The organism is Glutamicibacter sp. 363, from assembly GCF_052379505.1.
Taxonomy (GTDB): domain Bacteria; phylum Actinomycetota; class Actinomycetes; order Actinomycetales; family Micrococcaceae; genus Glutamicibacter.
Window position 1 is genome coordinate 1 of record NZ_JBQSYR010000015.1, and the last position, 115343, is coordinate 115343.

113 protein-coding genes, 4 tRNA genes and 3 pseudogenes (1 of these 120 running past the window's edge) are annotated in these 115343 nt (G+C 58.7%); 89 read left to right on the forward strand and 31 right to left on the reverse strand.

Translation table 11 applies throughout. The features are described from left to right. Both ACT3UA_RS10455 and ACT3UA_RS10460 read right to left on the reverse strand, forming a co-directional pair. The coding region (locus ACT3UA_RS10455) for a hypothetical protein (RefSeq protein WP_444616353.1) at nt 1-204 on the reverse strand (204 nt) is incomplete at its 3' end. Between the two features lie 283 nt (nt 205-487). After that, a tRNA-Thr gene (locus ACT3UA_RS10460) sits at nt 488-559 on the reverse strand. A 415-nt stretch (nt 560-974) separates the two neighbouring features. Here ACT3UA_RS10460 and ACT3UA_RS10465 point away from each other — a divergent pair. Both ACT3UA_RS10465 and ACT3UA_RS10470 read left to right on the forward strand, forming a co-directional pair. After that, a tRNA-Thr gene (locus ACT3UA_RS10465) sits at nt 975-1046 on the forward strand. Nucleotides 1047-1093: 47 nt separating this feature from the next. Continuing rightward, nucleotides 1094-1167 (forward strand) — tRNA-Met (locus tag ACT3UA_RS10470). 49 nt (nt 1168-1216) lie between these two features. On the opposite strand, the gene ACT3UA_RS10475 is transcribed toward ACT3UA_RS10470, so the two are convergent. Next, nucleotides 1217-1912, reverse strand: a complete 696-nt coding sequence (locus tag ACT3UA_RS10475) for a GTP pyrophosphokinase (protein WP_096283790.1) — start codon at nt 1910-1912, stop codon at nt 1217-1219. Between the two features lie 365 nt (nt 1913-2277). Here ACT3UA_RS10475 and ACT3UA_RS10480 point away from each other — a divergent pair, with 365 nt between their 5' ends. The 6 genes from ACT3UA_RS10480 to ACT3UA_RS10505 all read left to right on the forward strand — a co-directional run bounded on the left by ACT3UA_RS10480 (nt 2278) and on the right by ACT3UA_RS10505 (nt 6700). Next, on the forward strand, nt 2278-3150 hold the full coding sequence (locus tag ACT3UA_RS10480) for a DUF2797 domain-containing protein (protein ID WP_096283788.1): 873 nt from the start codon (nt 2278-2280) through the stop codon (nt 3148-3150). A 65-nt stretch (nt 3151-3215) separates the two neighbouring features. Next, entirely contained in the window at nt 3216-3476 is a 261-nt protein-coding gene (locus ACT3UA_RS10485) for a hypothetical protein (RefSeq protein ID WP_096283766.1), read from the forward strand. A 48-nt stretch (nt 3477-3524) separates the two neighbouring features. Continuing rightward, nucleotides 3525-3971, forward strand: a complete 447-nt coding sequence (locus ACT3UA_RS10490) for a MaoC family dehydratase N-terminal domain-containing protein (protein ID WP_096283764.1) — start codon at nt 3525-3527, stop codon at nt 3969-3971. Nucleotides 3972-3974: 3 nt separating this feature from the next. Continuing rightward, nucleotides 3975-4415 carry a MaoC family dehydratase gene (locus ACT3UA_RS10495; RefSeq protein ID WP_096283762.1) on the forward strand — a complete coding sequence of 147 codons (441 nt, stop codon included), beginning with the start codon at nt 3975-3977 and terminating at the stop codon, nt 4413-4415. Further along, complete coding sequence (locus tag ACT3UA_RS10500; RefSeq protein ID WP_255248338.1) at nt 4391-5611, forward strand: MFS transporter; 1221 nt, start codon at nt 4391-4393, stop codon at nt 5609-5611. Before ACT3UA_RS10495 ends, ACT3UA_RS10500 begins: the two co-directional genes overlap by 25 nt. 27 nt (nt 5612-5638) lie before the next feature. Beyond that, nucleotides 5639-6700 carry a UDP-N-acetylmuramate dehydrogenase gene (locus ACT3UA_RS10505; protein ID WP_096283760.1) on the forward strand — a complete coding sequence of 354 codons (1062 nt, stop codon included), beginning with the start codon at nt 5639-5641 and terminating at the stop codon, nt 6698-6700. 54 nt (nt 6701-6754) lie between these two features. Here ACT3UA_RS10505 and asd read toward each other — a convergent pair whose 3' ends face one another. From asd to ACT3UA_RS10550, 9 genes are all read right to left on the reverse strand, one after another. Continuing rightward, a complete protein-coding gene (asd, locus tag ACT3UA_RS10510) occupies nt 6755-7873 on the reverse strand; it encodes an aspartate-semialdehyde dehydrogenase (RefSeq protein WP_096283758.1) in 1119 nt (372 codons plus the stop codon). Nucleotides 7874-7985: 112 nt separating this feature from the next. After that, complete coding sequence (locus tag ACT3UA_RS10515; RefSeq protein WP_096283756.1) at nt 7986-8213, reverse strand: NF038396 family protein; 228 nt, start codon at nt 8211-8213, stop codon at nt 7986-7988. Between the two features lie 5 nt (nt 8214-8218). Continuing rightward, nucleotides 8219-8767, reverse strand: a complete 549-nt coding sequence (locus tag ACT3UA_RS10520) for a dihydrofolate reductase (RefSeq protein WP_096283754.1) — start codon at nt 8765-8767, stop codon at nt 8219-8221. Then, complete coding sequence (locus ACT3UA_RS10525; protein WP_096283752.1) at nt 8764-9576, reverse strand: thymidylate synthase; 813 nt, start codon at nt 9574-9576, stop codon at nt 8764-8766. The genes ACT3UA_RS10520 and ACT3UA_RS10525 overlap by 4 nt, the downstream gene beginning before the upstream one ends. A gap of 50 nt (nt 9577-9626) precedes the next feature. Continuing rightward, nucleotides 9627-9950 carry a GNAT family N-acetyltransferase gene (locus ACT3UA_RS10530; protein WP_096283750.1) on the reverse strand — a complete coding sequence of 108 codons (324 nt, stop codon included), beginning with the start codon at nt 9948-9950 and terminating at the stop codon, nt 9627-9629. An 81-nt stretch (nt 9951-10031) separates the two neighbouring features. Continuing rightward, nucleotides 10032-11039, reverse strand: a complete 1008-nt coding sequence (locus ACT3UA_RS10535; protein ID WP_096283747.1) for an NUDIX hydrolase — start codon at nt 11037-11039, stop codon at nt 10032-10034. Continuing rightward, complete coding sequence (locus ACT3UA_RS10540; RefSeq protein WP_096283745.1) at nt 11039-13255, reverse strand: RNA degradosome polyphosphate kinase; 2217 nt, start codon at nt 13253-13255, stop codon at nt 11039-11041. Before ACT3UA_RS10540 ends, ACT3UA_RS10535 begins: the two co-directional genes overlap by 1 nt. A gap of 82 nt (nt 13256-13337) precedes the next feature. Beyond that, a complete protein-coding gene (gene mshD, locus ACT3UA_RS10545; RefSeq protein WP_096283743.1) occupies nt 13338-14300 on the reverse strand; it encodes a mycothiol synthase in 963 nt (320 codons plus the stop codon). 50 nt (nt 14301-14350) lie between these two features. Further along, nucleotides 14351-15007 (reverse strand): winged helix-turn-helix domain-containing protein, encoded by a 657-nt coding sequence (locus tag ACT3UA_RS10550; protein ID WP_096283741.1) that lies wholly within the window; start codon nt 15005-15007, stop codon nt 14351-14353. Nucleotides 15008-15135: 128 nt separating this feature from the next. Here ACT3UA_RS10550 and ACT3UA_RS10555 point away from each other — a divergent pair, with 128 nt between their 5' ends. From ACT3UA_RS10555 to ygfZ, 3 genes are all read left to right on the forward strand, one after another. Further along, a complete protein-coding gene (locus tag ACT3UA_RS10555) occupies nt 15136-15870 on the forward strand; it encodes a hypothetical protein (RefSeq protein ID WP_096283739.1) in 735 nt (244 codons plus the stop codon). Between the two features lie 255 nt (nt 15871-16125). Beyond that, the gene (locus ACT3UA_RS10560) at nt 16126-16740 is read left to right on the forward strand and encodes an FABP family protein (RefSeq protein WP_096283736.1); all 615 of its coding nucleotides are present in this window, start codon (nt 16126-16128) and stop codon (nt 16738-16740) included. 1 nt (nt 16741) lies between these two features. After that, a complete protein-coding gene (ygfZ, locus tag ACT3UA_RS10565; protein WP_176484080.1) occupies nt 16742-17827 on the forward strand; it encodes a CAF17-like 4Fe-4S cluster assembly/insertion protein YgfZ in 1086 nt (361 codons plus the stop codon). A gap of 74 nt (nt 17828-17901) precedes the next feature. Here ygfZ and ACT3UA_RS10570 read toward each other — a convergent pair whose 3' ends face one another. From ACT3UA_RS10570 to ACT3UA_RS10585, 4 genes are all read right to left on the reverse strand, one after another. Next, on the reverse strand, nt 17902-18930 hold the full coding sequence (locus ACT3UA_RS10570) for a 6-phosphofructokinase (protein ID WP_096283734.1): 1029 nt from the start codon (nt 18928-18930) through the stop codon (nt 17902-17904). Nucleotides 18931-19161: 231 nt separating this feature from the next. Then, nucleotides 19162-19404, reverse strand: a complete 243-nt coding sequence (locus ACT3UA_RS10575; RefSeq protein WP_096283732.1) for a PspC domain-containing protein — start codon at nt 19402-19404, stop codon at nt 19162-19164. 24 nt (nt 19405-19428) lie between these two features. After that, the gene (locus tag ACT3UA_RS10580; protein ID WP_096283730.1) at nt 19429-19668 is read right to left on the reverse strand and encodes a hypothetical protein; all 240 of its coding nucleotides are present in this window, start codon (nt 19666-19668) and stop codon (nt 19429-19431) included. Nucleotides 19669-19680: 12 nt separating this feature from the next. Next, on the reverse strand, nt 19681-21012 hold the full coding sequence (locus ACT3UA_RS10585) for a PspC domain-containing protein (RefSeq protein ID WP_096283728.1): 1332 nt from the start codon (nt 21010-21012) through the stop codon (nt 19681-19683). A gap of 125 nt (nt 21013-21137) precedes the next feature. Here ACT3UA_RS10585 and ACT3UA_RS10590 point away from each other — a divergent pair, with 125 nt between their 5' ends. Together ACT3UA_RS10590 and ACT3UA_RS10595 are read left to right on the forward strand one after the other, a co-directional pair. Next, nucleotides 21138-22406, forward strand: a complete 1269-nt coding sequence (locus ACT3UA_RS10590) for an ATP-binding protein (RefSeq protein ID WP_444616362.1) — start codon at nt 21138-21140, stop codon at nt 22404-22406. After that, a complete protein-coding gene (locus ACT3UA_RS10595) occupies nt 22403-23071 on the forward strand; it encodes a LuxR C-terminal-related transcriptional regulator (RefSeq protein ID WP_096283724.1) in 669 nt (222 codons plus the stop codon). The genes ACT3UA_RS10590 and ACT3UA_RS10595 overlap by 4 nt, the downstream gene beginning before the upstream one ends. A gap of 58 nt (nt 23072-23129) precedes the next feature. Here the strand turns inward: ACT3UA_RS10595 and ACT3UA_RS10600 are convergent, their stop codons facing one another. Then, entirely contained in the window at nt 23130-24329 is a 1200-nt protein-coding gene (locus ACT3UA_RS10600) for a pyridoxal phosphate-dependent aminotransferase (protein ID WP_444616365.1), read from the reverse strand. A gap of 262 nt (nt 24330-24591) precedes the next feature. On the opposite strand from ACT3UA_RS10600, the gene ACT3UA_RS10605 reads away from it, so the two are divergent. From ACT3UA_RS10605 to ACT3UA_RS10640, 8 genes are all read left to right on the forward strand, one after another. Further along, nucleotides 24592-24664 (forward strand) — tRNA-Trp (locus ACT3UA_RS10605). A gap of 119 nt (nt 24665-24783) precedes the next feature. Further along, entirely contained in the window at nt 24784-25038 is a 255-nt protein-coding gene (gene secE / locus ACT3UA_RS10610; protein WP_096283720.1) for a preprotein translocase subunit SecE, read from the forward strand. Nucleotides 25039-25109: 71 nt separating this feature from the next. Further along, nucleotides 25110-25997 (forward strand): transcription termination/antitermination protein NusG, encoded by an 888-nt coding sequence (gene nusG, locus ACT3UA_RS10615; RefSeq protein ID WP_096283718.1) that lies wholly within the window; start codon nt 25110-25112, stop codon nt 25995-25997. A gap of 128 nt (nt 25998-26125) precedes the next feature. Then, a complete protein-coding gene (gene rplK, locus ACT3UA_RS10620; protein WP_096283716.1) occupies nt 26126-26557 on the forward strand; it encodes a 50S ribosomal protein L11 in 432 nt (143 codons plus the stop codon). Between the two features lie 135 nt (nt 26558-26692). Beyond that, nucleotides 26693-27394 (forward strand): 50S ribosomal protein L1, encoded by a 702-nt coding sequence (rplA, locus tag ACT3UA_RS10625; RefSeq protein ID WP_096283714.1) that lies wholly within the window; start codon nt 26693-26695, stop codon nt 27392-27394. A gap of 765 nt (nt 27395-28159) precedes the next feature. Further along, nucleotides 28160-28681: a 50S ribosomal protein L10 gene (gene rplJ / locus ACT3UA_RS10630; protein WP_096283712.1), complete on the forward strand. Its 522-nt coding sequence runs from the start codon at nt 28160-28162 to the stop codon at nt 28679-28681. A 71-nt stretch (nt 28682-28752) separates the two neighbouring features. Next, the gene (gene rplL / locus ACT3UA_RS10635) at nt 28753-29127 is read left to right on the forward strand and encodes a 50S ribosomal protein L7/L12 (protein ID WP_096283710.1); all 375 of its coding nucleotides are present in this window, start codon (nt 28753-28755) and stop codon (nt 29125-29127) included. 162 nt (nt 29128-29289) lie between these two features. Beyond that, the gene (locus ACT3UA_RS10640; RefSeq protein WP_444616369.1) at nt 29290-30462 is read left to right on the forward strand and encodes an acyltransferase family protein; all 1173 of its coding nucleotides are present in this window, start codon (nt 29290-29292) and stop codon (nt 30460-30462) included. On the opposite strand, the gene ACT3UA_RS10645 is transcribed toward ACT3UA_RS10640, so the two are convergent. Both ACT3UA_RS10645 and ACT3UA_RS10650 read right to left on the reverse strand, forming a co-directional pair. Beyond that, nucleotides 30416-30913 carry an aminoacyl-tRNA deacylase gene (locus ACT3UA_RS10645; RefSeq protein ID WP_096283706.1) on the reverse strand — a complete coding sequence of 166 codons (498 nt, stop codon included), beginning with the start codon at nt 30911-30913 and terminating at the stop codon, nt 30416-30418. The genes ACT3UA_RS10640 and ACT3UA_RS10645 overlap by 47 nt on opposite strands. A gap of 251 nt (nt 30914-31164) precedes the next feature. Further along, the gene (locus tag ACT3UA_RS10650) at nt 31165-32610 is read right to left on the reverse strand and encodes an amino acid permease (RefSeq protein ID WP_444616371.1); all 1446 of its coding nucleotides are present in this window, start codon (nt 32608-32610) and stop codon (nt 31165-31167) included. Nucleotides 32611-33358: 748 nt separating this feature from the next. Here ACT3UA_RS10650 and rpoB point away from each other — a divergent pair. The 21 genes from rpoB (at nt 33359) to ACT3UA_RS10755 (ending at nt 57783) form a co-directional block, all read left to right on the forward strand. Next, entirely contained in the window at nt 33359-36865 is a 3507-nt protein-coding gene (gene rpoB / locus ACT3UA_RS10655) for a DNA-directed RNA polymerase subunit beta (RefSeq protein WP_096283782.1), read from the forward strand. Between the two features lie 108 nt (nt 36866-36973). Further along, a complete protein-coding gene (locus ACT3UA_RS10660; protein ID WP_444616373.1) occupies nt 36974-40864 on the forward strand; it encodes a DNA-directed RNA polymerase subunit beta' in 3891 nt (1296 codons plus the stop codon). A 450-nt stretch (nt 40865-41314) separates the two neighbouring features. Continuing rightward, nucleotides 41315-41689: a 30S ribosomal protein S12 gene (gene rpsL, locus ACT3UA_RS10665; protein WP_096283780.1), complete on the forward strand. Its 375-nt coding sequence runs from the start codon at nt 41315-41317 to the stop codon at nt 41687-41689. Beyond that, nucleotides 41689-42159, forward strand: coding sequence for a 30S ribosomal protein S7 (gene rpsG, locus ACT3UA_RS10670; protein WP_096283700.1), 471 nt, complete (start codon nt 41689-41691; stop codon nt 42157-42159). The genes rpsL and rpsG overlap by 1 nt, the downstream gene beginning before the upstream one ends. Nucleotides 42160-42229: 70 nt before the next feature. Next, nucleotides 42230-44344 carry an elongation factor G gene (gene fusA, locus ACT3UA_RS10675; protein WP_096283698.1) on the forward strand — a complete coding sequence of 705 codons (2115 nt, stop codon included), beginning with the start codon at nt 42230-42232 and terminating at the stop codon, nt 44342-44344. Between the two features lie 244 nt (nt 44345-44588). Continuing rightward, nucleotides 44589-45779: an elongation factor Tu gene (tuf, locus tag ACT3UA_RS10680; protein ID WP_096283696.1), complete on the forward strand. Its 1191-nt coding sequence runs from the start codon at nt 44589-44591 to the stop codon at nt 45777-45779. A gap of 180 nt (nt 45780-45959) precedes the next feature. Next, complete coding sequence (locus ACT3UA_RS10685) at nt 45960-49643, forward strand: hypothetical protein (protein WP_096283694.1); 3684 nt, start codon at nt 45960-45962, stop codon at nt 49641-49643. Between the two features lie 398 nt (nt 49644-50041). After that, nucleotides 50042-50350, forward strand: a complete 309-nt coding sequence (gene rpsJ / locus ACT3UA_RS10690) for a 30S ribosomal protein S10 (protein WP_013349689.1) — start codon at nt 50042-50044, stop codon at nt 50348-50350. Nucleotides 50351-50370: 20 nt separating this feature from the next. Further along, entirely contained in the window at nt 50371-51021 is a 651-nt protein-coding gene (gene rplC / locus ACT3UA_RS10695) for a 50S ribosomal protein L3 (RefSeq protein ID WP_096283691.1), read from the forward strand. 4 nt (nt 51022-51025) lie between these two features. Beyond that, nucleotides 51026-51628 carry a 50S ribosomal protein L4 gene (gene rplD, locus ACT3UA_RS10700; protein ID WP_096283689.1) on the forward strand — a complete coding sequence of 201 codons (603 nt, stop codon included), beginning with the start codon at nt 51026-51028 and terminating at the stop codon, nt 51626-51628. Continuing rightward, nucleotides 51625-51927, forward strand: coding sequence for a 50S ribosomal protein L23 (gene rplW, locus ACT3UA_RS10705; RefSeq protein WP_096283687.1), 303 nt, complete (start codon nt 51625-51627; stop codon nt 51925-51927). The genes rplD and rplW overlap by 4 nt, the downstream gene beginning before the upstream one ends. A 31-nt stretch (nt 51928-51958) precedes the next feature. Beyond that, the gene (rplB, locus tag ACT3UA_RS10710; protein WP_096283685.1) at nt 51959-52798 is read left to right on the forward strand and encodes a 50S ribosomal protein L2; all 840 of its coding nucleotides are present in this window, start codon (nt 51959-51961) and stop codon (nt 52796-52798) included. A 12-nt stretch (nt 52799-52810) separates the two neighbouring features. Beyond that, nucleotides 52811-53092: a 30S ribosomal protein S19 gene (gene rpsS / locus ACT3UA_RS10715; protein WP_096283683.1), complete on the forward strand. Its 282-nt coding sequence runs from the start codon at nt 52811-52813 to the stop codon at nt 53090-53092. A gap of 58 nt (nt 53093-53150) precedes the next feature. Then, a complete protein-coding gene (rplV, locus tag ACT3UA_RS10720) occupies nt 53151-53516 on the forward strand; it encodes a 50S ribosomal protein L22 (RefSeq protein WP_096256898.1) in 366 nt (121 codons plus the stop codon). After that, nucleotides 53517-54302 (forward strand): 30S ribosomal protein S3, encoded by a 786-nt coding sequence (rpsC, locus tag ACT3UA_RS10725; protein WP_096283680.1) that lies wholly within the window; start codon nt 53517-53519, stop codon nt 54300-54302. Beyond that, nucleotides 54303-54719, forward strand: a complete 417-nt coding sequence (gene rplP, locus ACT3UA_RS10730) for a 50S ribosomal protein L16 (RefSeq protein WP_096283678.1) — start codon at nt 54303-54305, stop codon at nt 54717-54719. 2 nt (nt 54720-54721) lie between these two features. Then, on the forward strand, nt 54722-54991 hold the full coding sequence (gene rpmC / locus ACT3UA_RS10735; protein ID WP_096283676.1) for a 50S ribosomal protein L29: 270 nt from the start codon (nt 54722-54724) through the stop codon (nt 54989-54991). Continuing rightward, nucleotides 54991-55278: a 30S ribosomal protein S17 gene (rpsQ, locus tag ACT3UA_RS10740; RefSeq protein WP_096256894.1), complete on the forward strand. Its 288-nt coding sequence runs from the start codon at nt 54991-54993 to the stop codon at nt 55276-55278. Before rpmC ends, rpsQ begins: the two co-directional genes overlap by 1 nt. 274 nt (nt 55279-55552) lie before the next feature. Beyond that, nucleotides 55553-56626 carry a sialidase family protein gene (locus ACT3UA_RS10745; RefSeq protein ID WP_096283674.1) on the forward strand — a complete coding sequence of 358 codons (1074 nt, stop codon included), beginning with the start codon at nt 55553-55555 and terminating at the stop codon, nt 56624-56626. A gap of 27 nt (nt 56627-56653) precedes the next feature. Further along, complete coding sequence (locus tag ACT3UA_RS10750) at nt 56654-57145, forward strand: hypothetical protein (RefSeq protein WP_096283672.1); 492 nt, start codon at nt 56654-56656, stop codon at nt 57143-57145. Between the two features lie 236 nt (nt 57146-57381). Continuing rightward, complete coding sequence (locus tag ACT3UA_RS10755) at nt 57382-57783, forward strand: RidA family protein (protein WP_096283670.1); 402 nt, start codon at nt 57382-57384, stop codon at nt 57781-57783. On the opposite strand, the gene ACT3UA_RS10760 is transcribed toward ACT3UA_RS10755, so the two are convergent. Further along, the gene (locus ACT3UA_RS10760; RefSeq protein WP_096283668.1) at nt 57755-58594 is read right to left on the reverse strand and encodes a helix-turn-helix transcriptional regulator; all 840 of its coding nucleotides are present in this window, start codon (nt 58592-58594) and stop codon (nt 57755-57757) included. The genes ACT3UA_RS10755 and ACT3UA_RS10760 overlap by 29 nt on opposite strands. A 69-nt stretch (nt 58595-58663) precedes the next feature. Between ACT3UA_RS10760 and ACT3UA_RS10765 the strand changes: the two genes are divergently transcribed. Then, nucleotides 58664-59173, forward strand: coding sequence for a VOC family protein (locus ACT3UA_RS10765; RefSeq protein WP_096283666.1), 510 nt, complete (start codon nt 58664-58666; stop codon nt 59171-59173). 33 nt (nt 59174-59206) lie between these two features. Here the strand turns inward: ACT3UA_RS10765 and ACT3UA_RS10770 are convergent, their stop codons facing one another. Then, nucleotides 59207-60031, reverse strand: coding sequence for an MBL fold metallo-hydrolase (locus ACT3UA_RS10770; protein WP_096283664.1), 825 nt, complete (start codon nt 60029-60031; stop codon nt 59207-59209). A gap of 382 nt (nt 60032-60413) precedes the next feature. Here ACT3UA_RS10770 and ACT3UA_RS10775 point away from each other — a divergent pair, with 382 nt between their 5' ends. The 19 genes and pseudogenes from ACT3UA_RS10775 to rplQ all read left to right on the forward strand — a co-directional run. Beyond that, nucleotides 60414-61376, forward strand: a complete 963-nt coding sequence (locus tag ACT3UA_RS10775) for an endonuclease/exonuclease/phosphatase family protein (protein WP_096283662.1) — start codon at nt 60414-60416, stop codon at nt 61374-61376. 325 nt (nt 61377-61701) lie between these two features. Continuing rightward, the gene (gene rplN, locus ACT3UA_RS10780) at nt 61702-62070 is read left to right on the forward strand and encodes a 50S ribosomal protein L14 (protein WP_096283660.1); all 369 of its coding nucleotides are present in this window, start codon (nt 61702-61704) and stop codon (nt 62068-62070) included. Nucleotides 62071-62072: 2 nt separating this feature from the next. Next, nucleotides 62073-62417 carry a 50S ribosomal protein L24 gene (rplX, locus tag ACT3UA_RS10785; protein WP_096256888.1) on the forward strand — a complete coding sequence of 115 codons (345 nt, stop codon included), beginning with the start codon at nt 62073-62075 and terminating at the stop codon, nt 62415-62417. Continuing rightward, a complete protein-coding gene (gene rplE, locus ACT3UA_RS10790) occupies nt 62417-62986 on the forward strand; it encodes a 50S ribosomal protein L5 (RefSeq protein WP_096283658.1) in 570 nt (189 codons plus the stop codon). The genes rplX and rplE overlap by 1 nt, the downstream gene beginning before the upstream one ends. 57 nt (nt 62987-63043) lie before the next feature. Continuing rightward, complete coding sequence (rpsH, locus tag ACT3UA_RS10795; protein ID WP_096283656.1) at nt 63044-63442, forward strand: 30S ribosomal protein S8; 399 nt, start codon at nt 63044-63046, stop codon at nt 63440-63442. Nucleotides 63443-63462: 20 nt separating this feature from the next. Continuing rightward, a complete protein-coding gene (gene rplF, locus ACT3UA_RS10800) occupies nt 63463-63999 on the forward strand; it encodes a 50S ribosomal protein L6 (RefSeq protein WP_096283654.1) in 537 nt (178 codons plus the stop codon). Nucleotides 64000-64001: 2 nt separating this feature from the next. Further along, on the forward strand, nt 64002-64373 hold the full coding sequence (rplR, locus tag ACT3UA_RS10805; RefSeq protein ID WP_096283652.1) for a 50S ribosomal protein L18: 372 nt from the start codon (nt 64002-64004) through the stop codon (nt 64371-64373). A 29-nt stretch (nt 64374-64402) separates the two neighbouring features. Continuing rightward, the gene (gene rpsE, locus ACT3UA_RS10810; RefSeq protein ID WP_176484079.1) at nt 64403-65083 is read left to right on the forward strand and encodes a 30S ribosomal protein S5; all 681 of its coding nucleotides are present in this window, start codon (nt 64403-64405) and stop codon (nt 65081-65083) included. Between the two features lie 3 nt (nt 65084-65086). Beyond that, nucleotides 65087-65293, forward strand: coding sequence for a 50S ribosomal protein L30 (rpmD, locus tag ACT3UA_RS10815; RefSeq protein ID WP_096283647.1), 207 nt, complete (start codon nt 65087-65089; stop codon nt 65291-65293). Between the two features lie 2 nt (nt 65294-65295). Next, a complete protein-coding gene (rplO, locus tag ACT3UA_RS10820) occupies nt 65296-65748 on the forward strand; it encodes a 50S ribosomal protein L15 (protein ID WP_096283645.1) in 453 nt (150 codons plus the stop codon). Between the two features lie 254 nt (nt 65749-66002). Further along, nucleotides 66003-67307, forward strand: a complete 1305-nt coding sequence (gene secY, locus ACT3UA_RS10825; protein WP_096283643.1) for a preprotein translocase subunit SecY — start codon at nt 66003-66005, stop codon at nt 67305-67307. Further along, nucleotides 67304-67876 carry an adenylate kinase gene (locus ACT3UA_RS10830; protein WP_096283641.1) on the forward strand — a complete coding sequence of 191 codons (573 nt, stop codon included), beginning with the start codon at nt 67304-67306 and terminating at the stop codon, nt 67874-67876. Before secY ends, ACT3UA_RS10830 begins: the two co-directional genes overlap by 4 nt. Nucleotides 67877-68011: 135 nt before the next feature. Continuing rightward, entirely contained in the window at nt 68012-68842 is an 831-nt protein-coding gene (map, locus tag ACT3UA_RS10835) for a type I methionyl aminopeptidase (RefSeq protein ID WP_096283778.1), read from the forward strand. A gap of 207 nt (nt 68843-69049) precedes the next feature. Then, a complete protein-coding gene (infA, locus tag ACT3UA_RS10840) occupies nt 69050-69271 on the forward strand; it encodes a translation initiation factor IF-1 (RefSeq protein WP_096256877.1) in 222 nt (73 codons plus the stop codon). 135 nt (nt 69272-69406) lie between these two features. Then, a complete protein-coding gene (rpmJ, locus tag ACT3UA_RS10845; RefSeq protein WP_013349661.1) occupies nt 69407-69520 on the forward strand; it encodes a 50S ribosomal protein L36 in 114 nt (37 codons plus the stop codon). Nucleotides 69521-69665: 145 nt separating this feature from the next. Beyond that, complete coding sequence (gene rpsM / locus ACT3UA_RS10850) at nt 69666-70040, forward strand: 30S ribosomal protein S13 (protein ID WP_096283639.1); 375 nt, start codon at nt 69666-69668, stop codon at nt 70038-70040. 43 nt (nt 70041-70083) lie between these two features. Further along, nucleotides 70084-70485 carry a 30S ribosomal protein S11 gene (rpsK, locus tag ACT3UA_RS10855; RefSeq protein WP_096283637.1) on the forward strand — a complete coding sequence of 134 codons (402 nt, stop codon included), beginning with the start codon at nt 70084-70086 and terminating at the stop codon, nt 70483-70485. A gap of 167 nt (nt 70486-70652) precedes the next feature. Continuing rightward, nucleotides 70653-71657 (forward strand): DNA-directed RNA polymerase subunit alpha, encoded by a 1005-nt coding sequence (locus ACT3UA_RS10860; protein ID WP_096283635.1) that lies wholly within the window; start codon nt 70653-70655, stop codon nt 71655-71657. Between the two features lie 84 nt (nt 71658-71741). Beyond that, nucleotides 71742-72188: pseudogene (rplQ, locus tag ACT3UA_RS10865) on the forward strand (50S ribosomal protein L17); the annotation flags it as partial. Nucleotides 72189-72336: 148 nt separating this feature from the next. Here rplQ and ACT3UA_RS10870 read toward each other — a convergent pair. Together ACT3UA_RS10870 and ACT3UA_RS10875 are read right to left on the reverse strand one after the other, a co-directional pair. Continuing rightward, entirely contained in the window at nt 72337-72969 is a 633-nt protein-coding gene (locus ACT3UA_RS10870) for an RES family NAD+ phosphorylase (protein WP_176484078.1), read from the reverse strand. After that, on the reverse strand, nt 72966-73847 hold the full coding sequence (locus ACT3UA_RS10875) for a hypothetical protein (protein WP_141393451.1): 882 nt from the start codon (nt 73845-73847) through the stop codon (nt 72966-72968). Before ACT3UA_RS10875 ends, ACT3UA_RS10870 begins: the two co-directional genes overlap by 4 nt. Before the next feature lie 159 nt (nt 73848-74006). Between ACT3UA_RS10875 and truA the strand changes: the two genes are divergently transcribed. The 5 genes from truA (at nt 74007) to ACT3UA_RS10900 (ending at nt 79123) form a co-directional block, all read left to right on the forward strand. Continuing rightward, the gene (truA, locus tag ACT3UA_RS10880; protein ID WP_444616407.1) at nt 74007-74864 is read left to right on the forward strand and encodes a tRNA pseudouridine(38-40) synthase TruA; all 858 of its coding nucleotides are present in this window, start codon (nt 74007-74009) and stop codon (nt 74862-74864) included. Nucleotides 74865-75173: 309 nt separating this feature from the next. Further along, complete coding sequence (gene rplM, locus ACT3UA_RS10885; protein ID WP_096283625.1) at nt 75174-75617, forward strand: 50S ribosomal protein L13; 444 nt, start codon at nt 75174-75176, stop codon at nt 75615-75617. A gap of 38 nt (nt 75618-75655) precedes the next feature. Beyond that, the gene (gene rpsI / locus ACT3UA_RS10890) at nt 75656-76156 is read left to right on the forward strand and encodes a 30S ribosomal protein S9 (RefSeq protein WP_096283623.1); all 501 of its coding nucleotides are present in this window, start codon (nt 75656-75658) and stop codon (nt 76154-76156) included. Nucleotides 76157-76318: 162 nt separating this feature from the next. Beyond that, complete coding sequence (gene glmM / locus ACT3UA_RS10895; protein WP_096283776.1) at nt 76319-77665, forward strand: phosphoglucosamine mutase; 1347 nt, start codon at nt 76319-76321, stop codon at nt 77663-77665. A gap of 126 nt (nt 77666-77791) precedes the next feature. Further along, nucleotides 77792-79123, forward strand: coding sequence for a UDP-glucose dehydrogenase family protein (locus ACT3UA_RS10900; RefSeq protein WP_096283621.1), 1332 nt, complete (start codon nt 77792-77794; stop codon nt 79121-79123). 76 nt (nt 79124-79199) lie between these two features. On the opposite strand, the gene ACT3UA_RS10905 is transcribed toward ACT3UA_RS10900, so the two are convergent. From ACT3UA_RS10905 to glmS, 3 genes are all read right to left on the reverse strand, one after another. Then, complete coding sequence (locus ACT3UA_RS10905; protein ID WP_096283619.1) at nt 79200-80726, reverse strand: NAD(P)H-hydrate dehydratase; 1527 nt, start codon at nt 80724-80726, stop codon at nt 79200-79202. Nucleotides 80727-80785: 59 nt separating this feature from the next. Next, nucleotides 80786-81136, reverse strand: a complete 351-nt coding sequence (locus tag ACT3UA_RS10910; protein ID WP_096283617.1) for a holo-ACP synthase — start codon at nt 81134-81136, stop codon at nt 80786-80788. 88 nt (nt 81137-81224) lie between these two features. Next, a complete protein-coding gene (glmS, locus tag ACT3UA_RS10915) occupies nt 81225-83096 on the reverse strand; it encodes a glutamine--fructose-6-phosphate transaminase (isomerizing) (RefSeq protein WP_096283615.1) in 1872 nt (623 codons plus the stop codon). 167 nt (nt 83097-83263) lie between these two features. Between glmS and coaA the strand changes: the two genes are divergently transcribed. The 13 genes from coaA (at nt 83264) to ACT3UA_RS10980 (ending at nt 100860) form a co-directional block, all read left to right on the forward strand. Continuing rightward, nucleotides 83264-84223 (forward strand): type I pantothenate kinase, encoded by a 960-nt coding sequence (coaA, locus tag ACT3UA_RS10920; RefSeq protein ID WP_096283774.1) that lies wholly within the window; start codon nt 83264-83266, stop codon nt 84221-84223. Between the two features lie 95 nt (nt 84224-84318). Beyond that, on the forward strand, nt 84319-84711 hold the full coding sequence (gene mscL, locus ACT3UA_RS10925; protein WP_096283772.1) for a large conductance mechanosensitive channel protein MscL: 393 nt from the start codon (nt 84319-84321) through the stop codon (nt 84709-84711). Nucleotides 84712-84855: 144 nt separating this feature from the next. Beyond that, nucleotides 84856-86055, forward strand: coding sequence for an alanine racemase (gene alr, locus ACT3UA_RS10930; protein ID WP_096283613.1), 1200 nt, complete (start codon nt 84856-84858; stop codon nt 86053-86055). Then, a complete protein-coding gene (gene tsaE / locus ACT3UA_RS10935) occupies nt 86048-86626 on the forward strand; it encodes a tRNA (adenosine(37)-N6)-threonylcarbamoyltransferase complex ATPase subunit type 1 TsaE (protein WP_096283611.1) in 579 nt (192 codons plus the stop codon). Before alr ends, tsaE begins: the two co-directional genes overlap by 8 nt. After that, nucleotides 86619-87296: a tRNA (adenosine(37)-N6)-threonylcarbamoyltransferase complex dimerization subunit type 1 TsaB gene (gene tsaB / locus ACT3UA_RS10940; RefSeq protein WP_096283609.1), complete on the forward strand. Its 678-nt coding sequence runs from the start codon at nt 86619-86621 to the stop codon at nt 87294-87296. Before tsaE ends, tsaB begins: the two co-directional genes overlap by 8 nt. Next, entirely contained in the window at nt 87293-87766 is a 474-nt protein-coding gene (gene rimI / locus ACT3UA_RS10945; RefSeq protein ID WP_096283607.1) for a ribosomal protein S18-alanine N-acetyltransferase, read from the forward strand. Before tsaB ends, rimI begins: the two co-directional genes overlap by 4 nt. Next, nucleotides 87763-88839 carry a tRNA (adenosine(37)-N6)-threonylcarbamoyltransferase complex transferase subunit TsaD gene (gene tsaD / locus ACT3UA_RS10950; RefSeq protein WP_096283605.1) on the forward strand — a complete coding sequence of 359 codons (1077 nt, stop codon included), beginning with the start codon at nt 87763-87765 and terminating at the stop codon, nt 88837-88839. Before rimI ends, tsaD begins: the two co-directional genes overlap by 4 nt. Before the next feature lie 220 nt (nt 88840-89059). Next, entirely contained in the window at nt 89060-92353 is a 3294-nt protein-coding gene (locus ACT3UA_RS10955; protein WP_096283603.1) for a helicase-related protein, read from the forward strand. After that, the gene (locus ACT3UA_RS10960) at nt 92346-93023 is read left to right on the forward strand and encodes a DUF4391 domain-containing protein (protein ID WP_096283601.1); all 678 of its coding nucleotides are present in this window, start codon (nt 92346-92348) and stop codon (nt 93021-93023) included. The genes ACT3UA_RS10955 and ACT3UA_RS10960 overlap by 8 nt, the downstream gene beginning before the upstream one ends. 18 nt (nt 93024-93041) lie before the next feature. Further along, entirely contained in the window at nt 93042-94955 is a 1914-nt protein-coding gene (locus ACT3UA_RS10965; RefSeq protein WP_444616394.1) for a site-specific DNA-methyltransferase, read from the forward strand. Nucleotides 94956-95115: 160 nt separating this feature from the next. After that, nucleotides 95116-96999: a site-specific DNA-methyltransferase gene (locus ACT3UA_RS10970; RefSeq protein WP_096283770.1), complete on the forward strand. Its 1884-nt coding sequence runs from the start codon at nt 95116-95118 to the stop codon at nt 96997-96999. 1 nt (nt 97000) lies between these two features. Beyond that, on the forward strand, nt 97001-100102 hold the full coding sequence (locus ACT3UA_RS10975; RefSeq protein WP_096283597.1) for a type III restriction-modification system endonuclease: 3102 nt from the start codon (nt 97001-97003) through the stop codon (nt 100100-100102). After that, nucleotides 100099-100860 (forward strand): hypothetical protein, encoded by a 762-nt coding sequence (locus ACT3UA_RS10980; RefSeq protein WP_096283595.1) that lies wholly within the window; start codon nt 100099-100101, stop codon nt 100858-100860. The genes ACT3UA_RS10975 and ACT3UA_RS10980 overlap by 4 nt, the downstream gene beginning before the upstream one ends. Before the next feature lie 98 nt (nt 100861-100958). Here the strand turns inward: ACT3UA_RS10980 and ACT3UA_RS10985 are convergent, their stop codons facing one another. Beyond that, the gene (locus ACT3UA_RS10985) at nt 100959-102164 is read right to left on the reverse strand and encodes a hypothetical protein (RefSeq protein ID WP_096283593.1); all 1206 of its coding nucleotides are present in this window, start codon (nt 102162-102164) and stop codon (nt 100959-100961) included. Then, on the reverse strand, nt 102161-102694 hold the full coding sequence (locus ACT3UA_RS10990; protein ID WP_176484076.1) for a DUF4365 domain-containing protein: 534 nt from the start codon (nt 102692-102694) through the stop codon (nt 102161-102163). The genes ACT3UA_RS10985 and ACT3UA_RS10990 overlap by 4 nt, the downstream gene beginning before the upstream one ends. Nucleotides 102695-102940: 246 nt before the next feature. On the opposite strand from ACT3UA_RS10990, the gene ACT3UA_RS10995 reads away from it, so the two are divergent. From ACT3UA_RS10995 to ACT3UA_RS11005, 3 genes are read left to right on the forward strand one after another with little or no spacing between them, the layout of a single operon-like run. Then, the gene (locus tag ACT3UA_RS10995) at nt 102941-103450 is read left to right on the forward strand and encodes a TIR domain-containing protein (RefSeq protein WP_096283589.1); all 510 of its coding nucleotides are present in this window, start codon (nt 102941-102943) and stop codon (nt 103448-103450) included. 10 nt (nt 103451-103460) lie between these two features. Beyond that, nucleotides 103461-104294: a macro domain-containing protein gene (locus ACT3UA_RS11000; RefSeq protein WP_255248337.1), complete on the forward strand. Its 834-nt coding sequence runs from the start codon at nt 103461-103463 to the stop codon at nt 104292-104294. After that, the gene (locus tag ACT3UA_RS11005) at nt 104291-104749 is read left to right on the forward strand and encodes an HIT family protein (protein ID WP_096283587.1); all 459 of its coding nucleotides are present in this window, start codon (nt 104291-104293) and stop codon (nt 104747-104749) included. Before ACT3UA_RS11000 ends, ACT3UA_RS11005 begins: the two co-directional genes overlap by 4 nt. Nucleotides 104750-105048: 299 nt before the next feature. Here ACT3UA_RS11005 and ACT3UA_RS11010 read toward each other — a convergent pair whose 3' ends face one another. Continuing rightward, nucleotides 105049-106218 carry a metallophosphoesterase family protein gene (locus ACT3UA_RS11010; protein ID WP_255248336.1) on the reverse strand — a complete coding sequence of 390 codons (1170 nt, stop codon included), beginning with the start codon at nt 106216-106218 and terminating at the stop codon, nt 105049-105051. 225 nt (nt 106219-106443) lie between these two features. Between ACT3UA_RS11010 and ACT3UA_RS11015 the strand changes: the two genes are divergently transcribed. Then, a complete protein-coding gene (locus ACT3UA_RS11015) occupies nt 106444-107715 on the forward strand; it encodes an MFS transporter (RefSeq protein ID WP_096283583.1) in 1272 nt (423 codons plus the stop codon). After that, the gene (locus ACT3UA_RS11020; protein ID WP_096283581.1) at nt 107712-108386 is read left to right on the forward strand and encodes a FadR/GntR family transcriptional regulator; all 675 of its coding nucleotides are present in this window, start codon (nt 107712-107714) and stop codon (nt 108384-108386) included. Before ACT3UA_RS11015 ends, ACT3UA_RS11020 begins: the two co-directional genes overlap by 4 nt. 233 nt (nt 108387-108619) lie before the next feature. Here the strand turns inward: ACT3UA_RS11020 and ACT3UA_RS11025 are convergent, their stop codons facing one another. Then, a complete protein-coding gene (locus tag ACT3UA_RS11025) occupies nt 108620-109321 on the reverse strand; it encodes a hypothetical protein (RefSeq protein ID WP_141393450.1) in 702 nt (233 codons plus the stop codon). Between the two features lie 68 nt (nt 109322-109389). Then, a pseudogene (locus tag ACT3UA_RS11030) lies at nt 109390-109702 on the reverse strand (recombinase family protein); the annotation flags it as partial. A gap of 244 nt (nt 109703-109946) precedes the next feature. Here ACT3UA_RS11030 and ACT3UA_RS11035 point away from each other — a divergent pair. From ACT3UA_RS11035 to ACT3UA_RS11050, 4 genes and pseudogenes are all read left to right on the forward strand, one after another. Further along, nucleotides 109947-111665: an ATP-dependent nuclease gene (locus ACT3UA_RS11035; RefSeq protein WP_444616401.1), complete on the forward strand. Its 1719-nt coding sequence runs from the start codon at nt 109947-109949 to the stop codon at nt 111663-111665. Then, complete coding sequence (locus ACT3UA_RS11040) at nt 111662-113329, forward strand: UvrD-helicase domain-containing protein (protein ID WP_096283577.1); 1668 nt, start codon at nt 111662-111664, stop codon at nt 113327-113329. Before ACT3UA_RS11035 ends, ACT3UA_RS11040 begins: the two co-directional genes overlap by 4 nt. Before the next feature lie 343 nt (nt 113330-113672). Continuing rightward, nucleotides 113673-114080 (forward strand): annotated as a pseudogene (locus ACT3UA_RS11045) (helix-turn-helix domain-containing protein); the annotation flags it as partial. Nucleotides 114081-114825: 745 nt separating this feature from the next. Beyond that, on the forward strand, nt 114826-115343 hold the 5' end (the start) of the coding sequence (locus ACT3UA_RS11050; protein ID WP_141393449.1) for a hypothetical protein. The gene runs 1246 nt beyond the window's last position; only the first 518 of its 1764 coding nucleotides appear in the window; it begins with the start codon at nt 114826-114828; its stop codon lies off the right edge, out of view.

Sequence of the window (115343 nt, forward strand, 5' to 3'; positions counted from 1 at the left end):
GGCGCTGCAGCTGGCTTTGAGCCGTTCGAGGTCGTCGATGGTTTGGGTGAGGGTGGCTTGGTTGCCGTGTTCCAGGATGGTGGCTAGGCGGGTGTTGAGGTCCTCGATGAAGGGCATGGGTTGGTCCAGGACGCCTGGGGTGGGTGGCCTGGGTGGGGGCTGGGTTTCGAAGTTTTTGTTGGCTTCGGTGTGTTCTTCGAACATATTTCCACTGTATAGGGGTGGTGTGGAGGGTTTGGGGCGGTGTTCACCAACTGTGGATTAGTGGAGCCCTGCATGGTTAAGTTCCTGTGGATAACGTCAATAAATCTCTGTGACCTGTAGCGATAGAAGGTTGACCGGCGCGGCAAGGCGAGTGCTATCCATGCGCAAACTGCTGGCCCGTGGGCTTGATATTCAGGGGACCGTGAATCGTGCGCTGAATTCAAAAGAGTTTTTGGCAAGCAAAAAGGGAGAAAATCTGCGAAAGATTTTCTCCCTTTATCCGAGCCCCCTGCCGGAATCGATCCGGCGACCTCGTTCTTACCAAGAACGCGCTCTACCACTGAGCTAAGGGGGCAACAGGTAAATACTTTACACACAAATTTTGAGTTTTCAAAATCAGGCGCTGCTTAGTGCTTGACCTCACAAAATCCGTGCTCAGTAGGGGGTTCTGCGTAATCGCGGGAGGTTGATGCGATGTCGAGCGGAAGTGGGGTGCCTGGCGAGCGAGGTCGCTTGGCGCCTTGGGCAAGTGAGTGGAATTGACCGCAAGTGGCTCGGTGCGGAAAGGTGCGGGCGGGCCGTTGGGAAGGCCAGTCCTGAGTGAGTAGCGTCACGGGCGGGGTTTTTCTTCAGGGGGGGCTCAAGGTGCGCGTTCTAGGAATGCGAATAACGTATTTCACTTGGGAATTTAGGGAAATTTAGGGCTGGGTTCAGATGGGGTTTGTCCGATTTTTCTTTGCTGGGAAATCCGTGTAGAGTATTTACTCGTTGCCCCCTTAGCTCAGTGGTAGAGCGCGTTCTTGGTAAGAACGAGGTCGCCGGATCGATTCCGGCAGGGGGCTCTGAGTGGGAAGTCGTCTTGGCTTCTACAGGATGATTTCCCACTTGTGGCGGCGTAGCTCAGCTGGTTAGAGCGCACGACTCATAATCGTGAGGTCCCGGGATCGAGTCCCGGCGCCGCTACCGACAAAAGCCTCGAAAACTCACTGAGTTTTCGAGGCTTTCTTCGTTTCTAAGGCTTGTCGATATTGCCAGTCGAGTTCTTCTTCGAGGATTTCAGAGCTAACTTGCGGACCTGCTCGAGCAAATCTTCATCAAATGGTTCACCGGTTTCCGGGTCACCGGCATTCGCATCGTGGCCATGCACCGCGGTGTGGAGCCGTTGCATCTGGAAGTCAAGTTTTTCGGCGGCGTTGGCCGCGTCCGTAAGCTCTTCGACCAGATGGCTCGGCACGGAGCCTTCGTATTTGTAGAAAATCTTGTGTTCTAAACTGGCCCAGAAATCTTGGGCGATGGTGCGAATCTGCACCTCGACGATCACCGGAACTGGCCCCTCCGACAGGAACACCGGAATCTCCAGGATTAAGTGCAGGCTTTTATAGCCGTTTGCTTTCGGGTTTTTGATGTAATCCTTGACCTGAAGCACCTTCAGATCGTTTTGCGAAGTGAGCGTATTGAGGATCTTGTAGGTGTCCTTGATGAAACTGCAGGTGATCCGAATTCCGGCGATATCGGTAATGTTTGCGCGAATCGAGGGGAGGGCAGGATCGATGCCGCGCTTGACTACTTTTCGAAGAATGCTCTCCGGTGATTTCACGCGTGAAGTGACATGCTCGATCGGGTTGTACTTGTGCAAATACAAGAATTCCTCGCGCAGGATCGAAACCTTGGTCAGTACTTCGTCCGCCGCGAAGCGGTATTCCATCATGAACTTCGGAAGCGACTGCCGCAGGGAAAGCGCGAAGTCATAGGCAAGCGGCCCGTCACCGCCAGCGGAATTGCTGATCGGAGTAGGTAGGACTGCGTGGTGATCATCTGAATGGGGAGAAATTTCGGCCACCTCTGGATAAAGTAGTAGGCCCGAGGGCCTACCAATATTTCGTCAACTTCTTCCACACTAATCCTGTCCACTAAGAATTAGGCATGAACAAGATACATGTTGTTAGTGCATTGTCGCGGTGTTTAACGCTCTAACGTTGAGTGCAGGACTTTTGAAAGGGTCGGATGATTCTCGAACGTGAAAACCGGCAGCTCTGCCACGGAATTAGTTTTTCGCAAAATGAGCCAGATCCAATGTTGCGCCTGCGCCGTGGCGATGACTGGATCAATGAACCGCTTCGTGAGAACCGATCGATCACGCTGAGCGTGGGGGAGACGAAGTTCTGTCTGGGATATGTGAGCATGCGTGCCGATGGTTCACGCAGCCTGCATCCCTGCCCGAAGCTCAAGGGACTGAACACCGGCACGCAATGCGATGGCTGCCGTCGTTTGGACCAAAGCAAATTTATGCACCAATTCCACAAGACCGGCGAAGCGCCCGAGGGGCTGCGCAAATACCTGGAGCAACCGCATTTCCTGTACGTCGCAAGCTTCGCTCAAGGTGCTACCAAGGTCGGAACCACCTCGGTGCAGAGCAAATGGACGCGACTGGCGCAGCAGGGGGCGGTAGCCGCACGCTACGTCGCACGGGCGGCAGACGGTGCAGCGATCCGCGTATTGGAGGACCTTGTCACCGAGCATGTGGGTCTGAAGCAGCAGATTCGGCAAAAATCCAAGGTTAAAGGGCTGACCTCGTGGGAAATGGATGCCGCGAGTTTGGACGCTGCCAATGCATCGGCCGCGCGGCGCACGCAGTCCTTCCTCGAATCGCAGGGGGAGCTGTCGACCTATGGCGTGGAATTGTTGGATCAGCGTTGGGAGCAGCCCGCATTTGCGCGTGAGGTAATCCGCGCATGGGATGCCAAGTCCCTCCATCCATGGGCGGGAGCAGTTCCGGGAAGCGAACTGAATCTGCGCATTCGCGGGGTGCTTGGCCAGACGATTCTCGTGGACAGCGGCGCGGAGACGACTTTAAGATTGCTCGATGCCGCGGAACTGAAGACCCGAGTGGTGAGCGTGAAAGAGCAGCGCGGTGAGTTCTTCGAGGAACAATCTCCATTGTTCTGAGTTTCACGCGCAATTTCGTTTCGCGCTGGGCACCGTGGCGCGCACTGTCAACTAAACTGGATGCCATGACCAACACTCCATGGGAAGCGGCCTCTCCGCGTTACAAGAAGCTTGTGTTCACCGCCATGGGTGTAATGGGCTTTGGGATTATCTTGGCGATCATCGGTGCGAACATTCCTTCGCTGCCGCTGGTCTACACCGCGATCTGCATTATGGTCGTTGGCATGCTGTGCCATATTGTGGCGCTGGCCGTCCGTGCCCGGGATACCCGCAACTGGCGCATCGCCAATGGACTGGCGACCCCGCGCGCCAAGAAGCAGAAGTAACAGAGCCACCAAAGGCTACTTAGCAACTCACAACGTGCAGGAGAACTAATGGGTATCAACCCTGACCTCGTGGGGCGAATTTACCCCGCCGGTGCGTCCTACCAGGTAGGACGCGAAAAGATTCGTGAATTCGCCACCGCGACCAAGGCAAGCTCGCCGGCGCATTTCCAGGTGAGCGCGGCCCGCGATCTGGGGTACGCGGATCTGGTTGCCCCGCCAACCTTCGCCATCATCATCGCCCAGCGTGCCGATGCCCAGCTCATCGCCGATCCGGCCTCGGGGATCGATTTCTCCCGCGTGGTGCATGCCGACCAGCGGTTCACCCACCACCGCCCGATCGTCGCCGGCGATGAATTGCTCGCCGAACTCTACGTGGACCAGGTGCGCGAAATGGGTGCCGGAGCGATGATCACCACCCGATCGGAAATCACCACCGTGGACGGCGAGAAGGTCGCCACCACCACTTCATCGCTACTGGTACGAGCAGAGGACTAGGCCATGATCGAATTCTCCACCCTGGAAAAGGGCCAAGTCATCGGCTCGAAGACGGTGAGCGTGAACCGCGGGGATCTGGTGCGCTATGCCGGCGCCTCGGGGGACTTCAACCCGATCCACTACAACGAGCGCTTCGCCAAGGAAGTAGGTCTCGACTCGGTGATCGCCCACGGCATGTTCACCATGGGCTCGGTCATCGAGCTGGTCAGCGCATGGGTGGGTAACCCCGGAGCGATCCTGGACTACCAGACCCGCTTCACCAAGCCGGTCATCGTCGATGACCCGGCCGGGAGCAACCCGGGCGACGCGGCGGGCACCGCCATCGACATCGAAGGCAAGATCGGCGCGCTGGATGCCGAAGCCCGCACCGCGCGCGTGGACTTGACCGTATCGGCCAACGGAACCAAGGTGCTGATGAAGTGCCAGGCCGTGGTGCAGCTCTGAACAAGCACCCGGTAGGCGAAGTGCCCGGAGCGGTCATCGCCTGGCGCAATTCGCTGATGGCGGCCTACCTGGCCAGCGGCCTGCTGATCTCGGCCTTGGTTTCCCGGCTGCCGGCGGTGCGCGACGCGCTGGCGCTGGATCACGCGAACGTCGGCTTGCTGCTGCTCTGCCTCAGCGCCGGCTCCTTCCTGTCGGTAGCCCTCTCGGGGCAAGCCGTCCTGCGCGCCGGTGCCACCAACGTCATGCGCGTCGCGGCGAGCGTGGCAGGCAGCTCGCTGCTGCTGGTCGGGGTCAGCTCCGGGGCGCTGGGCTCTACCTGGCTGACCGGCGTATTTCTCTTCACCCAGGGGCTGGGGACCGCCGCGTGGAATGTGGCCTCCAATGTGCAGGGCGCGGCCATGGAGCGGGCCCTGGGCAAAAGCATCATGCCCGCGCTGCACGGATTCTTCTCCATCGGCACCGTGCTCGGGGCCGGTGTCGGTGCCGCCTCGGCCGCGCTGGCACTGCCGGTGCAATACCACTACGGCGCGATGGGCCTGCTCATCGTGGGCATGGTGCTCTACAGCGCACGGTTCTTCGGCGAGGACTTCGCCAGGACCCCGCGCACGCACTCCGGGTCTTCGCTGAAGGCGGCCTGGCGGGAACCGCGCACGGTGCTGCTCGGCGTGCTGGTGCTGGGCATGGCCCTGGCCGAAGGAGCCGCCGGCGACTGGGTGGCCCTCGCCCTGGCCGACGGCTACCAGAGCAGCGCGGCGGTGGGCGCCATCGGCTACGGGGTGTTCGTGAGCACGATGACCTTGACCCGGCTGCTCTCCGGGGATTTGATCCTCCGGCTGGGCCGGGTGCGCATGATCCAGGCCAGCGCGATCGCCGCCCTGGCCGGGGTGCTGCTCTTCGCCTTCGGCGGCAGCCTGCCGCTGGCCTTTATCGGCTTGGCCGTGTGGGGGATGGGCGTCGCGCTGACCTTCCCGCTGGCGATGAGCGCCGCCTCCGCGGATCCGCTGCATGCGGCTACCCGCGTCTCGGTGGTCTCCACCATCGGCTACGGCGCCTTTCTGGGCGGCCCGCCGCTGCTGGGGCTGCTGGCCGGGGCGATCGGGCTGCTGCCGGCGCTGGGCAGCATCTCGATTCTGGTGGTGCTGGCCTTCTGCCTTTCGGCCAATATGGCGGGGTACCGCCAGGCCGAAGACCACTAGCACACGTAATTATCCGAAAGTAGGAGCATGCTGAAGAATTTGACGACATCGCAGGTCGGCGGCCCGGCCCAGTCGCTGGTGGTCGCCACCACCGAGGACGAGCTTGTCGCGGCCCTCGCGGCGGCCGACGCCGCCGGGGAACGCGTGCTGCTCGTCGGCGGCGGCTCGAACCTGGTCATTTCCGATGCGGGATTCCCCGGGACCGTCATCCAGATCGCCACCCGCGGGGTGCGCGTGGAAGAGCAGAGTTCGCACACCGCGCTGCTGCGCGTGGCCGCCGGGGAGAACTGGGACGCCGTGGTCGAATTCAGCCTCGCCCAGGAACTGAGCGGGCTGGAGGCGCTTTCGGGCATCCCGGGCTGCGCCGGGGCCACCCCGGTGCAAAATGTGGGGGCCTATGGTGCCGACGTTTCGCAGACCCTTCAATGGGCGCGGGTCTACGACCGGGAAACCGGCGAGCGGCTCACCCTGGACAAGGCGCAGCTGGCCTTCGGCTATCGCGATTCGCTGATCAAGCGCAGCTCGGAGAACGGTTCGCCGCGCTACGTGGTGCTGGCGGTAGGCTTCGCGCTGCGCCGCACGGAGGCCTCTGCGCCGATCCGCTATGCGGAATTGGCACGGCGGCTCGGCGTGGAAGCCGGACAGAGCGCGCCGGCCGCACAGGTGCGCCAGAGTGTGCTGGAGCTGCGGCGTTCCAAGGGCATGGTGTATGACCCGAACGATCCGGACTCGCACTCCACCGGCTCCTTCTTCACCAACCCGATTCTGCCCGCCGAGGTGCTGAAGCGGCTGCCGGAGGACGCACCGCACTACCCGGTGCCCGAGGCGGGCCTGGTGAAGCTCTCGGCGGCCTGGCTGATCGACCGGGCCGGCTTCGCCAAGGGTTTCGGGCTTCAAGGCACCGCAGGCTACGAGCTGGCCGGCGGGCGCGCGGCCCTGTCCGCCAAGCACACCCTGGCGATCACGAACCAGGGCGGGGCCAGCGCCGCGGATCTGCTGGCCATCGCCCGGGCGGTGCGCGCCGGGGTCCACGAGCGTTTTGGGATCATGCTGGTCAACGAACCGCTGCTGATCGGCCTGGCCCTCTAGCGAGCGCAAAAAAGCCCCTTCGAACCGATGGTTCGAAGGGGCTTTGCCTTGTGCCTAGAGGCGGCCCTGGGCGATGGCCAGCATGCGGCGCAGCGGCTCCGCGGCGCCCCAGAGCAGCTGGTCGCCGACGGTGAAGGCGGAGATGTACTGCGGGCCCATTTCCAGCTTGCGGATGCGGCCCACCGGAATGTCCAGGGTGCCCGAGGCGGCGACCGGGGTCAGCGCGTCGACGGTGGCTTCCTTGGTGTTGGGCACGACCTTGGCCCACTCGTTGTCGGAGTCCAGCAGCGATTCGATCTCGGAGACCGAAAGATCTTCCTTCAGCTTCAGGGTCAGCGCCTGCGAGTGCGAGCGCATCGCGCCGATGCGCACGCACAGCCCGTCCACCGCCACATGCCGTTCGCCGCTGGTCTGCAGGATCTTATTGGTCTCGACCCCGGCCTTCCACTCTTCCTTGGACTGCCCGTTGCCCAGGTCCGCGTCGATCCACGGGATCAGCGAGCCGGCCAGCGGCACGCCGAACTGGGTGGCGTCCAGCCCACCGCGCTGCGCGGCCAGCACCTTGCGGTCGATCTCCAGGATCGCGGAGGCCGGGTCGTCCAGTTCGGAGGCGACGTGGGAGTTGATGTCGCCGAACTGGGTGAGCAGTTCGCGCATATGGCGGGCGCCGCCGCCGGAGGCGGCCTGGTAGGTCATCGAGGTGCCCCATTCGACCAGGTTGTTCTTGAACAGCCCGCCCAGGCCCATGAGCATGCACGAGACGGTGCAGTTGCCGCCGACGAAGTCCTTGACCCCGGCGACCAGGGAATGGTCGATCACGCTGCGGTTGACCGGGTCGAGCACGATCACCGAGTCCTCGTTCATGCGCAGCGTGGAAGCCGCGTCGATCCAGAGCCCGTCCCAGCCGGACCTGCGCAATTCGCTGTGGACCTTCGAGGTGTAGTCCCCGCCCTGCGCGGTGACGATAATGGGCAGCTTGGCCAGGGTTTCAAGATCGTAGGCGTCCTGCAGCGCCCCGGCTCCTGCGGCGAAGGCCGGGGCGGCGCCGCCGGCGTTCGAGGTTGAGAAAAAGACCGGGTCGAGGTGCGCAAAATCGCCTTCGTCGAGCATGCGCTGCATCAGCACGGAGCCAACCATGCCGCGGTAACCAACAAATCCAACAGATGAAGTCATATCTCCATGGTAGGGGGAGTGGTCAATCTGCACCGGGTTCGTTACAGCAGTTAAAGCAGAATCACACCCGAGGCCCAGCAGGGCTCGAGTGTGATTCGTGGAAGCCGAAGAGTTACTTTTCCTCCAGCAGCTTCTTGCGATTGTTGATCGCCCACATCGCGCCGAAGATGAACAGCTGGGTGGGGACCAGCAGCATGATCAGCCCGAAGACCTTATTTCCGCTGAGCACCATGAAGAAGCCCAGGGCCGCCACCACCAGGGCCAGCAGGGGGAAGAGCATGTAGCCGAGGATGAACAGCGCCTCGGGGTGGGCCTTGAGCTCGCCAAGATATTTTTTCACGTCGGTCAGTCCTTTTCGCGGATCCAGGATTCGAAGCGGTAGCCGATACCGCTCTTTGAGCTATGCCATGCCTCGGCCGGGTCGGCCGCGGAGAGCTTAAAATCTTCCGGGAGCGCTGGGGCCGTGGTATCCCCGGCCGGGCTCAAATCAAGCCGGGTGATCACCGCAACATCGAGCAGCTCAAGGGCCGCGGCGTAGAGCTGTCCGCCGCCGATGATCCAGATCTCTTCGCCGCCCGGGCTCTGCCGGGCCAGCTCCAGCGCCTCGCGCAGGCCGCCGGCCGGGATGCCGCCGTCGGCGCGGAGCTGATCCTGATTGCGGGAGGTCAGCACGATATTGCTGCGCCCGGGCAGGGGGCGGAACTTGGCCGGGAAGGATTCCCAGGTGTTGCGCCCCATGATCACCGGGTGCCCGGCAGTGACGGCCTTGAAATGGGCCAGATCCTCGGGTACATGCCAGGGCATGGAACCGGCGGCGCCGATGATCGAGTTGGCGCCCTGCGCCCAGATTGCGCCGATCAGCGGTTGCTGGCCGGTGGCGTGGCGTGGACTCATACGGCCACGGCCCCCTTGATGGTCGGGTGGTGCTGGTAGTCCTTGAGCACAAAATCTTCCAGCGTGTAGTCGAAGAGCGAGGCCGGCTTGGAAGCGAATTCGAGCTTCGGGTAGGGGTAGGGCTCGCGGCGCAGCTGCTCGCGGACCTGTTCCAGATGGTTGGTGTAGATGTGGGTGTCGCCGCCGGTCCAGATGAATTCGCCCGGCTGAAGATCAAGCTGCTGGGCGACCATCAGGGTCAGCAGCGCGTAGGAAGCGATGTTGAAGGGAACGCCGAGGAACATGTCGGCGCTGCGCTGGTAGAGCTGGCAGGAGAGCTTGCCCTCGGCGACGTAGAACTGGAAGAACACGTGGCAGGGCGGCAAGGCCATCTGCTGGATTTCGGCCACATTCCAGGCCGAGACGAGGTGCCGGCGCGAATCGGGGTTACTGCGCAGGGAATCCATGACCTGGGAGATCTGGTCGATATGCGCACCGTCCGGGGTCGGCCAGCTGCGCCACTGCACCCCGTAGACCGGGCCGAGCTCGCCGTCTTCATCGGCCCATTCGTTCCAGATGCGCACGCCCTGATCCTGCAGCCACTTCACATTGGATTCGCCGCGCAAAAACCAGAGCAGTTCCGCGGCAACCGACTTAAAATGCACCCGTTTGGTGGTGATCAGCGGGAAGGATTCGCTCAGGTCGAAGCGCAGCTGGCGGCCGAAAACGGAGCGCGTGCCGGTGCCGGTGCGGTCCTCTTTCGCGGCGCCATTGGCGAGCACGTCGGCCAGCAGGTCTTCATATGGTGTGGCGATAGTCTGTGGAGTCACCGTTCCATCCTAGCTTTCCATGGCCGGATCGCGCTAAAAGCGGTGCCGGCTCAGGCGAGCATATCGTGGTACTCCGGGTAGCGGGAGAGATAATCCTGCACATAGCTGCATTCGGGGACGATTTTTGCTCCCTCGGCGCGCAGCTCATCGAGCACCATGGTCACCAGCGCGCGGGCGTAGCCGCGGCGGCCGAACTCCTCGTTCACGATCGTATGCTGCAAGGTCACCAGCTGCTCCTCGCGGTGGTAGCCGATGAAGCCGATGAAGGTGGAACCGTGCCATAGCGAGTAGCGCCCGCGCCCCGTGTCGTGATCCATGCGCAAGCCCTGATGCACAATTTTCTGCACCGGGTGTTCTGGCTGTTGGGCAGTCATGGCGGTTGCCTCCTCGATGGTGACTTCTCTCACCTCTAGTCATAGTCGCATTTGGGGATAGATGCAACGACCGTGCACGAGTTAGTCGTGATAGGGCGCGTGGATCTCCACGGACACGAACTGATGCTTCGCACCGATGGCCTGCTGGGCCACGATCACCCCGCCCGGATCCAGGAAGGGATCCTGGGCCGGCAGCACCGCGGCGACCTTCGCCGAAACCCGGGAGCGCAAGACCTCGATGATCAGCGGGAGCACCGGGCGGTGGGTGCAGATCACCTGCGAACGCGACTTGGCCACGAGCTTCTCGATGGCGCGTTGGGCCTTGTGCGGCTTGCGCTTGGCCTCATGCTCGGTGATGGAGCGGATGGTTTTCAGCTTCAGCGAATGCTGGACCAGGTACGGGGTCACCGTTTGCACGCAGCGCGTCCACGGCGAGGACGCCACATTTCCCGGTTGCCAGGCGTCGAGCATGCGCGCCACCGCTTGGGCCTGCCGGCGGCCGGTGGCCGCCAGCGGGCGTTCGCCCTCGGCGCGTGTCCACTTGCCGCGCGGCTTGGCCTTGGCGTGGCGCAGGATGATGAAGGCCAGGCTCTCCAGACGCTGCTTCTGGTGGGCCTTGCGCAGATCCTCGAGCGGGGCCAGATCCGAGGGGTTGGTCAGCAGGGCCGCGGCCTCGGCCGCCGTCACCCAGCGCAGCTCATCGCATTCGACGCCGTCGGGCACCGCTTGCAGCGCGGGGTCCACCTTGGCCGCCCAGTAGTAGACGACCTTGGTTTTGCCCTTGACCGAATAGGCGGTGGCCGCCAGCGGGATGCCGAGGCTCAGGCGCAGGCCGACCTCTTCGCGCAGCTCGCGGATGGCGCATTCGGGGATCGATTCGCCGGAGTCGAGCTTGCCCTTGGGCCAGGACCAATCGTCATAGCGCGGACGGTGGATCAGCAGCACGTGCAGCTCGCCGCCGCGCAGCTGCCAGGGGATCGCCCCGGCGGCGACCACGTCGAATTCGCCCAGGCGGATCTCTTCGGCATCGCTGGAGCGCTGCAGTTCGCACAGCTGCAGGCGTGAATGCTGGGACTGGGTGGCGGTCACTAGCTGTGCAATCCGCTCTGCCGGCGCCGGGTGTGCTCTTCGGTGAGCCAGAACTGGATATCGGTGAGCGCCTTGCCCTCGGCATCCTGGTGGTGGCGGGTCCACGCGCCATCGGAGCCCAGATGCCAGCCCATGGTCGAATCGTCCATATAGCGCCCCAGCAGGTCGGTCATGGAGTCGATGTCCTCCTGATTGCGCAGCGAAACCAGGGCTTCCACGCGGCGGTCCAGGTTCCGGTGCATCATATCGGCGCTGCCGATGTAGACCAGCGGGTCCCCGGCATTGCCGAAGAGGAACACGCGGCTGTGCTCCAGGAAGCGGCCGAGGATGGAGCGGACGCGGATGTTCTCGCTCAGGCCCGGCAGCTGCGGGCGCAGCGCGCAAATGCCGCGCACGATCACATCCACCTTCACTCCGGCCTGGCTGGCCCGGTACAGGGCATCGATAATGGCCTCGTCGACCATCGAGTTCACCTTGATGCACACGTAGGCCGCGACCCCGTTTTGCGCGTTGGCGATTTCCTTCTCGATCAGCTCCAGCAGCCCGGTGCGCACCGTGCGCGGGGCCACCAGCAGCCGGTGGTAGGTGGAGCGCGGCGCGTAGCCCGAGAGCTGGTTGAACAGCCGGGAAACATCTTCACCAACGGCTTCGTCGCAGGTCAGCAGCCCGAAGTCTTCATAGTAACGGGCGGTGCGCGGGTGGTAGTTGCCGGTGCCGATATGGCAGTAGCGGCGCAGCTTGTCCCCTTCCTTGCGCACCACCAGGGAGAGCTTCGAATGGGTTTTCAGGCCCACGATGCCGTAGACCACGTGCACCCCGGCCTGCTCCAGCTTGCGCGCCCAGGTGATATTCGCCTGCTCGTCGAAGCGCGCCTTGATCTCCACCAGCGCGAGGACCTGCTTGCCGGCCTCGGCCGCGTCGATCAGCGCGTCGACGATCGGGGAGTCGCCACTGGTGCGGTACAGGGTCTGCTTGATGGCCATGACCTTCGGGTCCGCGGCCGCCTGCTCCAGGAACGCCTGCACGGAGGTGGAGAAGGAATCGTAGGGGTGATGCAGCAGGATGTCGCGCCGGCGCACCGCGCCGAAGACATTCGCGGCCTTCGCGGTCTCCGATTCATTCAGGAACCGGGAGGTGTGGCCCACATGCTTGGTGTAGTGCAGTTCGGCGCGGTCCAGCGCGGCGATCACGCCCAGCCCGCGCAGATCCAGCGGGGCGGGCAGCCGGAAGACCTCGTCTTCCTCGATATTCAGCTCGCGCACCAGCAGCTCGAGCACCTGCGGGTCAATATCGTCGGCGACCTCCAGGCGCACCGGCGGGCCGAAGCGGCGGCGCAGCAATTCCTTCTCCAGGGCCTGGAGCAGGTTCTCCGCGTCGTCCTCCTCGACCTCGAGATCCTCATTGCGGGTGACGCGGAAGAAGTGGTGCTCGACGATTTCCATGCCCGGGAACAACAGGTCCAGGTGCACGGCGATCAGCGCCTCGAGCGGGATGAACCGGGCGGTGCGCTGCGAGGAGTGCGCCGCCTTGGCGCCGTCGATGCCGACCAGCCGGGCGATGGTATCGGGCACCTTGAGCCGGGCGAAGAGCTCCTTGCCGGTCAGCGGGTTGCGGACCACCACCGCGAGGTTCAGGGACAGCCCGGAGATGTAGGGGAAGGGATGCGCCGGGTCGACCGCCAGCGGGGTGAGCACCGGGAACACTTGGGAAACGAACCAGGCGGAGAGGTGCTGGCGCTCGGCGTCGCCGAGCTCATCCCAGCGGGTGATCCGGATGCCTTCCTCCGCGAGGGCCGGACGGACCTGCTCGGAGAAGACCAGGGCATGCCGGGTCTGCAGTTCGTGGGCGGAATTGAGCAGCAGTTCGAGCTGATCGACCGGGTTCATCCCGTTGGCTGCGGGCACGGCCAGGCCGGTGGCGATGCGGCGCTTGAGTCCGGCCACGCGCACCATGAAGAACTCGTCGAGGTTCGAACCGAAAATTGAGAGGAAGTTCACCCGCTCCAGCAGCGGGAGCTCCTTGTCCTCGGCGAGTTCCAGCACGCGAGCGTTGAAGTGCAGCCAGGACAACTCCCGATCCAGGAATCGTTCGTTGTTGAATCCACCCTCGGGATGCCGGGCCGGCGATTTGATGGCCGGCTCGATGCGGTCTTCGTTCATCTTCGACGCCGGCACATCACGTAACTGTGAGGCCGGCTGCTTCGGGGTGGTAGTCATCTACTGAACTCGCTTCTTTCTGCAAGTGGAAACCTAGTTGCACCTCATTGCGCTGGCCAGAGGCTCTGCTCTGCCCGGTACCCTACGATTCTATCGGCTGCGGGCCGTACATGATGTCGGTGTCCCAGAGTGTGAAGCCCAGCGAACGGTAGAGGCTGACCGCCGCTTGGTTCTCGGCGTCAACGTAAAGCAGGACGGCGCCCACTCCCATCTCCAGCAGGTAGTTCACCCCGAGGGCGGTGAGCACTCGGCCCAAGCCCAGGCCCTGGGCTTCGGGGACCACGCCGACCACATAGACCTCGCCCAGCGGGCGGACCGAATCCCCGGTGGCCGGGTGGATCTTGGTCCAGTGGAAGGCGATGACCTGCTCCGCGGCGTCGAAAGCCAAGAAGAAGCCCGCAGGATCAAACCAGGATTCGGCCATGCGCGAGTCCAAATCCGCCAGCGTGAGCGAACCCTGTTCCGGATGGTCCGCGAATGCCGCCGCGTTGGCGGCCAACCAGGCCGGCTCGTCCTCGCCCACCCGGAAGGTGCGCACGTTGCTGCCGCGGTCCAGCTGCGGAATCTCCAAGGACTCGGGGCTTTCGCGGCGCAGCTTATGCAGCTCGCGCACGGTGGCCAGGCCGATGACCTCGGCCAGCTTCTTCGCCGCGGGATGCCCGCCGTGCGCCCAGGCCTGAATGCGGCTCAGCTCCAGCTCTTCGCCAAGGCGCTGCACGAGGGCCGAGGCGATGCCTTGCTGGCGATGCTGCGGGTGCACCACGAGTTCGACCACCCAGGAATCGGCCTGCGGATCGCGCACCGCGGCCACCACGCCGACCAGCGTGGACTCTCTTGGGTCCGCCTGCTGCTCGGCGCGCAGCGAGAAGACCTTCTCCGAGAATTCCTCGGAGCCAAGGGCGACCAGGGTCTGGTCGCTCAGCGGCGGGTTGCCGTCGTGCTCCTGAGCTGCGGCGGCGAGCTCGCGTACCTCAGCAAGTTCGCGTTCTTCCAGCTCACCTTGTGTTTTCTCGATGGACAAAGTAGTTTGTGGCAGTTCGCTCATACCTTCACCTTAGCCGGTGATTCCGTGCAGCTACCAGTGGCGGAAGAAACTTAAACTTCGGTGTAGAAACGGTAGCCGACATTTCGCACGGTGCCGATCAGCTGTTCATGGTCGGTGCCGAGTTTGGCGCGCAAGCGACGCACGTGAACGTCGACGGTGCGCGTACCGCCGTAGTAGTCGTAGCCCCAGACTTCGTGGAGCAGCTGCTCACGGGTGAAGACGCGTCCGGGGAACTGCGAGAGGTACTTGAGCAGCTCGAATTCCTTGTAGGTCAGATCCAGCATGCGGCGATCGATCCGCGCGGTGTAGCTCAGCTCATCGATGGTCAGCCCGGAGGTGTTCTCCTGGACCACCACCTCCGGTGCGGCCGAAAGGATCAGCCGGATCCGGGCCTCGAGTTCACCCGGGACCGCGGTGGGCAAAATGAAGTCGGAGGCATGCCAAGCGGAATTCAAAACGCCCAGGCCGCCCTCGCCAATGACCAGCAGCAACGGTAAATTGACGGTAGAGTGGATGGTTTGCGCTAGGGCTCGCGCGGCAATCAGCTCGGTGCGCGCGTCGAGAATGACCGCTTCGGCCTCGCCGATTTGGCTCAGCGCCTCGGTGTTGGCCGGCAAGCAGCGGTTCTCGTGGAGCAGCAGTTCCAGTGCCGGAAGCACCTCGGCACCGGTGCTTGCATTATTACTCAGGAGCAGTAGGTGCGCCATGATGGAGTTCCTCCTGCCAGTGGTGTGCGAAAAAATCGTTTTTACGTGTCACAGTATAGAGAAAGAATCACTCAAAGTGCGCATGTGAACGAGCAAGTGCCCGGACTATTACCGATGGGAAATTTAGTTTGCGAATCAAGGTATTGATTAGTGGGCTGCTCGCCGCGGTCCTGTTGGCTGGCGCCGCCAGCCTCAGTTCGCTGAACTTTGCGATGGCGGCGGTCGCCGTGGTGCTGCAGCTAGTTTTTGCCTATACCTGGCCGCGGATGACGCGTTCGGAGACTCCCTGGACGATCAGCATCATCCTCGCGATTGCCGCCCTGGCCTCCACCGCGGCGACGCTCTTCATGCCAGGGGCCACGCAGACCTCGCATAGCGTTGAGGTCATTGCCGCCGGGGTGCTGATGATTTTCATTACGCAGGTCATGCGCGGTTCCACCGCCGATGGGCGGCTGGCCGGGGTGGTTTCGGGGATCACCGGTTTGGCCATCGTGGCGCAAGGCTCGGGATGGGCCGCCATGGGCCTTGGCGAGGGCGCACTGGGGATCACCGCATTCACCCTCATCGCGCTCGTTGGCGCCGGGGCGATCGCCATTACCCGGTTGCCGGACCGGATTACCTTCGTGCTTGCCCCCTTGATCGGCGGGGCGCTCGGGGCGGCGGCCAGCGCGTTGACCTTCGGCCCCACCTGGTACCAGGCGCTGGCCATTGGGGTGCTGGCGGGACTGCTGGTGGGCAGCCTGCGGGCGTTGGCGTTGTCCACCCGCAGCATCCGCACGCTATCCGGTGTGCTCGCCCTGGCTAGCGGGATCCTGATCCTGGCCGGAGCGATGAGCTGGTACGTGATGGCCCTGCTGAGCTAATCACGAAATGTGATGCCTGCTTCGTCACGAGTGTCGGAAATACCGAAGTGCTCGGGCTAAGATGTAGGCATGAATGAAAATTACCTTGCACTCGAAATTTTCTTCCTCGCCTTGCTGACCATTGCAGGTCTGGGCATGGCCGGATTCGCCGGACTTGTAGTAAAGCGTCTCTTCAAGGGGCAGAAGTAGAAGCAGCGCACACAAAAACGTGTGCGCTGTTTCCATTTAACCGGGCAACTTAGGAGCAGCTAGTCAATGGCTTTTGACATTCCCACGGACCTCATGCCGGAACTCGTACCCTTCTCGTGGCTCATCGGCAGCTGGGAAGGAAGCGGGCGTCTGGGCGAGGGGGAGGATGCGGACCCGCATTTTTGGCAGCAGGTCACCTTCCGTGAGGTAGGCACCCCGTATCTGGAATACCGCAGCGAAGCATGGCTTACCGAAGCCGATGGCACCAAGCTGCGGATCCTGGCCGTAGAAAGTGGTTTCTGGTCGCTGGATCGCGAGCAGCAGGACGCAGACGCGGGGCCAGGAATGACCCCGGGAGAGATCATCCCGGCCTTGCGCTCGGCCGACGACGTGCAGCAGCTGCACACCGCAGAGGGCTTCAAAATTCAGGCGCAGATCATGCAGCCTGGCGGGATCAGCGAACTCTACTACGGGCTGATCGACGGTCCGCGGGTGCAGCTGGCCACTGAAGCATTGCTGCGCAGCAAGAATGCCAAGCAGTACGCCTCCTCGACCCGGATGTACGGGCTTGTCGGCGGAGATCTATTTTGGCGTTGGGACGTGTCCTTGGGCAATCAAGACCTCAAGGCTCATGCCTCAGCCGCGCTGAAACGTGTTACTACAGAGGCGATGGATTCCTGACATGAGCGAAAATCAATATCGTTCGGTGCTGCTGGATCGTGCGGCAGCTATCGAGGCATCCGGGGCAGATGCCGGTGTGGCAGCGCATTATGGCGCGCCCACCCGCGAGGCCCGCAAGCTTTTCCAAGGCCAGGCGATTGCCGACCTGAGCCACCTTGACGTGCTGGAACTGCGTGGCGAGGACCGGCAGAGTTGGTTGAACACGCTCAGCAGCCAGTCGATCACCGGGCTGAAGCCGGGGGCCTCCAGCCAGGCGCTGCTGCTTTCGGTTCAGGGGCGAATCGAGCACGAGATGAAGGTGCTCATCGACACCGATCGGGTGCTGCTGATCGTCGAGCAGGGCCGCGCCGAGCCGCTGCGGGAATTCCTCGAATCGATGCGGTTCATGCTGCGGGTGGAACTGAAAAACCTTTCGAGCACCCACGGCGTGCTCGGTGCGGTGCGCGAGATTCCCAGCTGCAATGAGCTGGTGTGGCGCAATCCGTGGCCGCAGGTCAGCACCGGGGGATGGGCCTACTCGCGCGAGGACCACCCGGGTCTGGAGCGGCCGTGGTTCTTGCATGTTGTTGAACTTGAGCGCTTGGAAGAAGCCGTCGGCGAGGAAGAACTTGCCGGGAGTATGGCGGTGGAGTCCCTGCGCATCGCCGCCTGGGAGCCGCGCTTCGGTTTTGAGAATGATGACAAGACCATCCCGCATGAACTGGATTGGCTGCGCACCGCCGTGCACATGGACAAAGGCTGCTACAAGGGGCAGGAAACCGTGGCCCGGGTGCACAACATCGGCCACCCGCCGCGCCGCCTGGTATTCCTCGACCTCGACGGGTCGATGCACACCTTGCCGGCCGCCGGTTCGGAGATCAAGCTCGGTGAGCGCACCGTGGGCAAGCTGACCTCGGCCTCCCTGCACTTTGAAGCCGGACCGATTGCGTTGGGCGTGATCAAACGCAATGTGGACCCAGAGGCGGTGCTGAGCGTCGTGGACGGCGAGAGCGTCTACCCGGCCTCGCAGGAGGTCATCGTGGCCACGGACGCCGGACAGACCGCGGGCCGGTTCACTGGTTTCCTGCGGACCCCGCCCCCGGCCTGAGCAGCAAAACGCAACAGCGGTCCGGTACCTCCCGCGGGAGGTACCGGACCGCTGTTGTTTTGCCGGTGCGGAATTTAGCCGAAGAGGATCCGGGCCTCGTTGTAGCGGTCCATCGGAACCCGCTTGAGGTTGTTCAGCGCCGCGCGCAGCGGGACGCGGTTGACCTTGGTGCCGTGGATCGCGACCATGGTGCCCCAGGCCGCATCGGCCACCGAATTCACCGCGGCCATGCCAAGCCGCGTTGCCAGCACGCGGTCAAATGCGGTGGGCACTCCGCCGCGCTGGATGTGGCCCAGCACGGTGGCTCGGGTTTCGAGGCCGGTTTGCTCCTCGATCAGCGGGGCGAGCATTTCGCTGATTCCACCGAGCCGCGCCCGGCCGAAGGTATCCACCCCGCGCACCGAGAAGGCCTCGTCCAGGCCCTCGGGGACGAACCCCTCGGAGACCACGACCAGGGGTGCACGGCCGCGTTCGTGGGCTTCGCGCACCCACTGGTAGATCTCTTCCATGGTGGTGGACACCTCGGGGATGAGGATCGCATGGGCGCCGGAGGCCATGCCGGCGTGCATGGCGATCCAGCCGACGTGCCGGCCCATGACCTCGGCGATCATGCAGCGATGGTGCGAGTCCCCGGTAGTGCGCAGCCGGTCGATGGCCTCCACGGCGATCTGGTTTGCGGTGTCGAAACCGAAGGTGTAGTCGGTGGCGTCCAGGTCGTTGTCGATGGTCTTCGGGACGCCAACCACCGGCAGCCCGGCCTCGCACAGGCGCTGCGCGCCGGCGAGGGTCCCCTCGCCGCCGATCGCGATCAAGGCGTCGACATTATTCTGCTTCAGCGTGGCGGCGATATTCTCGGCTCCGCCGTTTTCTCCCTCGAACGCGTTGGTGCGCGAGGTGCCCAGAATGGTTCCGCCCTGTTTGGCGATACCGCGCACGGCGGTACGGGGAAGCTCGAAGAAGTCGCCTTCCTTGACCCCCTTCCAGCCGTCGCGGAAGCCGACAAATTCGTAGTCATAGCTTTTGATGCCATTGAGCACCGCACCGCGGATCACCGCGTTCAGTCCCGGGCAGTCGCCTCCCGAAGTCATGATTCCAATGCGCATTTACCCTCACTTAGTAAGTAGGGAAGACTTCGGATACACGGCGGGTTCCTTGCTGAATGCTGCTGCGGAGCGGGCCGGGTATCCGAGGAAAACCCTTCGGACTTCATTCGATTCCGCGCACCATTGAGCATCGAGTTCTCTAAGATTCTACGTGGTTAAAACCACAAGAGCGAGTTGTTTGCCACTTGGGGTAGCGAACAACCCGCTCTGTTTCGGAGATATTCCGGGGGGTTAGAACTTGCGCAGCAGTTTCTGCAGCACGATGCTGTCATCCTGGGCCGGAATCAGCAGCCAGGCCACGATGTACGCGCCGATGCCGATGACCGGCAGGAGGAAGGAGAGCAGCAGCCCGATGCGGACCAAGGTGACATCCCAGCCGAACTTATCCGCGATGCCGCCGGCAATTCCGGCAACCATGCGCGAGGGGCCGCGGCGCAGTGGGATCGAACGGATCTGATTGAAGAAGGTATCCATGAGTGCTCCTAAAAATGGTGGGTGCTAGTCGTTGTGGGAAGGTAGTTCGGTGTTCTTGCCGCTGGCCTTGCGTGCCGAGGAGATGCCCGCGAAGATCATCCCCACCCCGGCCAGGGCAACCAGCGCGATGAAGAACAAGGGGGTGTCGAAGTGCCAGTCGAAGAGGGTCCGGCTGAGCGTGGCAAGCGCGACCACGACCAGGATCAGGCCAAACACCAAGGTGCCGGCAGGAAATTTTGCTCCAGTTTGCTGATCAGAATTCATGCTGTCCGCTCCTTAGAACGTTGGGTTGTAGGTGTTGGTTCCGTCGCTTGAGTACTCCGGATCGTACCCGGAGAATACCCCATTGATCACTACCGTCAGCGTGGGTGCATCTGCGTCGAAGCCGCCCGCCGGCTGCGAGTTGTTTTCGTTCAGCGAGGAGAGGAACAGCCCGTCGGCCTGGATCTGCACCGGAATGTTCGAGGGCAGTTCGAGATCTACCTTGGAGAAGACCGATGAGACCTCCACCGTCGTCGGCTCGGTGATGGTGGATAGGTGGCGCAGGTCCACCGTTGTTTTGCTGAACACCGAGCTGTACTGGTTTGAATCCGTGGCCACACCGACCGTTTCGCCCTGCGTGCCGCGCAAATCGTTGCCGCCGAAGATCACCGTGAGTACCAGCAATGGAATGGCCAGTCCGAGCAGCCCGCCGCTGGTGCGGTGCGCGAGGGAGGCGAAGACCAGCGCCAAGCCGACCACGAACAAGCCGATGGCAAAGGCCGCGCCCCAGCCATTGCCCGGCAGCGCGATCGCCCCGAGATAATCCGCGGCGAGCACCAAGGACACCACCAGGATCGTGAGGCCCACGATGATGGTGGCAACCCAGCCGGGAACCGGGGGAGCATTGCGCAGCCTATTATTCGTCCTGGGCAAATGCGGATCCCGCCCGTGGTCCTGCGGGATATGGCCGAAGCCGCGAGGTTCGGGGTCCATGGAGTCCTCCTCGGAGTCTGCGTTGCTCTGGTTGGTGTGCGAGTGCGTGGTTTCTGGAGTGCGCAGCGGCTTCGTCGCCGCCGGGAACTGATCGGGATCAACGGGTGCCTGCGTGCTGAAGGACTGGGCACGCTGCGCGCGCCAAGGCTTTTCAACGTCCGTGCCGGGTGCCGGATCGCTGGACGTTGGCGTGCGGCGGGGTTTGGAGGTGCCGGCAAACTTGGTGTCGCGTCGGCTGAAGATCACGAAGAGAATTCCGGCGACCACCAGCAGCGGCCACAGGATCGGGGCCACGGTGCTCAGCAGCCAGGGGGCGAGGAAGAAGCCGATGAGCAAAAATACCAGGGCCCCGGTGAGCGCGCTGGTCCAGTCCTTGCCGTGCACCGCCCGCTCCAAGGGGATCGTGCCCTTGGGGCCGGGCAAGAGCCCCCAAGCCAGCCCGTAAACCAGGAAGCCGGTTCCGCCGAGCAAACTCAACGCGACGAATACCCCGCGCACCAGCACCACATCGATGCTGAACCGCTGTGCGATGCCCGCCGCAACACCGCCCAGCCACTGGGAGTCTTGCCGTTCGATGCCAATTTTGCGTAATTGGTCGAAAACGTTGCTGCGCGGAGAGTTCTCGTTGTCCATGTTTAAATCATCTCCGGTGTGCGTGCTTAGCGCTATGAGGGGCTACCCTGATTCTTCCCTAGGGGCCGCCCTGACTTCCGGCATCGACCCGGTTTTCTGCCCGGGAACGTGCTTGACTTGTCAGTATGGAACGAACCGAGCAGCGAAATCAGATCGTACGCAGTGAGTCCCGGCTGATCGCCGGGGTGTGCGGCGGCCTCGCTGTGCACCTTGGCATACCGGTGAACTACCTGCGTATCGGGTTCTTGGGACTTACCGCCCTGGGCGGGGCCGGCGTATTGCTCTATGCCTGGCTGTGGGTGTTCACCCCCAGCGCCGAAGAATCCAAGGCCGGAGCGCTGCGCTCCCGGGGTACCGGGCCGCGCACGCTCGCGGAGGAAATGGGCCGGGTGCAGCAGGGAATATTTTCCCCGCGCGAGATGAGCGAAAAGCTATCCTCCTGGCGCGAAACCCTCATCGGAGCCGCCTTGCTGCTGGTGGCGCTGCTGGCGCTGGGGCAGTGGCTCGGGCTGAATATCCGCTGGGATCTGATTTGGCCCAGCTTAGGCATCATCGCCGGCGTGCTGCTCGCCTGGCTGCAGGTCGATGGGCAGCACCTCGACGGTGACCGCAAGGCCAAGGCGCTCGTCTTCGGGCGGTTGATTCTGGGCCTGCTGCTCGCCATCGGCGGGCTGCTGGCGATTCTCAGCGGGAGCGTGAGCACCTCCGATATGCTCGGCGGGATGTGGGCGGCGCTGGCGATCATCACCGGCGCGGTGGTGGTGCTGCTGCCCTGGGGTGCCAGGTTGTGGCGCGACTACCTTTCGGAGAGAAGCAATCGGCAGGCCGCCGCGCAGCGCGCAGACTTTGCCGCGCATCTGCACGACTCGGTGCTGCAGACGCTGGCCGTGATCCAAAAACGCAGCGATGACCCGGCAGCGGTGCGAACCCTGGCGCGCGTGCAGGAACGCGAACTGCGCGCCTGGCTCTATGAGACCGAAGAGCTCGATGAGAAAGACGTGGTCGTGGAAATCCAGGCCGAGGCCGACAATGTAGAGAAATTGATGCTGCGGGATGTCGATGTGATTACCGTCGGAAATGCCAGGGGTTTCGACGGACAGCAGTCGCTCGTGGCGGCGAGCCGGGAAGCGATGATGAATGCCGCAAAACATGCCGAGGGAAGAATCTCGGTGTTTGTCGAATGCAGCGAGCTGCTCATCGAGGTGTTCATCCGGGATCGCGGAAGGGGATTCGACGTAGACGGCATCGACAGGGACCGGTATGGGGTGCGCGAATCGATTATCGGACGGATGCAGCGGGCCGGCGGGCAGGCAGCTATTCGCAGCGGCGAGACGGGCACCGAAGTAGAGTTGAAAATGCCAAGGAACAGCAGTCAGGAAGATACGGAATCATGAGTAGCGAACAGCAGAACTTCACGGTGGTGTTGGTAGACGACCATGGAATCTTCCGCTCCGGGCTCCGCGCGGATCTCGGTGAGGACCTGCGCATTGTCGGTGAGGCGGGGTCCGTTGAACAGGCTATCGAAGTCATCGAAAGCCAGCGGCCGGACGTGGTCCTGCTCGACGTGCACCTGCCCGGCGGACGCGGCGGCGGGGGCGCGGAGGTCTTGCGCGGTTGCGCGCACCTGTTGGGAACCACCAAGTTCCTGGCGCTGAGCGTTTCGGATTCGGCGCAGGACGTGGTCACGGTGATTCGGGCCGGGGCCCGGGGCTACGTGACCAAGAGCATTTCCGGAGCCGAAATCTCGGACGCGGTGCGCCGGGTGGCCGGGGGAGATGCGGTGTTCTCGCCACGGCTGGCGGGCTTTGTGCTGGACGCATTCGGCGGTGCAAAAGTGGCCGAATCGACCGGCATCGACGAGGAACTGGATCTGCTCTCGGACCGGGAACTGCAGGTGATGCGCCTGATCGCCCGCGGCTACAGCTACAAGGAGGTGGCCAAGGAGCTGTTCATCTCGGTGAAAACCGTGGAATCGCATGTCTCAAACGTGCTGCGCAAATTGCAGCTCTCGAATCGCCATGAACTCACGCGCTGGGCGGTGGACCGGAAGATCCTCTAGGCGTTAACGAGTGCGGGCCCGATCCGGTGGATCGGGCCCGCAATGTCCGGATGCCGCTCTACTCGGCTTCGCCCAGCAACCGGGCCATCCGCGAGACGCCCTCGGCCAGGTCTGCATCGCCCAGCGCATAGGACATGCGGATATAGCCCGAGGGGCCAAAGGCTTCGCCCGGTACAACCGCGACTTCCGCCTGCTCCAGGATGAACGCGGCCAGCTCGGCGCTGGTGTTGTTCACAACGCCGCGGATCTTCTTGCCCAGCAGCCCGCGCACGTCCGAGTAGGCGTAGAAGGCACCTTCAGGCATCGGGCAGTGCAACCCGTCGATGGCGTTCAAGCCCTCGACGATGGCCAGCCGGCGGCGGTTGAAGGCGACCTTCATCTCCTCGACGGCATCCAAGGGGCCGGCCACGGCGGCCAAGGCGGCACGCTGGGACACATTGGCCACGTTCGAGGTCGCATGGGACTGCAGGTTGGTGGCAGCCTTGATGACGTCCAGTGGGCCGGCCATCCAGCCCACACGCCAACCGGTCATGGCGTAGGTCTTGGCCACGCCGTTGAGGATGACCACCCGGTCTTCGAGCTCCGGAACCAGCGTTGCAATGGAGCTGAAGGAGGCGTCCCCATAGGTCAGGTGTTCGTAGATCTCATCGGTGACTACCCACAAGCCCTTTTCGGCCGCCCAGCGGCCGATTTCCATGATCTGCTCTGCCGTATAAACCGCGCCGGTAGGGTTCGAGGGGGAAACGAAGAGCAAGACCTTGGTACGCTCGGTCAGCACGGACTCAAGCTGCTCGACGGTGACCTTATAGCCCTGCTCGGGGCCGGCGAAGACGGATACGGGCACCCCGCCCGCCAGCTGCACCGACTCCGGGTAGGTGGTCCAGTAAGGAGCCGGAATGATGACTTCGTCTCCCGGGTCAAGCAGTGCGGCAAAGGTGTTGTAGACCGCCTGCTTGCCGCCGTTGGTCACCAGCACCTGCGCGCCAGCCAGCTCGTATCCGGAGTGGCGCAGCGTCTTTTCGGCAATCGCTTCGCGCAGTTCAGGCAGGCCCGCCGCGGGGGAGTACCGGTGGTTCTTCGGATCCTGGGCGGCCTTGACCGCTGCCTCGACGATGTAATCCGGTGTTGGGAAGTCCGGCTCGCCGGCGCCGAAGCCGATGACTGGACGACCGGCGGCCTTGAGCGCTTTCGCCTTGGCATCAACCGCTAGCGTTGCGGACTCGGAAATGGCGCCGATGCGGCGTGAAATTCTAGACATAGAAAATGCATCCTGACGGTTACGTAAGCTGCTGTTAGTTCCAATCCTAGTTCCCAGTATTTGCCGATGCTCAGTGAAATTGAAAAATGACACCAAGTGGTCACTAACTGGTGGTCAGAATGCGGTGTGCGACACACAGGGTGCAGTCAGTTCGACATTTGCTAATTCGTTGCGTAAAGTTATTTCTCGTTGCTGAGACATCGCAACCGACATGGAAAAGTCCTGATCGGCTAAGATGTTCTCAGTAAGAGCGGTAGCTCAAAGGGTAGTGGCGCAATTGGTAGCGCAGCGGTCTCCAAAACCGCAGGTTGCAGGTTCGAGTCCTGTCTGCCCTGCGCAGTAGCGATGGTAATAATCGCACAGCGAATCTCAAATCACGGTGTGTTGTGGTCGGTCAGGCTGCGGCGCACCGTGATTGTTTCAACTGGCCAAAAAAATTGAAACGAGGATCAGGTTGAGCGAATCAGCTGCCGTAAACTCCGGAAATGGTGAGAAGGCAAAGAAGGGCTTCTTCGGACGCATCTTCCTATTCCTGCGCCAGGTAATTTCAGAACTGAAGAAGGTCGTTACCCCAACGCGTAGCGAGCTCATCAATTACACGCTGGTTGTAATCGGTTTTGTTTGCGTCGTTATGCTGATCGTTACGATCCTTGACTTCGTACTGGGCCAAGGCTCGATCCTCCTGTTCACCAATCAGCCAGAACAGTAATTTATTTGCCGCGGCGGTATAATCGCCCGCAGGTAGTAGATGTCATTCAGTCAAAGAAAGCAGGAGCTGCAGTGTCCGACAAGGAACTCGAACCGCAGATTAATGACGAGGTCGAAAACGAGTTCGTTGAAGCTGATGGCGCGCAGGTAGAAACCGCCGCCGAGGTTGCAACCGACGAGACCGAAGCTCCAGCCGTTGTTGCTGAAGAAGCCGTTCAGGGCGAAGCCGACGAAGATGAAGCTGCTGAAGCAGACGTTCAAGATGTAGCCGACGAAGACGAAGCCGCTGAAGACGTCGAGGATGAAGCCGACGAGGACGAAACCGCTGAAGCAGACGACGTCGACGTTGTCGCCGCGCTCAAGGAAGAATTCCGCTCGAAGCTGCGTCGCCAGCCGGGTGACTGGTTCGTCATTCACACCTACGCAGGTTACGAAAACCGCGTGAAGCTGAACCTCGAGACTCGTATCCAGACCCAGGACATGGACGATTTCATCTATGAAATCCAGGTTCCGATGGAAGAGGTCGTTGAGGTCAAGAACACTCAGCGTAAGATCGTTCGCCGTGTGCGCATCCCGGGCTACGTCCTGGTCCGCATGGAACTGACCGACGCTTCCTGGGGTGTCGTTCGACACACGCCAGGTGTCACCGGATTCGTTGGAAACGCTCATGATCCCAACCCGCTGAACCTCGACGAAGTGTTCTCCATGCTGGAGCACACCGTGGTGGATCCGGTCGAGCAGCCATCGGCTTCCAAGCCGGGACGCTCGCCAATCACCGAAGTCACCGTCGATTTCGAAGTTGGCGAATCGGTTACCGTCAACGATGGTCCGTTCGAGACCATGCCGGCGACGATCTCGGAAATCAAGCTGGAATCGGCACAGCTGGTAGTCCTCGTTTCGATCTTCGAACGCGAGACCCCAGTGACCTTGAACTTCAACCAGGTCACCAAGATCCAGTAGTATTAAGTCTTCGTGCCCCATTCCGTTTGCTTTACGGGGTGAGGGCACGTCCGGCTGTCGCGCCACGACGGCCACAACCCGCAGCACGCTCCTGTGTTGTGGGAACTGCAAGAGTATAAGGACCCGACATGGCCCCAAAGAAAAAGGTCACCGGACTCATCAAGCTGCAGATCCAGGCAGGCGCCGCTAACCCGGCTCCGCCAATTGGTCCTGCACTTGGCCAGCACGGCGTCAACATCATGGAATTCTGCAAGGCTTACAACGCAGCGACCGAGTCGCAGCGCGGTAACGTTGTACCAGTTGAAATCACCGTGTATGAAGACCGTTCATTCACCTTCATCACCAAGACCCCTCCAGCAGCAGAGCTGATCAAGAAGGCTGCTGGCGTTGCCAAGGGTTCAGCTACCCCGCACACCGTCAAGGTTGCCAAGCTGTCCCAGGCTCAGGTTGAAGAAATCGCCACCACCAAGATGGCTGACCTCAACGCCAACGACTTGGCTGCCGCCTCGTTGATCATCGCCGGTACCGCCCGTTCCATGGGCATCACCGTCGAAGGCTAATTTTTAGCTTTTCGTAGTTCACTTCGGTGACTGCAACAAAGAATTTAATCTAAGGCGAGCAGGGAACACCCTGTCCGCCCGTGGCAGGACCGGGCGCGGTCCATATGACCACGACTGCATAAGGAGATAACGCAGATGGCAAAGCGCAGCAAAGCATACGTAGCCGCCGCGGCCAAGATCGTGGCTGACAAGTTCTACGATCCAACCGAGGCAATTGTCCTGGCTAAGGAAATCGCAGGCGAAAAGACTAACTCCACCGTTGAGGTAGCTTTCCGTTTGAGCGTTGACCCACGCAAGGCTGACCAGATGGTTCGCGGTACCGTGAACCTTCCACACGGTACCGGTAAGACCGCCCGCGTGGTTGTCTTCGCCAATGGCGACAAGGCCGAAGCTGCAATCGCAGCCGGCGCCGACTTCGTCGGCTCGGACGACCTGATCGAAAAGATCCAGGGCGGCTGGACCGACTTCGACTCGGCCGTAGCAACCCCAGACCTCATGGGTAAGGTTGGCCGCTTGGGTAAGATCTTGGGTCCTCGTAACCTGATGCCAAACCCTAAGACCGGCACCGTGACCATGGATGTCGCCAAGGCTGTTAATGACATCAAGGGTGGCAAGATCGACTTCCGCGTCGACAAGCACGCCAACCTTCACTTCATCATCGGCAAGGCTTCGTTCGAAGCCAAGCAGCTGACCGAGAACTACGCAGCAGCTCTGGAAGAAGTGCTTCGCTTGAAGCCTTCCTCCTCGAAGGGCCGCTACATCTCGAAGGCAACCGTTTCGACCACCTTCGGTCCAGGTATCCCTGTTGATTCGAACGTAACTCGCGTCGAGGCCTAAAGCCCAACGAGCGCTAAAACCGCGGGACAGACCAGAGAGATCTGGTCTGTCCCGCGGTTTTTGTTTTCCCACTCCTCGATTACCTGGCACAGGCTAACCAATCGTCTGCAGGCCTAGTCAAGAGCTTGTTCGACGTCCGCGCCTGGCTAGCTGCAACGGTGGTGGCGGTAGCGTAAATCGCTCACGGTTCGTTCTGCTGCTTTGCAACCAGACTGCTAGCGATACCCGTGCTGACTAGAGGATAATCATCTGGAGAAAGCTTCTGGACGCCAAAGATGTGAATTTTCTGAACTGCAGCCGTTATCTACCTGTGATCTGTTCCGTTGCCGCAATGAGTAGTGATAGGCTTAAATCACCGACTTGATCGGCGGTTTCTACATGGGCCCCCCAAGACCATGTAGAAGCTGGATGCGGAAGTTTCCCCAAAACTTTTGTGTCGACAAGTAGCCTGTTGCCAGCGTCCCCCAAGTGCTGGCTTCAGGCCTTGTCACTTTAACGGCCATCTAGTGATTCGAATCATGCGCGCCGTGGCGCCATTGGATTTGGAAGATCCTGCGGTGGCCGTTTAGACTAGAGATACCGAAGACCGTCGGCCGAGTGCGTGCTTGCACAAACTCCTAAGAGCTCGAAAGATCGGCCAACGCAGGTTTCATAGATTTATTTTGACTTGAATTAGTTGAAATGCCCTGTGCTCCTGCGCGGGGCCTTTTTTATGGGCTCCGCCGGTTATGAAACGGTACCGAACAAATCCCCGGAAGGAGTGTTATGGCAACGCCTACCAAGACTGTAGCGATTGAAGAAATCACTGCAGACTTCAAGGAATCAACTGCGGCTGTCTTGACTGAATACCGTGGGCTTACCGTTGCACAGCTCAAGGAACTTCGCCGCTCACTTGGTCAGGAGACCAAGTACACGGTTGTGAAGAACACCTTGACCGCTATCGCAGCGAAGGAAGTTGGCATCGATGCATTCGATGGTCAGCTTTCCGGTCCGACTGCAATCGCCTTCATTAAGGGTGACGCAGTTGCTGCCGCAAAGAGCCTCACGGAATTTGCCAAGGCTAACGAGAAGCTTGTCGTCAAGTCCGGCTTCTTCGAGGGCAAGGCCCTTGATCATGCTGGCATCGCTGCTTTGGCAGCTTTGGAATCCCGCGAAACTCAGCTCACTCGCGTTGCTGCAGTACTGCAGGCTCCGGCCGCCGCAGCTGTACGCGTGGTGGACGCTTTGCGTCTGAAGCTAGAAGAGGACGGCGGCGCTGCTGCCGAGGAAGCTCCGGCAGAAGCCTAAGCTTTCGCGACTCTCTCGCATCGTAAACCCAATTCATAGGCCCCAGGGCCAAAATCGAAAGGACGCCGACCATGGCGAAGCTCAGCACTGAAGAGCTGCTTTCAGCATTCAAGGAAATGACCATCATCGAGCTCTCCGAGTTCGTGAAGGAATTCGAGGAGACCTTCGAGGTTTCCGCAGCTGCTGTTGCAGTTGCAGGCCCAGCAGCCGGTGGCGAAGCCGCAGCTGAAGAGCAGACCGAATTCGACGTTATCCTCGAGTCGGCTGGCGACAAGAAGATTGCAGTCATCAAGGAAGTCCGTGGTTTGACTTCCCTCGGCCTGAAGGAAGCCAAGGAGCTCGTTGACGCTGCTCCAAAGGCTGTTCTTGAAGGTGCCGCAAAGGACGCTGCCGAGAAGGCAAAGGAAGCTCTCGAAGCTGCCGGCGCAACCGTCTCGGTTAAGTAGTAAGTTCAGCGGTCACTCGCAACTTATTACCAAAGGGTTCATGGACTTCGTGTCCATGGGCCCTTTGGTCGTTAACGGGGCAAAATCTCGTGCCACAACTTTATAAGTTTATAACGTTTCTATTAACAGGGTTTATTCAAGTTCATTGTTTACAGTGAATATGTGTCAAAAACTGAAACGCAGGAATCCAAGAAGTCGGGTGCACGGCTAGGCTTGCTAGACGGGCTGCGTATTAGTGCCGCCCTGATCGTCGTGCTCTACCACTACACCACCTGGGGGCATAGCCACTGGGGCGTCAAAGCACCAGATGCGTGGCCGGTGTTGTCGGAGTTCACTCGGTACGGATCGATCGGCGTACAACTTTTCTTCCTGATCTCTGGATTCGTGATCCTGATGTCCGTTCAGGGGAAAAGCATAATCCACTTCATCGGATCAAGACTTGGCCGGCTGTATCCGGCTTATTGGCTGGCAGTGATCGCGGCGGCGATTCTGACCTTTAAAATCTGGCCGGCCGAGAAGGACGGACGCAGCGGCGGGGATATCGTCCCGAACCTCACCATGGTCCAGCAGGGTATGGGGGTCCGGGATCTCGACGGCGTCTACTGGACGCTGTGGGTGGAATTCCGTTTCTACGTATTGCTCGGATTGCTGCTGGTATTGGGACTGGTGAAGACCAAAAACATCATGTGGCTGGCGTTCATCTGGCCGGCTCTGGGAATCCTCTTGCATGTGGCGGAGATGCCTAAGATGCAAGATTGGTTTGCCGGTCAGTACGCGGCTCAGTTTGCCGCGGGCATGGTCTTGTTCCTGATCTATCAGAACGGCCATACCCTCGGACGCTGGGCCCTAGTGGCTTTCAACACCGTAGTATCTGCCTACTTCACGGGCCTCAAGGGGAGCTTCGACAGCGACTTCCTTTCCGGCTTGACCGTGCCGTCCTGGCATTTCTCGGTACTGGCGGTGCTGTGTGTGGCGTTGCTGGCGCTCTGCGTACTCACTCCATTGAAGTACGTTCAGGCTCGTTGGCTAGTCGTGGCAGGATCGCTGACCTACCCTCTGTACCTGTTCCACCAGCTCTGGGGCTGGTGGATCATTGACTCGCTGAGCGCCAGCGTGAACAAATATGTGCTGCTCGTCTTGACCATAAGTCTCATGCTGATCGTGGCCTACCTCGTTGCTCGCTTCGTGGAGAAGCCCGTGGGCCTTTGGCTGCGCAATGAATCAATCAAGTCGCTCACCGCACTCAACGGTTGGGCCAAGAAGCTTCCGCTACCAGAGGCCATAGCTGCTAGTCGGGAACGGAAATATCAGCAATCGTGGCATCAAAGCCGGTAACCAAATCGCGCGGATGAACGAGCAAGCCGTGCTCGGGTTCACCGCAGCCCAACGCGATGACTTCCGGAACAGGTTCTTGGAAGACACTGGAATCAATGTAGAGCGGCAAGACCGTGTGCGAACCAAACGGAGTGATGGTTCCATGGACATAACGGGTAACGTCATAAGCTATATCCGCCTCTGGCAGGGAAAGCTTGTTGACTCCAACCTCGGCCCGCAGCTTTGGCCAGCTCAATTTGCGACCACCTGGGATCAGCGCAAATAAATACGTGTCGTCGGAACGCTTGATGACTAGCGTTTTGAGCAGATGCGCGGGAATGACGCCCAGCAATTTAGCGGCTTCTTCCAGCGAGGAAGCAGCTTCACGCGGCACTATTTCAATCGAGATATCCCGGCGCGAAGCATCGAGGCTGACACGGGTGAGAGCTTCATTGACCTTTGACTGATTCATGTTCTTCACTCCTGATTGTTCATTGCTGTTCTCTGGCGGGTTAGAGTTCGAGCGGTAACTGCGGCGTTCAGTGCCAGAATCTGGTCGTGTAACCCTACCGCTTTCTTCTCGAAGAGCTTTATCCTTTCCCCGAGGCTAGCTCATATTCATCACGATTTGGAGACATGGGGCGCATAAACGATGGGTACTAGCCAAAACAGCGAGCGGCGGGAGTCCCGCTGCTCGCTGTTTTGGCCTCGTGAAAATTTCGATTAGCTATGCACGTCCTGCGTTTCCAACGGATCGCCCTGCTTTTGATTACCGTCATAGTCATCGGTGCCGCCGGCCGGTACGGCTTTGCCTCGCACGAAGAACCAATAGCAAATTGCCAAGAGGGCTATCCACGCGACGCCTGTGAGCAAAGCGCTGCGAGTCTGCGGAACGATACCAATCATGATGATAACGAAGACCATGAACGCTACGGCAACGTAGCTTCCCAACGGCCACAACGGCACCGGGAAAGCCGAGGGTGCAAGATTGTCGCGCATGATCTTGCGTTTCATCGCGACATGCGAAATCAGGATCATTAACCAAACCACGACCGTCGCGAAGGTGGCGAGGGCTGCGATCAAGAAGAATATCTGGTCCTTGAACCAAATGTTGAGCAGAACGCCGATCAGCAATGCACCGATCATTGACATTGACGTCACCCAGGGGACCCCGTTGGCGGTGGTCTTGGTAAATACTTGCGGTGCCTGTCCAAGCCGCGCCATCCCGTGGATCATGCGACCGGCACCGAATATATCCGCGTTAATTGCCGACAAGGCCGCGGTAATCACAACGAAGTTCAAAACGTGAGCCGCTGAGGAGAGCCCGATGCTTGAGAAAATCGAGACGAAGGGGCTTTCCTCCCCATTGATCGTATTCCAAGGCTGGATGCTCATGATGACGCCCAGGGTCAGCACGTAAAACAGCAGAATGCGTACGGGCACCGAATTGACCGCCTGCGGGATGACCTTTCGAGGATTCTGCGCTTCTCCGGCGGTAATGCCAATAACCTCGGTGCCACCGAAAGCGAACATCACAATGGTGAAGGACATCAGTACGCCCCAGATGCCCTGCGGCATGAATCCGTCGTGTGCGAAGAGATTTGAGATTCCGGCGGCGTCTTCGCTTTGATTGCCGAGCCCGAAGAGGATGACCAAGACTCCGCCGACGATCATCGCGATGATCGCGACCACCTTGATCAGCGAAAACCAGAATTCCAGCTCGCCAAAAACCTTGACCGAGAGCAGATTCACCGCTGCAATGAAGAAGACCACCGCGAGGACCCAGATCCAGCGTTCAACGTTGGGGAACCAGAAGCCCATATACACGCCAAAGGCTGTCACATCCGCCAAGGCCACGACGAACATCTCGAAGGTGTAGGTCCATCCGGTGGCGAAGCCGGCAAAACGTCCGACATACGTAGATGCGTAGCTGCCGAAGGACCCCGAGACCGGATTGCGAACCGCCATCTCGCCCAGCGCCCGCATGACCATGAAGACCACGGCGCCACCAACAAGATAAGCGAGCAGTACTGCCGGTCCAGCCATTTGTATGGCGCCTGCCGAGCCGTAAAACAGTCCCGTTCCAATTGCTGATCCTAGGGCAATGAATCGTATATGCCGAGTGCTCAAGCCTCGTTTGAGGCTCTGGGCTGGTTGACTGGTTCTCACTGCTCTCCTTGGAAAACTAGGGGATTCGAGCGGGAGCTGGAATATCGAATTCCTCGGCGTCCCCGTCGAGCTACCTGTCTATGTAATCGTGATCACAGGGTTGGTAGTAGGGACTTTTTAGATCAGCAGTCCGGAATTTCAGACGACACCAGGTTAAGCGTTTGTCGTTGCCGAAAGAGTGCGTCAGGCCAGAATTGCGACGCAAGTCGATACCGAGAACATAGTCTCCATGGACGTGCAAGAGCGGGGGAGCGGTCTTCCGGATAATTAATAAAGATTCGCAGGCGAAGCGCATGGGCCGCGAGAGTGGCTAAATCAGATGCCGAGTGGGCGTTGTGAGTAACAACACAGCAAGGCGGCGCGAAGCCCACGGGAAAGCGAGTGATTTCTGAGTGGCCGCGCTTCGAAACCCTGAGGTGGGTGATTATTTGCCAGTTCACGTGGGAAAACGCTTAGGCGTTGGAGGAACTGGGTTTGGCCGAGGTTGTCGCCGGGGCAGGCGTGCGCTTGCGAATTTCGAGAAATTTCCGGCGACCTAAAAAGGCGGCAAGAAACTATAGCACGAATCTCTCCGGCGGATATCGACAAGCTTAAAATACTCCGGTAGAGTAGAAATTTGCGCCATACCTGTTTGCGCGCGGCCTTCATATAGCGGTGGGTTCGCGTCGTCACACGAGGGCTTGTCCTATGACAGGCACCTTAGCACGGTTGGCGTTCGGAAACCTGACGGTCTTTGGAAGGATCCATCTTGGTCGCCTCGAGCAACCCTAACAACCAAACCGCTAGTTCGGCTCGCGATGCTGCATACGCTGGCCGACTTTCTTTTGCAAAGATTCACGAACCCCTTGAAGTGCCTAACCTGCTGGCATTGCAGACTGAGAGCTTTGACCGCCTCATCGGCAATGAACTCTGGAAGGCTCGTCTAGCCAAGGCCGAAGCCGCTGGTGACACCAGCGTGCCAGACACCTCGGGCTTGGCTGAAATCTTCGAGGAGATTTCCCCGATCGAAGACTTCCAGGACACCATGTCCTTGAGCTTCTCCGATCCGGAATTCGCTGACCCAAAGTACTCCATCGCTGAGTGCAAGGATCGCGACGCCACTTACGCGGCACCGCTGTATGTCAAGGCCGAGTTCATGAACAATGAAACCGGCGAGATCAAGCAGCAGACCGTCTTCATGGGCGATTTCCCACTGATGTCCGACAAGGGCACCTTCGTCATCAACGGCACCGAGCGTGTTGTTGTGTCGCAGCTGGTCCGTTCCCCTGGTGCGTACTTTGAGTCCGCTCCGGACAAGACCAGTGACAAGACCATCTACTCCTCGCGAATCATTCCTTCGCGCGGCGCCTGGTTCGAACTGGAAATCGACAAGCGCGACCAGATCGGTGTGCGCCTGGACCGTAAGCGCAAGCAGTCGGTCACCGTGTTGCTCAAGGCCCTTGGCTGGAGCGAAGAGAAGATCCTGTCCGAGTTCGGTCAGTACGACTCGATGCGTGCCACCTTGGAAAAGGACAACATCAAGGACCAGAACGAAGCGCTTCTGGATATCTACCGCAAGCTGCGTCCGGGCGAGCCGCCAACGGTTGATGCCGCACAGGGTCTGCTGCGCAACATGTACTTCGAGCCAAAGCGCTACGACCTGGCCAAGGTTGGTCGTTACAAGATCAACCGCAAGCTGGGTGTCGAGACTCCGGTTGACGCCGAGAGCCCTGCCGTTCTGTCGGTAGACGACATTGTCGCCATGATCCGCTACCTCGTTGCATTGCACGCAGGCGAGAAGACCATCTCCGGCACCCGCAAGGGCGAGATCATCGACGTATCGGTTAACGTGGACGACATCGACCACTTCGGCAACCGTCGTATCCGCGCCGTGGGCGAGCTGATCGAGAACCAGATCCGCACCGGTCTTTCGCGTATGGAGCGTGTTGTGCGCGAGCGCATGACCACCCAGGACGTCGAAGCGATCACCCCGCAGACGCTGATCAACATCCGCCCGGTGGTAGCTGCCATCAAGGAGTTCTTCGGTACTTCGCAGCTCTCGCAGTTCATGGACCAGAACAACCCGCTAGCCGGCCTGACCCACAAGCGCCGCTTGTCGGCACTGGGCCCAGGCGGTCTGTCCCGTGACCGCGCAGGCATGGAAGTTCGCGACGTTCACCCGTCCCACTACGGACGTATGTGCCCAATTGAAACTCCCGAAGGCCCGAACATTGGCCTGATCGGTTCGTTGGCTACCTACGGCCGGATCAACTCCTTCGGCTTCATCGAAACCCCTTACCGCAAGGTAGTGGACGGCGTCGTCTCCAACGAGGTCGAGTACCTGACCGCAGATGACGAGCTGCAGCACTTCATCGCACAGGCCAACGCTCCGCTGGGTGAAGACGGCCGCTTCGAAGAAGACGCCGTGTTGGTCCGTGAAAAGGGCGGTGGCGGCGAGCCCGTCATCGTTGAGCCGAGCGAAGTGACCTTCATGGACGTTTCGCCGCGCCAGATGGTGTCGGTTGCCACCGCGCTGATTCCATTCCTCGAGCACGATGACGCGAACCGCGCACTGATGGGCGCCAACATGCAGCGCCAGGCTGTGCCGCTGTTGGCTTCCGAGTCGCCACTGGTTGGTACCGGCATGGAGAAGTACGCCGCAATTGACGCCGGCGATTCCGTGGTCGCACTGAAGCCAGGTGTTGTCACCGAGGTTTCCGCAGACCTGGTTGTTGTCATGAACGATGACGGCACCGAGTCGATGTACCCGATCATGAAGTTCGCACGCTCGAACCAGGGCAACGCGTACAACCAGCGCGTACTGGTCACCGAGGGCGATCGCCTGGAATTCCAGTCGATCATCGCTGACGGTCCTTCGACCGACAAGGGCGAGCTATCCCTGGGTAAGAACCTGCTCGTGGCATTCATGTCATGGGAAGGGCACAACTTCGAGGATGCGATCATCCTTTCGCAGCGCATGATCTTCGAGGACGTGCTCACCTCGATTCACATCGAAGAGCACGAAGTCGATGCCCGCGACACCAAGCTTGGTGCCGAGGAAATCACCCGCGATATCCCGAACGTCTCCGAGGACATCCTCTCCCAGCTTGATGACCGCGGCATCGTGTACATCGGCGCCGAGGTTGAAGCAGGCGACGTCCTGGTTGGCCGTGTCACTCCTAAGGGCGAGACCGAGCTGACCCCGGAAGAGCGCCTGCTGCGCGCGATCTTCGGTGAGAAGTCCCGCGAAGTGCGCGATACCTCGCTGAAGGTGCCGCACGGCGAGTCCGGTACCGTCATCGGCGTGCGCATCTTCGATCGCGACAACGATGATGACCTGTCCCCAGGCGTGAACCAGCTGGTCCGCGTGTACGTGGCACAGAAGCGCAAGATCACCAACGGTGACAAGCTTGCCGGCCGCCACGGCAACAAGGGCGTTATCTCCAAGATTCTGCCACTTGAGGATATGCCTTTCCTCGAGGACGGAACCGCGGTTGACGTCGTGTTGAACCCACTGGGTGTGCCAGGTCGAATGAACGTCGGCCAGGTTATGGAAATCCACCTGGGTTGGGCTGCCAAGCAGGGCTGGAATATCGAGAACGAGCCGGCTTGGGTGCGAAACCTGCCGAACCTGCCTCGCCAGTCCGGTCCGACCACCGTGTCCACCCCGGTCTTCGACGGTGCCTCGGAAGAGGAAATCCGCGGAATCCTGGATTCGACGAACGTCACTCGTGACGGTGAGCGTCTGATCGGCAACACCGGTAAGACCCGCCTGTTCGACGGTCGTTCCGGCGAGCCATTCCCGGATCCGGTATCCGTTGGCTACATGTACATCTTGAAGCTCCACCACCTGGTGGACGACAAGATCCACGCACGTTCCACCGGTCCATACTCCATGATTACCCAGCAGCCACTTGGTGGTAAGGCCCAGTTCGGTGGCCAGCGCTTCGGTGAGATGGAAGTTTGGGCCCTGGAAGCTTACGGCGCCGCTTACACCCTGCAGGAACTTCTGACCATCAAGTCGGATGATATCCACGGTCGTGTGAAGGTCTACGAAGCCATCGTCAAGGGCGAGAACGTTCCGGAGCCAGGTGTTCCAGAGTCGTTCAAGGTGCTCATCAAGGAAATGCAGTCGTTGTGCTTGAACGTTGAGGTACTTGGTACCGACGGCAACACTATCGAAATGCGTGAATCGGACGAGGAATCGTTCCGTGCAGCGGAAGAGCTGGGCATCGACCTTTCCCGGTCGGAGCCAAACTCCGTAGAGGAGGTCTAGGTTCCACCGCTGCCTTGAGCGGCCCGCGGGCCCAGCGAGCGTAGCGGCTCACCAAGACTTACTTATTCGTATCGACTTCAGACACCAAAGAAGAGAGAAAAGGACCCTATGTCCAGCGATTCCTCATTCGGCCTCATGCGCATTGGCCTTGCTACCGCAGAAGAAATTCGCGGTTGGAGCTACGGCGAAGTCAAGAAGCCGGAAACCATTAACTACCGCACCCTGAAGCCAGAGAAGGACGGACTTTTCTGCGAAAAGATCTTCGGCCCTTCCCGGGACTGGGAATGCTACTGCGGTAAGTACAAGCGTGTACGTTTCAAGGGCATCATCTGTGAGCGTTGTGGCGTCGAGGTGACCCGCGCTAACGTTCGTCGTGAGCGCATGGGACACATCGAGCTTGCCGCTCCAGTGACCCACATCTGGTACTTCAAGGGCGTTCCATCGCGTTTGGGCTACCTGCTGGATCTGGCTCCGAAGGACCTCGAAAAGGTCATTTACTTCGCTGCCTACATGATCACCAGCGTCAACGAAGAACGTCGCCACGCCGAATTGCCTAACCTGCAGGCCCAGCATGATCTGGAACTGCGCAACCTGGCAAACAACGCGGAAGCCGACAAGAAGGCCATCGCCGCCGAGCTCGAAACCGAGCTGGAGCGCATGGAGGCCGACGGTGCCAAGGGCGCCGAGCTGAACAAGGCTCGCACCCTGGCAGAGAAGACCGTGCTGCAGATCGACAAGCGCGCGAAGCTCGAAGCAGAGCGCCTGCGTGCGGTCTGGGAACGCTTCAAGGGCCTGAAGGTCGCTGACCTTGAGGGCGATGAAGGCCTGTACCGCACCATGCGTGAGAAGTACGGACTGTTCTTCGAAGGCTCCATGGGTGCAGAATCGATCCAGAAGCGCCTGCAGAACTTCGACCTTGCCGGCGAAGCCGAACTGCTCAAGAAGATCATCGACGAGGGCAAGGGCCAGAAGAAGGCCCGTGCACTGAAGCGCCTGAAGGTGGTTAACGCCTTCCTGGTCAACCAGAACTCGCCAGAGGGCATGGTGCTGGATTCCGTTCCGGTGATCCCACCAGAGCTGCGTCCGATGGTTCAGCTCGACGGTGGCCGTTTCGCCACCTCGGACCTGAACGACCTGTACCGCCGCGTGATCAACCGCAACAACCGCCTCAAGCGCCTGCTGGATCTCGGTGCCCCCGAGATCATCGTGAACAACGAAAAGCGCATGCTCCAGGAAGCTGTTGACTCGCTGTTCGACAACGGTCGTCGTGGCCGTCCGGTCACCGGACCGGGTAACCGCCCGCTGAAGTCCCTGAGCGACATGCTCAAGGGCAAGCAGGGTCGTTTCCGCCAGAACCTGCTCGGCAAGCGTGTTGACTACTCGGGCCGTTCGGTCATCGTGGTTGGTCCGCAGCTGAAGCTGCACCAGTGTGGTCTGCCTAAGCAGATGGCCCTGGAGCTCTTCAAGCCGTTCGTGATGAAGCGCCTGGTTGACCTCAACCACGCACAGAACATCAAGAGCGCCAAGCGCATGGTCGAGCGTTACCGCCCACAGGTTTGGGATGTTCTCGAAGAGATCATCACCGAGCACCCGGTACTGCTGAACCGTGCACCTACCCTGCACCGTTTGGGCATCCAGGCGTTCGAACCTCAGCTGGTCGAGGGCAAGGCATTGCAGCTGCACCCGCTGGTTTGTGCTGCCTTCAACGCCGACTTCGACGGTGACCAGATGGCAGTCCACCTGCCGCTGAGCCCAGAAGCCCAGGCCGAAGCGCGCATCCTGATGCTGTCCTCGCACAACATCTTGAAGCCTTCGGACGGCCGCCCGGTGGCACTTCCTTCGCAGGATATGATCATCGGTCTGCACCACCTGACCACCAAGCGCGCTACCGAAGCCGGTGCCGGACGCACCTTCACCTCGGTTGCCGAAGCCATTATGGCAATGGACCTGCGTGAGCTGCACCTGAACGCACCGGTCAAGATCCGCGTACCGAACTTCGTTCCTTCCGAGGAGCAGCCAGCTCCGGAAGGCTGGGAGCCAGGCACCGATGCGCTCTTGGAGACCTCGCTGGGCCAGGTGTTGTTCAACGACACCCTGCCAGCGGACTACCCATGGGTTGCCCACGTGACCGGCAAGGATGCGCTTTCGGAGATCGTCAACGATCTGGCCGAGCGCTACCCGAAGATCACCGCCGCCGAAACCCTGGATAACCTGAAGGATGCCGGTTTCTACTGGGCAACCCGCTCGGGAGTCACCGTGGCAATCTCGGATATTACCTCGAATATGGACAAGGCAGCCATCCTTGCTCCTTACGAGGTTCGTGCCGCAAAGGTTCAGGCTTCGTTCGATAAGGGCTTGATTGCCGATACCGAACGCCGCCAGGACCTGATCGACATCTGGACCAAGGCTACCGATGAGGTTGCCGAGGCGATGAAGAACGGCATGGAAGAGCTGAACACCATTAACCGCATGGTGACTTCCAAGGCTCGTGGTAACTACCTGCAACTGCGGCAGATCGCCGGTATCCGTGGTCTGGTGTCCAACCCTAAGGGTGAAATTATTCCTCGCCCGATCAAGTCTTCGTACCGCGAAGGCCTGTCGGTTCTGGAGTACTTCATCGCGACCCACGGTGCCCGTAAGGGTCTGGCCGATACCGCGTTGAAGACCGCTAACTCGGGTTACCTGACCCGTCGTCTGGTGGACGTTTCACAGGACGTTATCGTGCGCGAAGAAGACTGTGGCACCCGCCGCGGCCTGACCGTGCCGATCGCCAACAACTCCGTTGGTGTGCGCATGATGCACGAAACCGTCGAGAACTCGGCGTACACCCGCACCCTGGCCACCGAGGCCAAGGACGCGGAGGGCAAAGTGCTGGCAGCAGCCGGCGCCGATGTGGGCGACGTGCTCATCGACCAGCTGTACGCAGCCGGCGTCGATGAGATCCGTGTCCGCTCCGTGCTGACCTGTGATTCGGCCGTGGGAACCTGTGCTCTGTGCTACGGTCGCTCGCTGGCCAGCGGCAAGACCGTGGACATCGGCGAGGCCGTCGGCATTATCGCCGCACAGTCCATCGGTGAGCCTGGTACCCAGCTGACCATGCGTACCTTCCACACCGGTGGTGTTGCATCGGCCGACGATATTACCCAGGGTCTGCCTCGTATCCAGGAACTGTTCGAAGCCCGTACCCCTAAGGGTGTGGCTCCGATGTCCGAGGTCACCGGTCGCGTGTCGATCGAGGACGACGAGAAGCAGCTGCGCGTTGTGGTCACTCCAGACAACGGCGACGAGAAGCAGGCCTACCCGGTTCTGCGTCGTGCTCGCCTGTTGGTTGAAGAGGGCGAAAGCATCATCGCCGGTACTCAGCTCACCAGCGGTACCTTGGATCCGAAGCAGGTTCTTCGAGTCCTCGGCCCACGTGAAGCTCAGAAGTTCTTGGTCCGTGAGGTCCAGGATGTGTACCAGTCCCAGGGTGTAGGCATCCACGATAAGCACGTGGAAGTCATCGTCCGCCAGATGCTGCGTCGCGTCACCGTCATCGAATCCGGCGAAACCGACTTGCTTCCGGGCGAGCTGGCCGACCGTTCGCGCTTCACCGCTGCGAACAAGAAGGCAGTCACCGAGGGCAAGCGCCCGGCCGCCGGTCGTGACGAGATGATGGGTATTACCAAGGCATCGCTTGCCACCGATTCATGGCTGTCGGCTGCTTCCTTCCAGGAAACCACCCGCGTCCTGACTCAGGCTGCGATGGAAGGCAAGTCGGATCCATTGCTGGGTCTGAAGGAGAACGTGATCATCGGTAAGTTGATCCCGGCCGGTACCGGTTTGGATCGCTACACCCAGATCAACGTCGAGCCAACCGACGAAGCAAAGGCAACTTTGTTCACCGGTTCTTCGGCCTTCTCTTCGGGCCTGTACGACGATGCGCTGGAGGGCAACCTTTCGCCAGAGTTCCAGGCCATCTCGATGGACGACTACGACCACGGTTCGGACTTCCGCTAAACACGGATTCTGACTAGTTAGTCAAAACGCCCGCCGGTACCTCGTGTGCCGGCGGGCGTTCCATTTAAGCGCAGACCAATTAGTAGATAGATCAGTGGGGGAATAGTCCACTAAAGCTGCCGCGCCAGAGGCGAGGCTGCTGGATTCACCCCGTGGTCACCTGCGGTATCGCCGCCGTTCAGCTTGGCTCGATAGGATCAGTGCATTGGTGAGATAGCTTACGGAAACTAGAGCGATGGCGGTTTAATGCTAGACTGAGATCAATTGTTTTAGGTGTGGCAAAATGGACTCGGTCCGGGTTGCGGGCAGGTTGCGCAACAAATGCCACACTTTCGCACGCCTAGGGACTTTCCGTTCCTGTTGGCCGCAAAGCAAGCAGCTAGCTCCACAACTTCGCAGATCCTGTTCGGTTGTGGTGCCGACAAACTTAGACAATGGAAGGACACGAAAGTGCCTACTATTCAGCAGCTGGTCCGTAAGGGCCGCTCGCCTAAGGTCGTCAAGACCAAGGCTCCTGCCCTCAAGGGCAACCCAATGCGTCGTGGCGTATGCACCCGTGTGTACACCACCACCCCGAAGAAGCCTAACTCGGCTCTGCGTAAGGTCGCACGTGTGCGCCTTGCCGGTGGCATCGAAGTTACCGCTTACATTCCAGGTGTCGGACACAACCTGCAGGAACACTCCATCGTGCTCGTTCGCGGTGGTCGTGTAAAGGACCTCCCAGGTGTTCGTTACAAGATTGTACGTGGTGCTCTTGATACTCAGGGTGTTAAGGGTCGTAAGCAGGCTCGTTCCAGCTACGGCGCGAAGAAGGATGGTAAGTAATGCCTCGTAAGGGTCCGGCGCCAAAGCGCCCACTAGTTTCTGATCCGGTCTTCGAATCCCCATTGGTCACTCAGCTGATCAACAAGGTTCTCGTCGACGGCAAGAAGTCCACTGCAGAGCGCATTGTTTACGGTGCACTCGAAGGTGCGGCCGCAAAGTCCGGCACCGACGCTGTGACGACTCTCAAGAAGGCCATGGATAACATCCGCCCGGCCCTCGAGGTTCGTTCACGCCGTGTTGGTGGCGCTACTTACCAGGTTCCCGTCGAGGTCAAGCCAGGCCGCGCAACCGCACTTGCACTGCGCTGGTTGGTTGGCTACTCGAAGGCTCGCCGCGAGAAGACCATGATCGAGCGTTTGATGAACGAGATCTTGGATGCATCGAACGGTCTGGGTGCCGCTGTGAAGCGTCGCGAAGACACTCACAAGATGGCCGAGTCCAACAAGGCCTTCGCCCATTACCGCTGGTAAGAACCGCTTGGAATTGCTGGGTGTCAAAAGGCACCCAGCCAATCCTAGCCTCACCTTTTAGGGAGACAACGTGGCACAGGACGTGCTTACTGACCTGAATAAGGTCCGAAATATCGGCATCATGGCACACATCGATGCTGGTAAGACCACTACTACTGAGCGCATCCTGTTCTACACGGGTGTGAATCACAAGCTCGGTGAGACCCACGACGGTGCGTCGACCACCGACTGGATGGAGCAGGAAAAGGAACGCGGTATCACCATTACCTCCGCGGCCGTGACCTGTTTCTGGAACAACAACCAGATCAACATCATCGACACCCCTGGCCACGTTGACTTCACCGTTGAGGTGGAGCGCTCGCTGCGCGTGCTCGATGGCGCCGTTGCCGTGTTCGATGGCAAGGAAGGCGTTGAGCCTCAGTCTGAGACCGTTTGGCGTCAGGCTGACAAGTACAACGTTCCGCGTATCTGCTTCGTCAACAAGATGGACAAGCTGGGCGCTGATTTCTACTTCACCGTAGATACGATCGTCAAGCGCTTGGGTGCCAAGCCATTGGTGATGCAGCTGCCTATCGGCTCCGAGCACGAATTCACCGGTGTGGTCGACTTGATGACCATGAAGGCATTCGTCTGGGAAGGCGACTCCAAGGGTGACGTCACCATGGGTGCCGCCTACGAGACTCGCGAAATTCCTGCAGACATGCAGGCTAAGGCCGACGAGTACCGCGCCAAGCTGGTTGAGGATGTCGCCGAGGGCTCTGACGAGCTCATGGAGAAGTTCCTCGAAGGCGAAGAGATCAGCAATGATGAGCTCAAGGCCGGCATTCGCAAGATGGTCATCAACTCGGAGATCTACCCGGTCTTCTGTGGTTCGGCCTTCAAGAACCGCGGCGTGCAGCCAATGCTCGACGCAGTGATCGATTTCCTGCCAAACCCACTTGACGTGGGCGCCATGGTGGGCCACGATCCAAAGGACGAAGAGGTCGAGCTGACTCGCGAGCCTTCCGAGGATGCACCATTCTCGGCACTGGCTTTCAAGATCGCCGCGCACCCATTCTTCGGCCAGCTGAACTTCATTCGCGTTTACTCGGGCAAGGCATCATCTGGTACCCAGTTGCTGAACTCGACTAAGCAGAAGAAGGAACGCGTTGGCAAGCTCTTCCAGATGCACTCCAACAAGGAGAATCCGGTTGACGAGATCCACGCAGGTCACATCTACGCCGTGATCGGCCTGAAGGATACCACCACCGGTGATACCCTTTGCGATCCAGCGAACCCGATCGTGCTTGAGTCGATGTCGTTCCCAGCACCAGTGATCTTCGTGGCCATCGAGCCTAAGACCAAGGGTGACCAGGAGAAGCTGTCGACCGCTATCCAGAAGCTGTCTGCGGAAGATCCGACCTTCACCGTTTCGTTGAACGACGACACCGGCCAGACCGAAATCGGCGGCATGGGCGAGCTTCACCTGGATATCCTGGTGGACCGCATGAAGCGCGAATTCCGCGTGGAAGCCAACGTGGGTAAGCCACAGGTCGCGTACCGCGAAACCATCAAGAAGGCTGTGGAGAAGGTTGACTTCACCCACAAGAAGCAGACCGGTGGTTCGGGCCAGTTCGCAAAGGTCCAGGTTTCGTTCGAACCTCTAGAGGTTGTCGACGGAGTTACCTACGAGTTCAAGAACGCCGTCACCGGTGGTCGTATCCCTCGTGAGTACATCCCATCCATCGACGCCGGTATCCAGGACGCCATGCAGTACGGCATCCTTGCTGGTTACCAGATGGTCGGCGTGAAGGCTACCGTCATCGACGGTGCTTACCACGACGTTGACTCCTCGGAAATGGCGTTCAAGATCGCTGGCTCACAGGTATTCAAGGAAGGCGCACGCCGCGCTAACCCAATCCTGCTTGAACCACTGATGAGCGTGGAAGTTCGTACCCCGGAAGAGTACATGGGCGACGTTATCGGCGACCTTAACTCCCGCCGTGGCTCGATCACCGAGATGTCCGATGCAGCTGGCGTGAAGGTTATCAATGCCCACGTGCCACTGTCGGAGATGTTCGGCTACATTGGTGACCTGCGGTCAAAGACCCAGGGTCGTGCAGTGTACTCGATGACTTTCCACAGCTACTCTGAGGTCCCGAAGGCAGTTGCCGAAGAGATCATCCAGAAGGCCCGCGGCGAGTAATCGTCTAGGAACCAAACTTGGCCGTGACCCCGCCAGTGTGGGGGAGTGGCCGATCGCGAAGCCGGCTTTATTGCCAATGAAGCCGGCCTCGCAAACGGCCAACGAGGGATTTGCATCACATGCAGGGCCCGCGCAGGACCGAAATTTTCGTAAATATCCAAGCCCCCAGTAGACTGATTCCAGTTCGTTTGCGAATCGCGCAATCGTAAGTAAGTCTTCTGTAAAACGTTTCTAGGAGGAACCTGTGGCAAAGGCAAAGTTCGAGCGGACCAAGCCGCACGTCAACATCGGCACCATTGGTCACGTTGACCACGGTAAGACCACGTTGACCGCCGCCATCTCCAAGGTACTTGCTGACAAGTACCCTGATCTCAACGAGCAGCGCGACTTCGCGTCGGTTGACTCCGCTCCAGAAGAGCGCCAGCGCGGTATTACCATCAATATCTCGCACGTTGAGTACCAGACCGAGACCCGTCACTACGCACACGTTGACGCTCCAGGCCACGCTGACTATGTCAAGAACATGATCACCGGTGCGGCTCAGATGGACGGCGCAATCCTCGTGGTTGCTGCTACCGACGGCCCAATGGCTCAGACCCGCGAGCACGTTCTGCTTGCTCGTCAGGTTGGCGTGCCATCCCTGATGGTTGCACTGAACAAGTCCGACATGGTTGAGGACGAGGAGCTCCTTGAGCTCGTCGAGATGGAAGTTCGCGAACTTCTCTCCTCGCAGGGCTTCGATGGCGACGATGCACCAGTGATCCGCGTTTCGGGCCTGAAGGCTCTGGAAGGCGACGCTGAGTGGACCAAGTCCATCGAGGAACTGATGGAAGCAGTCGATACCTACATCCCGAACCCAGTTCGTGATCGCGATCGTCCATTCCTGATGCCAATCGAAGACGTCTTCACCATCACCGGTCGCGGTACCGTTGTGACCGGTCGCGCCGAGCGTGGCACCCTGAAGATCAACTCGGAAGTCGAAGTTGTCGGCATCCGTCCGATCCAGAAGACCACCGTTACCGGTATCGAGATGTTCCACAAGCAGCTCGACGAGGCATGGGCCGGCGAGAACTGTGGCCTGCTGCTTCGCGGTCTGAAGCGCGACGATGTCGAGCGCGGCCAGGTTATCGTAGCCCCAGGCTCGATCACCCCGCACACCGGCTTCGATGCCAACGTCTACATCCTGTCGAAGGACGAAGGCGGACGTCACAACCCGTTCTACTCGAACTACCGTCCGCAGTTCTACTTCCGCACCACCGACGTGACCGGCGTCATCACCCTCCCAGAGGGCACCGAGATGGTCATGCCAGGCGACAACACCGAAATGTCGGTTGAGCTGATTCAGCCAATCGCCATGGAAGATGGCCTCGGCTTCGCTATCCGTGAAGGCGGCCGCACCGTTGGTTCGGGCAAGGTCACCAAGATCACCAAGTAGTTCGCTGCTTAACTGATCTAGGCCAACTGGTCTGACAAAAAAGATCTCCACCACTTCTTCGGAAGAGGTGGAGATCTTTTTGCTTAACATCTGCGCGTTAAGTGCCAAGTATGTCAATGCAGTGGTCTAATTGGATTGCGTGGATATCCCTCTGCGAGTTCATCGATCTAAGGTCGCGGCATGTTCTGGTTCATCTTGGTTCTCCTGCTCGTGGCTGCCAGCTTCTTCATAGGCTTTCGCATTGGCCGCAGGAACCACACGGTGAACTCCGAGGCCAAGCAGCAAGCCTGGCAGGAAGGCTATAACGCCGCCACTAACTACGCGGCACGTACCGCCCAGCAGCCACCGGCGATGCCTTCGCACACCCAGCAGCCTTCCACGAACGCTCTGCCGCCACCGAGCCAAGAGGCGAGTAACTGGCCCCTGGAAGCCCCGGTGGCAAACCCCGCTGCACAGGTCTATGCCCGGCCGCCGGTCCAAGCACCCGCAGCGCCTGTCCGCCCGGTGAAGCAACTGACCCCGCGTGAACGGGAACTGCGCAATATCAACGTCACCCTCTACGTGGCCGCCCTGCTGATCGTGGCCGCCGGAGCCCTGTTCCTGAGTTTCGCATTACCGCCGCTGCCTAAACTCATCGCCTTGTTCGCATTGGCCGCGGCCTTTTACGGCGGAGGACTCTATGTGCACGGGGCAAAGCAGAATCTCAAGCCTGCCGCCAGCGCCTTCGCCGGAACCGGGATGGCCTTATTGCCTTTATCGGGAATCGCGACCTACCTGACGCTCCCGGTGCCGGCGGCAGTGGTGTGGCTGGTCTTCTCGGTACTGGGCACCCTTGCCGTGGGTTTCGCCACCCTCCGTTTACGCTCCCGGGTGCTAGCGTGGATTGCGGTCTTCGTAGTGGTCTCCACCACTATGGCTTGCGCGGCCACGGTGCAACGCGGCATCTTGTTCTACCTGCTCTTCTTACTGTTGCTCTCCCTGGTGCTGCTTGTCCTGGCCGTGCGCAGCGCAAAGGTACGCTCCTCGCTCTTCTACTCGGCCGTGTCCGCCACCGCGCAGTTGCTGCCGCTGTTGGTGCTCGGCCTGGCATTAGTCATGTTGACCACCTTGCATGCCCGCGACTTGGTGTGGGTGTTCTTCTTGGTGACCGCCCACCTGCTGCTCTCCATCAGATTGCTGGTGAGGTTCCGGCTGCATCGGCTCTACGCGGCACGCGTGAGCTTCATGCTGCTGATTTTCGCCACCGCAAATTACCTGGCCTGGGAACCACGGATTACCTGGGTGCTCATCGCGGTGCTTTGGGCGGCGCAGGCCTTGGCGATCACGCATTATGCGCAAGGTTATCGCCGGCTTTTCACGGTGCCAGCCAAATGGTGGCGGGCCGAACGGGTGCTCCTCTGGGTGCTGGTCTGCGCTTCAACGCTCGCGGTTATGCTCAATGCCAGCGGAGAACTCATTCCTTGGTGGTATGCGGTGCTGTTGATTCCCGTGCTTCAGCTCTTCGCGGTTCCAGCCTTGGGCAAGCGGGGAAAGATTGAAGCGGCCGCTATCGTGGCGCTGGTCCTGCTGGGGATCACCGCCAGTGACTGGTTTGCCTGGCGGGCATTGCCGGGGGTAGCCGTGGCGCTGGTGGGACTCACACTCGCGATGCGCAGCGAAACGGATCGCCGCTGGCATCTGGCGCTAGACCAGACCCGGTGGATCGGGTTCCTTGTCTTCGGCGGATTTGGCGGTCGCACGGTGCAGCAGATGCTGAGCGGTTTTGATCACCAAACGGGTAGGTCAAGCTGGTACGCGATGAACGTGTCGGAGAATGTCTCGCTGCAGCTAGCGTGGGTTGTGGGCCTGTGGGTACCTTTGTTTGCACTGTGGCTCATCTCGACGCTCCAAGGCGCTCGGCTAGCCGACCGGACTCGTGGGCAACTCATTCGTTTCGGTGCTTCCGCGCTGCTGGCGTTGATCACCCTGGGGTACATCGGATCTATGGTGAACCAGGTGGCTGGCGTGGATGCTGCTACGGCAAGCTTCCTTGGACTACCTGCCGGCAACTGGTTCTTCATAGGAATCCTCCTAACGTTGGCCAGCGTGATTCTGGCCGGTTGGCGCAACGATGGCTTCGGCCAGGAACGCGCAGTGCAAATACTGCGCACCATGGTGCTGGCAGCTAGTGGTGGGCTCTTCCTGCTCAGCTTCCAGGAGCCGCAAAACGCCCTGCCTTTCGTGGGACTTGTGAATCTATTCTTCTATCTGCGTGGCGCTCATCTGGTTCACTCACCACGCTGGAAGATGAGCTACGCCGGCGCCGCACAAATCACCTTCACCCTGAGCATCTGGTGGTTTGTGGACATGATGAATTTTGATTCCCATGGTCGCTTCGCGCTGCTGCTGGTATCGGTTATGGTGCCGCAACTGCTTCGCTTGTTCCTCGTCATGCGAACCGGACGCCGTTTGAGCCGAGAGATGCTGTGGATTACCGTCGGACTGGTTTGCCTGCTGCCGCTAGTCCTAGTCATCGGAGATGTGAGCTTTGGGCTGCATGACCGTGGCACCATGCTGTTGGGATTGAGCTTGTGGATCATTCATTCGGTGGCAGGGTACTTGGGCATCAGAGGGCAGTCCAAGCATGCAGAGTTCCTGCTCTTCGCAGCCATCATGGGACTGTGCGGCCTGTGCTATGTCCAAGGCGTGCAAAGCTTCTCAGCCACCGGCTGGATTCACGGACCGTGGTGGTCTGTGCAGATGATTCAGATTCTGCTCATGGCGCTGGCGCTGATCAGCCTGGGGATACAGTGGCGCTTGCGTGATTCGGCCACACTGCGCTTCGCGCCGATCTTTGGCACGGTCTTCGCGTTGTTCTGCATTGGGCTCGCAGCTCCCGCCCCCGGGTGGTTCGCGCTGATCTTCCTGATTGCCGCGCTGCAGCTCGGGCTTTTGGTTCACACCCGGAAAATCCCGTGGTTGGCGGCCGGCGCCGGTCTTGCATTGCTGGGAGCTATTGGCCAAGGCATCGAGTTCTGGCGGGGGACTAGGCCATCGGGCCTGCAGCCCTGGATGGACCCCACCTGGCAGCTGCTATTCACTGCAATGGTGCTGTTGATCATTTCGCTCTTGCATGGCCGGTTCGCCGAGCCGGTTCCACATTTTCCCCGCGAACTGGTGACCTCGCGCGGGGCCAGCGGAGCCGCTGCGCGTATCTATTTCGCGGCGATGATTCTAAGCACCCTGATCGCCGGGGCGTTGGTGCATTTCAACGATCTGCGGGCGGTGTGGATTAGTGCCGGTGCGGTGCTGATCTTTGGTGCCGCCGTTCTAGTTCGGATGTACGAATTGCCGACGCGCTGGCTTCGGTGGGGGAGCGATGTGCTGATAGTGCTCGGCGCATTGTTGGGCTTCAGCAGCTACAGCCAAATCATTCGCCTGCCAGATATCAGTTTCTTCTTCCTGTACTTCACGCTCGTTGCCGGCATCCTGGCCGTTCGCCACTTCATGGGCAAACGCTCGCCGGTGGCTCATGGGTATCTGGTCGCGGCCGCCGTTCTTGCCTCGCTGACCCAGTTGAGCACCCTGGCAGATGGCAATGGGACGGCGCAGGTCTTTAGCCTCTTCTTCTTTGCCGCATTAATCGTTCTCGGCCTGAAGCTGGGGCAGAAGCGCTACATCTGGTGGGGCGCGATCGCCATTACCGCGGCGGTGCTATGGTTCTTGCGGTACCTGGCATTCCTTTGGCTGGTGCTTGCCGGCATCGCGCTGATTGTCGCGGCGGTGCTCAAGCTGGTGCGCGTTGAACGCAAGCCCAAGAGCGAGGAGGCTGACCCGGGCGGCGCGGAGCGAGAGCGCCAAGATCGCGGCGATGCCGGTTCGTGAGGTCAAGATCACTGGGCTGAATCCGGGCAAAAGATTTGCGCCACGGCGGTCGACCTGTCAGACTAGATAAGTTGCTTGATTGCAACCCGATCCCCGCGAGGGGTAATCGGTAGTGGTTTGCGCGACCGGGATCGGCTCTCACCCAGGATAATGCCTGGGGTTCGGGATCGATACAACCGCTGCAAACCAAAAGACCTTCGCACAAAGTGAAAACCCTGTCGGTTTTGTCGTGACTAAAATTTACACGACACGCCCGACCGCGGGGGTCGGAGCCACCTGCGGGTGAGGAACCCGGATCTGATCCGGATTCAGTCGCAGCGTAAGGCGTGCCGGTCCGCAAGGGCCCGTATACAGGCACAGTAATTCTAGATAGTGCTAACAGAAAGAGGCATGACGCCATGGCGGGACAGAAAATCCGCATCCGGCTGAAGTCGTATGACCACGAGGTCATTGACGTTTCGGCCCGGAAGATCGTTGAGACGGTCACGCGCGCAGGCGCAACCGTAGTCGGCCCAGTGCCGCTGCCAACGGAAAAGAACGTGTACTGCGTTATCCGTTCGCCACACAAGTACAAGGACAGCCGTGAGCACTTCGAAATGCGCACGCACAAGCGTCTGATCGACATCGTCGATCCGACCCCGAAGGCTGTTGATTCGCTGATGCGTCTCGACCTGCCAGCGGATGTCAACATCGAAATCAAGCTTTAAGGGGAGGTGGCGAGAAAACTATGACCGCAACCCGTAATTTCAAGGGACTGTTGGGCACGAAGCTCGGCATGACCCAGGTTTGGGATGAAAACAACATTCTGATCCCAGTCACCGTCGTGCAGGCTGACAGCAACGTTGTCACCCAGCTAGTTAACGCTGAGCGTGATGGCTACACCGCAGTTCAGATCGGCTACGGCCAGATCGACCCACGCAAGGTCACCAAGCCACTGGCTGGTCACTTTGAAGCTGCCGGCGTGACCCCACGTCGTCACCTGGTGGAGCTGCGCACTGAAGATGCAGCCGAGTACACCGCTGGACAGGAACTGTCCGTCGAGCTGTTCAACGCAGGCCAGAAGGTCGACGTTGTAGGCACCTCGAAGGGTAAGGGCTTTGCCGGCGTTATGAAGCGTCACAACTTCAAGGGTGCTCCGGCTTCCCACGGTGCGCACAAGAACCACCGCAAGCCAGGTTCCATCGGCGGCGCATCGACCCCAGGTCGCGTTTTCCGTGGACAGAAGATGGCCGGTCGCATGGGTGCTGAGCGGGTAACCACTCAGAACCTGACCATTCACGCCATCGACGCTGAGAAGAACCTTCTGCTGATCAAGGGTGCCGTTCCAGGCGCTCGCGGTCGCGTCGTTCTCGTACGCACCGCCGTGAAGGGAGCATAAGTAAATGACTAAGGCACTTAACGTCGACCTGCCAGCAGGTATCTTCGACGTACAGACCAACGTCCCGCTGTTGCACCAGGTTGTCGTTGCACAGCTTGCTGCTGCCCGCCAGGGTACCCACAAGACCAAGGACCGCTCGGAAGTTTCCGGCGCCGGTCGCAAGCCGTTCAAGCAGAAGGGTACCGGCCGCGCCCGTCAGGGTTCGATCCGTGCTCCACACATGACCGGCGGTGGCATTGTCCACGGTCCAACCCCACGTGATTACTCGCAGCGTACCCCGAAGAAGATGAAGGCTGCTGCACTGCGCGGCGCCCTGTCTGATCGCGCACGCTTCGATCGTGTCCACGTGATCGAGAACCTGGTTGCCGGTGAAACCCCGTCGACCAAGGAAGCTCTGGCAACCTTGCGTTCGCTGACCGAGCGCAAGAACCTGCTCGTCGTCATTGACCGCGCGAACGATGTTGCAGCACTTTCGGTGCGCAACCTTGATTCCGTGCACGTCCTATACGTCGACCAGTTGAACACCTACGATGTTCTGGTTTCGGATGACGTAGTCTTCACCAAGGCTGCCTTCGAAGCACTGGTCCAGAAGGAGGAAGCCAAGTGAGCGTCTTCTCAAAGGCTCCGCACGATGTGGTCATCGCACCAGTCGTTTCGGAAAAGAGCTACGGCCTGATCGATGAAGGTCAGTACACCTTCTTGGTCGACCCACGTTCGAACAAGTCGGAAATCAAGAATGCCGTTGAAGCTATCTTCAACGTCAAGGTTGAGTCCGTAAACACCATGAATCGATCCGGTAAGCGCAAGCGCACCAAGTTCGGGTGGGGTGCACGCAAGGATACCAAGCGCGCAATCATCACCTTGAAAGAAGGATCGATTGACATCTTCGGCGGTCCGCTTTCCTAAGCGGAGACCACTTTAACGAGGAATAAGAAAAATGGGAATTCGTAAGTACAAGCCAACTACCCCGGGCCTTCGCGGCTCGTCGGTAGCTGACTTCGCAGAAATCACCCGATCGACTCCGGAAAAGTCGCTGGTTCGCCCGCTCACCAAGAGCGGCGGCCGTAACAACTCCGGTAAGATCACCACCCGACACAAGGGTGGCGGACACAAGCGTGCCTACCGCGTGATCGACTTCCGTCGTCACGACAAGGACGGCGTTCCGGCAACCGTTGCTCACATCGAGTACGACCCGAACCGCACCGCGCGTATCGCTTTGCTCCACTACATTGATGGAACCAAGCGCTACATCGTTGCTCCGAACAAGCTCCAGCAGGGCGACCAGGTTGAGGCCGGTCCAAACGCGGATATCAAGCCAGGTAACAACCTGCCGCTTCGCAATATCCCGGTTGGTTCCGTAATCCACGCGGTCGAGTTGCGTCCCGGCGGCGGTGCCAAGATGGCACGTTCCGCAGGCGCTTCGATCCAGCTGGTGGCTCGTGAGGGCCGCTTCGCTCAGCTGCGTTTGCCTTCGGGTGAAATCCGCAACGTTGATGTGCGCTGCCGCGCAACCATCGGCGAAGTTGGCAATGCCGAGCAGATCAACATCAACTGGGGCAAGGCCGGCCGCATGCGCTGGAAGGGCGTTCGCCCAACCGTGCGTGGTGTCGCCATGAACCCGATCGATCACCCACACGGTGGTGGTGAAGGTAAGACCTCCGGTGGTCGTCACCCGGTCAACCCTAATGGTAAGCGTGAAGGACGCACTCGTCGTCCGAACAAGGACAGCGACAAGCTTATCGTGCGTCGCCGTCGTACCGGCAAGAACAAGCGATAGGAGCCTGGAAACATGCCACGCAGCCTGAAGAAAGGCCCCTTCGTCGATCAGCACCTCTTCCTTAAGGTCGAAGCTGAAAACGAAAAGGGCACCAAGAACGTCATCAAGACGTGGTCCCGCCGTTCGATGATTATCCCGGACATGCTGGGACACACCATCGCCGTGCACGACGGTCGTAAGCACATTCCAGTGTTTGTCACCGAATCAATGGTTGGCCACAAGCTCGGAGAGTTTGCAGCCACCCGCACGTTCCGTGGCCACGTAAAGGACGACAAGAAGGGCAAGCGTCGCTAGGTCCCGTTAGGGATCTAGAGATGCTTACCCCTCTTCGAGAGACGAGAGAAGGAAAGCAATGGAAGCCAAGGCAATTGCGCGCCATATTCGCGTGACGCCTATGAAGGCCCGGCGCGTCGTCAACCTTGTTCGTGGTCTACAGACCAACGAAGCGCTGGCTATCCTGAAGTTTGCCCCACAGGCAGCTTCGGAGCCAGTGTACAAGGTTGTTGCATCGGCAGTGGCTAACGCCCGTGCCGCTGCAGACCGTGCAGGTGAAGCATTCAATGAGGACGAGCTGATCATCAGCGAAGCGTTTGTTGACGAAGGTCCGACCATGAAGCGGTTCCAGCCGCGAGCTCAGGGTCGCGCATTCCAGATCAAGAAGCGCACCAGCCACGTCACCGTGGTTGTTTCAACCCCGGAGAAGGGTGGGGAGAACTAAATGGGACAGAAGGTAAACCCGAACGGTTTCCGTCTCGGCATCACCACTGACCACGTTTCGCACTGGTTCGCCGATAGCAGCAAGCCAGGACAGCGCTACGCAGATTACGTAAAAGAAGACGTAAAGATCCGCGCATTGCTGTCCACCGGAATGGATCGTGCAGGCATCGCCCGCGTCGAGATCGAGCGCACTCGTGACCGTGTTCGTGTGGATATCCACACCGCACGTCCGGGCATCGTGATCGGCCGCCGCGGCGCCGAAGCAGATCGCATCCGTGGCGCACTGGAGAAGATGACGGCTAAGCAGGTTCAGCTGAACATCCTCGAGGTCAAGAACCCTGACATGGAGGCCCAGTTGGTCGCCCAGGGCATCGCCGAGCAGCTTGCTTCGCGTGTGGCTTTCCGCCGCGCGATGAAGAAGGCAATGCAGTCGGCAATGCGCGCTGGTGCCAAGGGCATCCGCGTTCAGTGCTCCGGTCGTCTTGGCGGTGCAGAAATGTCCCGCAAGGAGTTCTACCGCGAAGGTCGTGTGCCGCTGCACACCCTGCGTGCGAACATCGACTTCGGCAAGTTCGAAGCCAAGACCACCTTCGGCCGTATCGGCGTGAAGGTCTGGATCTACAAGGGCGACGTAACCGCCAAGGAACTTGCTGCACAGCAGGCCGCAGCAGCTCCGGCTCGCGGTGGCCGCGGCGGTGGCAACGATCGTCCACGTGGTGGAGAGCGTCGTCGTCGTCCAGAGCGTAAGGGCGCTGCAGCTCCGGCTGCGGAAGGAGGACAGGCTTAAATGCTTATCCCACGTCGAGTGAAGTTCCGTAAGCAGCACCACCCGAAGCGCTCCGGCGCTGCCAAGGGCGGAACCACTGTTGCTTTCGGTGAATACGGCATTCAGGCTCTTACTCCTGCTTACGTGACGAACCGTCAGATCGAGGCAGCTCGTATCGCGATGACCCGTCACATCAAGCGTGGCGGTAAGGTCTGGATCAACATTTACCCAGACCGTCCACTGACCAAGAAGCCAGCCGAAACCCGCATGGGTTCCGGTAAGGGTTCCCCGGAGTGGTGGGTTGCAAACGTAAAGCCAGGACGCATCTTGTTCGAACTTGATGGCGTTTCAGAAGAGGTAGCTAAGGAAGCATTGCGTCTCGCAATCCACAAGCTGCCATTGAAGGCACGCATCGTGCGTCGTGAGGGTGGTGAATAGGGATGACTATTGGTTCTAAGGATCTAAGCGTCGACTCCCTGGACGGCTTCGATAATACTCGTTTGAACGAGGAATTGAAGAAGGCCAAGGCAGAACTGTTCAACCTGCGTTTCCAGTCGGCTACCGGCCAGCTTGAAACCCACGGCAACCTGAAGGCTATCAAGCGCGACATCGCACGCATCTACACCGTAATGCGTGAGCGCGAGCTGGGTCTTCGTAAGGAAGTTGTTGTCCCGGTTGAAGAGACCAAGAAGGGCAAGGAAACCAAGTAATGAGCGAGAAGGATAACGTCGTGGACGCAGCTGTAGAGCGCAACGACCGCAAGACCCTCCGTGGTTACGTGGTTTCCGACAAGATGCAGAAGACCATCGTCGTTGACGTTGAGGACCGTGTTAAGCACGCCCTTTACGGCAAGGTCATGCGTCGCAACAAGAACGTGAAGGCTCACGACGAGAACAACGAAGCCGGCATTGGCGACTTGGTTGTAATCGCAGAGACTCGCCCATTGTCAGCAGACAAGAACTGGCGTCTCGTTGAGATCGTTGAGAAGGCTAAGTAAGCTTTCTCGGTGATTTCACGGATTACGTGAATAACTGAAAACGCCCCGGAGCACTGCGCAAGCGGCCCGGGGCGTTTTTTGTGCCCCCGGGTTGCGACTGCAGCAGAGTGCGTTATAACGGACTGCAGCTTGGTGCGAAGATTCCGCATTCACGTACTGGGGCCCATATCGATGTTCGCGGCAGACCGGCTGGTAGGGGACTACGGTGCTGATCAGTGCGTAATGACATCAATGAGGAGTTGATACATGCTCCCCGCCGCGGTAGACATGGAACATGTCAGATCGATCACCAAACTTTTCTTCGCAGATATTGGCAACTCGTGGCGTCAACGGACACCGCCAGTACCGCATCCCGGCTCTGGCCGTCACGACCGCTGGAACCGTACTCGCAGCCTACGATGGCCGCCCAAATCTTGACGATCTGCCAAACACTATCGATCTGCTACTTCGGCGAAGTACGGACCATGGCCTTTCGTGGGGCGCACAGCTGAATATCCGTACCGGCACCGGCCTGCAAGGCTTTGGCGACCCCAGCCTGATAGTAGATCAGCAGACCTCACGTATATTCTGTTTCCACGCTGCGGGCACTCATGCTGGCTTCTTTGAGTCCGTTGAAGGCATCGAGCCCGAGGATGCGGTGCAACATGTGGATCTCGCCTATTCGGATGATGACGGATTGAGCTGGCGATACCGCAGGATCACAGAACAGCTCAAACGCCCGGGGATCACTGGGATTTTTGCTGCCGCCGGTGCTGGCATTCAACTGACCCAAGGTCGCTTTGCCGGCCGATTGGTGCAGCAGATGGTGCTGCTTGAAAACGGCGTCATCAAAGCCGCCTCGGCCTATTCCGATGATCACGGGGAGACTTGGACGCTTGGCGAGTCTACGGCGGAGGAGGCCAATGAGAATAAGGTAGTCGAGCTTTCGGATGGTCGAGTCTTGCTGAACTCACGCGCACCAGGTCATCGGGTCCAAGCCGTATCCAGCGATGGTGGACACAGCTACGGGCCGCTAATTCCGGCCCCTTCACTGCCGGATCCTGGTGACAACGGCAGCATATTTTCTATCGAGAATGACAAGCCGAGACCTATCTTGTTGGCCACGAATAACCGCGATAGCTCACTTCGCCGCAACACCGTTCTGAGCGTGTCATTTGATGCAGGCACTCAATGGCAACCGGTCGCCTCAATATGTCCCGGAAGTTCTGCGTACTCCACGGGAACGCGTCTGGCAGATGGGGCACTCGGAGTTCTACTGGAGGACAATGGGTACACAAATATTGTTTTTGCGCGACTGGAATCGGCCGCGCTCAGCGAAAGCGCACTTCGTCGGGCCGCCGACACGTAAACGGATCTAGAAACGGGCCCATTCAACATGGTGCTGCGTTCTATAACTCCCGGGCAACCAGAAAAGTGGGTCAATGTCGGTGAATTCCATGTCATATCCGCCAATGCCGGTGAATGGGGGCATCATGCATGGAAAGAAGTTGGGCAGGGATACGCTGGCGGTGACCAGATCCTAGGTACGCGCGAAGCGCAGGAAGCCAACTACGGGGCGCCAAAGCAGGGTCTCCGGGCCGGCGATTTCCTCGCTTTTACGGGACGTTTTTCCAATGAAGGAAAGACTTCGCTCAAAGTTGCGCTGAATGGGAACTTTGATGGGGATCTCAACCAGCAGTTCCCTGAAGCAGTCGTGCCTCCGGGGAAGGCCATCAACTTTTTCACACCGACCTATACCCTCACATCCGCTGACATCGAGCGCGGATCGGCTGAGGTGCGTTGTTCACTCGATGCTGGTGATGATTCGTGGCACAACAACTTTGTCGCTGATACCGCTACCGGCATTATCCATCCGGCTCCCGCGTAAACGGTTTCACCGAACTTCGTAAGAACTGTTCAGCAGGCGTTCCCAGTCAGCTGCCATCCCAATCTCGGCGGCAACACCCCCGGACTATTGGATAAGCAGGGGGCAAGGCACCATGCCGAGATTGGTCGGACGACGGCTCCTATGTTCCTCGGTGTTAATGAGTTGTCAACAACATAACGGGAGAACGGTAAAACCAGAGCTCTTGAAGTAGCGGCGCAGCGCTGTCAGCATAGGGCATGGCTTCTATCAAATTCATCCGGCCCGCGGGCCTTGTCCACTCGCCCGCATTCAGCCACGTGGCGGTGGTGCCGCCAGGGGCGCGAATGGTTTACGTGGGCGGGCAAAACTCGGTCGACGAGCGCGGGACGCTCATCGGTGCCGAGGACGTGGCGGTACAGGCCGCTCGGGCGTTGCACAACGCACGCATCGCTCTGAACGCCGTCGGCGCGGATCTGGCCGATGTGATCTCCTGGAACGTCCAACTCGCCGAGGGCGTCGACGTATCCCGCGCCTACGGGGCTATCGCCGGCGAACTGAGCTCCGCGAATCCGCCGCTGGTGACCGCGAGCCTCGTCGCAGGCTTGGGCGTGCAGGGCGCACTCGTCGAAATCAGTGCGGTGGCCGCGCTGTTTGACTAGGCTCGCGAAAGACCGTGTCTGCTGCTTTCGAATTTGCGCGGTAGGCGCTCGGGGTGAAACCGAGTACCTGGCGAAAATCGGTGGTCAGATGCGCATGGTCCGCGTACTCCAACTCGGCGGCAATCTGGGCGATCGTTGTTTCAGGGCTTTCACGCAGCCGCTGTGCGGCTTCTTGCAGACGGTATCGGCGGATGATGGTCAACGGTGCGAGCCCCACGTAATCATTTGCCAGGCGCTGGACGCTGCGCACCGATATCCCCATGGCCTGTGCCAGCTGGGGGACATTGATCATTTCCCTCTGCCCGGCGGCCAGCTCAAGCATGCGATTCGCCAGAAGCCCTTGGACCGAAGCACGCGGGATCTTCGCTTCGAGCCAGGCCGCGAAGAGCCTGATCGCCGATTCGATGGTTTCCCTGTTCACCGGGCCGGCCAGCAATGCGCAGATCGGTTCGTGCGGTGTCGGTCCCGGGATGCGCATCTCGGCTCCGAGCAAGCTGCGCGGATCAAGGCCGAAGGCCGGGGTGGACGCGGGCAGGAGCATGGCCGCGAGGACCCAGCCGGTTCCGCTCAAATCACGATGCGAGGCACCGGAAGCAACGCCGGAGAGCGTCACGCCCTGGCGTTGAATATCCACATTCATGCAGGGGAACGGAAGCAATTCTTGGCGCGAGGAACGGCCTGGGGCAATATCCCAGCGAGCCAGCCAGAACCAGCCCACGCGGTCACGCAACTCTTCGGGAGCCGGCACTCGCATGAAGTCTGGCAACTTCGCGGGGTAGAGCACGCCACGACGTTCGGCCGAGCTGTCCATGACTGTTCACCTCCACGATTGGCGCGAATCTACAAGTCCCAGCGTGCCACAAGCTCCTAGGGTGAAGGTATGGAATATCGAGAAGAAAACAAAATGGGTGTGACCGGGCAGCACACCGTCGCAGGGATCCCTCGCGGATCCACATCGTTGACTCCGTTTTTGGCGATCCGGAATGCGGCTGGGGCCGTGGAGTTCTACCGTGAGGTCTTTGACGCCAGAGTCGTGGACTCCACCGAGATCGGGGGAGTGCTGGTCCACGCAGACCTGGACTTTGGCAACGGTAAACTGCAGTTGGGAGAGCCGAGCCCCGACTACGGACTCGTTGCACCACCCGCGCAACCCGAAGCCTGCTACTCCATGGGCCTGTACTGCCCGAACGTCGATGAGCTAGTGGCAAAGGCCGAGGCGGCGGGAGCCGCAATCCGCGAGCCGGTGGCAACCTTCGTGTCCGGTGATCGTTTTGCCTCGATCATCGATCCCTTTGGAGTACGCTGGTCGCTGATGTCCAGGGTGGAGGATCTCTCCGAAGCGCAGAGCAAGGAGCGCGTAGCCCGGTGGGCGGCGGAGCAGCAGGCCTGAGCTGCGCTTGGTCCGCGTGCTTGTGCATCGACTTCACCCTTGTGCGGATAGTTCGGAGAATCCTCGTTCAAATGCGGAGTGCAGCATCCAGCGGGGCCAAGGCAATTCGGCCGCGGCTAGTGCTTCATCAATGCTGCGCCCGGCGTTCCATGCGCTTCGAACCGCATGAGCCACAGCGTGGAGTTCTGAGGCCTGCGTGTTGGCAAATTGGAGATCCACGGTCCGCCCGTGCCCCGGAACGATCACATCCGCTGGCCCGATTCCAGTCAGCAGCGTGCGCAAGGATTCGGGCCAGTCAAGCGGCCAGCTTCCCGAACCGAACATGGGAGGCCCGGATTCTTCGATCACATCCCCAAGCATCCATACTCGGGCGTCGGGAACGAAGACCGCAAGATCTGTGTCCGTGTGTCCACGCGATACGGGCAAACAGGCAATCTCGCGTCCACCAGCGGTCAGCGTCGCCGCTTGTTCCACAAGCACGGACGGGTGCACCAAGGCGACCTGGTCCCATGCTTTGTCTGTTTCTCGGCTGGGATCCTTGCGCCATGCCTTCAAACGTGGTGCTTCAAAGGAATCGAAGTGGGCAGGGATCCGCTGGTGGCCGATAATCGGAACGCCCAATTGGGCAAATACGGAATTACCAAAGCAATGATCGTAGTGCGCGTGGGTATTGATCGCGCCCACGATTGGTTTGCCGAAGCGTTGCCTCAGCTCATCGACTATTGCCCTGGCTTCACTGGGTGAACCGCCGGTGTCAACGACGGTCGTGCCGCTAGGCCCGAGGATCGCGGCAATGTTGACGCTATCTGCGCCAAAAGATTTCACGAATACGTCGTTTGCGACCTCAACCCAAGACATGACCACAACGGTACAGCCGTCGGTGGTCAAAATGGCGGATCAGCCGACAGCAATGGGCCTGGGCCATCGGCATCAGCACAAATTCCAGGGTCATCTCGGCTGTGTCCGGGAGCGCAGAGTGCTCCACGAGCAGCGCGCCTAGGCAACCGTCGCAGGGGAGCGCTGCATCCGTGCAGTGCGGGTTATGGCAGTCAACTAATCGCCGCAACACTCACCGTTCGTCCTACCCGGAGAAGTTTGGCCCCCACCGGCGGCTCCAACGGCCAGATCCGCCACGAGAATCCCTGCGAGTTGTGCAACGCTACCGGCTGGGCCATGGAATAAATACCGCGAGCCGTGGGGCTGATTCCTGCTAAACATCCCGACAGGATAAGCTCCCGGTATGCCTACAATTGATCTGCAAAAACGGAAAAAGACCTTGTGGATCCCAGTCGTGCTGATGTCACTGCTGATTGCGGGGCTCGCGCATGTACCGTGGCTCGCCGGGGGAGTGCTTCCCAAGGTGCAGGCGGCCTCGCTGTGGCTTCTGCTCATCCCATTTGCTGCGCTGGTCTATGCCTGCTGGCGGCGCAAATTGCTTCCGGGAGCGGTGCTGCTTTTGGTGCTCATCTTCGGATTGCAGCCTTACCTGCAGTTCAATCCGCCGGCCGGCACAGAACCTGGACCGGCGCTGAAGGTATTTTCGTTTAATACCTATAAGGCCCAGGCAGATCCCGCCGAGCTGGCGCGAGAGATCAGCAGCGAAGATCCAGATGTGCTTGTTTTGGTGGAGACCAGTGAGCCGTTGCATGAATCGCTCGCGGCCCGCGGGGCCATGACCGAATATCTCTACCGGACAGCTCCGGCGCCGGAAGATGGAAACCGGGACACAGTCATCTTTTCAAAACTCCCGTTGACCCAGACCGAGACGGAGCTGAGTACCGAAGAGACCGGGTGGTTCAGCATGCCCACGGTGCTGATCGAGGTTCAGGGACAGCAGGTGCCCTTGGCCGCAGTGCATGTGTATCCGCCATTGGGCAATGCGGAAACCTGGGAGCAGGGGCTTGGCAGCGTGGAGAAGTGGATCGAAACGCATGGTGAAAACCCGGTGATTTTGGCGGGCGACTTCAATGCCACGCGCGGCCATCCGCAATACCGCCGCGCGGTGCAGGGGCTAGATGAAGCTTCGGGGTTTGTTCCTGCGGCGACTTGGCCGGCCACGCGACTGCCGAGTCCAGTCATAGAGATTGATCACATCATTTCTCGTGGGTTTACGGTCTCGGAGACGAAATCCATTCGGTTGCCCGGCTCGGATCATTTGGCGCTCAGCGCAACTTTGCATCTGCAGCCGCCAGCAAGCCCGTAAAGCCGGGAGCAATCCGGGCCGCGGGTGTGACCAAGAACGCTAGCTTTCCTATTACCACACCATTTCTAAATGGCGTGAATCTAGGCTAGACTTAAGGTTCTGTGCGCATTTCATTCGAGGACTATCCACCTTCGGTGCGATGCAGTGCGGCCTGACACCGTCGGGTTGCGCAGTACAGCCTCGATATTTTACGCCTCGGCCCTGCCAGAAATTGGGATCAGCATTCGGTGCGCCCGCGCCGGTGGGGGTAAGCGATCGTATCGTGGAGACCATATCCGTTCCGCAAGGCTCCCAGAGAGAACCAGCGAGACGACAGGAGTAAGAAGTGATTCAGAAAGAGTCGCGACTAAAAGTTGCCGATAACACTGGTGCTAAGGAAATCCTTACCATCAACGTGCTCGGTGGCTCGAAGCGTCGCTACGCAAGCATTGGCGACACTATTGTCGCTACCGTCAAGGATGCAATTCCAGGCGGCAACGTGAAGAAGGGCGACGTCGTCAAGGCTGTCGTTGTTCGCACCAAGAAGGAAATCCGTCGTGCAGACGGTTCCTACATCAAGTTCGACGAGAACGCTGCTGTGATCTTGAAGAACGAAGGTGAGCCCCGCGGAACCCGTATTTTCGGTCCAGTGGGTCGCGAACTTCGTGACAAGAAGTTCATGAAGATCGTTTCGTTGGCTCCGGAGGTGCTGTAAGCATGGGTGCAAAGATCAAAAAGGGTGATCTGGTTCAGATCATCTCAGGCAAAGAGCGTGGCAAGCAGGGCAAGGTCCTGACTGTCATCACCGCCACTTCGCGCGTTCTGGTTGAGGGCGTTAACCGCGTCACCAAGCACACCAAGGCTGGACAGTCCGAAAACGGAACCACGTCCGGTGGCATCGAGGTTGTCGAGGCTCCAGTGCACGTTTCCAACGTTGCAGTGGTTGACCCAGAGACCAAGAAGCCAACCCGCGTTGGTTTCCGCGAGGAAACCGTCGAGAAGAACGGTGTGTCCAAGACTGTGCGCGTCCGTTACGCCAAGGCTTCCGGAAAGGATCTGTAATGACTGAGACAGCCACCAAGATCCAGCCACGTCTGAAGGCAAAGTACGCCGCAGACATCCGCCCTGCATTGCAGGAGCAGTTCAGCTACGTCAACCCGATGCAGGTACCAACCCTGACCAAGGTCGTCGTGAACATGGGTGTCGGCGAGGCCGCTAAGGACTCGAAGCTCATCGAAGGCGCCGTGCGCGATCTGACCGCAATTACCGGTCAGAAGCCAGTGGTCACCAAGGCTCGCAAGTCGATCGCACAGTTCAAGCTGCGCGAAGGCATGCCGATTGGTACCCACACCACCTTGCGTAACGATCGCATGTGGGAATTCGTCGATCGCTTGATCACCTTGGCACTGCCTCGTATCCGCGACTTCCGCGGTCTGAGCGACCGCCAGTTTGATGGCAATGGCAACTACACTTTCGGTCTGACCGAACAGTCGATGTTCCACGAAATCAACCAGGACAAGATCGATCGCGTGCGCGGTATGGACATCACTGTGGTGACCACCGCCAAGACTGACGATGAAGGCCGTGCCTTGCTCAAGGCTCTGGGCTTCCCGTTCAAGACCAACAACTAAACTCGCTACGTTACAGGTCCCTAGCGGAAACCGTAACGAGGAAGGGCTGAAGCCCACATGTCTATGACAGATCCAGTCGCAGATATGCTGACTCGACTGCGCAACGCCAACTCGGCACACCACGACTCCGTGTCGATGCCGTCGAGCAAGCTCAAAGTGCGCATTGCCAACATCTTGAAGGATCAGGGCTACATTGCCTCCTTCGAGGAAGAAGCAGCAGAAGTCGGCAAGACGCTGACCATCACCCTGAAGTACGGCCCATCGCGTGAGCGTTCAATCGCTGGCGTACGCCGTATCTCCAAGCCAGGCTTGCGTGTATACGCAAAGTCCACCAACCTGCCTCACGTGCTCGGTGGTCTTGGTATCGCAATCCTGTCCACCTCCTCCGGTCTGCTTACTGACCGTCAGGCTGCAAAGAAGGGCGTAGGTGGGGAAGTCCTCGCCTACGTCTGGTAACGGGAAGGGAGAAACATACAATGTCACGTATTGGACGTCTTCCGATCACCGTCCCGGCAAACGTTGAGCTGAATGTGGATGGCCAGCAGGTCACCGCAAAGGGCCCGAAGGGTGAGCTTTCGGTCACCATCTCGGCTCCTATCACCGTTGCCAAGGATGAGAACACCGTTACCGTATCCCGCCCGAACGATTCGCGCGATGCGCGTTCGTTGCACGGCTTGAGCCGCACCCTGATCAATAACCTGATCATCGGTGTGACCGACGGATACGAAAAGAAGCTGGAAATCCACGGTACCGGTTACCGTGTTGTCGCTAAGGGCGCCGGCCTGGAGTTCGCTCTCGGCTACTCGCACCCAGTTAGCGTCACGGCTCCTGACGGCATCACCTTTACCGTCGAGGGCAACAACAAAATCACCATCGCTGGTATTGACAAGCAGCACGTCGGTGAAGTTGCCGCTAACATCCGCAAGCTGCGCAAGACCGAGCCTTACAAGGGCAAGGGCATTCGCTACGCTGGCGAGATCATCCGCCGCAAGGTCGGAAAGGCTGGTAAATAATTATGGCTATCGGAATCAAGGGCAAGAGCAGGTCCGCTTCACGCGGTCGTCGCCACCTGCGTGTGCGCAAGCGCATCGTTGGTACCTCGGTACGCCCACGCTTGGTCATCAACCGTTCGGCTCGTCACATGTTCGTACAGATCGTGGACGACTCACAGGGTCTGACCCTGGCCAGCGCTTCGACCATGGAAGCAGATCTTCGCGCAAGCGATGCCGACAAGACCGCAAAGTCCAAGCGCGTTGGTGAGCTCGTCGCAGAGCGCGCCAAGGCTGCAGGCATCGAAGCAGTTGTCTTCGACCGCGGCGGTAACCGCTACCACGGTCGCGTGGCAGCCATTGCCGACGGCGCACGTGAAGGTGGGCTGGCACTGTGAGCGAAGCTACTAACAAGAAGGAAACTCAGGTGTCTGAAGCTACTGAAGCAGCCTCGACTACTGCAGCTCCTGCCACGGAGAAGACCGGCGCCGCTCGCGGCGAGGGTCGTGGCCGTGGTGGAGAAGGCCGTGGCCGTGGCGAGGGTCGTGGCCGAGGCCGCGATTCGAAGGACAGCCGCAATGACGACAAGGACAAGTTCCTTGAGCGCGTTGTAGCTATCAACCGCGTATCCAAGGTCGTCAAGGGTGGTCGTCGCTTTAGCTTCACCGCACTTGTCGTCGTGGGCGACGGCAACGGAATGGTTGGCGTTGGCTACGGTAAGGCCAAGGAAGTTCCAGCAGCTATCGCCAAGGGCGTTGAAGAAGCCAAGAAGTCCTTCTTCCGCGTTCCACGCGTTGGCGGCACCATCCCGCACCTGGTCAAGGGCGAGGCCGCCGCTGGCGTCGTCTTGCTCCGTCCAGCTGCTCCGGGTACCGGCGTTATCGCCGGCGGTCCGGTGCGTGCGGTATTGGAATGCGCTGGTATCCAGGACATCCTTTCGAAGTCGATGGGTTCAAGCAACCAGATCAACATCGTGAAGGGCACCATTGCAGCGCTGAAGGGTCTCGAAGAGCCTGCAGCAGTTGCAGCTCGCCGCGGTCTTCCGCTGGACGAGGTTGCACCAGCAGCAATGTTGCGTCACATCCAGACCCAGAAGGCAGGTGCTTAATCAATGGCTAAGAACATTGTTCCAGGCGATGCCACGCTGGAAATCACCCAGATTAAGTCCATCATTGGTGGTAGCCAGGTTCAGCGCGACATCGTTCGCTCGCTGGGTCTGAAGCGCATCGGACACACCGTTGTCCGCTCCGCTGACCCTGTGACCGTAGGTATGGTCAACAAGGTTCCACACCTGTTGAAGGTTGAGGAGGCGAAGTAAAGATGGCTGAAGAAAAAGCACTTAAGGTTCACCACCTGCGTCCAGCTCAGGGTGCCAAGACCGCCAAGACCCGCGTGGGTCGTGGCGAGGCATCCAAGGGTAAGACTGCAGGCCGTGGTACCAAGGGTACGAAGGCTCGTTACCAGATCAAGGCAGGTTTCGCAGGTGGACAGCTTCCACTGCACATGCGTCTGCCAAAGCTGCGTGGCTTCAAGAACCCATTCCGCGTCGAGTTCCAGGTTGTAAACCTGGACAAGATCTCGGAATTGTTCCCAGAAGGCGGCGAAGTTACCGTCGAGGCACTCGTTGCCAAGGGCGCTGTTCGTAAGAACCAGCCTGTCAAGGTGCTGGGCACCGGCGACCTTACGGTCAAGGTTGACGTGAAGGTTAACGCTTTCTCGGCTTCCGCAACCGAAAAGATTGCTGCTGCTGGCGGCCAGGCAGAAACCCTCTAATTCAGGGTTTGCGCTATAGCTAAATCCCCGGTGAGCTTGTTTAGACAAGCTCACCGGGGATTTTCTTATCTCGCGTTACTCGTAGTATTACGCTGTAGAATCCCAAGTAAACCACCGTATTTCCGCAACCACTGCGAAAAAATGGGGTTGTAGCTGTGTGGCGTATTTGGCGAGATAGTACATAAGACGGCTAGAATCATTAGGTCATAGCAAGAGTCTTTACCTAGACTCAAGCACATACTTCAGGAGGACGCTTGTTCAGCGCCATAGCCCGAGTTTTTCGGACGCCTGACCTGCGCAACAAACTGCTTTTCACCCTCGGGATCATTGCGATCTATCGAGTCGGCGTTTTTATTCCGGCCCCGGGCGTGGATTACAGCAACGTTCAGCAGTGTCTGGCATTGGGTTCAACCACCGGTGGTCTTTATCAGTTCGTAAACCTCTTCAGCGGCGGCGCCCTGTTGCAAGTTTCGATCTTTGCCATGGGTATCATGCCGTACATTACGGCGGCCATTATTGTGCAGCTACTGCGTGTGGTGATCCCGCACTTCGAAGCACTGCACAAGGAAGGCCAAGCCGGCCAAGGCAAGCTGACCCAGTACACCCGCTACCTGACCATCGCGTTGGCGCTCTTGCAGGGCACCACGCTGATCACTCTGGCGCGTACCGGCGGACTGTTCCCGAGCTGCACCCTGCCGCTGATTCCCGATGACTCGATTATCGTGATTCTGCTGATGATCTTCGCACTGACCGCAGGCACCGGCCTGATCATGTGGATGGGCGAATTGATCACCGAACGCGGTATCGGCAACGGCATGTCCATCCTGATCTTCATCTCGATCGCTTCGGGCTTCCCGGCCGCCATGGGCGCCATCGCGCAGTCCCAGGGTTGGGGCACCTTCATCGGTGTCATCGCCGTCGGCTTCCTGGTGATCGCGCTGGTCGTGTTCGTGGAGCAGTCCCAGCGACGTGTTCCGGTGCAGTACGCCAAGCGCACCATTGGGCGGCGCACCGTGGGTGGAACTTCCACCTACATTCCGCTGAAGGTCAATATGGCGAACGTGATCCCGGTGATCTTCGCCAGCTCGATCCTCGCCCTGCCGCAGATGATCGTCTCGTTCAACCAGAACGATGACGGTACCCTGCCGGAATGGGCGATGTGGCTGCAGGAGCACTCGGCGTCCTCTTCGCCGTGGTACATGCTCGTCTACACCCTGCTGATCATCGGCTTCACCTACTTCTATGTAGCGATTACCTTCAACCCGATTGAAGTCTCGGACAATATGAAGAAGTACGGCGGCTTCATTCCGGGCATTCGCGCCGGCAAGCCAACGGCCGAGTATCTGCAGTTCGTGATTTCCCGAATCACCTTCGCGGGCGCCCTGTATCTGGCGTTCGTCGCGTTGATCCCGCTGATCGCCTTCGTGCTGTTCAACGCAGACCAAAACTTCCCATTTGGCGGCACCTCGATCCTCATCATGGTTGGTGTGGGTCTGGAAACCGTCAAGCAAATCAATGCTCAAATGCAGCAACGAAACTATGAAGGGCTACTGCGATGAGTCGACTGTTAATTATTGGTCCACCGGGTGCCGGCAAAGGCACCCAAGCAGTGAAGATTTCCGAGCGTCTGGAAATCGTCGCGATCTCCACCGGTGATATCTTCCGCGCCAACGTCAAGGGCGGCACCCCACTGGGTGTCGAGGCGAAGAAGTACATCGACGCCGGCAACTTCGTGCCGGACTCGGTCACCAACAACATGGTTGAAGATCGACTGGGCCAGGAAGATGTCGCCAACGGCTTCCTGCTCGATGGCTACCCACGCACCAGCGCGCAGGTTGATGCCCTGGATGCCATGCTTGCCGCTCAGGGCGTCGAGCTCGATGCAGTGCTGCAGCTGACCGCCGATGACGAAGAGCTGGTAGCGCGCCTGCTCAAGCGTGCTGAGATCGAAGGCCGCGCCGATGACACCGAAGAGGTCATCCGCCACCGCCTGGGTCTGTACAACGAAGAGACCCGCATCGTGGTAGATCGCTACGAAGAGCGCGGCATCGTGCGCAAGGTCGATGGCATTGGCGCCATCGACGAGGTCACCGAGCGTGTGCTCTCGGCGTTGAACGTTACCGCCTAAGCATTTCCACTTACACGTAGGGACCGTGCCGCGAACAGCCTCTGAGGGCCGTGGCACGGTCCCTGCGTGGTTCAGCAACACATATCCAAACGCTTACTCGGGTTCTGAGACCCAAAAGAATTAAGGGGCATGACATTGGCTCTAGGTCAGCCACGAATTGAGTACAAAACCAATTCGCAGATTTTGATGATGCGCGAGGCCGGACTGGTGCTCGCCGAAGCACTCGATGAGGCCAGCGCCACCGCCCGTCCGGGGGTCACCACCAAGCAGGTCGATGCGGCCTTCGCGAAGGTGCTCGAACGCCACGGCGCCACCAGCAACTTCCTCGGCTACCACGGTTTCCCGGCGAACATCTGCGCCTCGGTCAACCACGAGGTCGTCCACGGCTTCCCCAGCGAGTACGAGCTGAAGGACGGGGACGTGCTGAAGGTCGATGGCGGCGCGATCATCGATGGCTGGCATTCGGACTCCGCACGCACCCTGCTCATCGGCAAGGTGGACCCGGCGGACCAGCGCTTGAGCGAGATCACCGAGCAGGCCATGTGGGCCGGCATCGCCGCCTTCTCCAAGGCGCGGTACATCGGGCAGATCGGCGAAGCGATCGACGACTTCGTCAGCTCCCAGCCGGGCGCCCCGCTGGGCATCTTGGAGGAGTACTGCGGCCACGGCATCGGCTCGGCCATGCACATGGCCCCGGATGTGCTGAACTACAACACCGGCCACCGCGGATCGCGGATCAAGCCGGGCATGGCGCTGGCCATCGAACCTATGCTGGTGCGCGGCAAGATCGCGACCTCGGTGCTGGAAGATGACTGGACGGTAGTCACCGATGACAAGGCGAACGCCTCGCAGTGGGAGCACACCGTAGCCATCCACATGGGCGGCATCTGGGTACTCACCGCACATGATGGCGGCGAAGCGGGATTGGCGCCATTCGGCGTGACTCCCTCGCCGATCAAGCCTTAAGTTCTGGCTCCGGCACGCCCTGCGTGCCGGAGCTAACAGTTTAAGTGCGTCCTTGGATTTGTCCTAGAGTCTGCCAATGGCGTATTCTTAATTTTTGGTTGTCTATTTGACTGAGCCTAAAACTCTTAGGGTTCGGTGAGGTCGTAAACAGCCAGAACCAATTACTTGTTGATGGAAAATCGTCAACAACAAAAGTTAGCGGGGAAAATGGGCAAGAAGGAAGGCGTCATCCAGGTAGAGGGCTCCGTATCCGAAGCGCTGCCGAACGCGATGTTTCGCGTAGAGCTGCCAAACGGTCACGTGGTGCTCGCCACTATCTCGGGTAAGATGCGTCAGCACTACATTCGTATCCTCCCAGAGGATCGAGTGCAGGTTGAAATGAGCCCATACGACCTCAACCGAGGCCGTATCGTTTACCGCTACAAGTAAATCTGCAGTCCATAGACATTAGCCTGACGGACGTTGAACGAGAGATCGTTCGAACGCCCGTCTGAGGAATGTCCCTGGGACGAACTGCTTATTCACTGCTCCACTCAATAACTGCAACCGCAAAAGGACAAAGCCTTGAAGGTTAACCCTAGCGTGAAGCCGATCTGCGATAAATGCAAGGTGATCCGTCGTAATGGCGTGGTCATGGTGATCTGCGAGAATCCACGCCACAAGCAGCGTCAGGGCTAATTCCGTTCTTCGGAATTTCCCACGCGTAGTCATATAGGCAGTACCGCATCGAAGTATCGATGCACACCCCCGGGTTCGGAGGCCGGGGCCAGGAGATATCCTGGGCGGTACTGCTCCAGACCTCCGTTGGTTGAAAGGTAGCCACTTGGCTCGTTTAGCAGGCGTGGACATTCCACGCGAAAAGCGCGTAATTATCGCGCTGACTTACATCTACGGCGTGGGCAAGACCCGTGCAGAAGAGATCATCGCAGCGACCGGGACCAACCCGGACACGCGCGTTAAGGATCTCAGCGACGCTGACCTCGTTCAGCTGCGTGACTTCGTCGAAGGCACTTACAAGGTAGAAGGTGACCTGCGCCGCGAGGTTCAGGCTGACATCCGCCGCAAGGTCGAGATCGGATCCTACGAAGGTATTCGTCACCGTAAGGGCCTGCCGGTCCACGGTCAGCGCACCAAGACCAACGCTCGTACCCGCAAGGGCCCGAAGCGTACCGTCGCAGGTAAGAAGAAGACTCGCTAAATCTTAGCGGTCTAGTTCAAATACTTTTTTCGTAGGAGAAGAAATGCCCCCAAAGACTCGTGGAGCGGTACGTAAGCCGCGTCGCAAGGACAAAAAGAATATCGCGCAGGGACAGGCGCATATCAAGAGCACCTTCAACAACACCATCGTATCGATTACCGATCCGTCCGGTGCTGTTATCTCGTGGGCTTCGGCCGGCGAGGTAGGCATGAAGGGCTCGCGTAAGTCGACCCCATACGCTGCTCAGATGGCCGCTGAATCTGCCGCTAAGCGCGCGCAGGAGCACGGCATGCGCAAGGTTGACGTTTTCGTCAAGGGCCCGGGCTCGGGACGCGAAACCGCGATCCGTTCGCTGCAGGCTGCTGGCCTTGAGGTTGGATCCATCCAGGATGTTTCCCCAAGTGCCCACAACGGTTGCCGCCCATCAAAGCGTCGCCGCGTCTAATTGATTCGCTAGGCTGAGCCTAAAGAAGTCACCGAGCCATTCTTGACGAATGGGTCGGTGACGTTCTTGGACTCTCATGCCTGCAACAGACGAACGGCCAACAGGCTACCGTCGTTTCCACCCCCGTGAGGCGTCATATAGCGGACGCTCGCTGAAAGGAAATGTAAGTGCTCATTACGCAGCGCCCAACCCTGACCGAAGAAGTAGTTTCCGAGAATCGCTCCCGGTTCATCATTGAACCGTTGGAGCCAGGCTTTGGTTACACCCTAGGCAACTCACTCCGCCGTACCCTGTTGTCCTCGATCCCTGGTGCAGCTGTCACCAGTGTTCGACTCGACGGTGTATTGCACGAGTTCTCTACCGTAGCCGGTGTCAAGGAAGACGTCACCGAACTGGTTCTTAACATCAAGAACCTGTCGGTCTCTTCCGAGCACGACGAGCCGGTCGTCGCCTACCTGCGCAAGCAGGGCCCAGGCGTCGTCACCGCAGCGGATATCACCCCACCAGCGGGTGTAGAGTTCCACAACCCTGAGCTGCACATCGCTACCTTGAACGCCAATGGCAAGTTCGATTTGGAACTGACCATCGAGCGTGGCCGTGGCTATGTGTCAGCTGCTCAGAACAAGAGTGCCGACACCGAGATCGGTCGAATCCCAGTTGATTCGATCTACTCGCCGGTGCTGAAGGTGACCTTCCGCGTGGAAGCTACCCGTGTTGAGCAGCGCACCGACTTCGATCGCTTGATCGTTGACGTTGAAGCAAAGCCGTCGATCACCCCGCGCGATGCTGTTGCATCCGCAGGTACCACGCTGGTTGAGCTGTTCGGTTTGTTCCGCGAACTGAACACCGCAGCCGAAGGTATCGAAATCGGCCCATCGCCAACGGATGCAGCTTTGGCTGCAGACATGGCGCTGCCGATCGAGGATCTGGAACTGACCGTTCGCTCGTACAACTGCTTGAAGCGTGAGGGCATCCACTCCGTGGGTGAACTCGTAACTCGCTCCGAGGCCGACCTGATGGACATCCGTAACTTCGGTGCGAAGTCCATTGACGAAGTCAAGGCCAAGCTTGTTGAACTGGGTCTAGCACTGAAGGATTCCCCTCCAGGGTTCGACCTTGCCGCTCGTAGTGCCATCGAAGATGGCGACGACGTCTACGACGAAGGCCTGTAAAGACCTTAGTCTCGCGACACACTACTTCACCCGACCTGCCGGTCACATACCGGCGGACTCGGTCATTCATCTAGGAGAACTACCATGCCTACCCCTACTAAGGGTCCGCGTCTCGGCGGCAGTGCAGCACATGAGCGATTGATCTTCGCTAACATGTCCGCACAGCTCTTCGAGAACAAGAAGATCACCACCACCCTGACCCGCGCCAAGCGTCTGCGTCCCCACGCAGAGCGCCTGATCACCTTCGCAAAGCGTGGAGATCTGGCCTCGCGTCGTCGCGTCCAGTCGGTTATCGCTTCGCGCTCGCGCACCAACAAGTCGATCGTTCACGAGCTGTTCGCGAACATCGCACCTGCTATGGCCGATCGCCAGGGTGGCTACACCCGCATCACCAAGATTGGTAACCGCAAGGGCGACAACGCCCCTATGGCTGTTATCGAACTGGTAATGGAACCGGTTTCGCCAAAGCAGGCAGTCGTCAAGGAAGCCACCCAGGCTACCGAGAAGGCAACCGAAGCTACCACCGAAGAAGCCTAAGCTTAAGCTTGTGAATCTTCACCGGTAAAACGGTCAAGTTATCCCCGGACAATCCGCAAGGAATGTCCGGGGATAACTATTTAACGCAACGAAGCCCGGCAAATCATTCGGTCCGGACGTGGTGCCTGTCCGCGGCGTTCATTCAGACGATAGGCCACCCCAGTTGTACCGAGGCTTTGCGCGCCATGGTCAACACATCAATGTGGGTCAGGTTCCGGGAAAAAGCGGGTGCCATCGGGAAAGCGGTACGCGCGCGCGAAAAGAGAACCACCATGGGCATACCAACCATCGTTGAATTCACGTAGATGCCGTCAATGTCAGCGCCAAGCTGCAGGTTGATCTCCTTAGCCCACGCTCGGCAAACATTCTTGGGCTGTCCATTCAAGGAAGCCGAGGACCGATGTCTCAGTAGCCACGTAGATGTAGTCAAATCAAGGAGATGAAGTGGGCGTATCGGCGACCACGCGGAGAGTGTTCGGCTCTTGTCGAAGGAAATCGCGCGAGCTGTCTGAAAGACCTCGGCAAAAGCGGTGACGTAACTAGGAGTTGTGTAGGAGACTCCAAGCCCGGGATGAACATTTACCGGGAGAGGATGAGGCTCCCATCTGAAAGCCTTGATTGGACCGTACTCGCGCAGGTTGTTCCATGGTGCGCCGAAGGCTCCGGAACTTGTGTGTATTCTCCACAGAGGTCCTTGCCAAATCCTCAAATCATGGGGGAGCCGGGTGGGCGGCACAGGTGGCTTGCGAGGATTCTTCGGTGCCTTGGCAGTCACTCGAATTCCAAATGAGAAACCAATTCCAGTACGGCTTCAAGTGCACCACCGGTAATAAGCCAATCCGCAGGGGAGCGCCCTCCGAGATAGTCCTCATTGGATTGGGTCATTACGGTTTCGATCGCCAGCGGGTGATAGAAACGCGGGAAAGCGGGAATCAGTTCCCGCAGTCCGGGGACCACGCCCTCGCTGGTGAACTGCCATTTCGGGAACAGGGATTGTTTCCCTTCACTTCGAGCTAGCGCGAAATAGTCACCCTTTGCTTTCGCGCGGCGCACATTCGCCTCGTCCCGACCAACGATCCGCGCAACTTCAGCGGTGGTGTAGGCGGATTTCTCCACCAGATCCAGTGATTTTGCTTGGGCGTCTAGGACGATCAAATCGGACTTCAGCCGTCCTTCAGGGCTTAAATCGGCCTCTGACAGGTCTGTGTTCTCCAGCAGGAAATTACGTTCGCCCTCGGTCAACGGTTCGCTGATGCTATCTGACACATCCGAAACTACGCGCAAGAAATCTCGGGGTGCCATGCTGCCACCGTGTTTGTCCAAGAAGATCTGTACCGTCGACTCCAGATCCTTCCGGATGTAGTTCATCGCGCCGCTCATAGTCATGATGATACGCCGTATCCAACCGTGGATAAATAGGTAAACCCTGCCATGTGGACGACGGAACGCGAGCATCGTGGACTGATGACGGCTGCGGCGATTAAGTCGTGAATTACGACCACAAGCGTGCGGCAGCAATGTTCCGCAGTGAACGGAATCGATATGCGGGGGCGTCTTGGCATGCCCTGCCTGCCGAACAGGTTCATTCGCTCCCTGCGGCACTTGGCTGGAGGACTGCAGAGCGCGCGGATCGCAGTGCTGCGGGCAGGTCAAAATGCGGTAGAAAGAGCATGTCCAGCTGCGGTTGGGGCTTCGGTTCGCGATTCACTCTTGTTCCAAGGGATAATTGAAAGCATGAATTCGCAGTCAGAGATCATTGATCCATTCGGTACCACCGCTCTGGGTACTAGTTCGTCCCCGGCGCTGATCCGCATGCGCATGGTGCTTGGCTACGACGGCGCAGCCTACAACGGCTGGGCGCGGCAGCCCAATGTCGTCGGTGTGCAGCAGCTGGTCGAAGAGGCACTGGAAACCCTGATCCGCCGCCTGGTCCGGGTGGTCGTCGCCGGACGCACCGATGCCGGGGTGCACGCGCGCCGGCAGGTAGTCCACTTCGATCTGACCGAGGAAGAATACCTGGCGCTGCCGCGCAATTCGGATCTGTTACCGGGCCCGGCGCTTCTGCGCCGCATCAATGGCCTCTTGGGCCGCCAAGATAAGGCCGTGTGGGTCCATGAAGTGGCCAAGGCCGCCGAGGGTTTCGACGCACGTTTCTCCGCCTTGGCCCGTCGCTACTCCTACCGGATTGCCGACGGCATCCACCGCTGGGATCCACTGAGCCGGCAGCTGACCATGTGGTACCGCGAAGACATCAACATCGACCTGTTGAACGCCGAGGCCCGGTCGGTCCTCGGACGCCACGACTTCCTCTCCTACTGCAAGCCGCGCCCGCGGGCCACCACCATCCGCACGCTGCAGGAGTTCGAATTCAGCCGTGCCGAGGATGGGAACATCATGGTGCATTTGAAGGCCGACGCGTTTTGCCACAATATGGTGCGTTCGCTGATCGGGGCGGCGCTGCGTGTGGCCAGCGGCAGGGAAGAGCCTGGTTTTCTGGCCGAACGCCTGGCGCTGATGGTGCGCGATTCGAAGTCGATTCTGGCTCATCCGCACGCGTTGGTGCTCGAAGAGGTCTACTATCCTGATGACCACGAGCTCGCCGAGCGAGCGGCACTCACCAGGGCAAGACGCGACGTTTCGCAGAAGGATTCATTAAAAGACCTCGATTAATGACCCTTCGGGTGTCATTGCTCACCTAGAGGCACCTTTGTTTTGGTCGTCTGAGTGTTAATCGGCTAAACTTTTATGAGTTGTGTATGTCCACGTTCGACACTACACGCCCAAGCGTGACGGCTTAGTTGCATAGTCGCTGGTCTGCTGGGTGTGCGAACAATATATGGACGGCCGGTCATCATCAGTCCTCACCTGACGTACTGGTCTAAGCACAAGAACAACACGACAGTGCTCGTCACTGGAGGATCTCACGCCTCGATACCTGCGACTGTTTGACCAGAAACGAATCAACGTAAGGCAATTACTGTGCGTACGTACACCCCTAAGCCGGCTGACCAGACTCGTCAGTGGTTTGTCATTGACGCCACCGACGTAGTACTCGGCCGTCTCGCCGTCCAGGCCGCAACCCTGCTGCGCGGCAAGCATAAGCCAACCTTCGCAGCTCACATGGACATGGGCGACCATGTCATCATCATCAACGCCGAGAAGGTCGCCCTGACCGGTAAGAAGCTGAAGGACAAGCGCGCCTACCGTCACTCGGGCTTCCCGGGCGGTCTGAAGAGCGTTAACTACGCCGAGCTCCTTGAGAAGAACCCAGTTCTGGCCGTCGAGAAGGCCATCAAGGGCATGCTGCCAAAGAACAAGCTTTCCGACGCTCAGCTGTCCAAGCTGAAGGTATACCGCGACGCCGAGCACCCACACGCTGCTCAGGCTCCAAAGGTACTGGAAATCAGCCAGGTCGCTCAGTAGTACTGGCCCCGAGAACAAAGACTTAATAGGAGATTATCGTGGCTGAGAACGCTGAAGAGACCACCGAATTCGAAGGCGAAACCCCTTCGACTTACACCACCGAGACCGCTGCATCGACCGTCGTAGCCGACACCGAGCGCGCTCCACTAACCGTTCCAGGTGGCGCAGTAGGCCGCCGCAAGCAGGCTATTGCCCGCGTTCGCCTGATCCCAGGCTCGGGCAACTGGGTCGTCAACGGCCGCACCCTGGAAAACTTCTTCCCTAACAAGCTGCACCAGCAGGATGTTAACGAGCCATTCAAGGTTCTGGGTCTAGAAGGCGCATACGATGTTATCGCCCGTATCCACGGTGGCGGCATCTCCGGCCAGGCCGGCGCATTGCGTCTTGGCATTGCCCGCTCGCTGAACGAGATCGATCGCGATGCAAACCGCGCGGCGCTGAAGAAGGCCGGCTACTTGACTCGTGACGCACGCGTCATCGAGCGCAAGAAGGCTGGTCTCAAGAAGGCCCGCAAGGCTTCGCAGTTCTCGAAGCGCTAAACCTTACCCACAGGTTTCCCAAAGGCCCGCATCTTCGGATGCGGGCCTTTGGCCGTTTAAAGCCCCTTTGTGACCTCTTGGCCATTAAAGTTTTCTCACATAGCGTTCCAAAGCTCACATGTGCACGGGTAAATCGATGCGCAGGGCTTATGATTGACGATGATGGCAAGGTTATTTGGGACCGATGGGGTCCGAGGAAAAGCAAACGAGTTGTTAACCCCCGAGCTGGCGCTGGATCTAGCGCAAGCAGCTTCGGTGGTTCTTGGTTTAAGTCAGTCGGAAGACGGACGCAAGCCGGTTGCCGTGGTGGCGAAGGATCCGCGTATCAGCGGCGACTTCCTCTCCGCCGCGATCGAGGCTGGTCTGGCCGCTTCCGGTGTTGACGTTAAGGATGCGGGCACGTTGCCGACTCCGGCCGCCGCATTCCTGGTCGGTGATCTCAACGCCGACTTCGGCGTGATGATCTCCGCCTCGCATAATGCCGCGCCGGATAACGGCATCAAGTTCCTGGCCCGGGGAGGCAAGAAGCTGGACGACGCGTTGGAAGACGCGATCGAAGCCTGCCTGGACATGCCGAACCCGCGCCCTACCGGCGGCGCCGTAGGACGGATCTCGCGTTTCTCCGACGCCGAGGACCGCTACATCATGCACCTGCTGGCGGCTATGCCAAACCGCCTCGAAGGCGTCAAGGTGGTCTTGGACTGCGCCCACGGCGCGGCTTCGGGCTGCTCGCCAGAGGTATTCAAGAATGCCGGCGCAGAGGTCATTGTCATCGGCGCCGAGCCAGATGGCATCAACATCAATGACGGCTACGGCTCCACCCACCTGGAAAAGCTCCAGGCCGCCGTGCTCGAGCACGGTGCGGACCTGGGCATCGCACACGACGGCGACGCGGACCGCTGCCTCGCGGTGGACCACGAGGGCACCGTCGTTGACGGGGATCAGATCATGGCCGTGATGGCCATCGACCTGAAGGCCCGCGGCGAACTGGTGGATGACACCCTGGTGGCCACCGTGATGAGCAATCTCGGTTTGAAGATCGCCATGGAAGAAGCCGGCATCACGCTCAAGCAGACCGGTGTCGGAGACCGCTACGTGCTCGAAGGCATGCGCGAAGGCAACTACTCGCTGGGCGGCGAGCAGTCCGGCCATGTCATCTTCAGCAAGTACGCCACCACCGGTGACGGCGTGCTGACCGGCCTGCTGCTGGCAGCCCGTGTGAAGGCCACCGGCAAGACCCTCAAGGAGCTTGCCTCCGTGCTCACCGTGCTGCCGCAGGTGCTGATCAATGTGCGCGGCGTGGACAAGGCAGGGGTTGCCGAGTGCGAACCGCTGCTCAATGAGATCGCCGGGACCGAGGCCCGCCTGGGTTCCACCGGACGGGTGCTCTTGCGCCCCTCGGGCACCGAGCCAGTGGTGCGCGTGATGGTCGAGGCCGCCACTCAGGACCAGGCCCAGCTCGAAGCGGAGCTGCTGGCCGGCGCCGTGGCAACGCACCTGGCGCTTTAAGGCAACCACCCAGTAAACATCAAGAAAACTCACACCCCCGTACCGCGTTCCCGCAGGGATCATGGTGCGGGGGTGTGGCATGCTAACTAGTAGTTATTGGGTTAGATATCTGGGGAGTAGTACTTCGTGACTTTGCGTATCAGCGTCATCGGCACCGGCTATCTTGGTGCAACCCATGCAGCGTGCATGGCAGAACTGGGCTATGAGGTCATCGGCCTGGATGTTAATCCGGAGAAGCTCCAGGCACTGGCGGCCGGGATCCTACCCTTCCACGAGCCGGGCCTGCCCGAGCTGCTGCGCAAGCATGTCTCCAGAGGGCGCCTGCGGTTCACCGACTCCTACGCGCAGGTGGCCGAACTGGCCGACATCCACTTCGTCACCGTCGGCACCCCGCAGCGCGCGGACTCCCAGTCCGCGGATATGAGCTACGTCGATGCGGCGGTTGACTCCCTGGTGGAACACATCAGCGGCGAGGCGCTGATCGTGGGCAAATCCACGGTGCCCGTGGGCACCGCGCGCCGGCTGGCCGAACGCATCGAAGCCACCGCGAGCCCGGAAAGCAAGATCACCCTGGCCTGGAACCCGGAGTTCCTGCGCGAGGGCTTCGCCGTGAAGGACACACTGACACCGGACCGCCTGGTCTACGGCCTGGCGGATGAGAGTGCGCTGGGCAAGCTGCGCGAGGTCTACGCACCGATCCTCGCCGCCGGCACCCCCGAGGTCGTCACCGACCTGGAAACCTCAGAGCTGGTCAAGGTGGCCGCCAACGCGTTCCTGGCCACCAAGATCTCCTTCATCAACGCCTTCGCCGAGGTCACCGAGAACGTCGGCGGGGACATTAAGACGCTGGCCGACGCGATCGGCCACGATGCGCGCATTGGACGCAAATTCCTCAACGCCGGCGTCGGATTCGGCGGCGGCTGCCTGCCCAAGGACATCCGCGCCCTCCAGGCCCGGGTCAGCGAGCTGGGCCTGAGCCAGACCATGGGCTTCCTCGCCGAGGTGGACCAGATCAACCTGCGCCGCCGCGACCGCGTGGTTTCGCTGGCCTCCTCGATCCTGGGGGAGCAGCTGGCGGGCAAGCGGATCTGCGTGCTCGGGGTGACCTTCAAGCCCGACAGCGACGACGTGCGCGACTCGCCGGCGCTGGATATCGCGGTGCGGCTGTACAACTCCGGGGCCGAGGTTTCGGTCTATGACCCGGAGGGCAATAAGAACGCGGCCGGACGTTTCCCGCGGCTGAACTATGTGGATTCCTGGCGCGAGGCGGCGAAGGCCGCGGACCTGGTACTGCTGCTGACCGAATGGAACGAATTCCGGGCGCTGGACCCCCAAGAGCTCGGCGAGGTTGTCGGCACCCGGGCGCTGATCGATGGGCGCAATGTGCTGGACCGCCCGAAGTGGCGCGAGCAGGGCTGGGTTATCACCGGGCCCGGCGAGAAGTTCGAGCTCGACTAAAAGTAATCCCTGAAAAGAAAATGTGGTCTCTGCGTATCGCGCAGAGACCACATTTTTCTGATTTAAGAGGCTTTGCCTAGAAACCGAATTCCTTCATAACCGCCGGCAGGTTTTCGATCAAGCGCGAGGCGCTCACAGTACCCTCTGCGGCGCTCACCCGGCCCAGATGGCCATGGATGACAGCCGCGCAGGCGGTGAGCTCCATCAGGCGGCCATTGCTGACGGTTTCCAGGCCCTGGATGCCCGTCAGCGAGCTGTCGGAGAGCAGGTAGCCGAGAATGCCCGTGAGCACGTCTCCAGAGCCTGCGGTCGCCAGCTGGGCCGCCGCATGGCAGACCACGAGGTTGGCACCGTCCGGGGCGACCACATAGCTGGTCGGCCCCTTCAGCAGCACCACCGCGTTGTAGGCAAGGGCCACCCAACGGGTCCAGCGGATCGGGTCCTGGGCGACTTCCTCGGTGGTGACGCTCACCCCGGCGCGGCGCAGCAGCATGCGAAGCTCCTTGGCATGCGGGGTCAGCACACGTGGCTGCTCGCTGGGCCCGGCGGGAACCACATCCAGCCCGCTGGCGTCGATGACCGCCGGCTGGCGGCTTTCGAAGACGTTGGCGATAACCCCAGTGGGGGGAGTGCGGCTGTCGATTCCCGGGCCAATGGCCCAGGCCGAAATCTTCGCCCCGCGCCCGTGGAGGTGGCGCCGAGCCAAAGACAATGCCTCAGAGATCTGCTGGTCATCCAGCGGAACGGTTTCCGGCGCGGCGATGGACAGCAGTGGCTGCACCTCTCCGGGTACATGGGTGCGCAGCAGGCCTGCACCGCAGGCAACCGCGGCCCGTGCGGTCAGCAGCGCGGCACCGGGGTAGAGCGCGGAGCCGGCAATGAGGCCGAGGACGCCACGTTCGTACTTATGGCGCCCGGCGTCCCGCCAGCTGCGGTGCTCATCGAGCAGCGCACGGGCCGAGAGCTCGTCGACCAAATCGGTTTCCGGGCTGAGCGCGGAAAAATCAAAGTCCAGGCCGGCCACCTGAATCTCACCGGTCACCAAGGGTGCGTCGCGGGAGATCAGTCCGGTTTTCAGCGCCCCGAAGGTGATGGTGCGCTCGGCAAGCAGCACCTGGTCATCGGCAACGCCGGTTTCGCAGTCCAGCCCGGAGGGAACATCGCAGGCCAGGACGCGTGCGCCGGTGGGCAGCTGGGGCAGCTGTGCCCCGGGGCGGTAGCCAATTCCATAGATCGCATCGATGACCAAGGCCGCCGCAGCCAGCTCGGACTGGCCTGCTGCCACCGGCTTCACGGTGCCGGAAGCAGCGGTATAGGCCTTCAAGGCTTCGGTGTGGCAGGTGTCGGTGCATTGCAGGGCGAGGGTCTGGTAGCCGCGCTGTGCCAGTTCGGCCAAGGCGTAGAGCCCATCACCGCCGTTGTTGCCCGGGCCGATCAGAGCGACCACCAGGGTGTCGGTGGCCGTTGGCGCTTGGGACAGCATGCTCTCGGCCGCGGCGGCGAGTTCACCGGCGGCGGCGCGCATCAGCGCTTCACTTCCACGTGTGGAGATCTCTTGGGCCTCGACCGCACGGACTTGCGCAACACTGTAGACAGGGATCATAAGACAAACTTTACTCACCCAAGCGGTGATACGCCCGTTTTAACTGCTAACGTGTCGTTTTATCGCTCGGCGACAACCATGGCCACGGCCATATCGCCGTCATGCGACATGGTCAGATGCCAGGAAGTAATGCCGCGCAGTTCACTGGCTGCGGCAACCGTGCCGCGAATGAGCACTTGCGGATCTCCGGCCTCGTCCTTGGCGATGGTGCAATCCTGCCAATTCATACCTACCGGGGCGCCCAGAGCCTTGGCGATGGCCTCCTTGGCGGCGAATCTCACGGCCAGGGAGCGAAGCGGCAAATCTCGTTCCACCGCGGTGAAGAGTCGTTCACGCAGGCGTGGGGTGCGTTCGAGCTGTCGGCCAAAGCGTGGCACGTCGACAATGTCGACACCGATTCCTGCAATCATGATCTCCAGTCTATCCAGAGCCCTTGAAGACAAAAAATTGCGGGCACCCCCGAAGGGATGCCCGCAAGATTCTATGGTGCAGAGTGGATTACTCCACGGTCACCGACTTGGCCAGGTTTCGCGGCTGGTCCACGTCGAAGCCCTTGGCCGAGGCAAGTTCGCAAGCGAAGAGCTGCAGCGGCACGGTGGCCAGCAGCGGCATCAGCAGCGTTGGAGTCTCCGGGACGTAGAAGACCCACTCGGAGTAGTCCTTCACATCGTGATCGCCGTCTTCGGCGATGACCAGGGTCTTGGCGCCACGGGCGCGGACCTCCTGGATGTTCGAGACAACCTTCGAGTGCAGCGAATCGCGGCCGCGAGGGGAAGGAACCACCACGAAGACCGGCTGGCCGTCGTCGATCAGGGCGATCGGACCGTGCTTCAGCTCGCCGGCGGCGAAGCCCTCGGCGTGGATGTAGGCGATCTCCTTGAGCTTCAGCGCGCCTTCCATGGCCACCGGGTAACCGACGTGGCGGCCCAGGAACAGCACCGAGGAAGCGTCTTCCATCGAGCGGGCAAGTTCCTTGATCTCGTCGGCGCGATCCAGGATGTCCTGGATCTTCGCCGGGATCTTGCCCAGGTCGGCCAAGATGTCCTTGATCTGGCCCTGGAAGAGGTTGCCGCGCAGCTGAGCCAGGTACAGGCCCAGCAGGTAAGTGGCGGTGATCTGCGCCAGGAATGCCTTGGTGGAAGCCACCGCGATCTCCGGACCGGCGTGGGTGTAGAGCACCGCGTCGGATTCGCGCGGGATGGTCGACCCGTTGGTGTTGCAGATCGACATGGTCTTTGCACCCTGCTCCTTGGCATAGCGCACGGCCATCAGGGTGTCCATGGTTTCCCCGGACTGCGAGATCGAAACGATCAGGGTCTTCTCGTCAACGATCGGCTCGCGGTAGCGGAACTCGTGTGAGAGCTCCACCTCGACCGGAATGCGGCACCAGGATTCGATGGCGTATTTGGCTACGGAACCGGCGTAAGCGCTGGTACCGCAGGCGAGCACAACGATCTTGGAGATCTTGGAAAGTTCTTCCGGATCGATGCGCAGCTCATCGAGGGTCAGGCGGCCATCGGCGTCCGAGCGGCCCAAGAGGGTGTCGGCCACGGCGGCTGGCTGGTCGAAGATTTCCTTCTCCATGAAGGAAGGGAAGCCGCCCTTTTCGGCGCTGGCTGCATCCCAGTCAACGTGGAATTCCTTGCCTTCGGCAGGGTTGCCGTCGAAGTCGGTGATGCTGTGGGTATTCGGGGTGATGGTCACGATCTGGTCCTGGCCCAGTTCCACCGCACGACGGGTGAAATCGATGAAGCCAGAGACATCGGAACCGAGGAAGTTTTCGCCATCGCCCAGGCCCAGCACGAGCGGGGAGTTGCGGCGGGCTGCCACGACGACGCCCGGGTGGTCTTGGTGAACTGCCAGCAGGGTGAAGGCACCTTCGAGGTGCTTCACGGCCAGCTGCATGGCCAGGGTGAGATCCCCATTGGCTTCGGTGCTGTAGAGCTTGCCCAGCAGGGCCGCTGCAACCTCGGTATCGGTGTCCGAGAGGAGCTCGACCCCTTCGGCTACCAGCTTTGCCTTGATGCCCGCGAAGTTCTCAATGATTCCGTTGTGGATCATTGCAAGCTTGCCGCCATCGGCCAGGTGAGGGTGGGCGTTGCCGTCGCTTGGCCCGCCGTGGGTGGCCCACCGAGTGTGGCCGATACCGGTGTGAGACCCAGGCAACGGTTCCTCGGCGATAACATTTTCCAGGTTGACAAGTTTGCCAGCCTTCTTGCGTGAGTGAATGGCACCATCGGCGACCACGGCAACACCGGCCGAGTCATAACCGCGGTACTCCAACCGACGTAAACCTTCAATTAGAACGTCAAGTGCACCGTGATCGGTGACTGAGCTTGACGCTCCCGCATATCCAACAATTCCGCACATAGGAAAAAGCGTACCGGTTGATTCCCCAATGATGGGAGATATCGTGGCGCATCACTCAAAAAGTCGCGTGTCATAGGTCACCGGAGAACGCGACTTATGGGTCATGTGCAAAGAAAGCGATGGCAAAGTTTGGGTTGTTGGGGTAATCCTTGGCAGAATTTGTCTCCGTGGAACCACAAGGAACGTTAGAGACACCGATTACCCCCTTCGTCGAGCTAGAGCGCGAGACCTGGGCCCGTCTCTCTAACAAGATGGAACAACCCCTCAACGAAGAGGATATTGAACGGCTGCGCGGTTTAGGCGACGCGTTGGACCTCGATGAGATTCGCGACGTATACCTGCCATTGAGCCGTTTGCTGTACCTCTATGTCCAAGGCGCCGGGGCAACGCACCGGGCAACAACGACATTCCTCGGCGAGCAAACGAGCCGCACACCCTTTGTCATCGGCGTCGCCGGTTCGGTGGCGGTAGGCAAGTCCACCACCGCCCGCGTGCTTCGCGACATGCTGCGCCGCTGGCCGGAAACTCCGGACGTGCAGCTGATTACCACCGACGGGTTCCTTTACCCCAATGCAGAGCTTGAGCGCCGCGGCATCATGGACCGCAAGGGATTCCCGGAGTCCTATGACCGCCGCGCGCTGCTGCGCTTTGTCTCGGCGGTGAAGTCCGGTGTTCCGGCAGTCGGCGCCCCGGTGTACTCGCACCTGACCTACGACATCATTCCCGAAGAGCGCAATGTGATTCGCTCGCCGCAGGTGCTGATCGTCGAAGGGCTCAACGTCTTGCAGCCGGCGCGGACCCGGTCGGATGGAACCGTGGGCCTGGCGCTCAGCGACTTCTTCGACTTCTCCGTCTACGTTGACGCGCGGACCAAGGACATTGAAGAGTGGTACATCCGGCGTTTCATGAACCTGCGCTCGGGCGCCTTCGCCGACCCGGCGAGCTACTTCCACCGTTATGCCCAGTTGACCGACGACGAGGCGCGCGAGACGGCGCACGGCATCTGGAAGCGCATCAACGAACCGAATTTGAAAGAAAATGTGCTGCCTACCCGTGGCCGTGCGCAGTTGGTGCTGCGCAAGAGCGCGGATCATTCGGTGCACCGGATGCTGCTTCGCAAAATCTAGACATTCTTCCTAACGGGAACCGAATTTCTTACAAAATTTAAGTTTTCGCGCAAAATGTCCGCTCTCGCTGTGTTTTTGCTGTGTATGCTCAAATCATGCTTAAGGGATTCCGCGATTTTATAATGAAGGGCAACGTCATCGATTTGGCGGTTGCTGTTGTAATCGGTGCCGCATTCGGTGCCGTGATTACCGCTCTGGTAGAGAACATTCTCATGCCATTGATCGCTGCATTGGTTGGTTCGCCAAACTTTGACAGCTTCCTGCTCATTACCCTCAACGGAAATGACATCAAGATCGGTGTCTTCATCACCGCTTTGGTCAACTTCCTGCTGATCGCCGCGGCCGTTTACTTCGTCTTGGTTATGCCAATGCAGAAGGCGACCGAGGCAAGGAACCGCCGCCACGGCATCACCGAAGAAGAGGACGAAGTCGACCCGCAGGTTGCTCTGCTGGAGCAGATCCGCGACGAACTGAAAACTCTCCGCTAACCGCCCCCACAAACGCGCAAGGGCCGCTAGTCTCAAACATGTTTTGAGCGCAGCGGCCCTTTACCTTTAACCTGTGGACCGCCGTTGGCTCGGCCTGCGGGGTGCGACGCGGCATCGGTTGCGGAAAAGTGGGAAGATAGTTTGGTGAACTCTGAATCTCTTGAGGAAATCAACGCGCCGGAAGCAGGCGACACCGCTCCTTACATTGGTTGGGAACGCCGTGCAGTAATCGACCTGTCCGCGATCCGCAGCAACGTCAAGCAAGTCGCCGATCTGGTGGCCCCGGCCAAAGTCATGGCCGTGGTCAAGGCCGACGGCTACGGGCACGGAGCATTGCCGGTTGCTACCGCGGCACTGGAGGCCGGCGCACGCTGGATTGGCTGCGCCCATGTGGCCGAGGCCCTCGCCCTGCGCGAGGCGGGCATCGAGGCGCCCATGCTGGCCTGGCTGCACACCAATGACACCCCGTTCGAAAAGGCCATCTCCGCGGGAATCGACCTCGGAGTCTCCGGCTGGGATCTGGAGCTGATCGCCGCCGCCGCGCAGGCGGTGCAGACCCCGGCGCGCATTCACCTGAAGGTGGATACCGGGCTGGGACGCAACGGGTCCACCATGGCAGATCTGCCTTCCTTGCTGGAACGTTCAGCGAAGTTCCAGTCCGAGGGCCTGCTGCGCGTTGTGGGAGTGTTCTCGCACCTTGCGGTGGCCGATGAACCCGAACGCCCCGAAACGGATCTGCAGCTTGAGGTCTTCGATCAGGCCATCGAAATGGTGGAGGCCGCCGGCTTCAACCTGGAGATGCGCCACGTCGCCAACACCCCGGCGATCCTCTCCCGCCCGGACTCGCACCACGAAATGGTGCGCTTGGGTCTGGGCCTCTACGGGCTGAGCCCGTTCGAAGGCGAAACACCGGCCACCTATGGTTTGCGTCCGGCAATGAAGCTGGTCACCAAGGTCGCCAACGTGAAGAAGGTCAACACCGGGCAGGGCGTCTCCTACGGACTGCGCTACCTCACCGCGAAAGAAACCTATCTGGCGCTGATCCCGATGGGATACGCCGATGGACTTCCACGCGTGGCTACCGGTGCTCCGGTCACCATCCACGGCAAAACTTACCCGGTGCGCGGCACGATCGCCATGGACCAGTGCGTTATCGATCTGGGGCTGGATATTGACCCTGAACAATTCCTCGGGGCCGAAGCGATTATCTTCGGCGAAGGGGGAGAATCCGCGACCACCTGGGCGCACGCGGCCAATACCATCAACTACGAGATGGTCACCCGCATCTCGCCGCGCGTACCGCGTTACTACGTTGAGGGAACCTGGGGCCAAGCCGGTGACTAGAAAAGTTTTGGAATTCAGCTGCCAACTCGAAGACCTGACCGCTACCGAAGCGCTCGGCGAAGCACTGGGCAGTCACTTGTCCGCAGGGGACTTGGTGATCCTCACCGGTTCCCTTGGCGCCGGCAAGACCACCCTGACCCAATCGCTCGGGCTAGGACTGAACGTCCGCGAGGGAATCATCTCGCCCACCTTCGTCCTCGCCCGCCAGCACCCGTCGCTTGCCGATGGGCCGGGGCTGATTCATGTGGATGCCTACCGGCTCAACGGGGATAGCGACGTGGACACCCTGGATCTGGAGTCCACCCTGGCCGACTCGGTCACCGTGGTGGAGTGGGGTCTTGGCAAGGTTGAGCACCTGAGCGATTCACGGCTGGAAATCCAGCTGGACCGCGAGGTCTGGGCCGTTCCGGCGAGCAACCCGTGGGAAGAATCAGACGAAGAGCTAGATGAACCGCGCCTTTTCACGCTCAAGGCCATAGGCCCGCGCTGGGCCGAAGAGAATTTCACCGAACTGAAAAACGCGTTGCTGCAGGCCATCGGACTGCAGCACTCGGGAGAAACACATGCCTAACTATCTGTCCATTGACACCTCGGCGCACGCCTCGGTGGCGCTGGTCGATTACACCACTGGTTCAGTAATCGCTCAGAGAACCTCGCCGAAAGGCAACGACCAGACCGAAACTCTGGCCAGCTATGTCCGGGACATGCTGGAGGAGAACAATGAAGAGGGCAAGAACTTGGCTGGCATCTTCGTTGGCGTGGGTCCTGGCCCTTTTACCGGACTGCGCGTCGGCCTGGTGGCTGCACGCACGTTCGGCTTTGTCTGGAACGTTCCGGTCCATGGAATCATGTCGCTGCATGCGCTCGCCGAACGCGTGCTTCGTTCCGGTGAGAACCCGAAAGAATTCGTGGTGGCCTCGGATGCACGTCGTAAGGAACTGTACTGGGCGCGCTATGACGCAGAGGGTAAACTGCTGGACGGTCCGCATGTATCCGCTGCTACTGAGTTGCCTGTGCTACCGGTTTATGGCGTGGGTGCTGGCTTGTATAAGGAACAGCTGGAGTCCGTTGGTAGCCAGCCACGGGAACGTTCCTTTGACTGGGTAATCGATGCACGGCATCTGGCCCATCGCGGCATGGATGACCTGGCATCTGGACTCGATCTGTCGGATACCGCACCGCAGTACCTGCGCGAATCAGATGCCCAGGTACCGGCGTTCATGAAGAAGGCCAAGGCATGAGCATTACCCTTCGCGAGATGACATCCGAAGACATTCCCGCAGTCCACACGCTGGAAACCCAGCTGTTCCCCGAGGACGCTTGGCCACTGGCCGGATTCGAAGCCGAGCTGGCTCAGCTGGAGACCCGAAAATACTGGGTCTATGAGGACGCCGGTAAGATCATCGGCTACGCCGGCTTATGCACCGTGCTGCCCATTGCCGACGTGCAAACCATCGCGATCATCCCCGAGTACCAAGGCCAGGGTTTGGGCCGTGCGCTGCTGACGGAACTGATCACCACTGCACGGGCCAACCGTGCCTTGGATCTGATGCTCGAGGTGCGCTTTGATAACCCCTCAGCCATTGGACTCTATGAGTCCATGGGATTTGAGACCATTCATCGTCGCCCGCGCTACTACAAGGGCGGCATCGATGCGCTGATTATGCGCCTTCCACTGCACGCGCTCGACACTCCGGAGGCCAGCGAATGAGCACCCCACAGCACCCACTGGTACTGGGCATCGAATCCTCTTGCGATGAAACAGGAATCGGGATCGTGCGCGGCACCCAGCTGCTGGCCAACACCGTGTCCAGCTCCATGGATGAACACGTGCGCTTCGGGGGAGTGATCCCGGAGATCGCAGCACGAGCCCACCTCGAAGCGTTTGTGCCCACCTTGGAGCAGGCGCTCGCCGAAGCTGACGTAACTCTTGAAGAAATCGACGCGATTGCCGTCACCAGCGGTCCTGGGCTAGCCGGTGCGTTGATGGTGGGCGTGGCCGCGGCGAAGGCGCTGGCGCTAGCCACAGGCAAGCCGCTGTACGGCATCAACCACCTGGTGGCGCATGTGGGCGTCGGCGTGCTGGAAGGCACGGTTCTTCCACCGACCTTCGGGGCGCTGCTGGTCTCCGGCGGTCATACCGAGATCTTGAAGGTCACCTCGTTGACCAACGATGTGCAGCTGCTCGGTGCGACCATCGATGACGCGGCGGGCGAAGCCTACGACAAGACCGCCCGCTTGCTGGGTCTGGGCTATCCGGGTGGACCGGCCATCGACAAGGCCGCCAAAGACGGAGACAAAAAGGCTTTCCGTTTCCCGCGAGGGCTGTCGCTGCCAAAGTTCGTGGGCTCCGCCGAAGAACCGGGCAAGCACCGCAACAACTTCTCTTTCTCGGGTCTGAAGACCGCGGTGGCTCGCTGCGTGGAACACTTCGAAGCGGCTGGGGAACCGATCCCGGTAGCGGATATTTCCGCATCTTTCCAGGAAGCGGTAGTGGACGTGATTACCTCCAAGGCGGTTCGCGCTATGCAGGAGAATGGGCTGACGACTTTGCTGTTGGGTGGGGGCGTCGCGGCGAATACTCGTTTGCGCGAGCTACTGGCGGCGCGTTGCGCTTCGGCCGGCATTACGTTGGTGGTTCCGCCGTTCTCGCTGTGCACGGATAACGGGGGCATGGTCGCAGCCCTCGGCGCCCAGCTGGTGACCGCGGGCACGCAACCATCTGGATTGGGCTTCGCTACCGACTCATCACAACCGGTAACCAATATTGTTTTGGCGAGCTGAGAATTTACACAGCTTACAATTACTGATCGAAGTTGGAGATCTTGAAGTTTTAAGCCATCTGATGGAACTCGAGTAGCCAGGGGCGCAACGAATATCGATTCCTCGCTTAAGACACGTTCATATCTCATCAAATACGGTAATCCTTCTATTTCTAGCAGACTGGATAGAATCGAAATGGCAAGCGGACCGTAGCTTGCATGCTGTGTGTTAAGGGGTAGAAGTGCGCGTAATTAGCAATAGAACAGAACGTCTCGGCGATGACCTCAAAACCGAACTCCGAAAAGGGGCGAAGGTTCGTATCGCCGCGTCGACGTTTTCCATCTTTGCATTCGAAGCGCTTCGGGAAGAACTTGAACAAGTAGAAGAACTGGAGTTTGTTTTTACGTCTCCGTCTTTCAGACCGGCCGATGCGGGTGACAAGATTCGGAAGGAACGCCGTGAATTCTTCATTCCCGTGGGTCATGCAGAGTCCAGTCTCTACGGCACAGATTTCGAAATTAGACTCCGCAACAAACTCACACAGCGTGCCATCGCCAAAGAATGTGCAAACTGGGTCCGCCAAAAGGTTACGTTCCGTTCAAACTCCACCGATCAGATGATGCAGCCCATGGTGATCGCTGGCGACCAGGCTGCCTACTTTGCGCCGCAGGGTTTCACTACGGCCGACCTCGGCTACGAGCAGGGCAACGCTATGTCGAATATGGTCACGAAAACCGAAGGAACAATTGAAACTAAGCAGTTCCTTGACACTTTTGATCAGATTTGGAACACACCCGGTCATCTCACCGACGTCACCCAAGCGGTGCATGATCATATCGCAGCTGTATATACGGAGAATTCGCCAGCACGGATCTATTTCCTTATTCTTTATAACCTCTTCGCCGAGTTCTTAGACGATATTTCTGAGGATACTTTGCCTAATGACCGTACCGGGTACGAAGACACTAAGGTGTGGCAGAGTCTCTACAACTTCCAGCGAGACGCAGCAACGGGCATAATCAACAAGCTCGAAACCTACAACGGATGCATACTCGCCGACAGCGTCGGCCTTGGAAAGACCTTCAGCGCACTCGCAGTGATTAAATACTACGAGCTACGCAACAAGTCAGTATTAGTTCTTTGCCCGAAGAAGCTTGCTGAGAACTGGACCACGTACAACTCGAACTACACGACCAATCTCTTTCATGAGGACCGGTTCAACTACGATGTACTTGCGCATACCGATCTCTCACGCGTCAAGGGTCAGTCCATCGGTGGCCTGCAACTCGACCGAATCAACTGGGGTAATTACGATCTCGTTGTTATTGACGAGTCCCATAACTTTCGCAACGCGGACTATTCAGAGGAAAAAGAGTCGCGCTACCAGCGCCTCATGCGTCAGGTCATTCAAGAAGGTGTGAAGACCAAAGTTCTTATGCTCTCGGCGACCCCGGTGAACAACCGTTTCAATGACCTAAAGAACCAGCTTCAGCTGGCCTATGAGGGTGACTCTGAACAACTCAGCACTCGCTTGAATCTCTCCTCCAATGTAGAGAAAGTGTTCAAGGACGCGCAGACCGTCTTCAATACCTGGTCCATGCTTGACGCTGAAGAACGCACTACGGAAAGTATCCTGACGATGCTTGACTTCGATTTCTTTGAACTTCTCGATGCCGTGACGATCGCGCGCTCACGCAAGCACATCGAGGCTTTCTATGACACGTCTGCCATCGGCGCTTTTCCCAAGCGGCTCGCGCCTCAGGCAATCCGTGAGCCTCTAACGAATTTGCCTACTGCTCCAAGCTTTAATGAAATTTTTGAGCAGATTCAGACCCTAAATCTTGGCGTCTACGCGCCAATGAGCTATGTATTCCCATCGCGCCGTTCTAAGTACGAGGACATTGGCAAGCCGTCTAAGAGCACGGAGAATTTCCAAGCAGGTGGAGGTCAAGCCGGCCGCGAGCAGGGAATCAAGCAGCTGATGACTGTAAATCTGCTGAAACGCTTGGAATCCAGCGTTGAAGCGTTTCGAATTACTTTGGCCAAAGTTGAGTGCACTGTCGATAATCGGTTGCAGCAGTTGGCATCGTCCATGCCAATCGATGATCGCGACGCCGTTGATTCTGAGCTCGATTTGGATATCGATGATTCCGAGAATGCAGGGCTTGAAGCGCTCATGGTCGGTGATCTTCTGATCGACACAGCGGACCTTGACATTGAACGGTACAAAGTTGATCTCTGGCATGATCGGGAGACCCTTCGCGAACTCATGAGCGCCATGGCCGTTATCACCCCGGAGCAGGACTTGAAGTTGATCAAGCTCAAGCAGCTCATTGCCAATAAAGCCATGTACCCGATCAACCCAGGCAACAAGAAGATCCTGATTTTTTCGGCTTTCGCAGACACCGCCGGCTATCTCTATCGAGAGCTTGGACCCGCATTGGCTGCCGCTGGTCTGCACACGGGACTGATCACCGGGGGACAAAGCGGCGCGAAGACGACTCTGGGCACTGGATATGACTTCGGCCAGATTATGACGATGTTCTCTCCTGTGTCGAAACATCGTTGCGAGACCATGAGTGGACATCCCGGAGACATCGACGTTCTCATCGGCACGGATGTTATTTCCGAAGGCCAAAACCTTCAAGACTGCGACACCGTCATCAACTACGACATCCATTGGAACCCAGTACGTATCATTCAGCGCTTCGGACGTGTCGATCGCATTGGGTCGAAGAATTCTGTCATCCAGCTTATTAACTTCTGGCCGGATATCAGTCTGGACGAGTACATCAATCTTAAGGACCGCGTGGAAAACCGCATGCGGATTGCCAACCTTGCCGGAACTGGAGATGACAACGTCCTAGAACCGAATAGTGCTGAGGCGTCCTACCGGCGCGAACAGCTGCGTAAACTTCAAGATGACGTCATCGAACTCGAAGACGTACGGTCCGGGGTCTCCATAACTGACTTAGGCCTCAACGATTTTCGAATGGATCTGCTCGGGTACGTCCGCCAAGTCGGGAACCTCGCTGGAACACCTAAAGGCCTACACGCCGTTATCCCTGCGAACTCAGAACTAGGCTTGGAGCCAGGCGCCATTTTTGCATTGAGAAACATCCAAACCGATGCCGAACAACTAGGCGGCAAGGATGGCGCTCGCGGTAACCGCTTGCACCCCTACTACTTGATCTATGTCGATCAGCAGGGTGAAGTTATCTCCGACCATACGGAGGCTAAGCACCTTCTCGACCTGTTGCGCGCCGGCTGCCGTCCGTTCGACACACCAGTTTTGGACGCGGTCGCCGTGTTCAACGCGGCTACCGTTGAGGGGGCGGAAATGGGAGTCTATTCGCAGCTTCTCACCGATGCGATCAGCTCCATGATCGAACGTAATGACGAACACGATATCGACAGCCTCTTCACATCCGGCGTGACTACAGCGCTCAAGAACACCATCTCAGGTTTAGATGATTTCGAACTCATTGCCTTTATCGCAGTCGTTGATCCCAATAAGGAGGTGAAACATGGCTGATGTACTTTTCTCCTGGCCTGCGACCGCGGCCGTCGGCACCCGCATTCCCAAAGAACGCTTCTACGCGCAGGGCCCTGTAGCTGGGGGAACTAAGGAAAAATTCGTCGCCGAGGTTTCACGGGTTATCTGGAGCTACAAACTTGCACTTGATACCGTCAACATTCCGGAGATGGACGGTATCTCGGAGATAGACGTTTTCAGGATAGACACGAAAAATGGCGAACTTTCCGACAGCGTTCTGACAGCCATCGACAAAGCCATCCCGCGCCCGTTGATTTTTGAAGTCACTAGACCCAAAGCAGAAGTGGGTAGTGGTAACGGCGTCGTTCGTATGGTTGCAGCTCATAAGTTAGTGGATGGGGGAGCTACGAAGCTGAGCGGATACTATTCGACAGGATGGTTACCAACCGGACAAGAGCGAATGGCGCTCCCCAATGCGATCAATCTGCAAGTTCTCTACACCGCGTTGCTGGAACCGCTCACTCCGGTGAAAATCCGGACGAGTGAAACAATGTCGGAGGTTGCTGAGAGACTAGAAGCGGTCCGAAAACTGGACCGAGAGATCAGCACGTTGGAGCGTAGACTCCGCACCGAGGTACAGCTCAACCGCAAGGTTGAGATTCGCAGACTGCTCAAGACTAAACAAGCACTTCGAGAACAACAGAGGTAACCGGTGGAGAAGATCCGAATGACATCTCGTGACATGACCGCGGCCAACATCGAGGCACTCGCCGAGCTGTTTCCGAATGTCGTCACCGAAACCATAGACATTGAAGGAAATCCCAAGTCGTCGATCGACTTCGACTTATTGCGGCAGGAACTTTCCGATCACATTGTGGAGGGGCCTCAGGAGCGGTACCAGTTAGATTGGCCGGGGAAACGTGCGGCCGCTTTCGCCGCAAACGCTCCAATTGCCAAGACTCTGCGTCCCATCCGCGACGATTCGGTGGACTTCGACACGACGAAGAACTTATTCATCGAGGGCGACAATCTCGATGCCTTAAAACTGTTACAGGAGTCGTATCTCGGCAAGGTCAAACTGATCTATATCGATCCTCCTTACAACACGGGAAACGACTTCGTGTATGCGGATGATTTCGCGGAGTCCACCGCGGAGTACCTCGTCAAGTCGGAGCAGGTTTCCGAGACCGGTGAACGTATGGTGGCGAACTCGGAGTCGAATGGCCGGTTCCACTCGGACTGGCTGAGCCTGATGTACTCGCGTCTGAAGCTCGCCCGGAACCTGCTGACCGATGATGGCGTAATCATGGTGGCGATCGGCGACCAGGAGCACGCCAACCTCCGCAACCTGATGGACATGGTGTTCGGTGGCGAAAACTTCCTCGCGAATGTCGTCTGGCAGGGACGTGCAAAAAATGATGCGCGCTTCTCTGCCGGAGGCATCGATTACATGTTGATTTTCGGCCGTAATCGAGGAGCGCTGGTTGGAAAAGATGCTCGCTGGAAAGAACCAAAGAAAGGCTACTCTTTGGTTCTTTCAGCAGTTCGAGATTGTTGGGAACGAGCTGATGGTGACGCGGAGCTGGCGACCAGACTTCTGCGGGACTGGTGGAAGACATCTCCTGACACAGAGAAGGGCCTTCAGTCATATTCTGAGATTGATTCGAACGGCCGCGCCTACTTGCGGGGGCCTCTCGCCAGCCCAAATCCTCGCGAGAATCTGAAATATGAAATTCTGCATCCAGAATCATTCAAGCCAGTTCCGATGCATCCAAACGGCTGGCGCTATTCGCGCGAAACGATGGATAATTTGCTGGCGGATGGTCGTATTGTCTTCGGTAAGGATGAGCTGACGTCGCCTCGTCGCAAGATGTATCTCGATGAGCAGGACGACCAGGCGATTCGATCCCTCATTGTCAAGGAAAGAGCTCCTGCAAGTGAAGCCCTGAGCAGACTGCTCGACGGTAAGTTTTTTGACTACCCGAAAGATGTTGATGTTCTCGTGACTTGGATTCGTGCGGCCACGCAGAACAATAATGATGCACTCGTGCTGGACTTCTTTGGTGGCTCAGGTTCGACAGCTCATGCAGTCATGAATCTCAATGCTGAAGATGGTGGCACACGACGGTTCATCCTTGTCCAGCTGCCGGAAAAACTTGATGCCGCAGCTCAGCAGCAGGGTTACTCGACAATCGCTGACGTCGCACGAGAACGTCTTCGTCGTGTCGGTACGCAAATGAACCTCTCCGCTACGGAGACGAGCACCGGGTCGCAAGATCGCGGATTTCGCTCGCTCAAGATCGACACCATGTCCAAGACGGACACCCTGAGGTCGGCAGATGCACTTCAGCAGTTGGAGATTGAACAGCTGGAATCCAGCATCAAACCTGACCGAACGGGTGAAGACCTACTTTTCCAGGCCATGCTCGACGCAGGCCTGGAACTGACCTTGCCGATCACTCGCGAAGAACGGGACAGCTTCGAAATCTATGACGTTGAAGAAGGAGCACTCATGATGTGTTGCCGTTTACGAGAGAGGAACTCTCTCTCTCTCTCTCTCTCTCTCTCCGGGACTCGTTCGCGAGCTTGCCGCACGGCAGCCGTTGCGCATGGTCTTCCTCGACGAGGAGTTCGAGCATGATGCGTCACGGATCAATGCAGAACAGATCTTCCGCGAGCTCTCACCGCTCACTGAGGTTAAGGCGATCTGAGTGGTCGCCACGGCGGCCCGAGAACGCCCACGCGAATTCGCTTGTGCGTGGTTCGGTGTACTCTGTATCCTTCGCTGGGGCTGGTGCCTGATGGAGAAACGCACACTGCACTCACCCGATCTCACCGCCCGCAACATCGAGCGGATCGCAGAACTGTTCCCAAACGCTGTGACCGAAGCGCAAGACGCCGACGGCAATGTGGTCCCCTCGATCGACTTCGATTGCCTGCGGCAGGAACTGAGCGATCACATCGTCGAGGGGCCGCAGGAGCGTTATCAGCTCGACTGGCCGGGCAAGCATGCCGCCGCCTTCGCAGCGAACGCTCGGATCGCCAAGACCTTGCGTCCGGTGCGTGAGGAATCGGTCGACTTCGACACGACTAAGAACCTGTTCATCGAGGGCGACAACCTCGATGCGCTGAAGCTGCTCCAGGAGTCGTATCTGGGGAAAGTCAAGTTGATCTACATCGACCCGCCGTATAACACGGGAAATGACTTTGTTTACAACGATGACTTCGCCGAAACTACCGCCGAATATTTGGCGCGCTCTGTTCAAGTGAGCGAATCTGGAGAGCGATTGGTAGCTAATCCGGAATCGAATGGACGCTTCCATTCCGACTGGCTGAGTATGATCTATCCGCGCCTTAAAATGGCAAGAAACCTTCTGCATGATGACGGACTGATTTTCATTAGCATCGATTCAGGGGAATCTTCTTCCCTGAAGATCCTTTGTGATGAGGTGTTTGGGCAGAACAACCTCGTTGACGTTCTCGTATGGCAGAAAAAGGTGAGTCCTTCAAATGACTCTCAATTCTTCAGTAACGACTATGAGCATATTTTGGTCTACGCGAAGTTTAAGCGCCCAGGCGTTATTGATCGACTAGAGCGCACTGGGGAGCATAACAAGTACTACACGAATCCGGACGAAGATCCTCGAGGTCCTTGGAACTCGGTTGCTGCGACGTCGAATAAGTCTTCCTCTGAGCGCCCGAATCTTTACTATCCAATCGTGAATCCGAATAGTGGTGTCGAGGTGTGGCCGGTCCGTAAGTCATCGTGGAAGTACTCACGAGAAACTATGCAGGACTTAATTAAAGACGGGCGACTGTATTGGGGAGCCAGCGGCCATTCTGAGATTCCTCGCGTGAAAAAGTTCTTATCGGACGCTGGAAAGGTCGTGCCTCGGAATGTCCTGCATTACCAGCAGTACGGAAGTACGCAGTCTGCTAAAACCGAGTTTCGAGATCTCATGGGTGAGATTCCTTTTGATTACCCAAAACCGACCAAGCTGATTGAAGGTTTGCTTTCACTGCTGCCGGATGACGACGAGTCGCCAATCGTGCTGGACTTTTTTGCCGGCTCGGGTACAACAGGGCAGGCGGTGCTACAGAAAAATAATCAGGACGGCGGAAATCGACTATTTATCTTGGTGCAGCTTCCCGAATCGCTGGACGTCGCGGCACGGAATCTTGGATTCCCAACTATCGCTGATGTTGCGCGTGAACGGATTCGTCGGGTAGGAAAGGCGCTAACTGAGGCCTCAGAGAGTGCACGGAAACCTTCTCAAGACGTCGGTTTCCGGTGTGTGAAGGTGGCATCAACTTCGAAGGCAGATTTGCTGCGTTCCGCGGAGGCTACGGACCAATTGGATCTGGTCGAGCTAGAACCCAGCATCAAACCGGGCCGTACCGGGGAAGACCTCCTCTTCCAAGTCCTCCTCGACTGGGGCCTTGAACTCACCGTTCCAATCGTGCGTGAGGAGATTGACGGGCGCGAGGTTTTCGCTGTCGACGACGATGCGCTGTTCGCCTGCTTCGCAGAGAATGTGACCCCGACTGTGGTCAGGGCATTGGCCGAGCGAGAGCCTCTGCGCGTTGTCTTCCGTGACGATGCGTTCGAGTCCGACGCTGCTCGGATCAACGCGGAACAGATTTTCAAGGAGATCTCTCCTACTACAGAGGTAAGGACCATCTGATTTGAAACTCCAGTTCAAGGTTCAGGAGTACCAGACCGAAGCCGTCGACTCCGTTGTTGATGTCTTTGCTGGGCAGCCACGCCGGGACGGTACGTCCTACCGTATCGACCCCGGCGTATCGAGCGCAGGTCAGAACCGGATCTACGATGATTCCGGTCTGGCCAACGCTCCGATCGAGCTGTCCCGTCCCCAACTATTGGAGAACGTGCACCGGGTCCAAGGCTCGCGGAACCTGCCGCTGTCCTCGGAGCTGAAGGACTCGAAGGCTGCTTCTGGTGCTCCGAACCTTGACGTTGAGATGGAGACCGGTACAGGAAAGACCTACGTCTACATCAAGACCTTCATGGAGCTGAAAAAGCGCTATGGATGGTCGAAATTCATCATCGTCGTACCCTCCGTCGCGATCCGTGAAGGCGTGAAGAAGACCTTCGACGTCACAGCCGACCACTTCCAATCGCTTTATGGCACCAAACCGCGCTCGTTCATCTACGACTCGAAGCAGCTGCACGAGCTGGAACGTTTCAGCTCTGATGCCGGCGTCCAGGTGATGATCATTAACATTCAAGCCTTCAACGCCACAGGCAAGGACCAGCGACGTATCTACGACGTGCTCGATGACTTCCAGTCACGGCGCCCGATCGACGTCATCAAGGCCAACCGTCCGATCGTCGTGATCGACGAACCGCAGAAGATCGGTGCTGACAAGTCGCTCAATGCCCTTGCTGAGTTCAACGCGTTAATGGTTCTGCGATACTCGGCGACCCACAAGGTCGATCACACGAAGGTCCACCGCCTTGACGCGCTGGATGCCTACAACGCGAAGCTCGTGAAGAAGATCGCGGTGCGAGGGATTACAGTCAAGGGTCTGGCCGGGTCCACAGCATACCTGTACCTCGACAGCGTCATATTGAAAGAGGGCGCTGCACCGACAGCTCGCGTGGAACTAGAGGTCCAGACGAAGAGCGGAGACATCAAGCGAATGACCCGGATCGTTGATAAGCGTACCAACCTTCACGATCTCTCCGGTGGAATTGAGGCTTACAAACCTGAGGGACAGGCGCTGCTAATCACGGATATCGACGCAACTCGTGACATCCTCGAACTCTCCAATGGGGATATTGTCGTTGCAGGTCAACTGGCCGACCGTGACGTAACTGAGGATTCGAAGCGTCGCATCCAGATCCGCGAGGTTATCCGGGCACACATCGCCAAGGAACGGGCGCTATTCGCACAGGGCATCAAGGTGCTCTCTCTGTTCTTCATCGACGAGGTCATGAAATATCGCGACTACGGTCGTGAGGAGTCCCACGGTGACACCCTTGGTGATTACGCCCGCATGTTCGAAGAGGAATATGAAGCCGTCCGGGCCGAGATTCTCGGAGAACTCGAACTCGATGACGCAACCGCCGAGTACATGAAGTACCTTCGGCGCGATGAAGTAGGAACTGTCCACGAGGGCTACTTCTCCATCGATAAGAAGTCAAAGCGACAGGTGGATGAATGGAAAAATGGAAGGATCGCCAAGACCGGTGAACTGAAAGGACTTTCAGTAGACACGGACGCCTACGATCTGATCCTCAAGAACAAAGAACGGTTGCTCTCGTTCGCCGAGCCCGTCAGATTCATCTTCTCCCACTCCGCACTGCGAGAGGGCTGGGACAACCCTAACGTGTTCGTCATGGGTATGCTTAAAAAGTCCGACAACACCGTGTCTCGCCGCCAAGAGATCGGTCGAGGTTTGCGTCTCTCGGTCGATCAGCACGGCGAACGCATGGATAACCCGATCACCGTCCACGAGATCAATGAGCTTACCGTCGTCACGGATGAGTCCTACACGGACTTCGTCAAGGGACTCCAAGAGGAGATCTCGAAGTCCTTGGCCTCGCGTCCGCGCAAGGCCTCGATTGAGTTCTTCACCGGCAAGACGATCAAGACGCCCGAAGGCGAGTCGCAACTGGAGAAGGAACTCGCTACCGCGTTGTACGACTACCTCGTCAAGAACGATTACCTCAACGTGGACCACACCATTTCGGAGAACTACAAGGACGCTAAAGAGAACGGCACTTTTGCCGTTCCGACCTCACCCATCCTGACGCCGGTCATCGACTTCGTGTGGCCGCTGGTCGACGCGCTATACCTCGATGTGTCGATGATCGGTGGCGACGACCGGGCCATGAAGAAGATCCCGATCAATGAGGCGAACTTCGCCAAGCGTGAGTTCAAGGAACTCTGGGGCCGGATCAATCATAGGGCCGTCTACCAGGTCGAATTTGACTCGAACGAACTGATCGCGAAGTCCGTCACTGCACTTGACTCGAAGCTCAATGTGACCGGACTCCAATACGTAGTGGAACATGGCAAGCAGCTTGCGAGTCTTGATGCCGAGCAGTTGAAGACCGGCAAGGCATTCAAGGTTGCCGGCCACTCACGCGAAACCGAACAGATTTCGGCGAGTTCCTCAGTGAAGTACGACTTGTTGGGGGAGATCACCGAGAAGACCCAGCTCACGCGCCGCACGGTGTCCGCGATTCTTCGCGGCATCCGTCCGGACACGTTCGGGAAGTTCCGGCTTAACCCGGAGCAGTTCATCACAGAGACCTCTCGTTTGATCAACGAAGAGAAAGCGACCGTGATCGTCGAACACCTCACCTACGACGCGCTGGAGGATTGTTTCGAGACGGCGATCTTTACCGAGAACCAGTCCGCGCAGGACTTCCGAAAAGCCGGTGAGAAGCTCTCCAAACACGTTTACGACTATGTAGTTACTGACTCCCAAGTTGAGCGCGACTTCGTGGAAAAACTCGACACTAGTAAAGAAGTTGCGGTCTACGCAAAACTTCCCCGTGGGTTCTTCATTCCAACTCCGGTAGGAGACTACAACCCTGACTGGGCTATCGCATTCGAAGAAGGTTCGGTGAAGCATGTCTACTTCGTGGCTGAAACTAAGGGGACCATGTCGAGCTTGGAGCTCAAGGGCGTCGAGGACGCGAAGATTAAATGTGCAACCAGGTTTTTTGAAACCCTCACCAAGCAAAGCCAAGGAGAAGTTGTCTACAAGCAGGTAGACGGCTTCGATACCTTGATGGAGTTGGTTGGTAAATGAACGAGCAAATTTACGATCGAAGCGCTGAAGTCGCGGCGGTCCTCGAAACGGAACAAAGCCGTTTGGGTGACACCTTTCGAGGCGACCGTGATGGATTGAGCTTAGAACAACAGGCAGACATCGCAGGAGCGAAGGGTGGTAACTATGGCTACAACAATCGGGTGACCATCAAAGCTCTTACTGACGGTACGCTCCCAACTGGGCCAACACTGGCTTTGCAGGCTGCTCGACGACTACGTACGTTGCTGAAACGGACCGATCTTTCGCCGGAATTACGAGGTGATTGGGTTGTCTTGGAGGAGCAGCTAACGATTCGCGCAGAAGACAGGATTGCCGCCGAGATTGAAGAGGCGGCCACCAGCCGCGCGACCTCTGAGGCTGAATCGGCACGTACTCCGGGTATTTACGTTTATACACTGCCGCATTATCTAAAATACCCGATCGATCCGGAGACCGGGAAGACCTACTTGAAGGTTGGGCATTCATCACGTGACGCTGTCCACCGTGCAGGCTCGCAGGGGCGCTTCACCGCGCTACCAGAAGACCCAATCCTACTTCGGATCTATCTATCTGATGCGTCGTTCGAAGCAGAAAAGAAGTTTCATGAGTGGCTACGCATGGCCGACCATTACGGAGCACGTACCCGTCGAGGAGGGACCGAATGGTTCCTTACTTCAACGAAATTCCTCGACCATATCGCGACTGAGCTTGGTTTAGAACGATGGACAGTAAATGACCTCGATGCAGGCGATAACTGACCGGTCAGGCCTGTCAGATAAACCAGAACTGCACTAAAAGTTGTCTGAGGCCGTCTAACTTGCAGGCAGGGGCAAATGCGGTATGCCGACCGGGCTATTTATCCAGTGTGGCCGGGACCCCAGAGAGGCACAACAGCCTCGTCGTAAGTAGCGCTCTCGATGTCATCAACTTCTGAAACCTCCTCCATCCGCACGTTTCGAGGGCTATATATCCAGTTGAGATTGCCCTCGCGCTCGAGCTTGCCCGTAAAGGTGAGCTTGCGGTCCTGGCGATGGGCTTCGATTGCCTGTATGTACTGATCTTCTTGCAATCGTAAACGTACTTTTCGGAATCTGCCACCGCCCTCAGTGATAATGCGGACAATTCGGTCTTCGGTGCTGGACTCGTGTTGCAGCACCGCGACTTCGCCGCTGAGTGTAACTTCTTGTGGTTCATAGGCCTGCGCAAAGCGATTCGCTACGCTGTCCAATACCGAGGCTTCGTCTGGAGCGAAGGAGAATTCACGCGTGCCCCCTATGTTTATCTTTGCAGAATTTGGCCGTATGAGTTTGACGGCTGACTCGCTATCTCGCGTCGCTGAACCCAACGCTCGCGCGAACTCAAACGATAGTCCTTGGGGAACGGCCTCGTCGAATACACGAATATCTGCGTCCTTACGGTAGGCGTCGAGACAGGAACGGGTTACGTCCAGTGCGGTCTCCAGCCAGTTCATGATCTGTGCACCACTCGTAGAGTCGGGAGCGGCCATGCCAGGCAGAACGGGCCTCAACTCGTCGGTTTCAGCGAAGTGGAAGCTACGGTCTCTCGGCGCGTGAGCCGTGATTATAAAGCTGCCGACTTGGGTCTGTCCCATGAGGCAACTTGAAAGGAATGACTTGGCAACGTGGGCACTGGCATTGCCGTGGTACATGCGTCGTTCTCGCGACGCCTTGGCTGCGGCGACAAGCATTTCGCGCGCCGCGGCGTAAAGCTGCTCTCCTTGAGTCCACGAAATCAGGCCGGCATCGATGGTGCTTTCTTTCTTCCAATGCGCCTCTTCAAGCCCACTTGCCGTCGAGATAGCTGCAAGCTCCATATACCTATTGGCATCTGGGCCAAGATAACCACGTAGGCGACGCATAGCCGTATCCATTAGGCGAACGAAGTCGGCGCGGCGCGGGTCCAGAGGAACTATAATCTCATCTGTCGACTCCGGGCTTTGCCAAAGGTCGAACGCTCCCTGAGCACCACCAGTGACGGACCAATCAAGTTTGCGAAGCAACCAATTGATCTTTTCAAGTTCGCGTGGACTAATCGCCGTCATGGCTTGTCTCCATTGTGAATGCGTTCCATGATGTGGCAGAGAGCGACGTCATCCAGCACATTCGTGGTCGGTGCCCGGAAAGATGGATTTGTGGCCGACGAAACTTTGGCGCCGGCGAGGTTCACCCAGTATGCGCAGTGACGGATACTGAGAGCGTCCGGTGTGGCCGATACCCAATTCTCTTGTAATTCAGGAAGTGTCATCACAACAGCGATGTGTGGGACTGATGGGTTCTGACTACGATACTCGTCGTAGCGATCACGACTCATTCTTGCTGTGACGAATTCGGCGCGAGCGTCAAATTGTGTTGCGGTTGCCTTCAGCTGGAGTGCTAGTAGGGCCTCCTTGATGTCGCCATTTTCCTCCCGCCGACGATGTTTTAGATAAACGTCGGTCCCCTCATCGATCGACGGTTCACCTATGAAGACACATCCAGACGCGGCTACAACGGCACGTAGATATCCAAGTTGCAGTTGCTCTTTGTGGTCTGACAATCGTTCGGGAGAGCCGCGCATGACTTGAGCTGCCACAGCTACCATCTGTTCTTTCGCATGACGACAAGCATATAGTGCGAATCAATGCAATCACTCTGTATGGTCACAATGTTTAGTTCTGCCCAACACAACGTGCAAACGAGGAACTACCAAGAGAAATCGTAAGACATTGTCAACTAAGGTGAGCTGTCTGAGCTGTCGGAGGGCTCAGGTATGGTTAGTTCATCAAGAGAACCTTGCAAACCTGATACCAGTTAAAAATCAATTTGGGGGAGATTGCACATGAGCTACCGGAACAAGACCTATGTAGCGTTTGCGAGTGAAGACATCTCGTCGTACCGGCTTGTGGAGGCGTGGAGAGGGAACAAAAACATCGACTTCAACTTCTTCGATGCCCACGACCTATTTGTTGCTCGTGACACGAGCCGGCCGGAGACCATCAAGAGAAACCTGCGTGAGCGGATGAAGAACGCGAAGCAAATCGTTCTTTTGGGAAGCGCAGCAGCCAAAAAGAAGGGCGGGGATGGGGTTTCATTCTTGGCCTACGAGCTGCAGGTTGCGCTGGAGCTGAATTTGCCTATCGTCGTCTCCCACCTGGATGGGTCTCGCAAGGGCAACAGCGCCAATTACCCCAAGCCGCTCGTCGAGGCTGACCACTACACCATCTCGGTGTCCTTCCAGCCCAAGATCATCCAGTACGCGCTCGACAATTACGCTTCCACATACTCGGCCAGCACTACGACCGGTGAGCGAATCTACAACGCCAGCGTCTACACCGACTTGGGACTGTAGGGCAGTCGCCGTGAATAAAATCTTGCCTCGTCGTGTGAAAGTGATGGGGCAACGGTTCCTTGCTGCACTGGGCGTCAGCGCGATCCCAATTGGAATCTTGGCCCCGCTGTCGCCGAACTGGTGGGAAGGGAAGTGGTGGCTGGTCTTCTTCGTGGGTATGGCAGCGGCTGCGTGGGCGAGCCTCGGCTTACGACGACGCCCCATCCAGCAGACTTATCCAGAAAACGTCACTATTCGGCTGGTGGTGGGTGATTTGTTTGATCAGAAGGCAAGCGTAGTGATCGGGATGACCGCTACCTTCGACACCTCAGTGCCTGACGTGATCGCAAGGAACAGTCTTCAGGGCAACTTCCTATACAAGGTATACGATGGGTCGCAGCACCAGCTGGACCAAGACTTGGATCAGGCCCTGGCTTCAGTGGACTCTGTGGGAACCATCAACAAGGTTGGAAAGCAGACCGTTTACCCTATCGGCACTGTTGCCACCCTTTCCCCACCCGGGTCCATCCGCTATTATTGCGCCGCCTACACGACCATGAACATGCAGAATAAGGCAACCGGTACGATCCGCGGGATGCTCGATAGCCTAGACGAATGTTGGAATCAGGCGGACGTGCATGGAAATGGCGCACCTATTTGCGTTCCTCTTATCGGGCAAGGGCAATCTCGTATTCCCGAGCTCACTCCTGAAATCTCCGTCAGGCTGATAGCTTTCTCATTTCTGCTCCGCACCAAACGGTCACGATTCTCTAGGGAACTACGCATCGTCATTCATCCGGACGAACAAAGTAAAGTCAACCTACCAGAATTCCAAGCGTTTTTGACCTCGCTGGTGGCCGCATGACCGATAGCAGTCTGGATCTTCCCAATGACGATCCCTGCCCCTTCTGCGACTACCTCAGCGGCAAAAGGCCCTTTACAATTATTTGCCGCACCAGTTTGATCGCTGTACTTGTGACAAGAGACCAACGAGGCATTGGCCATCTCCTCGTCATTCCCACCCGCCATTACCCGACACTGTTAGAAGCAACGGTCGAAGAACGTCACGCTCTTATCGACACTGTTGCTGCCGCTGCTGCCGCGATCGATGACGCTTATGAGCGGCCAGGGATTGCTGTCTGGCAGAATAACGGAACTGCTGCACACCAAGCTATCGCGCACCTCCACTTTCATGTTGCCGGTACACTTCCCGGCGGTGGTACAGACTTTGGAGAAGTACCTGAGCTCACTGTTCAGCAGACAGACCAAATCGCGCGGCAATTAGCAGAAGCAACTACGTCGCCTATCTGCCAACCATGACTGTGAATCCTCCACCGTGATTGAATGGGGACTAACTGAAACGAACAACGCATGGCTGGACTGTTGTTTCATTAGCCTAAAAGCTTGACCAGAGCAGCCTGGATAATCCTAAAGTGTCCAAGGGCGCGTATGCGGTGATGCTGTCCCAGGTTGTTTTACTTTCGCGTGGCAAGGAATCAATGTGAATCAACAAGATACTCACCGGGTATGCGTCGTCTTTAGTCGCTGAGTAAGTCATGAAGGTTTGAGGCACAGCCGATTGACTTTTAAACGGCTGTGCCTTTACCGTTTCTTTTTGCCTACTTCATCGGAAGCGGCTCATCGAGCGGTTGCGCCTTTGCGCTCATATCGATGCCCAGATCCTTAGCGAACACTGTACGGGTTCCGGTGTAGACTCCGTCCTTGTTCTCGTCGAGTTCGAAGACGCGGGCACCGCGAAGCTCGTGGTTCTCGGTTCCACCAAGGCCATAAGTGCCGAAGCCGGTACCCGGGGCGTAGCCCAGCTCGATGCCGTAGTAGTCGCCCTTGAAGGTATTGATGTGGTCGTGGCCGCAGTACACGCCACGAACATCGCCGCGCTCCTGAAGGGCTGTGAACAAGCCGGAGTTGAAGGCGCCGACGTAGATGCCCTCGTTCTTGACTCCTTCGATGGAGTGCTTGGCCGCCGCTTTCTCGTGGTCGGCATCATTCGAGGTGAACTGGGAGCCGTACCACATGTGGTGGTGCTCCCACAGTGGGATATGGAAGAACATCAAGGACTGGACCTTGCCATAGCGTGCTTCGGTGGCCTGGGAAGCTTCGCGGTACCAAGCGATCTGCTCTGGGCGGATCCAGTCGTAGGACATGAGCCCTTCGAAGTCCTGTCCGCCAATGGTCTTTGGCGCGTAGCGGTTCGAATCGAGCAGCCAGATACCGAAGGCGGGCTTGGCGTTCTTGGATGAGGCGATCAGCAGCTGGGAGTTCGATTCGCCTTGGATCTTGTCATTCTTCGAGTTGGTGTTGAACTCGTAGCCGCGAACGAAATCGAGAATTTTGGCATCCGTCATATTGGTGCCGTTGGGCATCGAGTCCTCGTCATGGTTGCCAAAGGTCAGTGCCCAGGGGACACCCCGAGATTCCATGGGCTGGACAACGTTGTTGATTGCCTGCTTGACCTCGGTGGTGGTTTTCGGCGAACCATTGATGACGTCGCCGTTGATGAGCGCGAAGCCTGGCTTTTCGGTATCCAGCACCTTGTCCATCAGTTCCAGAGTGCGGCGATCGGTGCGCGGGCCATCCTGCGTGTCATTGAATTGAACGATCTTGAACTTGCCGTCTGCCGCGAACTTGAGCTTCGGGGTGGCAGCTGGAGCCTTCTTGGCCGGCGCTGCGGACGCTGCTGTGCTGTTGGCAGCGAGGAGTCCGGTAATCGCGGCAGCTGTGCTGCCGATCAGAACTCCGCGACGGGGGACAGAAGAAGAATTGCTCACAGATGTGCCTTTCACATGAATAAGGTAGCCAGTATTAATTATTTGGCTGATAACCACTAGAGCGTAGGGCTGGCTAGTGACCAGACAGTGAACGCTGGTAGTCGCTCCCAGCCCCTGCGCGTAAATAAAGCTGTAGAACATGAACCTTCGGCCTTCAAGCCGATTCGGGCGTGCAACAGTTCACAAGATTTGTCGAGGCAAACATCAAACGTCTAATGTTTAAACGTGATTGTCAACTCGGCTGAACAGCCCGTCCCGCCCGATGCCCCGCAAGCCCGGAAGTCACCGTGGATGGTCGGTGCCCTTGCCGTCGTTGCGGTAATCCTCGTCGGGTTGAATCTGCGCATGGGCATCGCCTCCGCGTCACCGCTCTTCCACGAGTTGCAGGAAATGCTGGGCTATGGCACCTTTATCGCCTCGTTGCTGCCGACAATTCCGGTGCTCTGCTTCGCCGTGGCTGGTGCCGCAACCAGCTTGGTGATTCGCCGTACCGGCCTTGAAATGGGCATTGCCTTTTCCTTGCTGCTGCTCACGGCTGGCTTGGCCCTGCGAGTCGTCGATTCCACCTGGGCTTTGCTGGCAGGCACTGTGGTGGGCATGAGTGGTCTGGCTATCTGCAACGTGGCCATGCCCTCTTTCATCCGCGAACATCATGGACACCGTTCGGCCTCGATGACCGCCGCATACACGACAACCATGTCAATTGGCGCGACCTTTGCCTCCGCAGTCAGCATCCCTCTGGCAATGCAAGTCGGATCACCCACAACCGCCTTGGCTTTTTGGGCGATACCGGCCAGCTTGGCTCTGCTGGCATTTGTACCATTATCTTTCTCGGGAAACCGCACGAAGCCCACTGCGGGCGCGCATGTCTCACCTTGGCCGCTGCTGGCCACGGGCAAGGGTTTGCTATTCACCACGGTCTTCGGAATCCAGTCGTTGCTGGTCTACACGGTGGTCAGCTGGTTGCCGCATATCCTCATCTCGCGCGGGCTGGAACCGGCTGCCGCCGGGCTGATGCTCGGAATCGTGCAGGGAGTGAGCATCCCGGCGGTCCTGATCATGCTCTGGATGGCCTCGAAGCCGGGTTTGCTGCGCAGTGCTTTCCTGCTGACCACAAGCTGCTCGGTACTCGGCTTCCTGGCCCTGCTGGTTCTGCCCGTGGAATTGTCCTTGATCAGCTCGATACTCATCGGACTGGGATTCGGCGTTTTCCCGCTGGTTATGCTTATGCTCAGCCGCAGCGGTGGAAGCGCAGAAGAAACCACGGCTCTGTCCACGGTGGCTCAGTCGGTAGGCTATTTGATTGCAGCCCTTGGCCCGTTCGTACTGGGTCTGATGCAAGGCGCCTTGGGATCCTGGACCTTGGGACTGGCGATCGTGCTGGTCTTCGCGGTGGTTCAGCTGGTGTTCTGTTTCAAGCTTGGCGGTCTGCGCACCGAGGCCGATTCCCGGCAGTTGGTCGAAGTTGATGGTTCAGCCGAAGTGGGGCGCTCATGATCAACATGCCAATCCGCCCACCGCTGGCCGAAGAAGTCGTTGCCCGGTTGAGCGATGCCGTGGCGCAAGGACGCTGGGCGGTAGGGGATCGCATTCCGGCAGAACCCGAGCTGATCGCCGAAATGGGTGTTTCGCGCGGTACGCTGCGCGAAGCAATTAAGGCTCTGGCTCGCACGGGCATGTTCGAGGTGCGCAGGGGAGACGGTACCTATGTGCGGGCCACCAGCGAAATCAGCGGAACCGCGCAACGCGTATACCGGGAACACTCGGACCAGGATGTTCTGCAGGTGCGTTTCGCTTTGGATACCCAGGCCGCGAGGCTCGCTGCGAAATCCTCCGATGCGCAGGTGATCCAGGGCTTGCGTACCCTGTTGCGTCAACGAAGTGATGCATGGCGGGCGCAGGACTATCAGGCTTGGTCGCAGGCAGACTGGCAGTTCCATCTAGAAGTGGCGCGCGCCTCCGGAATTCCGCTGCTGCACGAGATTTACGAGAGCTTCGGCGACGTCTTCCACGGCACCAAGATGGCCCAGCGACTAGCGGAGGGATTCGACGGTTGCCTGCGCGAGGGGCATGAATCCCTGGTGGATGCCATCGAAGCCGCCGATGATGAAGCAGCCACTCGGACAGTTATTGCAAACCTCGACTACTGCATGAGTTGGATGCCGTAAGTCCCGAACAGGAGCGCCGTGACGATTGCCACCAGGGCGCCGAGATTCTGTGCCTAAGAAGCTAAATGACTCCTAGGGAGGACACCAAAAAAGGGACCCTACGCGCGATATCTAGCTTCACGTAAGGGGCGTATCACTTGCGGTGGACCGGAATCCACATTAAGATTTATGGAAACGGATATACGCGTAAACTAAAGAATACGTTTTACCTCAACAATTACATGAATTCTTTTTCATCCGATTAATTCATTTATTATTTGAGCGGCAAAAAACGCATCGTGGCATCCCAACGAACGATGGAAGAACGAATTTAAATTACGGTGAATAGGATGATCCGATTTCCCAGGTCTGGTCTGCCAGCTCGAAAGATCTTCGACAACCATGTCAGAGGAAGCTACGACAGGAAAGAATCTTTCCGAGTCGCCAATAACAATTCCGAGCTGAAAATCCCGTCCAATTCGGGAAGCCAAACCATTGAAATCACTCCTGCCACTCGTCGAGCTGAAGCTTACCACAAAATCTTCAAGGGTAAGCTGAGTATTTGTTTGGCGCCATCCTTTGGGGATATTCCAATTGTGGAATGGTTGTTCTACGCTCGAACTATTGAATTTTGGATATGATCCACTGGTCATGCGAGTATTGCGATGCTGAACGAACAATGAATTATTCGAAGTCCTCAACTCCAAGACACAAATCGGCGTCACCATGAAGAATGCTCCTCTGACGCGCGGAACGCTACCTCTATTTTCGTCCAATTCTCGGTCGGCGTCCCGAGGATTAAAATATAGACTTTTCACCCCATAATGTCTTTCAGTGGCGGGGTGGTCCGGTTCGCCTCTTGTTTCGACCAGAAACCACATCACGATGTTTCTAGCGGATACCACCTTTTCCTTTAGGACGGAAGAATGACGATCCAGGTCAAGATCTTGAAGCAAGATTTTCCTTATGCGAGTTGAAATGGCAAGGGTCCGTTATTTCTTGCTCAATAATACAGAGTCAATTCAGCAGTATCGACGTCGCCTCCGCCAAGATTCAATATGCGCAGTCCGATATTCCGTTCGCGCAGTTCTTCGGCGAGTTCGAGCATTTTCTGGGTGGAACGACCCAGCCGATCCAATGTCGTGATCACCAGATTGTCTTCTGGGTGGAGTGCATCGAGGGCTTTATCGAGTCCAGGACGTTTGGTTAGCGCCCCGGAGAGCCCGTGGTCGGTGTAGAGGTCATCGCGCCGGATGGCAGCTGCGAAGGGGTCTTGGATTTGCCGGTCGCTGTCTTGGGCTTTGGTTGATACGCGCGATTCCGATCAGCTTGGTCATGGAATCCTTGAAAAGTATCTCGCAACTAATGGTGTCAGCACGATTTGAGGACATTGGTTGCAACACATAGTTGCGAGGATTTAGGACCAGTGAGTTTTCAAGGTTTTCAGCTGGGGGAGTGGCGGGTGATGAGACGTCTCGCAACCTATAACTTTTGCGACGCATTTCCTGTATGGGTAGAGGAAATTCAAGGACACGGGAATAGTTGAACCTTTCCTTCTTCTCGCGCTGTCATCATGGGTGTGTGACCGAAGCTATCGGTTTCGCCATTCATTCAACAGCGTTGTCGTCCCAGGCACCGCGGAAGAGAGCCGCTGTGCGTCTCAGTAACATCCACATCGAGAACTATGCACGGTTACGCGATTTAGAGCTCTCAGTTCGAGGTCATCTTGTCATCGTCGGGGCTAATGACGTCGGAAAAACTTCTCTCCTGCGGCTTCTCAACCTACTATTGGGAAGCACCGCGCAGCTATACCAGAATCTTTCCGTTGACGACCTGCAGCAACCAGACAGGCCCCTCATCGTCTCTGTCTCCTTCAGCTCCTTCACTGACGCTGAACGTATTCTTTTTCACCGGGAGATTGACATCGATCCAGACGACAGATCAGAGTCACTCGACGTTCGACTCGAGGTCCAGATCGATCCGGAAGACACTGAGTCTGTTCTCATCTCAAGATGGTGCCCGGGACGCGGCGAGGTGAGAAATCCTACGAGAGAGCAGATTGTAGCGTTCGGATGGCGTTATCTTCCCGCTGCGAGATCCTCATCAGCCAATCATCTCGAAGGTCGCGATGGTGCCGTCCAAGTGCTTCTCCGCGCAGTCGAGTCCGAGCTCGGAGATGAAAAAGCCATTTTCAGCGCGTTACTTGAGTCATTCAATGACAAGCTCAGTGAAAGCCCCGCCCTCACCCAGCTGAGAAAGGGCATGGCGCAACACCTCTCTAGTTCGATGCCGAAAGACATAAATACAGATCAGCTGTCGATCCGAACCTCTGCAGACCCGAGCAAATCGGTCCTCGAAAACGTATCCATGTACCTCGCCCGAGAAGAAGATTTTGCACCTCTCTCGCAACAATCCGATGGTATCCGTCAGCTGATTTCAATGACACTATTTGATCTCGCACAGGGTGCAGCGAATGTAATCGCGATCGACGAACCTGAGTTGCATCTGCATCCGTCCAGCCAACGTACTGTAGCGGAGCTGCTTACTCAACAGGTGAATCAAAAAATCCTGGTCACACACTCGCCCTACATAGTGCAGAAATTTGATCCCGCACAAGTGGTTGCCGTCAGTCCGGACGGTGCGTGCCATCAAATAGATCCGACGACGTTTTCCATCGAAGAGCGTATGCAAGCCCACTGGTGGTCGCCACGCATGCTGGAAGCTCTCGCGGCACGCTTTGCAATCGTAGTAGAGGGAATAGCTGACCGCCTGATCGTAGAGGCGGCCGCACGAGCGCGCGGAATATCGCTAGATCGGATCGGTGCAATGGTCTTTGAACTAGGGGGCGCGGAGAACTTCCCCACGGTCTACAAGTTGCTAGGTCCGCACGGCTTCAACGTTCACGTACTCGGCCTCGTCGACGAGGCCGAAAGCCCCCGGTGGGTCGGGGCGGTCGGCGGCAGACCCAAGAACGTCATCGGCACCACCGTCTTCATCTCCAAGGCTGATCTCGAAGACGAATACTGTCGCTCACTGGGCACAGCGCGGGTATCTGAAATGCTCATCGATGCACACGTCGCGGACCAGTCTGCGATTCTCTCCTCGTGCGCAGCCGTCAGTATTCCCGACGTGGATGTATCAGCTCTAGCTAAGTTTTGCCGATCGAGTACGAAATCAGGAAACCGGAAAGTTCCTGCTGCCCTCGCCGTGTCAAAGTTGCTCACTGCCGATGAATCCTTGAAGCTCGAGAGCGTCGCAGCACTTCTTACCCGTCTCGAAACAGTCGCGCGCGAATCATGACAAAAACTCCCGACTTTGACGCAGCAGTGACACATAACGCACAGAACCTTCTGGTCATCGCCCCGCCCGGATGCGGTAAGACAGAGTTGCTTGCTCGACGAGCCGCGCTATTGATCCCCAGGCTAAGCCCGAACCAGAAAATTCTTGCTCTCACATTCTCGAACAAGGCCAAGGCCAACCTCACTGGTCGGCTTGTCAGCGTTCTTGGAGTTGAACGCACGCGCAAATATATCAGTATTCACAATTTTCACGGCCACGCAGCGGAGATCGTTAGGGCACATGGACGGACGCTCGGCATCGATCCGCAATTTGAAATGCCAGATAAGCGAACTCAACCCGAGGCAATCGCCCCCCTGCTCGACGGGCTTTCTGAGAGTGATGCTGGTGATCTGAATAGACGAATCGAAGAAGACCTCCGTGATGCAAAACAACGTCCTAACAGCGACTGCCAAGTACTTGACGCACTCGCCGCCCACGGACTTACTCAGTCGGCTGAGCTAGAGGCAGCGCGGCAAGAATCCGGGACTATCTTTTACGATGATCTACTCAGGCATGCCCAGAGGCTGATCCGTGTGCCGGAAATTGCGTCGCTTTATCGCAAGCACTACGGCGCCATGTTGGTGGATGAATTTCAAGATCTCTCTCCACAGCAACTCGATCTGGCAATTCGCAGTTGCGAGCAAAGTCGCACGTTCGTGGGTGACCCGCTCCAAGGCATCTATAGCTGGACAGGTGCTCGACCAATCGATGTGGAGCGACGACTCCGCAAGATCTGCGGCGAGCCTGTCGACCTCGGTGTCTCCTATCGATCGTCACCCAGAGTCCTCGGACTGCTGAACTTGGTCTCCGTCGGGCTTGGCGGTCAGGCTCTCCAACCGAACGACCCCAACGTCTGGTTCGAAGAAGGCATAACTACCGGCGCCAGGTTCTCGACAGGGGCAAAAGAAGCAGCGTTCATTGAACAGGCGTCGCGTCGCATTCTTGATAAGCAACCAAGCGCCACAATTGGAATCATCTGTCGAGCAGCCTGGCGACGTAAGCCTATCGACGCAGTATTTGCGGGGTCTTCACTGCCCAGCACGCGGTGGGACCTCGCTGTCGATGATGCGCGCATCATCGAACTCATCAATGGCGCTACGACGAGGCTCGGCGGAAACCCAGACCTTGCTGCCCTTAAGACAGAAGTACTCGCCCGTATAGATGCCACTGACTTGGACACCGCTGCTGACGTGGCGGACGCCTTGGACCATCTCGAAAATCTGGCCACTGACACCGGATCAATTCAGGCTACTCTTATGCAATTTCGCATCCTCGATAAAGGCGACACTGCCATCGGACCTGGCGTTCATCTGCTCAACGCACACACTGGGAAAGGACAACAATTTGATTGGGTTTTCATCCCCGGTTTCGAACAAGGCCATGTGCCCAGCTTCTTGGCGAAGAAACAATCCGAGATCGAAGAGGAACACCGTGTCCTCCTGGTGATGCTCTCCCGCGCTAGACACGGCGTAATACTCAGTCGAGCAGATTCACTGATCTCGAAGAAGGGGCAACCATATTCGACGAGAGTCAGCACCTGGGCCAGCGAATTGAGAACCGGGCTCATAACTGATCAAACCGGTTTGTTCGAACATGTCGCCAGGATGCCGGAACAATCAAGTTGAAAATATTTACTGTCTCATAACCTAGGTGTCTCGAATCCCATGGATAGTGAGCCACTGGCCAAAGCTGCGGTGCTCGTGGATGATTTATGGCCGGTATCTTCGTGTTATGCACCCCCAAGAACTGGTCGATGACGGTGGTTTCGGTGAACGGATAAAGATCCGATTGACGTCTGTTTAGACGGGGCTTTCGGTAGCGCACGCGTAACGAAGCGGTATGTCATCTCTCAAAACATCGCTTACAGCCTGACTCAATACATCGATTACACGATGTCTCAGAACATCGCTAACAGGTAGCAGGCGTCGTGGCAGACCGGCTTGAGGGTTGGCACTTCGGTAATTGAAGGTGTCAATTTCATTATCGTCGGCGATACGCCGTCAAATCATCGAGTTCGATCCGGGCCTGCCCGACTCTCCGAGTATCTCGCAGTTCTGCAAGCAACTGGGAATCAGCAGACCCTCCTACTACAAGGTCAAGAAACGCTACGTCGCCGAGGGGAACAAAGCACTCAACCCGCACTCCAGGGCACCGAAAACCACCCGCGCGATCTACGGGGAAGAAACCAAGGAAACCGTGCTCAAGAAACGCCGCCGGCCGGCCAAAGCAGGCTGGGACCACGGGCCGATCTCCATCTGGTTCGAAAGCCTGTACACGGAGGAAATCTGCGACGGATGCCCCTCGGCGGCTGGCGTCACCAAGAGCAACCCGAGGAAGCGGCCCCGCAAGTCCTGGCTTCGGTTCTCCCGATCGAACTCTTGAAAAACAGAGCAGGAACCGAGCCTTACTGCAAGATGTCCGGAAGAACCCTGCTCAGGATGACAAAGTGCGCCGCAAGGGACCTAGTGGACCGACCCTCAGATTGACCTCTGTTCCTTCGCCACCTGCCCGAGAGCGTATGAATTGGAGGAATTGAGTCCAGCCGCGGCCGGTCTCTAAAGGTGTGTGTTTCAAAATTGGGTCTTTCCTAGGGATTCCATGGAAGTTTCAAAGACCCCATAAGGGTGAACCTTCGTAGTCAAATCCATACCAGCAGAATCCTCCGCAGCAGGCCGAAAAAGAATGGCACTACGACCAAGGGACCGAACACTCGCGGTGCACCAGATGCGGTGGCGGTATGATCCGGCAACGTGACTATGCCACCGCCCGCTTTAGGAATCCACCGCTCGACAGTTAACCGTCGGAGCACCACGTGTTGCCCACACCACACAGCAAGTGCGCTGGTGCTACGCGGGGTGGGACCTTATCACCGTTACCGGGGACCATCACACGGCCCGATCCTCCACGAACCGCTGTCGGGACCAAATCGATCTACCAACACCTGCGGCTGTTGAAATACAATTAGGAATATCGAAAGGACCAACCACGGTCGGACGAGGTAAGCCAGGTAGGGTCGGATGACAACAGTCGATTTCGAAACAAGCGTTGAGTTATCTGAAGTGCATCGTGACACCTCGATTGTATTTTCCATTTCATCAATCCCGAGTGAGACGATACGCCCATGAGTAACAATGTATCTCCCGTCCCCATGACCACTGCGGCGGAGGTTTGGCGTCGCCTCATCCAGGAGCGCGTGCTCCGGCCAAAAAGCTACGACAAGGATATCGTCACTCTCTTAGAATCGCAGTTACCTGGCTCGAAGCCGTTGGCTGTGCGTATGGAGGCCGCCGGATGGACCGCGCGGGACTTATTGCGGGCGATGTCTCCGGTAGTTGATTCGTTCGCTGGTCTTATGCGCGATCTGCTTTCCCTCTACAATGACATTGATGCCACCCGTGCGACAACGGAGAACCTCATCCTTTCCTATGAATTCGACGAGGGGGAAGTGTTTGACCAGTCGTTGATGCAGTTCCGGAGTGCTGTTGCCACTTTGGATCGTGTGCAGGCTGCTCGTGGTGCGTTCGTGCTCTCGACACAGCGATGGGAGTATCCTTCGGCCAAATTGTGGTCCCCCTGCAACGCTAATTTTCGGGCTCTACGTGGTGAGGACGAGGACGAGTGGAGATTCACCTTGCCTGT

Coding starts and splice junctions, on each gene's coding strand:
- rplF (WP_096283654.1), top strand. CDS start 63,463: ATGTCACGTATTGGACGTCTTCCGATCACCGTCCCGGCAAACGTTGAG.
- rpsC (WP_096283680.1), top strand. CDS start 53,517: ATGGGACAGAAGGTAAACCCGAACGGTTTCCGTCTCGGCATCACCACT.
- rplD (WP_096283689.1), top strand. CDS start 51,026: ATGACTAAGGCACTTAACGTCGACCTGCCAGCAGGTATCTTCGACGTA.
- rplP (WP_096283678.1), top strand. CDS start 54,303: ATGCTTATCCCACGTCGAGTGAAGTTCCGTAAGCAGCACCACCCGAAG.
- ACT3UA_RS10965 (WP_444616394.1), top strand. CDS start 93,042: ATGACATCTCGTGACATGACCGCGGCCAACATCGAGGCACTCGCCGAG.
- ACT3UA_RS10985 (WP_096283593.1), bottom strand. CDS start 102,164: ATGACGGCGATTAGTCCACGCGAACTTGAAAAGATCAATTGGTTGCTT.
- ACT3UA_RS10520 (WP_096283754.1), bottom strand. CDS start 8,767: ATGAGTCCACGCCACGCCACCGGCCAGCAACCGCTGATCGGCGCAATC.
- rpmC (WP_096283676.1), top strand. CDS start 54,722: ATGACTATTGGTTCTAAGGATCTAAGCGTCGACTCCCTGGACGGCTTC.
- ACT3UA_RS10480 (WP_096283788.1), top strand. CDS start 2,278: ATGTTGCGCCTGCGCCGTGGCGATGACTGGATCAATGAACCGCTTCGT.
- ACT3UA_RS10750 (WP_096283672.1), top strand. CDS start 56,654: ATGGTGCTGCGTTCTATAACTCCCGGGCAACCAGAAAAGTGGGTCAAT.
- rplB (WP_096283685.1), top strand. CDS start 51,959: ATGGGAATTCGTAAGTACAAGCCAACTACCCCGGGCCTTCGCGGCTCG.
- rpmD (WP_096283647.1), top strand. CDS start 65,087: ATGGCTAAGAACATTGTTCCAGGCGATGCCACGCTGGAAATCACCCAG.
- ACT3UA_RS10590 (WP_444616362.1), top strand. CDS start 21,138: ATGGAACGAACCGAGCAGCGAAATCAGATCGTACGCAGTGAGTCCCGG.
- rplV (WP_096256898.1), top strand. CDS start 53,151: ATGGAAGCCAAGGCAATTGCGCGCCATATTCGCGTGACGCCTATGAAG.
- ACT3UA_RS10980 (WP_096283595.1), top strand. CDS start 100,099: ATGAACGAGCAAATTTACGATCGAAGCGCTGAAGTCGCGGCGGTCCTC.
- ACT3UA_RS11040 (WP_096283577.1), top strand. CDS start 111,662: ATGACAAAAACTCCCGACTTTGACGCAGCAGTGACACATAACGCACAG.
- ACT3UA_RS10775 (WP_096283662.1), top strand. CDS start 60,414: ATGCCTACAATTGATCTGCAAAAACGGAAAAAGACCTTGTGGATCCCA.
- ACT3UA_RS10905 (WP_096283619.1), bottom strand. CDS start 80,726: ATGATCCCTGTCTACAGTGTTGCGCAAGTCCGTGCGGTCGAGGCCCAA.
- ACT3UA_RS10760 (WP_096283668.1), bottom strand. CDS start 58,594: ATGGACAGCTCGGCCGAACGTCGTGGCGTGCTCTACCCCGCGAAGTTG.
- mshD (WP_096283743.1), bottom strand. CDS start 14,300: ATGAGCGAACTGCCACAAACTACTTTGTCCATCGAGAAAACACAAGGT.
- rplC (WP_096283691.1), top strand. CDS start 50,371: ATGACCGCAACCCGTAATTTCAAGGGACTGTTGGGCACGAAGCTCGGC.
- rplK (WP_096283716.1), top strand. CDS start 26,126: ATGGCCCCAAAGAAAAAGGTCACCGGACTCATCAAGCTGCAGATCCAG.
- ACT3UA_RS10910 (WP_096283617.1), bottom strand. CDS start 81,136: ATGATTGCAGGAATCGGTGTCGACATTGTCGACGTGCCACGCTTTGGC.
- rplL (WP_096283710.1), top strand. CDS start 28,753: ATGGCGAAGCTCAGCACTGAAGAGCTGCTTTCAGCATTCAAGGAAATG.
- ACT3UA_RS10770 (WP_096283664.1), bottom strand. CDS start 60,031: ATGTCTTGGGTTGAGGTCGCAAACGACGTATTCGTGAAATCTTTTGGC.
- ACT3UA_RS11020 (WP_096283581.1), top strand. CDS start 107,712: ATGATCAACATGCCAATCCGCCCACCGCTGGCCGAAGAAGTCGTTGCC.
- ygfZ (WP_176484080.1), top strand. CDS start 16,742: ATGAGCGAAAATCAATATCGTTCGGTGCTGCTGGATCGTGCGGCAGCT.
- glmS (WP_096283615.1), bottom strand. CDS start 83,096: ATGTGCGGAATTGTTGGATATGCGGGAGCGTCAAGCTCAGTCACCGAT.
- truA (WP_444616407.1), top strand. CDS start 74,007: ATGCGCATGGTGCTTGGCTACGACGGCGCAGCCTACAACGGCTGGGCG.
- rplR (WP_096283652.1), top strand. CDS start 64,002: ATGGCTATCGGAATCAAGGGCAAGAGCAGGTCCGCTTCACGCGGTCGT.
- rplJ (WP_096283712.1), top strand. CDS start 28,160: ATGGCAACGCCTACCAAGACTGTAGCGATTGAAGAAATCACTGCAGAC.
- ACT3UA_RS10600 (WP_444616365.1), bottom strand. CDS start 24,329: ATGTCTAGAATTTCACGCCGCATCGGCGCCATTTCCGAGTCCGCAACG.
- glmM (WP_096283776.1), top strand. CDS start 76,319: ATGGCAAGGTTATTTGGGACCGATGGGGTCCGAGGAAAAGCAAACGAG.
- ACT3UA_RS10550 (WP_096283741.1), bottom strand. CDS start 15,007: ATGGCGCACCTACTGCTCCTGAGTAATAATGCAAGCACCGGTGCCGAG.
- rplA (WP_096283714.1), top strand. CDS start 26,693: ATGGCAAAGCGCAGCAAAGCATACGTAGCCGCCGCGGCCAAGATCGTG.
- rplO (WP_096283645.1), top strand. CDS start 65,296: ATGGCTGAAGAAAAAGCACTTAAGGTTCACCACCTGCGTCCAGCTCAG.
- ACT3UA_RS10505 (WP_096283760.1), top strand. CDS start 5,639: ATGCTGAAGAATTTGACGACATCGCAGGTCGGCGGCCCGGCCCAGTCG.
- ACT3UA_RS10540 (WP_096283745.1), bottom strand. CDS start 13,255: ATGACTACCACCCCGAAGCAGCCGGCCTCACAGTTACGTGATGTGCCG.
- ACT3UA_RS10595 (WP_096283724.1), top strand. CDS start 22,403: ATGAGTAGCGAACAGCAGAACTTCACGGTGGTGTTGGTAGACGACCAT.
- rpsK (WP_096283637.1), top strand. CDS start 70,084: ATGCCCCCAAAGACTCGTGGAGCGGTACGTAAGCCGCGTCGCAAGGAC.
- ACT3UA_RS10830 (WP_096283641.1), top strand. CDS start 67,304: ATGAGTCGACTGTTAATTATTGGTCCACCGGGTGCCGGCAAAGGCACC.
- ACT3UA_RS10970 (WP_096283770.1), top strand. CDS start 95,116: ATGGAGAAACGCACACTGCACTCACCCGATCTCACCGCCCGCAACATC.
- asd (WP_096283758.1), bottom strand. CDS start 7,873: ATGACTTCATCTGTTGGATTTGTTGGTTACCGCGGCATGGTTGGCTCC.
- rimI (WP_096283607.1), top strand. CDS start 87,293: ATGAGCATTACCCTTCGCGAGATGACATCCGAAGACATTCCCGCAGTC.
- ACT3UA_RS10685 (WP_096283694.1), top strand. CDS start 45,960: ATGTTCTGGTTCATCTTGGTTCTCCTGCTCGTGGCTGCCAGCTTCTTC.
- ACT3UA_RS10560 (WP_096283736.1), top strand. CDS start 16,126: ATGGCTTTTGACATTCCCACGGACCTCATGCCGGAACTCGTACCCTTC.
- ACT3UA_RS10645 (WP_096283706.1), bottom strand. CDS start 30,913: ATGAATCAGTCAAAGGTCAATGAAGCTCTCACCCGTGTCAGCCTCGAT.
- ACT3UA_RS10995 (WP_096283589.1), top strand. CDS start 102,941: ATGAGCTACCGGAACAAGACCTATGTAGCGTTTGCGAGTGAAGACATC.
- ACT3UA_RS10580 (WP_096283730.1), bottom strand. CDS start 19,668: ATGAATTCTGATCAGCAAACTGGAGCAAAATTTCCTGCCGGCACCTTG.
- ACT3UA_RS10745 (WP_096283674.1), top strand. CDS start 55,553: ATGTCAGATCGATCACCAAACTTTTCTTCGCAGATATTGGCAACTCGT.
- rpsH (WP_096283656.1), top strand. CDS start 63,044: ATGTCTATGACAGATCCAGTCGCAGATATGCTGACTCGACTGCGCAAC.
- ACT3UA_RS11005 (WP_096283587.1), top strand. CDS start 104,291: ATGACCGATAGCAGTCTGGATCTTCCCAATGACGATCCCTGCCCCTTC.
- rpsS (WP_096283683.1), top strand. CDS start 52,811: ATGCCACGCAGCCTGAAGAAAGGCCCCTTCGTCGATCAGCACCTCTTC.
- mscL (WP_096283772.1), top strand. CDS start 84,319: ATGCTTAAGGGATTCCGCGATTTTATAATGAAGGGCAACGTCATCGAT.
- rpsQ (WP_096256894.1), top strand. CDS start 54,991: ATGAGCGAGAAGGATAACGTCGTGGACGCAGCTGTAGAGCGCAACGAC.
- rpsJ (WP_013349689.1), top strand. CDS start 50,042: ATGGCGGGACAGAAAATCCGCATCCGGCTGAAGTCGTATGACCACGAG.
- ACT3UA_RS10495 (WP_096283762.1), top strand. CDS start 3,975: ATGATCGAATTCTCCACCCTGGAAAAGGGCCAAGTCATCGGCTCGAAG.
- ACT3UA_RS10475 (WP_096283790.1), bottom strand. CDS start 1,912: ATGATGGAATACCGCTTCGCGGCGGACGAAGTACTGACCAAGGTTTCG.
- rplE (WP_096283658.1), top strand. CDS start 62,417: ATGACTGAGACAGCCACCAAGATCCAGCCACGTCTGAAGGCAAAGTAC.
- rpsG (WP_096283700.1), top strand. CDS start 41,689: ATGCCTCGTAAGGGTCCGGCGCCAAAGCGCCCACTAGTTTCTGATCCG.
- ACT3UA_RS10960 (WP_096283601.1), top strand. CDS start 92,346: ATGGCTGATGTACTTTTCTCCTGGCCTGCGACCGCGGCCGTCGGCACC.
- tsaB (WP_096283609.1), top strand. CDS start 86,619: ATGCCTAACTATCTGTCCATTGACACCTCGGCGCACGCCTCGGTGGCG.
- ACT3UA_RS10530 (WP_096283750.1), bottom strand. CDS start 9,950: ATGACTGCCCAACAGCCAGAACACCCGGTGCAGAAAATTGTGCATCAG.
- ACT3UA_RS10485 (WP_096283766.1), top strand. CDS start 3,216: ATGACCAACACTCCATGGGAAGCGGCCTCTCCGCGTTACAAGAAGCTT.
- ACT3UA_RS10765 (WP_096283666.1), top strand. CDS start 58,664: ATGGAATATCGAGAAGAAAACAAAATGGGTGTGACCGGGCAGCACACC.
- ACT3UA_RS10660 (WP_444616373.1), top strand. CDS start 36,974: ATGTCCAGCGATTCCTCATTCGGCCTCATGCGCATTGGCCTTGCTACC.
- ACT3UA_RS10755 (WP_096283670.1), top strand. CDS start 57,382: ATGGCTTCTATCAAATTCATCCGGCCCGCGGGCCTTGTCCACTCGCCC.
- ACT3UA_RS10575 (WP_096283732.1), bottom strand. CDS start 19,404: ATGGATACCTTCTTCAATCAGATCCGTTCGATCCCACTGCGCCGCGGC.
- ACT3UA_RS10490 (WP_096283764.1), top strand. CDS start 3,525: ATGGGTATCAACCCTGACCTCGTGGGGCGAATTTACCCCGCCGGTGCG.
- rplX (WP_096256888.1), top strand. CDS start 62,073: ATGGGTGCAAAGATCAAAAAGGGTGATCTGGTTCAGATCATCTCAGGC.
- infA (WP_096256877.1), top strand. CDS start 69,050: ATGGGCAAGAAGGAAGGCGTCATCCAGGTAGAGGGCTCCGTATCCGAA.
- ACT3UA_RS10570 (WP_096283734.1), bottom strand. CDS start 18,930: ATGCGCATTGGAATCATGACTTCGGGAGGCGACTGCCCGGGACTGAAC.
- ACT3UA_RS10585 (WP_096283728.1), bottom strand. CDS start 21,012: ATGGACAACGAGAACTCTCCGCGCAGCAACGTTTTCGACCAATTACGC.
- tsaD (WP_096283605.1), top strand. CDS start 87,763: ATGAGCACCCCACAGCACCCACTGGTACTGGGCATCGAATCCTCTTGC.